Origin of the sequence: Amycolatopsis sp. NPDC058986, assembly GCF_042741125.1 — a bacterium.
GTDB lineage: Bacteria > Actinomycetota > Actinomycetes > Mycobacteriales > Pseudonocardiaceae > Amycolatopsis.
On sequence record NZ_JBHYJW010000014.1, the window covers coordinates 56,259 to 171,601 of the forward strand.

Annotated in this window: 92 protein-coding genes and 1 tRNA gene (2 of these 93 cut by a window edge); 63 read left to right on the forward strand and 30 right to left on the reverse strand. The window is 69.7% G+C overall.

Annotated features, from left to right (window positions below):
- Window positions 1-122, reverse strand: the 5' portion of a protein-coding gene (locus tag ACFW0G_RS15170; protein ID WP_378325798.1) for a phosphocholine-specific phospholipase C. 1,936 nt of this gene lie to the left of the window's left edge; the window shows 122 of its 2,058 coding nt (coding positions 1-122); it begins with the start codon at window positions 120-122; its stop codon lies off the left edge, out of view.
- Window positions 123-556: 434 nt separating this feature from the next.
- Between ACFW0G_RS15170 and ACFW0G_RS15175 the strand changes: the two genes are divergently transcribed.
- From ACFW0G_RS15175 to ACFW0G_RS15220, 10 genes are all read left to right on the forward strand, one after another.
- Window positions 557-1,903 (forward strand): MFS transporter, encoded by a 1,347-nt coding sequence (locus tag ACFW0G_RS15175; RefSeq protein WP_378325799.1) that lies wholly within the window; start codon window positions 557-559, stop codon window positions 1,901-1,903.
- A gap of 42 nt (window positions 1,904-1,945) precedes the next feature.
- Window positions 1,946-2,665, forward strand: coding sequence for a GntR family transcriptional regulator (locus ACFW0G_RS15180; RefSeq protein ID WP_378325800.1), 720 nt, complete (start codon window positions 1,946-1,948; stop codon window positions 2,663-2,665).
- Between the two features lie 233 nt (window positions 2,666-2,898).
- Window positions 2,899-3,441 (forward strand): thiamine pyrophosphate-binding protein, encoded by a 543-nt coding sequence (locus tag ACFW0G_RS15185; RefSeq protein WP_378325801.1) that lies wholly within the window; start codon window positions 2,899-2,901, stop codon window positions 3,439-3,441.
- 2 nt (window positions 3,442-3,443) lie between these two features.
- Window positions 3,444-4,019 carry a thiamine pyrophosphate-dependent enzyme gene (locus tag ACFW0G_RS15190; protein WP_378325802.1) on the forward strand — a complete coding sequence of 192 codons (576 nt, stop codon included), beginning with the start codon at window positions 3,444-3,446 and terminating at the stop codon, window positions 4,017-4,019.
- Complete coding sequence (locus tag ACFW0G_RS15195; protein ID WP_378325803.1) at window positions 4,016-5,404, forward strand: aldehyde dehydrogenase family protein; 1,389 nt, start codon at window positions 4,016-4,018, stop codon at window positions 5,402-5,404. The genes ACFW0G_RS15190 and ACFW0G_RS15195 overlap by 4 nt, the downstream gene beginning before the upstream one ends.
- A complete protein-coding gene (locus ACFW0G_RS15200) occupies window positions 5,401-6,537 on the forward strand; it encodes a mandelate racemase/muconate lactonizing enzyme family protein (protein WP_378325804.1) in 1,137 nt (378 codons plus the stop codon). Before ACFW0G_RS15195 ends, ACFW0G_RS15200 begins: the two co-directional genes overlap by 4 nt.
- 128 nt (window positions 6,538-6,665) lie before the next feature.
- Entirely contained in the window at window positions 6,666-7,286 is a 621-nt protein-coding gene (locus ACFW0G_RS15205) for a CBS domain-containing protein (protein ID WP_378325805.1), read from the forward strand.
- Entirely contained in the window at window positions 7,283-8,173 is an 891-nt protein-coding gene (locus tag ACFW0G_RS15210; RefSeq protein ID WP_378325806.1) for a universal stress protein, read from the forward strand. Before ACFW0G_RS15205 ends, ACFW0G_RS15210 begins: the two co-directional genes overlap by 4 nt.
- 187 nt (window positions 8,174-8,360) lie before the next feature.
- Window positions 8,361-9,404, forward strand: a complete 1,044-nt coding sequence (locus ACFW0G_RS15215) for an Acg family FMN-binding oxidoreductase (protein ID WP_378325808.1) — start codon at window positions 8,361-8,363, stop codon at window positions 9,402-9,404.
- 53 nt (window positions 9,405-9,457) lie between these two features.
- A complete protein-coding gene (locus tag ACFW0G_RS15220; RefSeq protein WP_378325809.1) occupies window positions 9,458-11,173 on the forward strand; it encodes a GAF domain-containing protein in 1,716 nt (571 codons plus the stop codon).
- Window positions 11,174-11,233: 60 nt separating this feature from the next.
- Here the strand turns inward: ACFW0G_RS15220 and ACFW0G_RS15225 are convergent, their stop codons facing one another.
- The gene (locus ACFW0G_RS15225) at window positions 11,234-11,485 is read right to left on the reverse strand and encodes a hypothetical protein (protein ID WP_378325810.1); all 252 of its coding nucleotides are present in this window, start codon (window positions 11,483-11,485) and stop codon (window positions 11,234-11,236) included.
- Between the two features lie 344 nt (window positions 11,486-11,829).
- Here ACFW0G_RS15225 and ACFW0G_RS15230 point away from each other — a divergent pair, with 344 nt between their 5' ends.
- Together ACFW0G_RS15230 and ACFW0G_RS15235 are read left to right on the forward strand one after the other, a co-directional pair.
- Window positions 11,830-12,939, forward strand: coding sequence for a helix-turn-helix domain-containing protein (locus ACFW0G_RS15230; protein ID WP_378325811.1), 1,110 nt, complete (start codon window positions 11,830-11,832; stop codon window positions 12,937-12,939).
- Between the two features lie 43 nt (window positions 12,940-12,982).
- Window positions 12,983-14,095, forward strand: coding sequence for a hypothetical protein (locus tag ACFW0G_RS15235; RefSeq protein WP_378325812.1), 1,113 nt, complete (start codon window positions 12,983-12,985; stop codon window positions 14,093-14,095).
- On the opposite strand, the gene ACFW0G_RS15240 is transcribed toward ACFW0G_RS15235, so the two are convergent.
- Window positions 14,057-14,581 (reverse strand): GNAT family N-acetyltransferase, encoded by a 525-nt coding sequence (locus ACFW0G_RS15240; protein WP_378325813.1) that lies wholly within the window; start codon window positions 14,579-14,581, stop codon window positions 14,057-14,059. The two genes, ACFW0G_RS15235 and ACFW0G_RS15240, sit on opposite strands and share 39 nt — an antisense overlap.
- Window positions 14,582-14,618: 37 nt before the next feature.
- A complete protein-coding gene (locus tag ACFW0G_RS15245) occupies window positions 14,619-16,103 on the reverse strand; it encodes a CoA transferase (protein WP_378325814.1) in 1,485 nt (494 codons plus the stop codon).
- A gap of 131 nt (window positions 16,104-16,234) precedes the next feature.
- On the opposite strand from ACFW0G_RS15245, the gene ACFW0G_RS15250 reads away from it, so the two are divergent.
- From ACFW0G_RS15250 to ACFW0G_RS15260, 3 genes are all read left to right on the forward strand, one after another.
- Window positions 16,235-17,089, forward strand: coding sequence for a LysR family transcriptional regulator (locus ACFW0G_RS15250; RefSeq protein ID WP_378325815.1), 855 nt, complete (start codon window positions 16,235-16,237; stop codon window positions 17,087-17,089).
- Between the two features lie 100 nt (window positions 17,090-17,189).
- Window positions 17,190-17,939, forward strand: a complete 750-nt coding sequence (locus ACFW0G_RS15255; RefSeq protein ID WP_378325817.1) for a 3-hydroxybutyrate dehydrogenase — start codon at window positions 17,190-17,192, stop codon at window positions 17,937-17,939.
- Window positions 17,940-17,988: 49 nt separating this feature from the next.
- Window positions 17,989-19,329 carry an MFS transporter gene (locus ACFW0G_RS15260; protein ID WP_378325818.1) on the forward strand — a complete coding sequence of 447 codons (1,341 nt, stop codon included), beginning with the start codon at window positions 17,989-17,991 and terminating at the stop codon, window positions 19,327-19,329.
- Here the strand turns inward: ACFW0G_RS15260 and ACFW0G_RS15265 are convergent.
- Window positions 19,295-21,049, reverse strand: a complete 1,755-nt coding sequence (locus tag ACFW0G_RS15265; RefSeq protein WP_378325819.1) for a helix-turn-helix domain-containing protein — start codon at window positions 21,047-21,049, stop codon at window positions 19,295-19,297. The two genes, ACFW0G_RS15260 and ACFW0G_RS15265, sit on opposite strands and share 35 nt — an antisense overlap.
- Before the next feature lie 349 nt (window positions 21,050-21,398).
- Here ACFW0G_RS15265 and ACFW0G_RS15270 point away from each other — a divergent pair, with 349 nt between their 5' ends.
- On the forward strand, window positions 21,399-21,566 hold the full coding sequence (locus ACFW0G_RS15270; protein ID WP_378325821.1) for a hypothetical protein: 168 nt from the start codon (window positions 21,399-21,401) through the stop codon (window positions 21,564-21,566).
- Window positions 21,567-21,614: 48 nt separating this feature from the next.
- Here ACFW0G_RS15270 and ACFW0G_RS15275 read toward each other — a convergent pair whose 3' ends face one another.
- From ACFW0G_RS15275 to ACFW0G_RS15300, 6 genes are read right to left on the reverse strand one after another with little or no spacing between them, the layout of a single operon-like run.
- On the reverse strand, window positions 21,615-21,791 hold the full coding sequence (locus tag ACFW0G_RS15275) for a hypothetical protein (RefSeq protein WP_378325822.1): 177 nt from the start codon (window positions 21,789-21,791) through the stop codon (window positions 21,615-21,617).
- A 47-nt stretch (window positions 21,792-21,838) separates the two neighbouring features.
- Window positions 21,839-23,239 carry a tryptophanase gene (locus tag ACFW0G_RS15280; RefSeq protein WP_378325823.1) on the reverse strand — a complete coding sequence of 467 codons (1,401 nt, stop codon included), beginning with the start codon at window positions 23,237-23,239 and terminating at the stop codon, window positions 21,839-21,841.
- Window position 23,240: 1 nt separating this feature from the next.
- The gene (locus tag ACFW0G_RS15285; RefSeq protein ID WP_378325825.1) at window positions 23,241-24,404 is read right to left on the reverse strand and encodes a cation:proton antiporter; all 1,164 of its coding nucleotides are present in this window, start codon (window positions 24,402-24,404) and stop codon (window positions 23,241-23,243) included.
- A complete protein-coding gene (locus ACFW0G_RS15290; RefSeq protein WP_378325826.1) occupies window positions 24,397-25,764 on the reverse strand; it encodes a tryptophan 7-halogenase in 1,368 nt (455 codons plus the stop codon). Before ACFW0G_RS15290 ends, ACFW0G_RS15285 begins: the two co-directional genes overlap by 8 nt.
- Window positions 25,761-27,518, reverse strand: a complete 1,758-nt coding sequence (locus ACFW0G_RS15295) for an amino acid adenylation domain-containing protein (protein ID WP_378325827.1) — start codon at window positions 27,516-27,518, stop codon at window positions 25,761-25,763. The genes ACFW0G_RS15290 and ACFW0G_RS15295 overlap by 4 nt, the downstream gene beginning before the upstream one ends.
- A complete protein-coding gene (locus ACFW0G_RS15300) occupies window positions 27,511-28,296 on the reverse strand; it encodes a thioesterase II family protein (protein ID WP_378325828.1) in 786 nt (261 codons plus the stop codon). The genes ACFW0G_RS15295 and ACFW0G_RS15300 overlap by 8 nt, the downstream gene beginning before the upstream one ends.
- A 775-nt stretch (window positions 28,297-29,071) precedes the next feature.
- Between ACFW0G_RS15300 and ACFW0G_RS15305 the strand changes: the two genes are divergently transcribed.
- Window positions 29,072-30,481 carry a pentapeptide repeat-containing protein gene (locus ACFW0G_RS15305; protein WP_378325829.1) on the forward strand — a complete coding sequence of 470 codons (1,410 nt, stop codon included), beginning with the start codon at window positions 29,072-29,074 and terminating at the stop codon, window positions 30,479-30,481.
- A gap of 47 nt (window positions 30,482-30,528) precedes the next feature.
- Here ACFW0G_RS15305 and ACFW0G_RS15310 read toward each other — a convergent pair whose 3' ends face one another.
- The 3 genes from ACFW0G_RS15310 to ACFW0G_RS15320 form a co-directional block, all read right to left on the reverse strand.
- Entirely contained in the window at window positions 30,529-31,026 is a 498-nt protein-coding gene (locus ACFW0G_RS15310) for a GNAT family N-acetyltransferase (protein WP_378325830.1), read from the reverse strand.
- A 57-nt stretch (window positions 31,027-31,083) separates the two neighbouring features.
- A complete protein-coding gene (locus ACFW0G_RS15315; protein ID WP_378325831.1) occupies window positions 31,084-31,347 on the reverse strand; it encodes a GlsB/YeaQ/YmgE family stress response membrane protein in 264 nt (87 codons plus the stop codon).
- 120 nt (window positions 31,348-31,467) lie between these two features.
- Entirely contained in the window at window positions 31,468-32,319 is an 852-nt protein-coding gene (locus ACFW0G_RS15320; protein ID WP_378325833.1) for a formate/nitrite transporter family protein, read from the reverse strand.
- A gap of 225 nt (window positions 32,320-32,544) precedes the next feature.
- On the opposite strand from ACFW0G_RS15320, the gene ACFW0G_RS15325 reads away from it, so the two are divergent.
- Window positions 32,545-33,765, forward strand: coding sequence for a PucR family transcriptional regulator (locus ACFW0G_RS15325; protein ID WP_378325835.1), 1,221 nt, complete (start codon window positions 32,545-32,547; stop codon window positions 33,763-33,765).
- Here ACFW0G_RS15325 and ACFW0G_RS15330 read toward each other — a convergent pair.
- Window positions 33,735-35,366 (reverse strand): long-chain fatty acid--CoA ligase, encoded by a 1,632-nt coding sequence (locus tag ACFW0G_RS15330; protein WP_378325837.1) that lies wholly within the window; start codon window positions 35,364-35,366, stop codon window positions 33,735-33,737. The genes ACFW0G_RS15325 and ACFW0G_RS15330 overlap by 31 nt on opposite strands.
- Before the next feature lie 231 nt (window positions 35,367-35,597).
- On the opposite strand from ACFW0G_RS15330, the gene ACFW0G_RS15335 reads away from it, so the two are divergent.
- The 9 genes from ACFW0G_RS15335 (at window position 35,598) to fxsT (ending at window position 49,901) form a co-directional block, all read left to right on the forward strand.
- Window positions 35,598-37,913 carry a molybdopterin cofactor-binding domain-containing protein gene (locus ACFW0G_RS15335; protein ID WP_378325838.1) on the forward strand — a complete coding sequence of 772 codons (2,316 nt, stop codon included), beginning with the start codon at window positions 35,598-35,600 and terminating at the stop codon, window positions 37,911-37,913.
- 14 nt (window positions 37,914-37,927) lie between these two features.
- Entirely contained in the window at window positions 37,928-38,404 is a 477-nt protein-coding gene (locus ACFW0G_RS15340) for a (2Fe-2S)-binding protein (protein ID WP_378325839.1), read from the forward strand.
- Between the two features lie 449 nt (window positions 38,405-38,853).
- Entirely contained in the window at window positions 38,854-39,315 is a 462-nt protein-coding gene (locus ACFW0G_RS15345) for a hypothetical protein (protein ID WP_378325840.1), read from the forward strand.
- Window positions 39,312-39,959: a DUF3558 domain-containing protein gene (locus tag ACFW0G_RS15350; protein ID WP_378325841.1), complete on the forward strand. Its 648-nt coding sequence runs from the start codon at window positions 39,312-39,314 to the stop codon at window positions 39,957-39,959. Before ACFW0G_RS15345 ends, ACFW0G_RS15350 begins: the two co-directional genes overlap by 4 nt.
- Window positions 39,960-39,961: 2 nt before the next feature.
- The gene (locus ACFW0G_RS15355; RefSeq protein ID WP_378325842.1) at window positions 39,962-41,293 is read left to right on the forward strand and encodes a hypothetical protein; all 1,332 of its coding nucleotides are present in this window, start codon (window positions 39,962-39,964) and stop codon (window positions 41,291-41,293) included.
- Between the two features lie 27 nt (window positions 41,294-41,320).
- On the forward strand, window positions 41,321-42,064 hold the full coding sequence (locus ACFW0G_RS15360) for an ESX secretion-associated protein EspG (RefSeq protein WP_378325843.1): 744 nt from the start codon (window positions 41,321-41,323) through the stop codon (window positions 42,062-42,064).
- A gap of 505 nt (window positions 42,065-42,569) precedes the next feature.
- Window positions 42,570-44,408, forward strand: a complete 1,839-nt coding sequence (locus tag ACFW0G_RS15365) for a hypothetical protein (protein WP_378325844.1) — start codon at window positions 42,570-42,572, stop codon at window positions 44,406-44,408.
- Window positions 44,405-45,490, forward strand: coding sequence for an AAA family ATPase (locus ACFW0G_RS15370; RefSeq protein ID WP_378325845.1), 1,086 nt, complete (start codon window positions 44,405-44,407; stop codon window positions 45,488-45,490). Before ACFW0G_RS15365 ends, ACFW0G_RS15370 begins: the two co-directional genes overlap by 4 nt.
- A 1-nt stretch (window position 45,491) precedes the next feature.
- A complete protein-coding gene (fxsT, locus tag ACFW0G_RS15375; RefSeq protein ID WP_378325847.1) occupies window positions 45,492-49,901 on the forward strand; it encodes an FxSxx-COOH system tetratricopeptide repeat protein in 4,410 nt (1,469 codons plus the stop codon).
- Window positions 49,902-49,908: 7 nt separating this feature from the next.
- Here the strand turns inward: fxsT and ACFW0G_RS15380 are convergent, their stop codons facing one another.
- The 3 genes from ACFW0G_RS15380 to ACFW0G_RS15390 all read right to left on the reverse strand — a co-directional run bounded on the left by ACFW0G_RS15380 (window position 49,909) and on the right by ACFW0G_RS15390 (window position 52,728).
- Window positions 49,909-51,687, reverse strand: a complete 1,779-nt coding sequence (locus tag ACFW0G_RS15380) for an aKG-HExxH-type peptide beta-hydroxylase (RefSeq protein WP_378325848.1) — start codon at window positions 51,685-51,687, stop codon at window positions 49,909-49,911.
- A gap of 38 nt (window positions 51,688-51,725) precedes the next feature.
- A complete protein-coding gene (locus ACFW0G_RS15385; RefSeq protein WP_378325849.1) occupies window positions 51,726-51,944 on the reverse strand; it encodes a hypothetical protein in 219 nt (72 codons plus the stop codon).
- A 61-nt stretch (window positions 51,945-52,005) separates the two neighbouring features.
- A complete protein-coding gene (locus ACFW0G_RS15390; RefSeq protein WP_378325850.1) occupies window positions 52,006-52,728 on the reverse strand; it encodes a Crp/Fnr family transcriptional regulator in 723 nt (240 codons plus the stop codon).
- Window positions 52,729-52,911: 183 nt separating this feature from the next.
- On the opposite strand from ACFW0G_RS15390, the gene ACFW0G_RS15395 reads away from it, so the two are divergent.
- Window positions 52,912-53,304, forward strand: coding sequence for a hypothetical protein (locus ACFW0G_RS15395; RefSeq protein ID WP_378325851.1), 393 nt, complete (start codon window positions 52,912-52,914; stop codon window positions 53,302-53,304).
- Window positions 53,305-53,379: 75 nt separating this feature from the next.
- Here ACFW0G_RS15395 and ACFW0G_RS15400 read toward each other — a convergent pair whose 3' ends face one another.
- The gene (locus tag ACFW0G_RS15400; RefSeq protein ID WP_378325852.1) at window positions 53,380-54,393 is read right to left on the reverse strand and encodes a helix-turn-helix transcriptional regulator; all 1,014 of its coding nucleotides are present in this window, start codon (window positions 54,391-54,393) and stop codon (window positions 53,380-53,382) included.
- A gap of 61 nt (window positions 54,394-54,454) precedes the next feature.
- Between ACFW0G_RS15400 and ACFW0G_RS15405 the strand changes: the two genes are divergently transcribed.
- Together ACFW0G_RS15405 and ACFW0G_RS15410 are read left to right on the forward strand one after the other, a co-directional pair.
- Window positions 54,455-55,066: a DinB family protein gene (locus tag ACFW0G_RS15405; RefSeq protein ID WP_378325853.1), complete on the forward strand. Its 612-nt coding sequence runs from the start codon at window positions 54,455-54,457 to the stop codon at window positions 55,064-55,066.
- 3 nt (window positions 55,067-55,069) lie between these two features.
- Window positions 55,070-56,158: a winged helix DNA-binding domain-containing protein gene (locus tag ACFW0G_RS15410; protein WP_378325854.1), complete on the forward strand. Its 1,089-nt coding sequence runs from the start codon at window positions 55,070-55,072 to the stop codon at window positions 56,156-56,158.
- Here the strand turns inward: ACFW0G_RS15410 and ACFW0G_RS15415 are convergent.
- Together ACFW0G_RS15415 and ACFW0G_RS15420 are read right to left on the reverse strand one after the other, a co-directional pair.
- Window positions 56,151-56,390 carry a hypothetical protein gene (locus tag ACFW0G_RS15415; protein ID WP_378325855.1) on the reverse strand — a complete coding sequence of 80 codons (240 nt, stop codon included), beginning with the start codon at window positions 56,388-56,390 and terminating at the stop codon, window positions 56,151-56,153. The two genes, ACFW0G_RS15410 and ACFW0G_RS15415, sit on opposite strands and share 8 nt — an antisense overlap.
- Before the next feature lie 187 nt (window positions 56,391-56,577).
- Window positions 56,578-57,273: a GTP pyrophosphokinase family protein gene (locus ACFW0G_RS15420; protein WP_378325856.1), complete on the reverse strand. Its 696-nt coding sequence runs from the start codon at window positions 57,271-57,273 to the stop codon at window positions 56,578-56,580.
- Window positions 57,274-57,876: 603 nt separating this feature from the next.
- Here ACFW0G_RS15420 and ACFW0G_RS15425 point away from each other — a divergent pair.
- From ACFW0G_RS15425 to ACFW0G_RS15485, 13 genes are all read left to right on the forward strand, one after another.
- Window positions 57,877-58,179 carry a hypothetical protein gene (locus tag ACFW0G_RS15425; RefSeq protein WP_378325857.1) on the forward strand — a complete coding sequence of 101 codons (303 nt, stop codon included), beginning with the start codon at window positions 57,877-57,879 and terminating at the stop codon, window positions 58,177-58,179.
- A 171-nt stretch (window positions 58,180-58,350) separates the two neighbouring features.
- On the forward strand, window positions 58,351-70,665 hold the full coding sequence (locus tag ACFW0G_RS15430; RefSeq protein ID WP_378325858.1) for a DNRLRE domain-containing protein: 12,315 nt from the start codon (window positions 58,351-58,353) through the stop codon (window positions 70,663-70,665).
- Window positions 70,666-70,705: 40 nt separating this feature from the next.
- Window positions 70,706-71,191, forward strand: coding sequence for a hypothetical protein (locus tag ACFW0G_RS15435; RefSeq protein WP_378325859.1), 486 nt, complete (start codon window positions 70,706-70,708; stop codon window positions 71,189-71,191).
- A gap of 183 nt (window positions 71,192-71,374) precedes the next feature.
- The gene (locus ACFW0G_RS15440; protein ID WP_378325860.1) at window positions 71,375-75,175 is read left to right on the forward strand and encodes a S8 family serine peptidase; all 3,801 of its coding nucleotides are present in this window, start codon (window positions 71,375-71,377) and stop codon (window positions 75,173-75,175) included.
- Complete coding sequence (locus ACFW0G_RS15445) at window positions 75,172-76,233, forward strand: Dyp-type peroxidase (protein ID WP_378325861.1); 1,062 nt, start codon at window positions 75,172-75,174, stop codon at window positions 76,231-76,233. Before ACFW0G_RS15440 ends, ACFW0G_RS15445 begins: the two co-directional genes overlap by 4 nt.
- A 364-nt stretch (window positions 76,234-76,597) precedes the next feature.
- Complete coding sequence (locus tag ACFW0G_RS15450; RefSeq protein ID WP_378325862.1) at window positions 76,598-77,623, forward strand: metallophosphoesterase family protein; 1,026 nt, start codon at window positions 76,598-76,600, stop codon at window positions 77,621-77,623.
- A gap of 194 nt (window positions 77,624-77,817) precedes the next feature.
- Complete coding sequence (cas3, locus tag ACFW0G_RS15455) at window positions 77,818-80,187, forward strand: CRISPR-associated helicase Cas3' (protein WP_378325863.1); 2,370 nt, start codon at window positions 77,818-77,820, stop codon at window positions 80,185-80,187.
- Window positions 80,184-81,827, forward strand: coding sequence for a type I-E CRISPR-associated protein Cse1/CasA (casA, locus tag ACFW0G_RS15460; protein ID WP_378325864.1), 1,644 nt, complete (start codon window positions 80,184-80,186; stop codon window positions 81,825-81,827). The genes cas3 and casA overlap by 4 nt, the downstream gene beginning before the upstream one ends.
- Window positions 81,824-82,372: a type I-E CRISPR-associated protein Cse2/CasB gene (gene casB / locus ACFW0G_RS15465; RefSeq protein ID WP_378325865.1), complete on the forward strand. Its 549-nt coding sequence runs from the start codon at window positions 81,824-81,826 to the stop codon at window positions 82,370-82,372. Before casA ends, casB begins: the two co-directional genes overlap by 4 nt.
- Before the next feature lie 18 nt (window positions 82,373-82,390).
- Window positions 82,391-83,512, forward strand: a complete 1,122-nt coding sequence (gene cas7e / locus ACFW0G_RS15470) for a type I-E CRISPR-associated protein Cas7/Cse4/CasC (protein ID WP_378325866.1) — start codon at window positions 82,391-82,393, stop codon at window positions 83,510-83,512.
- The gene (gene cas5e, locus ACFW0G_RS15475) at window positions 83,509-84,213 is read left to right on the forward strand and encodes a type I-E CRISPR-associated protein Cas5/CasD (RefSeq protein WP_378325867.1); all 705 of its coding nucleotides are present in this window, start codon (window positions 83,509-83,511) and stop codon (window positions 84,211-84,213) included. Before cas7e ends, cas5e begins: the two co-directional genes overlap by 4 nt.
- On the forward strand, window positions 84,204-84,857 hold the full coding sequence (gene cas6e, locus ACFW0G_RS15480; RefSeq protein WP_378325868.1) for a type I-E CRISPR-associated protein Cas6/Cse3/CasE: 654 nt from the start codon (window positions 84,204-84,206) through the stop codon (window positions 84,855-84,857). Before cas5e ends, cas6e begins: the two co-directional genes overlap by 10 nt.
- Before the next feature lie 83 nt (window positions 84,858-84,940).
- Complete coding sequence (locus ACFW0G_RS15485; RefSeq protein ID WP_378325869.1) at window positions 84,941-85,594, forward strand: hypothetical protein; 654 nt, start codon at window positions 84,941-84,943, stop codon at window positions 85,592-85,594.
- Between the two features lie 109 nt (window positions 85,595-85,703).
- Here ACFW0G_RS15485 and ACFW0G_RS15490 read toward each other — a convergent pair whose 3' ends face one another.
- Window positions 85,704-86,453, reverse strand: a complete 750-nt coding sequence (locus tag ACFW0G_RS15490) for a dienelactone hydrolase family protein (RefSeq protein ID WP_378325870.1) — start codon at window positions 86,451-86,453, stop codon at window positions 85,704-85,706.
- 182 nt (window positions 86,454-86,635) lie between these two features.
- Between ACFW0G_RS15490 and ACFW0G_RS15495 the strand changes: the two genes are divergently transcribed.
- On the forward strand, window positions 86,636-87,493 hold the full coding sequence (locus tag ACFW0G_RS15495; RefSeq protein WP_378325872.1) for an alpha/beta fold hydrolase: 858 nt from the start codon (window positions 86,636-86,638) through the stop codon (window positions 87,491-87,493).
- A 45-nt stretch (window positions 87,494-87,538) separates the two neighbouring features.
- Window positions 87,539-87,907: a hypothetical protein gene (locus ACFW0G_RS15500; RefSeq protein ID WP_378325873.1), complete on the forward strand. Its 369-nt coding sequence runs from the start codon at window positions 87,539-87,541 to the stop codon at window positions 87,905-87,907.
- An 18-nt stretch (window positions 87,908-87,925) separates the two neighbouring features.
- On the opposite strand, the gene ACFW0G_RS15505 is transcribed toward ACFW0G_RS15500, so the two are convergent.
- Entirely contained in the window at window positions 87,926-88,777 is an 852-nt protein-coding gene (locus tag ACFW0G_RS15505) for an alpha/beta fold hydrolase (protein ID WP_378325874.1), read from the reverse strand.
- Window positions 88,778-88,907: 130 nt separating this feature from the next.
- Between ACFW0G_RS15505 and ACFW0G_RS15510 the strand changes: the two genes are divergently transcribed.
- From ACFW0G_RS15510 to ACFW0G_RS15540, 7 genes are all read left to right on the forward strand, one after another.
- The gene (locus ACFW0G_RS15510) at window positions 88,908-89,534 is read left to right on the forward strand and encodes a dihydrofolate reductase family protein (RefSeq protein WP_378325875.1); all 627 of its coding nucleotides are present in this window, start codon (window positions 88,908-88,910) and stop codon (window positions 89,532-89,534) included.
- Window positions 89,535-89,545: 11 nt separating this feature from the next.
- Window positions 89,546-89,881, forward strand: coding sequence for a YciI family protein (locus ACFW0G_RS15515; RefSeq protein WP_378325876.1), 336 nt, complete (start codon window positions 89,546-89,548; stop codon window positions 89,879-89,881).
- Window positions 89,878-91,107: an RNA polymerase sigma factor gene (locus tag ACFW0G_RS15520; RefSeq protein WP_378325877.1), complete on the forward strand. Its 1,230-nt coding sequence runs from the start codon at window positions 89,878-89,880 to the stop codon at window positions 91,105-91,107. Before ACFW0G_RS15515 ends, ACFW0G_RS15520 begins: the two co-directional genes overlap by 4 nt.
- Before the next feature lie 34 nt (window positions 91,108-91,141).
- Window positions 91,142-92,092 carry a prolyl aminopeptidase gene (gene pip, locus ACFW0G_RS15525; protein WP_378325878.1) on the forward strand — a complete coding sequence of 317 codons (951 nt, stop codon included), beginning with the start codon at window positions 91,142-91,144 and terminating at the stop codon, window positions 92,090-92,092.
- A gap of 306 nt (window positions 92,093-92,398) precedes the next feature.
- Complete coding sequence (locus ACFW0G_RS15530) at window positions 92,399-93,535, forward strand: hypothetical protein (protein ID WP_378325879.1); 1,137 nt, start codon at window positions 92,399-92,401, stop codon at window positions 93,533-93,535.
- Window positions 93,532-94,749, forward strand: coding sequence for an aminotransferase class V-fold PLP-dependent enzyme (locus tag ACFW0G_RS15535; protein ID WP_378325880.1), 1,218 nt, complete (start codon window positions 93,532-93,534; stop codon window positions 94,747-94,749). The genes ACFW0G_RS15530 and ACFW0G_RS15535 overlap by 4 nt, the downstream gene beginning before the upstream one ends.
- Before the next feature lie 34 nt (window positions 94,750-94,783).
- The gene (locus ACFW0G_RS15540; RefSeq protein ID WP_378325881.1) at window positions 94,784-95,851 is read left to right on the forward strand and encodes a methyltransferase; all 1,068 of its coding nucleotides are present in this window, start codon (window positions 94,784-94,786) and stop codon (window positions 95,849-95,851) included.
- Between the two features lie 8 nt (window positions 95,852-95,859).
- Here ACFW0G_RS15540 and ACFW0G_RS15545 read toward each other — a convergent pair whose 3' ends face one another.
- From ACFW0G_RS15545 to ACFW0G_RS15555, 3 genes are read right to left on the reverse strand one after another with little or no spacing between them, the layout of a single operon-like run.
- The gene (locus ACFW0G_RS15545; protein ID WP_378325882.1) at window positions 95,860-97,065 is read right to left on the reverse strand and encodes a cytochrome P450; all 1,206 of its coding nucleotides are present in this window, start codon (window positions 97,063-97,065) and stop codon (window positions 95,860-95,862) included.
- The gene (locus ACFW0G_RS15550) at window positions 97,062-98,369 is read right to left on the reverse strand and encodes a glycosyltransferase family 4 protein (RefSeq protein WP_378325883.1); all 1,308 of its coding nucleotides are present in this window, start codon (window positions 98,367-98,369) and stop codon (window positions 97,062-97,064) included. Before ACFW0G_RS15550 ends, ACFW0G_RS15545 begins: the two co-directional genes overlap by 4 nt.
- A 39-nt stretch (window positions 98,370-98,408) precedes the next feature.
- Window positions 98,409-99,410, reverse strand: a complete 1,002-nt coding sequence (locus ACFW0G_RS15555) for an NAD-dependent epimerase/dehydratase family protein (RefSeq protein ID WP_378325884.1) — start codon at window positions 99,408-99,410, stop codon at window positions 98,409-98,411.
- Between the two features lie 554 nt (window positions 99,411-99,964).
- Here ACFW0G_RS15555 and ACFW0G_RS15560 point away from each other — a divergent pair.
- The 3 genes from ACFW0G_RS15560 to ACFW0G_RS15570 all read left to right on the forward strand — a co-directional run bounded on the left by ACFW0G_RS15560 (window position 99,965) and on the right by ACFW0G_RS15570 (window position 102,044).
- Window positions 99,965-100,183: a hypothetical protein gene (locus ACFW0G_RS15560; RefSeq protein WP_378325885.1), complete on the forward strand. Its 219-nt coding sequence runs from the start codon at window positions 99,965-99,967 to the stop codon at window positions 100,181-100,183.
- 118 nt (window positions 100,184-100,301) lie between these two features.
- Window positions 100,302-101,171: an EamA family transporter gene (locus tag ACFW0G_RS15565; protein WP_378325886.1), complete on the forward strand. Its 870-nt coding sequence runs from the start codon at window positions 100,302-100,304 to the stop codon at window positions 101,169-101,171.
- A 42-nt stretch (window positions 101,172-101,213) separates the two neighbouring features.
- A complete protein-coding gene (locus ACFW0G_RS15570; protein ID WP_378325887.1) occupies window positions 101,214-102,044 on the forward strand; it encodes a class I SAM-dependent methyltransferase in 831 nt (276 codons plus the stop codon).
- 267 nt (window positions 102,045-102,311) lie between these two features.
- Here the strand turns inward: ACFW0G_RS15570 and ACFW0G_RS15575 are convergent.
- Window positions 102,312-102,384: transfer RNA gene (locus ACFW0G_RS15575), tRNA-Arg, on the reverse strand.
- A 118-nt stretch (window positions 102,385-102,502) separates the two neighbouring features.
- Between ACFW0G_RS15575 and ACFW0G_RS15580 the strand changes: the two genes are divergently transcribed.
- The gene (locus tag ACFW0G_RS15580; protein ID WP_378325888.1) at window positions 102,503-103,075 is read left to right on the forward strand and encodes a hypothetical protein; all 573 of its coding nucleotides are present in this window, start codon (window positions 102,503-102,505) and stop codon (window positions 103,073-103,075) included.
- Between the two features lie 157 nt (window positions 103,076-103,232).
- A complete protein-coding gene (locus tag ACFW0G_RS15585; RefSeq protein WP_378325903.1) occupies window positions 103,233-104,159 on the forward strand; it encodes a cation diffusion facilitator family transporter in 927 nt (308 codons plus the stop codon).
- A gap of 17 nt (window positions 104,160-104,176) precedes the next feature.
- On the opposite strand, the gene ACFW0G_RS15590 is transcribed toward ACFW0G_RS15585, so the two are convergent.
- From ACFW0G_RS15590 to ACFW0G_RS15600, 3 genes are all read right to left on the reverse strand, one after another.
- Window positions 104,177-105,004 (reverse strand): class I SAM-dependent methyltransferase, encoded by an 828-nt coding sequence (locus tag ACFW0G_RS15590; protein ID WP_378325890.1) that lies wholly within the window; start codon window positions 105,002-105,004, stop codon window positions 104,177-104,179.
- 449 nt (window positions 105,005-105,453) lie between these two features.
- The gene (locus tag ACFW0G_RS15595) at window positions 105,454-106,176 is read right to left on the reverse strand and encodes a DUF305 domain-containing protein (RefSeq protein WP_378325891.1); all 723 of its coding nucleotides are present in this window, start codon (window positions 106,174-106,176) and stop codon (window positions 105,454-105,456) included.
- The gene (locus tag ACFW0G_RS15600) at window positions 106,173-106,979 is read right to left on the reverse strand and encodes a DUF3105 domain-containing protein (RefSeq protein ID WP_378325905.1); all 807 of its coding nucleotides are present in this window, start codon (window positions 106,977-106,979) and stop codon (window positions 106,173-106,175) included. Before ACFW0G_RS15600 ends, ACFW0G_RS15595 begins: the two co-directional genes overlap by 4 nt.
- Window positions 106,980-107,186: 207 nt before the next feature.
- On the opposite strand from ACFW0G_RS15600, the gene argS reads away from it, so the two are divergent.
- The 6 genes from argS to rho form a co-directional block, all read left to right on the forward strand.
- Complete coding sequence (gene argS, locus ACFW0G_RS15605) at window positions 107,187-108,845, forward strand: arginine--tRNA ligase (protein ID WP_378325893.1); 1,659 nt, start codon at window positions 107,187-107,189, stop codon at window positions 108,843-108,845.
- 4 nt (window positions 108,846-108,849) lie between these two features.
- Window positions 108,850-110,280 (forward strand): diaminopimelate decarboxylase, encoded by a 1,431-nt coding sequence (gene lysA, locus ACFW0G_RS15610; RefSeq protein WP_378325895.1) that lies wholly within the window; start codon window positions 108,850-108,852, stop codon window positions 110,278-110,280.
- A gap of 3 nt (window positions 110,281-110,283) precedes the next feature.
- Window positions 110,284-111,597: a homoserine dehydrogenase gene (locus ACFW0G_RS15615; RefSeq protein ID WP_378325896.1), complete on the forward strand. Its 1,314-nt coding sequence runs from the start codon at window positions 110,284-110,286 to the stop codon at window positions 111,595-111,597.
- Window positions 111,598-111,673: 76 nt separating this feature from the next.
- The gene (thrC, locus tag ACFW0G_RS15620) at window positions 111,674-112,735 is read left to right on the forward strand and encodes a threonine synthase (protein ID WP_378325897.1); all 1,062 of its coding nucleotides are present in this window, start codon (window positions 111,674-111,676) and stop codon (window positions 112,733-112,735) included.
- On the forward strand, window positions 112,732-113,613 hold the full coding sequence (gene thrB, locus ACFW0G_RS15625) for a homoserine kinase (RefSeq protein WP_378325899.1): 882 nt from the start codon (window positions 112,732-112,734) through the stop codon (window positions 113,611-113,613). The genes thrC and thrB overlap by 4 nt, the downstream gene beginning before the upstream one ends.
- Before the next feature lie 416 nt (window positions 113,614-114,029).
- Window positions 114,030-115,343, forward strand: the 5' portion of a protein-coding gene (gene rho / locus ACFW0G_RS15630) for a transcription termination factor Rho (protein ID WP_378325900.1). Its footprint extends 648 nt past the window's final position; the window shows 1,314 of its 1,962 coding nt (coding positions 1-1,314); its start codon is at window positions 114,030-114,032; the stop codon falls past the right edge of the window.

The window sequence follows — 115,343 nt, forward strand, 5'->3', positions numbered from 1 at the left end:
AGCGTGCCGGTGCGGCGCGCGGCGGGGATGGCGGCGGCGCGGGCGATGCTGTCCGACAACGCCGTGAGGCTTGCGGTCGCTCCGGCGATCTGGAGGAACCGTCTGCGGTTGAGTTCGGCCATGTCGTCGGTCCTCTCGCACCCTGCGGGATGTGACGCGCCTCATAGCGGCGGCTGGTCGTGGACATTTGTACATGTTTAGCGTGCTGGTGTCCACGCTTCACCGGCGAAAAGTTGGTGAATGCGGTGTGTATTGCGCGTTTTCGAGCACTTTCGCGCAGTTCGAGTGCCCGTGATGTGGTGTCGCGAACGCTTCGTTGTGGACGTTGATCATCCCCGGCGGCCCGTTCGGGGCATGCTCTGGGTGTCGCCATCCGCAAGGGACGGACTCGTCCGCTATGTGTCCCGGACATCTCCGTGGTCGCTGAGCGCGCTGCCGGAATCAGCCGAAGCACCTTGTCTCACCTGTCGAGGCGAAGTAGCATGCCACTCTGCCAATAAAGGATGCTACTTCACGTGTCTTGGCTGTCGTACTTCAACGGTGAAGGATGTGAGCGATGGTGGCGCAGGTTCCCGACGCCGTCCGGGCACACACGATGCGCAGGGTGATGTGGCGGATCGTGCCGCTGCTCATGCTCTGTTACGTGGTGAACTACCTGGACCGCACCAACATCGGGTTCGCCAAGTTCGGCCTGGAGAAGACCTTCGGCATGTCGGCGGCCCAGTACGGGTTCGCGGCGGGGGTGTTCTTCGTCGGCTACGTGCTGGCCGAGGTGCCGAGCAACATGATCATGGCGCGGGTCGGCGTGCGGATCTGGCTGACCAGGATCATGGTCACCTGGGGGATCGTCGAGACGATCATGGCGTTCTCGCCCAACGTCGAGATGGTCTACGTGATGCGTTTCCTGCTCGGAATCGCGGAGGCGGGCCTGTTTCCCGGCATCCTCGTCTACCTCGCCCGCTGGTGCCCGAACCGCGAGCGGACCCGCGTCATCGCGACGTTCATGGTCACGATCCCGCTCGCCGGCACGATCGGCGGACCGCTCAACGGCTGGATCCTCTCGGGCATGGACCACGTGTTCGGACTCGAAGGCTGGCGGTGGGTGTTCGTGCTGGGCGGGATCCCGGCGATCCTGCTGGGCGTCGTCTTCTTCACGACGGTGACCGAGCGGCCGTCCGACGCGCGCTGGCTGCGCGCCGCGGAACGGGAGTGGCTGACTTCGACGCTGGCGGACGAGGAACGGGAACGCGGCGCGGCCGGTCCGTCCACGCATCGCGCTGTGTTCCGCGACCGGCGGGTCCTCGTCCTCGCCGTCGTGTACTTCCTGGTGCAGTGCGGCGCTTATCCGCTCGCCTACTGGCTTCCGTCGGTGATCAAGGGCGTCGGCCACTCGCTGACCACGGTGCAGGTCGGGTGGCTGGCCGCGGTGCCGTTCCTCGCGGCCGCCGTCGCCATGTTCGTGACCGGCAGGCGGGTGCGCCGCACGGATTCCGCGCGGCCGGTGGTGCTGGCCCTGCTGGTCTCGGTACTGATGTTCACGGTGAGCGCGGCCGGACTGGGGACGCCAGCGCTCGCGTTCGGCGCGATCACCGTGGCCACGATGGCCGCGGAGACCGCCAAGCCGCTGTTCTGGTCGCTGCCGACGGCGTTCCTGGCGGGCGTGGGCGCGGCCAGCGGGGTGGCGCTGATCAACTCGCTGGGCAACGCCGCCGGATTCCTCAGCCCGTTCGCGGTCGGCTGGATCCAGCAGGTCTCCGGGGGGAACACCGGTTTGTCCATCGGGGTCATGGCGTCGGCGAACGTGCTGGCGGTGCTGGTGATCGGCGGGCTGTGGTGGTCGCGGCGGCGGGCGCGCGGGGCGCCCGAGGCGGCGGGCGTGCCGGGCCCGGGTGCCGGCCGCTGACCTTTATGCTGGCCGGACCAGCCGCGCCGCACCGGGAGCCCCGTGACCACCGAGCCACTCGACAGCAAGAGCGAACAGATCGCCACGGAGATCCGGGACGCCATCCGGTCCGGTGGCCTGGAGCGCGGACTGCTGTACTCCTCGCGGGAGCTGGGCGAACGGTTCGGCGCGTCCCGGACACCGGTGCGGGAGGCGCTGCTGAAGCTCGCCGATCTCGGGCTGGTCCGGATCGAGCGCAACCGGGGCGCGCGCATCCTCGGCCCGGACGGCCGGGGCATCGTCGAGCTGTGCAGTATGCGGGTGCTGCTCGAACCGCCCGCGTGCCAGAGCGCGGCGGCGGTGATGACCGGCCGGGACGACGCCGCGCTGCTGGCGCAGTACGAGATCATGAAGGAACGGGCCGACGGCGGTCCGGAGTACTTCGCCGCCGACGAGCGGTTGCACACGCTGATTCTCGAGGCCAGCGGCAACGCGCGGCTGGCGAAGTTCGTCGCCGAGCTGCGGCAGACCCTCGCGCTGGACGGCCGGTTCAGCGTGCCGCAGTACCAGCCGATCGACGTCGCGCTCGGCGATCACTGGGCGATCGTCGACGCGCTGCGGCGCCGCGACGGCCGGGCCGCCGCGAGCGCGATGCGGCGGCATCTCGTCCGGTCCGGCGACCTGCTGGTCGAGCACACCAGCGGTGACGACCGGGGCCTGGTGGCCGAATGGCGCCGCTGGGTGGAGATCGCGGTGCCCGCCGAGGACCGCGTCATTCCCTAGAGCCGCTCGCCGACGCCGTTCGCTCGATGTCGCGAACGCTCCGTTGCCGACGTTGAGCGTCCCGAACGGAGCGTTCGCGACATACCGGCGCCGGGCCTGTCGCACCACCGCGCACTGGGAACCGGCCGGAACGCTCGAGTCCTGCGCCGCAAGTCACACGCGGGAGGCCTTCTATTGCGAATGAGTAGCATGCTACTTGTTAAATGTAGCTCGCCACCAAAGGAGGATGGGTCTTGAGTTCCGAGACATACGCGGCGGCGCTGGCCAGGGGGATCCGGGCGGCGCGGCCGGATCTCGTCGGGTACGTGCCCTCGGTCAGCGTCGCCCCGGTGATCACCGAGCTGGTCGAGGCGGACGGCGGCGCGGAGGGCCGCTCGGCGCGGGTGTTCCCGCTGTCGGTCGAAGAAGAGGCCATGGGCGTGCTCGGTGCGCTGCCGCTGGCCGGCAAGTTCGGCGCGATCGTCATGCAGGACAACGGATTCGGCAACGCGCTGACGGCGCTGGCGACGTTCAACCTCGCCTATCACCTGCCACTGCTGATCGTCGCGAACACGCGCGGCGGGCTCGGTGAGTACAACTCGATGATCCACACCGTGAGCCAGCACGTTCCCCGGTTGCTGGACGCCGTCGGACTGCGGTTCTTCGAGCTGGACCGGCGCAGCGGCCCGGCGGGCTGGGCCGCGGTGACCGAGGAGGCGGGCGAGCACGCGCGGATGACCTTCCGCCCGGTCGTCGTGCTCACCCAGTTTTGGGCGACCGACGGAAAGGCGGCGTAGTGATGCGACGTATCGACGCGCTGACGGTACTGGCCGAACTCACCGGGCGGCTGCCCGTGGTGGTCACCTGCGCGGCCTCCAGCCGCGAGCTGGCCGCGGTGGCCGACCGCCCGAACCACCTCTACCTGCTGGACTCGATGGGCCTGGCCGGGTCGGTGGCCACCGGGCTGGCGCTCGCGCTCGCGGACAGCCCGGTGTCCAAAGTGGTCACGATCGAGGGTGACGGCTCGCTGCTGATGAACCCGAACGTGCTGCCCACCGGCGGTTATCTCGCCCCGCACAAGCTTCTCCTGGTACTGCTGGACAACGGCGTCTACGGCGCGACCGCGAACCTGCCGACCTACGCGGATCGCGTGGATCTTGGCGCGCTCGCCCAGGCAGCCGGGTGGACGGTGTCCGAGGCGCGCGACCGGGACGAGCTGCGCGCCGGGTTCGCCGCGGCGCTGGTCGCCGACGGCCCGGTGTTCCTGCACGTCCGGATCGAGCCGGGCAACGCGGCCGAGGTGCCGAAGCTGCTCGCCGATCCGGTGGTCCTCGCCCGCCGGTTCCAGGACTGGCTGGCAGGGGCGGGCCGATGAGCGGTGTGACCACGATCGATCCGGCCACCGGCGCGGTCCTCGGCCGCTATCCGTACACATCGGACAGTCGGCTGGACGCGGCACTCGACGCCGCGGTGACCGCGGGCGCGTGCTGGGGCGGATCTTCGGTGACTCGGCGGCAGGCGTCACTGCGCGCACTGGCGGACAAGCTGACCGCGCGCCGCGCCGAATACGCCGCGCTGATCACCGCCGAGATGGGCAAACCGATCGACCAGGCACTGGCCGAGATCGCCAAATGCGCCCGGACGTGCGCCTTCTACGCCGAGCGGCTGCCGGAACTGCTGGCGCCGGAGCGGATCGACCTCGCCCCGGACTCGGGCGTCGTCCGGCTGCGCCCGCTCGGCACGCTGCTGGCGATCATGCCGTGGAACTACCCGTTCTGGCAGGTGATCCGGTCCATGGTGCCCGCTGTCGCGGCCGGGAACACGGTGCTGCTCAAACACGCGGACAACGTGACCGGAAGCGCGGAGCGGCTGACCGGGCTGTTCGACGACGTGTTCGGCAAGGGGGTCCTCGGCAGCGTCGTCCTTCCCCCGGAGCGAACCGGGGCGCTGATCGACGATTCACGGGTGGCGGCGGTCGCCTTCACCGGGAGCAACCGCGTCGGCGCGCTTGTCGCGGCCCGCGCCGGCGCGGCGGTCAAGAAGACCGTGCTGGAACTGGGCGGCTCCGATCCGTTCGTCGTGCTGCCCGACGCCGACGTCCCCGCCGCCGCCCGCGCAGCGGTCCGGTCCCGGTTCCTCAACGTGGGGCAGAGCTGCATCGCGGCGAAACGGCTCATCGTGCACCGGGCGGTATACGGGGAATTCGCCGAAGCGGTGGTCGCCGGGATCGGCGAGCTCGTGGTCGGCGATCCGCGAGAGTCCGGTGTGGACATAGGACCGATGGCGAGGACCGACCTCCGCGACACCCTGCGCGGTCAGCTGGACGCGGCGCTGCGGGCCGGTGCCCGGCTGCTGACCGGCGGTGCGCCGGACTCACGGCCCGGCGCGTGGTTCCGCCCCACCGCGATCGAAGTGTCCGGTGTGGACGGACCAGCGTTCCAGGAGGAAACCTTCGGCCCGCTGGCGGTTCTGTTCCCCGCGGAGTCCGAAGAGGACGCCGTGCGCGCGGCCAACGCCACCCGCTACGGGCTCAGTTGCGCGGTCTGGAGTGGTGACCCCGACCGGGCGCTGGCGGTGGCCGAGCGCATCGGCACCGGCTCGATTTTCGTGAACCGCGTTTCCGAGTCCGACGCGCGGCTACCGGTCGGCGGGGTCAAGGCCAGCGGCCACGGCCGCGAGCTGGGCCGCGCCGGAATCACCGAATTCGCCAACCTCCAGGCCGTGCGCACGGCCTTCCCCGCCCGTAAGGAGAACTCGTGACCATCAGCAGGATTCGTGCCCGCGCCATCGGTGTCCCGGTCGACAAGCCGACCCGGATGTCCAACCGGGAGCTGGGCACCCGGCAGTACGTACTGGTCGAAGTCCACGACGACGCGGGCAATCGCGGCGTCGGCTACACCTACGCGGGGACCGCGGGGGCGTTCGTCACCAAGGCGGCGGTGGACGATCTGCTCGCGCCCGGGTATGCCGGTGCCGACGTCGACGACGTCGTGGGCCTGTGGAGCCGCGCCTACCAGGAGACGTTGCTCGCCGGCAGGCGTGGCGCGGTGATCAGGGCGCTGTCGGCCATCGACATTGCCTTGTGGGACCTCAAGGCCCGGCGGGCAGGGCAGCCGCTGGCGAAATTGCTCGGCGGGGCCACCACCCCGCAACCCGCCTACGCCTCGGGCGGCTACTACCGGCCGGACGACGGCGAGTGGACCGAGGCCGTCGTGAACGAGATCGCGTTCAACTCCGCGCAGGGTTTCACCGACCACAAGATCAAGGTGGGCGGGCTTTCCGTGGCCGAGGACGCCCGCCGGGTCGCGGCCGCGGTCGAGGCCATCGGCGATCGGGGCAGGCTCGCGCTCGACGCGAACAACGCCTACCGGACGGTCCGGGAAGCCCAGGTCGCGATCGAGGCCTTCGAACGGGCCGCCGGCGACCGTCCACTGTGGTGGTTCGAGGAACCGCTGTCGCCGGAAGCCGTCGCGGGACACGGGGAGCTGGCCGCTCGCATCACGACCCCGGTCGCCACCGGGGAGATCCATCAGACCCGCTGGGAGTTCCGCGGGCTGATCGAGGCACGGGCGGCGGCGATCCTGCAGGCGGATGCCGCCGTCGTGGGCGGGGTGACCGAATGGCTGCGGGTCGCGCACACCGCGGACAGCTTCGGGGTGCAGATGGCGCCGCACTGGCACCACAACCTGCACGTCCACCTCACCGCGGCGGTGGCCAACACGCTCGTCGTCGAGTATTTCGCGCTGGAGAAGGGGATCTACAACTTCGAGCTGTTGCTCACGCCGGAGACCCGGCTGCGTTACCGCGACAACCTGGTCGAGATCCCGGACCGGCCGGGCCTGGGCATCGAGTTCGACGAGGAGACCGTGGCGAAGTTCGAGATCGGTTACTGACGCGTCACCTCCTGGTCCACTGTGGACCGATGGGACCTAGGTCCCGTCCGGTGGTGACCAAGGAACGCGGTGCGGCGGGGATCGGCCGGAATACCGTCGGGTTCAGGCAACGAGCAGGGAGGCTGCCCATGCGAGCCCGGGACGTGATGACCTCGCCGGTGATCACCGTCGGTACCGCGACGACGGCGAAGGAGGCGGCGGAAATCCTTTCGTCGCGCGGGTTCACCGCCCTTCCGGTGGTGGACGACGACGATCGCCTGATCGGCATCGTCACCGAGGCGGATCTGATCCGCGACCGGGTCCCTGCCGATCCGCGCCACCGTCGCGACGCCGAGTACCGCGCCCGGCGCGAAGATCCCGGATCGACCGTCGGCGCGCTGATGACCAGCCCCGCGACCGGGATGTCGCCGGGCACCGACGTCGCCGACCTGACCCGTGCGCTGGTCGAGTCCGGTATCCGTGCGATGCCCGTCGTCGACGGCGCGAGGGTGATCGGCATCGTCACCCGCGGTGACATCGTCCGGGTGCTGGCACGGGACGATCATGCGATCCTGAACGACGTCCGGCATCACCTGGAGATCTACGGCGGAGCGGACCGCTGGACCGTCGAGGTGGCGGACGGCGTCGTCCGGGTGGTCGACGCCTACGACGACGAAACCGACCGGCACGTGGCGACCCTGCTGGCCCAGGCGGTGCCTGGCGTGGTGGACGCCCGGGTCGTTTCCGAACACGAGGGGAGCACCCGATGACCGACACCATCCTGGTCGGGACCGACGGCTCGGACGGCGCGAACCGGGCCGTGGCCTGGGCCGCGGCGACCGCCGCCGTGCACGGCGACGTGCTGCGGATCGTGAGCGCGGTCAACATCGCCGGGCTGTACTACGGCGGTGGCGCGCCGCTCGGGGAGAGCATGCTGAACGATCTGCAGCAGGCGAGCGAAGGTTTCGTCCGCGAGGCGGCGGAACTCGCGCGGTCGGTGCGGCCCGATCTGCGGATCGAGGGCCGGACACAGCCGGAGGCGCCCGTGCCGCTGCTGGTGGAGCAGTCCCGGGACGCGCGGATGCTCGTCGTGGGCAGTTCCGGGTACGGGCAGTTCCTGTCGACGGTGCTGGGGTCGACGACGTCCGCGCTGGTGGGGCACGCGCATTGCCCGGTCGCGGTGGTGCGGGGGCGTGCGAACGGCGGCGAGGTCCCGGTGGACGGTCCGGTGGTGGTCGGGATCGACGGCAGCCCGACCAGCGAGCGCGCGATCGCCGTGGCGTTCGAGGAGGCGTCGCTGCGGAACGCGCCGCTGGTGGCGTTGCACGCGTGGAGTGACGTCGTCTACGACTCCGCTCGCGCCACGGCCCGGCTGCTGCCCGAGTGGGAGTCGCTGATGGCCGGCGAGGAACGGCTGCTGGCCGAGCGGCTCGCGGGCTGGCGGGAGAAGTACCCGGACGTCGAGGTCAGCCGTGACCTGCGGATGGACCGGCCACGGCACGCGCTGCTGGAACTGGCCGAGCGGGCCCGGCTCGTGGTGGTCGGCAGCCACGGACGCGGTGGCTTCACCGGCATGCTGCTGGGCTCGACCAGTCAGGCCCTCGTGCAGCACGCCGACTGCCCGGTGCTGGTCGTGCGCCCGGAGGTGACCCGGTGACCGGGCGATGTCCGGTCACCCCATTCGAGTCCGATGTGGACGGACGAGGCTGCCCGGTCCGCCGGTGAACCGGCCGCTTGACGTCCATTGCGGGACCTAGGACTCCACGCGCGGGGCCTTTCGCTGTCTTTCACCCGCCCGGCGGAGCGCCCAGGATCGGGGGTAACGGGGCGTGATGGAGTCGTGGATGAGCGTGGCTGTGACAGAGGACTGGTCGGCGGGCGATGTGGAGGTGCTCGCGCGGGCGGTGGTGTGGGCGCCGTCGGTGCACAACACCCAGCCGTGGCGGCTGGCGCTGCCGCCGGGCCGGGCCGAGGTGTTCGAACGACCCGACCTGGCCCTGAACCGGCACGACCCGGACGGTCGCGACCGGCTCATCTCCTGTGGCGCGGCGCTGGCGAACTTGGAGCTCGCCGTCCGCGTGCTCGGCCGACGGGCGGCGATCACGCTTCCCGGGTCCGGTACGGCCACCCTGGCAGGGGCCGTACCGGTCGACGGACAGGAGCCCCCGTCCGCGGCGGAACTGCACGCGTACCAGGCGATCTCCCGGCGGCGCAGTCACCGTCGCCCGTTCGCGGGCGCCCGTGTCCCGGACGAGGTGGCCGACGTCGTCGCCAGCGCGGCGACGAGGCAGGGCGTGGCGGCCGCGCTGGTGCGGGACGACCACCTCCCCGCGTTGGCCGGGCTGTTCGAACGGGCCGCGCGGGTCCTGCGCGGTGACCGGGAGTACCAGGCGGAGCTGGCGGAGTGGACGACCGCGTGGCGCCCGGACGGCGTCGGCGACGGACTGCTCGCGCCCGCTCACGGCCTGGCCGGACCACTGTGGGCGGACCTGGTCCCGGCGCGGCACCGGGTGCCGGACCAGCAGACGCTGCTCACCCGGATGGAGCGAGAGCACCTCCTCTTCTTCGTCACAGCGGGTGACGAGCGGGCGGATCACGTCCGTGCCGGAATCGCCATGCAGCAAGCGTGGCTGGCCGCCGTCGACGCGGGGCTCGCCGCTTCCGTGCTGACCCAGCCGCTGCACGTGGCCCCGGTCCGCGAGCAGGTGGCGGATCGTCTGCGGTTGCCGGGGATGCCCCAGTTGGTGATGCGGTTCGGGCGCCCGGCGGAACCGGTGGCCCACCGGACACCGCGGCGCCCGGCCGCCGAGGTCTTCCACGAGGGCCACGGACCGCCACGGATCGCGGAGTCCCCACCTTGGCAGCGGAATCGCGAGATGGAACCCTGATGTCGCGGGAGGCCGCGCGGGGTGTGCCTCGGGACATTACGGAGCGATGTGTGATGGGTGCGGGTGCGGAGGCACGGGCGTCGGCACCGGGGTCGCTCACCGGTCTCCGCCTGGACGAGCTCCTGCACGAGGTGCAGGACCGGCTCACCGAGATCGCGAAGACCCGCGACCAGCTGCAGGGGCTCGTGGACGCGGTGATGGCGGTGGCCACCGGTCTGGAGCTGGATTCGACCTTGCAGCGCATCGTGCAGGCGGCGGTCGATCTCGTCGACGCGCGGTACGGAGCCCTTGGCGTGCTCGCCGAGGAGGAGGGGCTGTCGGAGTTCGTCTACGTCGGCATCGACGCCGAGACGCGGGCCGGCATGGGGCACCTGCCGGAGGGGCGCGGCCTGCTCGGAATGCTGATCGAGGATCCGCGCCCGGTGCGGGTGCCGGATCTGGCGCGGCATCCGGCGTCGGTGGGGTTCCCGGCGAACCATCCGCCGATGCACAGTTTCCTCGGCGTTCCGGTGCGGGTGCGGGACAGGGTGTTCGGGAACCTGTATCTCACCGAGAAGCGCGGCGCCGCCGAGTTCACCCCGGACGACGAGGTGGTGCTCGAGGCATTGGCGGCCGCGGCGGGGGTGGCGATCGACAACGCGCGGATGTTCGAGCGGTCCAAGACCCGCGAGCGGTGGCTGGCGGCGGTCGCCGAGATCAACGGCGGCCTGCTGGGCGGGGCGTCGGCGGCGGACACGCTCGGCCTGGTGGTGGAGCGCGCGTGCGAGGTGGTGGCCGCGGACGGCACGTTCATCCTGCTCGGCGCCCCCGGCCCGGCGATGTCGGTGAGTGCCGCGTCCGGGGCGAGGGCGGGCCTGGTGCTCGGCGCGTCGATCGCCATGGACAACACGGTGATCGACGAGATCATGACGACCGGTCAGCCGCGGCTGATCCCCGACATCGACTCGGCGCTGCCCGGTGACCCGGAGCCCGCGGTGGCCGGGTTCGGGCCCGCGGCCGCGGTTCCGCTGATCAGCACGGCCGGGGTGGGCGGGGTGCTGCTCGCCGTGCGGGACAAGGGCGCGGCGCAGTTCAAACCCGATCAGGTCCCGATGCTGTCCTCGTTCGCCGACCAGGCGGCGGTGGCGCTGGAGTTCGCGGACAAGCAGCGCAGCCAGCGGCTGCTGGACGTGCTGGCCGACCGGGACCGCATCGCGCAGGATCTGCACGACCACGTCATCCAGCGGTTGTTCGCGACCGGGATGAGCCTGCAGAGCATCATGCCGAGGATCGCCGACGAGCTCGCGCGGACCCGGGTCACGACCGCCGTCGAGCAGCTGGACCAGACCGTGCGGGAGATCCGGACGTCGATCTTCGACCTGCACAGCACCGGCACCGACGCCTCCACCAGCCTGCGGCGCAGGCTGCTCGACCTGATCACCGAGCTGACCACGGCGACCACGGTCGCGCCCTCGGTGCGGATCTCCGGCGCCGTCGACACGCTCGTGCCGGGCGACCTGCGCGAGCACGCCGAAGCCGTGGTCCGTGAGGCGTTGAGCAACGCGCTGCGGCACTCGGGCGCCGACTGGATCTCCGTCGACGTCGTGGCGGGCGACGATTTGGTCATCACGGTCGCCGACAACGGGATCGGCCTCCCTGACGACGTTCCGCGCAGTGGCTTGGAGAACCTCCGGCGGCGCGCGGAGCAGAACGACGGGACCGTGACGTTCACCGCGGGGCCCGACGGGGGGACCACGGTGACCTGGCGGGTTCCGTTGCGTTCGGCCTAGGGCGTTGCCGTTGCCGGGCAAGGAAAGTCCGGTGCCCGGTGAGCGGGCACGTCGTCGTGGTCAGCGGACCACCACGACCGCGATCATCGTGAGCGCGGCCAGCGCGCCGACCCCGAACACGGTGGCCAGCAGGCCCATCAGGGAACCGGCCGAGCTGAGCAGGGTCGACACGACGGTCGCCACCCGGCGCAGCAGTTTCGCGAACGCGATGGTCAGTATCAGCGCGAGGACGACAGCCAGTGCGGGGCCGGTGGAGATGCCCTGCGCGGCAGGGGCGGCTTCGGTGGCCAAGGTTTCGATCGCCGGGTTCATGACATGCGCTCCCCTGAATCGATGGACGTCGAGCGGCACCGTGCGCGGTACTGCGACGTCGCGGGTGGCACGGCCGGGCGGGCCGCGTGGGAGGGTGCTGACGGGGGTGTTCATCGACTCCTGTCCGCTCGAACTTCAGGTATTAAACTGAAATTTTGGTATCTCAGCTGCATTCAGGTTAGAGGCTGGGTGTGCAACCCGGCAATGACCGTTTCCAGCTTGTTGCCTCGTGGTCGACGGGATGCGATACGTACTTGCGTGTCAAGGTATGTGTGGCCGGATCGCGGGTGTATGGTGCTCGTATTCAGTAGTTGAGCTGAAGTTCAGCCGAGGAGCTACTCGTCGTGGTATCACCGGTCGGCCCGGCCGTCGAACTCGCGCGGCGCCTGCGGGAGCTGCGCAAGTCCCACTGGCCCGGCGCGAGCATCACCCAGCTGCAGCTGGCCAAGGCGCTGGACGGCAGCGGTCCGCTGATCTCGTCGTGGGAGCGGACGTCGCAGCCCGAAACGCCACCGGAGACACGGCTGGAGGCGTACGCGCGGTTCTTCGCCACCCCGCGTTCGGTGGAGCGCCCGCCGTACCGGCTGCTGGGCCTGGACGAGCTGACCGCCGACGAGCGCGCGGAGCGGGACAGGCTGCTCGACGAGCTGAAGGCACTGCGCGACGCGGCACGCGGGAAGTCCGGGGGAGATCCGGACGAGGAGGCCGGCGGGCTGCTGCGCTTCCCGCCCCGCGAGGACATCGCGATCGTGTGCGCGCCGCTGCCGCCGGAGATGCGGGCGAAAAACCCCTACTCCGACCCGGACAGCCCGGACTACGACGAGCTGTACAGCTACACCGACCTCGGCGCCCTGGTCGAGCTGTACGGCCAGATCCGCGCGCTCAACCCGGGCAACGCGGTCAAGCTGCGGTTGTCGAACGAACTGACGCTCGCCGACTACACCTCGCATCTGGTGTTGCTGGGCGGGGTCGACTGGAACGAGGCGACCAGGGACCTGTTCCTGCAGCGGCGCCTGGAACTGCCCGTCCGGCAGGTCGCGCGGGACGATTCCGACGACGTCGGCTGGTTCGAGGCGGACACCGAGGACGGAGTGGTGCGGTTCGAACCCCAGCTCCGGGACAACGCGGGCCGCCGGGAGGTGATCGAGGACGTCGCGCACGTCTATCGCGGCCCCAGCCCATACAACATGGAGCGGACCGTCCTGTCGTTCAACGGGATGTACGCCAGCGGCACCCTGGGGGCGGTGTGTGCCCTGACCGACGTTCGTTTCCGCGAACGTAACGAGAACTACGTCCGCGAGCGTCTCCCCGGTTATGCTCAATGGTCTTTGCTGATGCGGGTGAAGATCGTGAACCGGCAAGTGGTGCCGCCCGACTGGACCGATCGGGCGACGCGCCTGCACGAGTGGTCGGCGGCGGTGGGGTTTGTCAGAGGCCAGGGGAGGGACGCGTGACCGGAGCAAGTCCTCGCCCGACCATCACGGCTCGCACCGGGCTTTGCTGGAACAGGTCCCGTTTCGCGCGGAGGCCGAGCCGGTGCTCGACGCCATCCTCGTCCCCATCGCCCACGAGACCGCGGAGCTGACCAAGGCGATCGGGTTCGCCGCGCGGCTGGACTGTGTGCTCGTCGCCTTCTGCAGTCAACGGGCTTCCGCCGCCGAAGCGGTCCGGCTGGCCGCTGGCCGCGGCGTCGAGCTGGTCGCTGTCGACATCGATGACATGCCCGCCGACCTGCTGCCGGCGTTCGCCACCACCGACGTCCTGCGAGGGGCGGCCTTCGACTACGCGAAGGACACCAGTGCGAAGCGCAATCTGGGGCTGGTCTTCGCCCGGTTCGCGGGCTGGGAACGGGTGGTGTTCCTCGACGACGACATCCACCTGCCCGACCCGGACGATCTGGAGCGGGCCGCGCAGCTGCTCGACCACTACGAGGTCGTCGGGCTGGAAATCGGCGAGTTCCCGGACAACTCCGTCGTCTGTCACGCCCATCGCGCGACGCACGGCGAGCAGACGACGTTCATCGGCGGTGGCGCGCTGGCGGTCGGGCGGGCGTCGATGGGGTCGTTCTTCCCGAAGATCTACAACGAGGACTGGTTCTTCCTGCTCAACGGTGACCGGCTGCGCCCGGCGGCCGTGATCGGCGCCGCCGAGCAGAAGTTCTACGACCCCTTCGCCACCGAGGAGCGAGCACGGAGCGAGGAGTTCGGCGACAGCTTGGCCGAGGGCGTGTTCTGGCTGCTGGACCAGGGCAAGGGGCTGGCAGGCGCGACCGCGGCGTACTGGCGGGAGTTCCTCGACCATCGCTGGCGGTTCATCGGCGAGATCATCGGCAGGCTCGACCGGACCGAGCACCCGCCGGAGCGGGCCGAACGGATGCGAGCCGCGCTGGAGGCCGCCCGCGGCGAAAGCGCGCGGATCACGCCGTCGCTGTGCGTGGACTACCTCACGGCATGGCGGGAGGACCGCGAGCGCTGGCACAAGCACGTGGAGACGATGTTCGTCGACCACGCGGCCGGCCTGAGCCGTCATCCTGGCGGCACGAGGGCGGAGAAGGTGCTGTGCGAACTCGGGCTAATGGAGTGCGCCGGCTACGTTCGCCGCGGCGAGTGACGGCTCGTCGACGGCGAGGTCCTTGACCAGCACGTAGCACTCTTCGGCTTCCAGCGTTTCGGTGTGGCACACGACGGTGCCGTGGCCCCAGTCCCGGTAGCCGAGGCGTTCGTAGAGCCGGGCGGCGTCGGCGTTGTCGGTGCGCACGGCCAGCGCGATCCGATCCTGCTGCTGCTCGCGCAGGTACTGTTCGAGCCGTTCGACGATCGCCGTGCCGATGCCGCGGTTGCGCCGGTCCGGCCGGACCTCGAGGTGGGTCAGCAGCGGGACGCCGGGCAGGTACGCGCGGATCGGCGCCTCCTCGGCTTCTTCCTGCCACAGGTAGACGTCGCCGACCGGCCGGCCGGCGAGCCACGCGACGAACAGCATGCCCTTGCCGTTTTTCTGCCGTTCGTGGCGCTCGACGAAGAAGCCGTGGTCACCGAACACGTCGGCGAGCGGGCGCAGGTCGCCGAAGCATGCCGGCCGGACTTCGGGCTCGGCCATCGGCAGGTCTCCTGTTCGCCGGACACGTGCTGCGGAATTACGTGGCAGGATACTGGGCCGCTCCGGGGACTCGCTCGAGACCCGGTTGAATCCACTCTGGACGGTAGCTCCCCAGGCGAGGGGTGGTCCGCGCCCATCGGGGCGGTGTTTCGGACATGCGGATGACGGGGCCGAGGCTCTTGAGATCCCCGTAGACGGTGTTGTCGTCGGTGACCGCGTAGCGCTCGAATTCGTCGGGCCGCAGACGGCCGGGTGCGCCTTCGAAGTCGCGGATCAGTCCTTGGCGCTGCAGGAGCATCGCGGATTGGCTGAGCGAGACCTGCACTCGGTAGCTGCCCCCTTCGCGGCTGCGCCGGGCGAGCGCGAGCATCGCGCCGAAGCCGGCGAGGAAACCGGTGAGGAAGTCGCAGAGGTAGACCGGGGTGAGCCGGGGCCGGCCGGCGTTCATGGCGGCGCCCTGGATGTCGCAGATCCCGGTGACCGCCTGGGCGACCTGGTCCCAGCCCGCACGAGCACCGAACGGACCGCCCGACCCGAAGCAGTTGACGCTCACGTACACCAGTCCGGGGCGTAGCCGCGCGAGTTCTTCGGCTCCGAACCCGTGTGCTTCCAGCCGGTGCGGACGGTAGCCCTCGATGAACACGTCGGCGTCGCGGGTCAGGTCGCGCAGGCGTGCCGCCTCGTCCGGCTTGGTGAAGTCGAGGTAGGTGCTGCGCTTGCCGTGGCTGGTGTCGCGCACGAACGGGGGCACCTGCGGCAGGTGCGGGGCGGTCACCATGAGTACGTCCGCTCCGTGCTCGGCCATGCTCAGCCCGGCGGTGGGACCGGCGAGGATGCGGGTGAGGTCGAGAACCCTGATGCCGGACAAGGGTTCGCCGCCGCCGGGCAGGGGCTCGGGCGCGCTGTCGCCGATCCTGGTGATTTCGACGACCGGGCGCGAGGCGAGATGAGCGCCGTGCGGATGCGTCAGCCATTCCCCGGCGGTGCGGACGATTCCGCCGCAAGCGTCCGCGGCGGCGATGGCGTCTTCGAGATCTTCCGCTTTCCAGGTGCGGACAGCGGCTTCGACCGACGCGGGAGTGGCCTCGCAGCGCAGGACGTCCAGCACCCGGCGTTCGAGGTGCGGCAGATTGAAGTGCGGCACGAACCACCGGTCGTCGGCGGTCCGCCAGGGCTGGGTGAGCGAGACCATGTGCTCGACATCGGGAGACAGCGGGGCCGGCCGGTACTCGCCGGACGCGTCGCGCACGAGGGTCATGTCCTCGCCACCGAGGGCCGTGGCGGCAGCGGCTCGCACGTCGACGGCGATGCGCTGGCGACGGCCGGTGCGCAGTTCCCACAGGTCGTTCGCCGCGACCGCGCGGGCCGCCAGCGCGTCGGCGAGGGTCGCCCCGATCCGGAACGGCGAGGCGAACAGCGGGTCCGAGCCGCTGATCGTCACCTCGTCGGCGGCGAGCTTGTCCCCGCCTCGGATCGCCATGAGTTCGTCGAACGCACGCGGATTTCCGGGTGTCGTGTTCATCGTGTTCCTTACCTGTTCTTCCGTACTTCCGCGCGGGGGTGATCTGCTCGATTTCGACGGTAGGCAGCCGAAAGCGCGAAGAGAAATGCCTGTTGAGGGCGATCCATGCGTCCCCGGCATAGATCGGTAGGGTGGCTCTTGTGGAGGTGGAACTACGGCACCTGCGGGCGTTCGTCGCGGTCGCGACGCGGCGCTCGTTCACGGCGGCCAGCGGTGACCTCCTGATCACCCAGCCCGCCCTGACCCGCACCATCCAGCAGCTGGAAGCGGCGGTGGGGGCCCGGTTGCTGGAGCGCACGTCGCGCAGCGTCGAACTCACCGACACCGGCAGCGAACTGCTCGAACGCCTGCGTGTCGTGCTCCACGACCTCGACGCGGCCCTGATCGCCGCCAGTGGGCGGGCGAGCCTGCGGATCGGCTTCCAGTGGGCGCTGCCCGACCCGTGGATCAGCGACCTGCTGGCGGCGTTCGAGAACGCCACGGGCGCGACGGCGACGTTGCTGCGCCGGGACGACATCGTGACGGCCCTGCATTCCGGAGACGTCGATGTCGCCTTGGTGCGGGCCCCGGTGCACGCCCCGGGCATCACGCAGACGGTGTTGTTCGAGGAGGAGCGCGTCGCGGCGGTTTCCGTCGAATCGCCACTGGCTGCCCGTGCGGAGCTGGAGTGGTCGGAGCTGACCGCGTATCCGCTGGTCGTCAACACCGTGAGCGGGGCGACGAGTGCCGGCCTGTGGCCGCCGGCGCAGCAGCCCGCGCAGGTGATCGAATGCGGCAGCTACGACGAGTGGCTCGCCATCATCGCCGCCGGGCGCGGCGTCGGCTCGACGACCACCTCGGCGGCCGAGACGCACATTCACGCGCGGGTCGCCCACGTGCCGCTCAACGGCGCCCCACCGGTGGCCGTGCGGCTGCTGTGGCCCACTCGCCGCAAGAGCGACGCACTCCTGCGGCGTTTCGGCGAACTCGCTTCCTCCGTCCGGTAAACGCTTCGGCGGACATGTGCTCCGCGGCCATGTCCCGAGGGCGGGTTGTGGGTTCCACGGACATGGCCGGGGTCCCTGCCCTGGCTTACCGTTCTGCGCCATGACCAGCGAGTTGAGTGGAAAGACCGCTCTGGTGACCGGGGGCGCCGGTGGCATCGGCCTGGCCTGTGTCCGGGCACTGGCGGCCGCCGGTGCGAAGGTGCACGTGGTCGACATCGACGCCGCCGGGGCCGAGCGGGCGGCCGCCGGGAGCGGCGGGTGGGCGCACGCCGCGGACCTGACCGATCCCGTCGCGATCGAGGCGCTGCCGGCCGACGTCGACATCCTGGTGAACAACGCCGGGATCCAGTACGTCGCCGCGCTGCCGGACTTCCCGCCGGAGCGGTTCACGATGATCCAGGACCTCATGGTCACCGCGCCGTTCCTGCTGATCCGCCGCGTCCTGCCGGCGATGTACACGGCGGGCTGGGGCCGGATCGTGAACATCTCGAGCGTGCACGGAGTGCGGGCCAGCCCGTACAAGGCCGCGTACGTCGCGGCGAAACACGCGCTCGAAGGCCTGTCGAAAGTGTCCGCTTTGGAGGGTGCGGCGCACGGGGTGACGAGCAACTGCGTCAGTCCGGGCTATGTGCGGACCCCGCTGGTCGACGGCCAGATCGACGCGCAGGCCGCCGAACACGGCATCCCGCGTGACGACGTCGTCGGGCAGGTGCTGATGCGGCGCGCGGCGATCAAGCGGCTGATCGAACCCGCCGACGTCGCCGCACTGGTGGTGTGGCTGTGCGGCCCGCACGCGGACCACATCACCGGCGCTTCCCTCCCGCTCGACGGCGGCTGGACCGCCGCCTGAAAATCCTTTCCCCCCACCACCTCTGGCCCCCGACGAAGTGGAGTCCGCAGTGCACACAGCGAACCGGCCGCCGATCGCCAGGATCGTCGGCGCGAGCCTGATCGGGACCACCATCGAGTGGTACGACTTCTTCCTCTACACCTCGGCCGCGGCGCTGGTGTTCAACAAGCTGTTCTTCCCGGCGTCGGATCCGTTGACCGGCACGCTGCTGGCGTTTCTCACCTATGCCGTCGGATTTCTCGCGCGCCCGATCGGCGGACTGGTCTTCGGGCACTTCGGCGACCGGCTCGGCCGCAAGAAGCTCCTCGTTCTCAGCCTGGTGCTGATGGGCGGTTCGACCTGCGCGATGGGGGTGCTCCCGACCTTCGCCACGGCGGGTGTCGCGGCACCTCTGCTGCTCACCTTTTTGCGGCTGGTACAGGGTTTCGCGCTCGGCGGTGAATGGGGCGGCGCGGTGCTCATCGTGTCCGAGCACGGCGACGAGAAGCGGCGCGGCTTCTGGGCGTCCTGGCCGCAGTGTGGGGCGCCCGGTGGCAACCTCCTGGCCACCGCGGTGCTGGCGATACTGGCCGCGACGCAGTCGGACGCGACGTTCCTGGCGTGGGGCTGGCGGATCCCGTTCCTGCTCTCGGGCGTGCTGCTGCTGATCGGGCTGTGGATCAGGCTGGCCGTCGCCGAGTCCCCGGTTTTCCTTGCCGCGCAACGGCAAGCCGCCGAACGCGGCGGCAGGCACGTGCCGGTGGTCGACGTCTTCCGCCACAACGGGCGTCAGGTGCTGGTCACGATCGGCGCCCGGATGGCGGAGAACGTGTCCTACTACGTGCTCACCGCGTTCATCCTGGTCTACGTCACCACCGGGCTGCATCTGCCGAAGGGGACCGGGCTGACCGCGGTGCTGCTCGGCTCGGTGGTGCACTTCGTGACTATTCCGTTGTGGGGCCTGCTTTCCGACCGTGCCGGCCGCAAACCGGTGTACCTGTTCGGCGCGATCGCGATGGCGGTGTGGGGCTTCGCGTTCTTCGCGCTACTGGACACGAAATCGACCGCGGTGATCGTGGTGGCGACCACGATCGGGCTCGTGCTGCACGGCGCGATGTACGGGCCGCAGGCGGCGTTCTTCGCCGAGCAGTTCCCGACGCGCGTCCGCTACACCGGGCTTTCCGTCGGCGGGCAGCTGTCGTCGATCGCCGCCGGCGCCGTCGCCCCGCTGATCGCGGTCGCGCTCTTCCAGCGCTGGGGCAGCACGATCCCGGTCTCGCTCTACGTCGCCGCGATGTGCGCGCTGACCGTGCTGGCGCTGCTGGCGGCCCGGGAAACGCGGGGAACGTCGCTGCACACCGAGGATTCCGGCGAAGCTACCGTCGTGGTGTCGTCGCGCGGTGGAGTTTGAGCGCGAGCTGGATTTCCAGGGAGCGCTCGGGTTCCTGCCAGTCTTCGCCGAGCAAGGTGGTGACTCGCTCCAGCCGTTGCGTGACGGTGTTGACGTGGACGTGGAGCGTCCCGCAGGCACGGGCCGGGCTGCGTCCCGCCGCGAAATAAGCCTCCACAGTGGACACCAGTTCGGTTCCCCGGCGCCGGTCGTAGTCGAGCACGGGTCCCACGACGTCGTGCACGAAGCCCGGGAGATCGCTGTGCCTGCCGATGACCAGCCCGAGAAAACCCAGATCGCGCAGGCACGCGCCCTCGCCGACGCGGTCGAAGGCGAGCAGGGCGTCGAGACAGCGGGTCGCCTCGTCGTGCGCGCCGGGTATCGCCGCCAGGCCCGTGGCGGGGCCGGCGGCGCCGGTGGTGACCCCGAGTTCGGTGGCGACGGCGCGGGCCGCCGCGCCGGGATCGTCGCCGGGCAGAAGCAGGATGTGCCTGCCGTGGTGACGGGTGGCCAGCCCGGCCTTGGCGGTGGCGAGGCGGACGAGGACGCGGCCGAGGTGATGCGGCTCGTGCTCACCGGCGTCCACGACGACCACGGTGTGTGGCTGGGCGAGGTCGATGCCCAGCGCGTCGGCGCGGGCGGTCAGCCGGTCGGGGTCGCGGTGCGGGGTGAGGATGAGGTCGGCGAGCAGGTCGCCGCGGACCCGGTGCTCGGCTTCCGCGGCCGAGCGGCGCAACAGCAGCAGCACCGCCGTGGCCAGCGCGGCGCGCTCGAGGATCCGCTGTTCCCCGTCGTCCAGCTCGGTTTCCCGGGACAGCACCAGCGCGCCCAGCTGCTCGGCACCCGCGGCGATGCGGGCGATCCACCGGCCCTCGCTGCGGGTGACCCGGGAATGCGCGCGGGCAACGGTGATGGCGTTCTCGTCGTCGAACTCGCCGCAGAGCCGGCGGCCGGCGGCGTCGAGCACCAGCAGACTCCCGCCGAGCACGTCGGTGACGGCACCGGCGACGTCGGAGAGGCTGCCGCCGCGCAGGACGAGGTCGGTGAGCCGATCGTGGGCGTCGGCGGCGCGTTCGAGGGACGTGGTGCGTTCTCGCAACAGCTGGGTCGTGGTGGCCAGTTCGGTCAGCGCGGCCCGGGTTTCCTGCAGCCTGCGGGCATTGTCGATGGCGATCGCGGCGTGGTCGGCCAGCGAGCCGAGCAGCGAGACCTCCTCGGCGGGGAACGGCCGCTGCCTGCGGTCGGCCGCGAAGAGCACGCCGATCACCGCCGAGCCTAGCCGCAGCGGCACGCCGAGGATGCCGATCAGGCCTTCCTCGGACACCGCGTCGTCGATGGACCGGGTGTGCTGGAACCGCGAGTCGGACGGGTAGTCCGGGGTGGCGTACGGGGCTGCGGTCTGCGCGACCAGGCCGCCGAGACCGGCGCCCATCGGCAGCCGCAGCCGCTGGAACGCCGCGGAGACCGAGCCCGAGGTCATGCGCATGTAGGTGTCGCCGCGTTCGGGGTCGTGCAGGGCCAGGTAGGACACGTCCGCCTGCAGCAGGGCGCGGGCGCGGTGCACGATGGCCTGCAGCACCTGGTCGAGGTCGCGCAGCGCGGCGAGGTCGCCCGCGGTCCGGAACAACGCGGCCAGCTCGGCCTCGCGGCGGCGGCGTCGTTCGAGTTCCTGGTAGATGTCCTCGGCCATGGTGCCCAGCCTGTGCCATCGGGCGATGTGCTTCGCGGTGCTTCCGGACATCGTCATCTCCACGTGACCCGTGCGCGCCGGGCCGCGGCGGCGCCCGACGTCGCGAACGCTCCGTTGCCGACGATGAGCGTCCCGAACGGAGCTCGGGTTCGCGACACACCCACCGGCTGGACGAGGACGGAGTTCGGAGGGAGATCCCGCGGCACGGCCCGTTCATCGGCCGGGTCCGGAGCCGGGCGCACCGGTCCCGTCGGTCCTCGCCGGGCCGGTCGCCGGTGGCCTCGCGGTAGCCGCCGGCCCCGGCCCGGTCGACCGCGGCCTTGACCGCGCCGAGGATTCGCCTCGCTGTCAACGGGTAACCTCCGCTGTCGGTGCCGGACGGATCGTGTCGGAGGCCAGCGTGGCTATCGCCTTCATTCTGCTCGTAGCGCTCTGCGTGGCGCTGTCCGTCACCGGGATGGCGGTCGCCGGGTGGAGCTGGCTCTCGCTCGCCGGCGCGGCGCTGTTCGCCGTCCTGATCGTGGCCAGCTCGATCCACCGGTCCCGGCGGCGAGGCAGGCAACGCTGAGCGTCTGTCCTCAAAGGACGGGCGCGGTGAAGAGCGGCCCCGCTTCCGTCAACACGGCGGGCACGCCCAGCAGCCGGGCCGCCCCCGCAGGGGCACGGCGAGGTCCGGAAAGTCGTCCTCGCCCGCGTCGGGTGCGGGATACAGCAGGCCGATCCGCTTTCGCGCGATGCCCTGGTCACGGTACTCGCACAACGCATCGAGAACCGGTGCCCTGCTGTGGTCCATGGCGGAGGGATAACCGGCGGTGAGCCGAACCAAACCCCACGCCGGGGTCAGCGGGCGAAGATGGTCGCGCCGCCGTCCGGTGCGAACCGGGCTTGGAAGAACCTGAGGTGGCGTGGCTCGTAGGTGAAGGCGAGACCGCGGACGATGCTTTCGCGCTGCTGGTGGACTTCGATGACGTTGTCCGCGACGTAGTCGATGTGGCTTCGGGTGTAGACCCGCCGGGGGATGGCGAGGCGGAGGAATTCCAGTGGCGGGAAACGGTTTTCGCCGGTGACGGGGTCGCGTCCGGCGGAGACGGCGCCGCGTTCGACGCCGCGGACGCCCGCCTGGAGGTACACGGCCGCGGCGAGGGTCTGCGCGGTGAAGCCGGTGCGTGGAAGGTGCGGCAGGGCGGCGGTGGCGTCGACGCACACGCAGTGTCCGCCCAGCGGCAGGATGATCGGGACACCCGCGTCGCGCAGCCGCCCGCCGAGGTGCTCGACCTGGGCGATGCGGGCCCGGATGTGGTCCTCCGCAACGGATTCGGCGATGCCCGCCGCGATGGCTTCCATGTCGCGGCCCGCCATGCCGCCGTAGGTGTGCAGGCCTTCGTAGAGCAGGACGAGCCCGCGTGCCTGCTCGGCCAGTTCGTTGTCCCGCAGGCCGATCCAGCCACCGATGTTGGCGAGACTGTCCTTTTTGGCCGACATCACGGCACCGTCGGTGGCCGCGCACAGCGCGAGGAGGATCTCCGCGACGGACGCGTTCGCCCAGCCGGGTTCGCGTTGCTGGACGAACCAGGCGTTCTCGATCGCGCGGGCGGTGTCGAGGAAGACCGGGATTCCGTTGGCGTGCGCCAGTTCGCTGACCTCGGTGAGGTTCGCGACGCTGATCGGCTGACCTCCGGCCATGTTCACGGTCGCGGCGATCGACACGTACGGAATCGACGCGGCGCCGAACTCGGCGATGACCGCGCGCAGCTTGCCGAGATCCACGTTGCCCTTGAACGGATGTTCGCAGGACGGGTCGTGGGCCTCGTCGATGATGACGTCGTGGAAGGTCGCGCCGTTGAGCTCCTGATGCGCGCGGGTGCTCGGGAAGTACATGTTGCCTGGCACGTGCGTGCCGGGGCGGATCAGACAGCGGGACAGGATGTTCTCCCCGCCGCGCCCCTGATGCACGGGGATGACGTGCTCGTAGCCGTAATGCGCGCGGACGGCCTCCTCGAACACGTAGAAGCTGCGTGCCCCGGCATAGGCTTCGTCGCCGCGCATGAGCGCCGACCACTGCCGGTCCGACATCGCGTTGGTGCCGGAATCGGTGAACAGGTCGACGTAGACGTCCTCGGACCGGAGCAGGCACGGGTTCCACCCGGCGTCGCGCAGCGCCTGCTCGCGGTACTCCCTGGTGGTCGCCCTGATGGGTTCGACCATTTTGACGCGCCACGGTTCGGGCGGGTATCCGATCATGTCAGCGCACCTCGATCGTCGGGCGGAGGCGGTTCAGGAGGGGGCCGGTCATCCCGGTGGTCACCAGCGCCATGACGATCATCGCGGTGGCGAAGACGCTGTCGACGACGCCGAGGCTCAGCCCGATGCTCACGAAGACGAGTTCGGTGACCCCTCGGGTGTTCATCAGGGTCGCGAAGAGCGCGGCCGAACGCGGGGTCTGCCCGGCGACTCGGGCCCCCAGATAGGCGCCTCCGCCTTTGCCGAGCACTGCGACCACGATGACGGCGAGGGTTTCCCCGGCAACGCGGAGGTCGAGGCCGCCGAGGTCGACCTTCTGTCCAATGAGGACGAAGTACAGGGGTACCAGCAGTGAGCCGACCGGCGCGACCAGACCGGCGGGATCGAGCCGGGGCATCGAACGCCCCGCCGCGACACCGGCGAGGAACGCGCCGAGTGCGGGGTGCAGCCCGATCGCGTCCGTGGCGGCCGCTCCGGCGCACGCGAGTGCCACCAGGAGCGCGATCGTCGCCTGGCGGGACAAGCGCTCGGCCCAGCGACCGAACCACCGCCCGGTGAGTCCGAAAAGGACGATCAGGATCGGCGCCGCGAGCATCGGCGACCAGGCCCGGGATCCGTCGTGCAGCGACGCGACGACGACCGCGAGCACGGTCCAGGCGCCCACGTCGGTGATCGCCGCCGCGGTGAGCGCGCACTGGCCCCTGGCGTCGTCGAGCAGGCCTCGTTCGCCGAGAATCCTTGCGAGCACGGGAAAAGCCGTCACCGCCATGGCCGCCGCGGTGAACAGCACGAACGCGGTCGTGCCCGCGGGTGCGTGGCGCGGCGCCAGCCACAGGGCGATCCCCGCCCCGAACGCGAACGGGACCACGGCGGCACCGGCGGCCGGGACGACGACGGCGGTGACGCGCCGCCGGGTCAGGTGCGGGGCGAGCCGGGCGCCGACACCGAACAGGAACAACGTCAGGCCCAGCTGGGCGACCGCGTCGAGGGTCGTGGTCACCGCGGCCGGAAGTCCCTTGGCGGGCAAGGCGAAGCCGAGCACCAGCCCGCAGGCGATCTCCCCGACGACCACGGGCTGGCCCAGCCTGCCCGCCGCCGCGCCGGCGACGCGGGCCAGTCCCAGCAGGACGGCGAACGTGGCGAGCAGGATCGTGCTGTCAGACATCGGGCACCTGCCAGCGGCGGCCGTCCCGCGACGGCACCAGCCCGCCGGGGAACATCGGCGGCTCGTCACCCGCGGCGTCGCCCAGCATCCCGCGCAGTTGCAGCTGTGCCCCCTCCGCGAGCACGTTGTCGAGGAGATCGCCCGCGAAATCGCCGGAGGACATCCCGCCGACGAGGTCGGCGAAGGCTTCCCGATCCGTGCCATGGTGCCCGGTGACCCGGCGGGCTTGGCGGAAATACGTTCCTTCGTCGGTCCGCGTCCGGTAGAAGGCGATCAGGAACTCGCGGAACACCGCGAACTCCCGCCGGTAGCGGGCTTCGAACTCGGCGAAGCAGCGGTTCTCGGCCACCTCGCCCGCCAGCACGCTGTTGATCGATCGCGCGGCCAGCAAGGCGCTGTAGGTGGCCAGGTGCACGCCGGAGGAGAACACCGGGTCGATGAAGCAGGCGGCGTCGCCGACCAGGACCATTCCCGGACACCACAGGGCGGTCCGGTCGTAGGAGTAGTCCTTGCGCACCCGCAGGCGGTCGTACGGCGGGTCGGTGGCGCGGCTCGCGTCGCGGAGCAGGTCCGCGATCAGCGGGCAATCGCCGATCAGCGCGGGGAAAGCGCTCTCGACGTCACCCCGCACCCTGGCCGCGGCTTCGGACTTGATCACGGCGCCGACGCTGGTCAAGGTCGCGGACAGCGGGATGTACCAGAACCAGCCGTCGCCGAACGCCGCGCACAGGATGTTGCCCGAGTGGGGTTCGGGCAGCCGCCGGCCGCCGGTGAAGTAGCCGAACAGCGCGAGATTGCGGAAGTACGGCGAATACTCCCGCCTGCCGCCGACGTCGTTGTGCAGGCGGCTGCCGTTCCCGGAGGCGTCGACCACGAACCGCGCGGTGGCCAGCCGTTGGTGTCCCGTGTCGTCGACGTAGCGGACGCCGCTGACGCGGTCCCCGTCCCGCACCGTGCCGGTCACCCGACGGCCCTGGCGGACGTCGGCGCCGAGCCTGCGGGCGTTGTCGAGCAGGATGGTGTCGAACCGGGTGCGCTCGACCTGGTAGGCGTAGCAGGTCGGGCCCGCCATCCGGGGCGACGCCGCGAAGGCGAACAGCCACGGCTCGGGGTTCGTGCCCCACCGGAACAGGCCGCCGAACTTGCGGACGAACCCGGCCCGCTCGACGCGCTCGCGGACCCCGAGCAGCGCGCAGATCCCGTGCACGGTCGCGGGCAGCAGTGATTCACCGATCTGGTACCGGGGAAACGTTTCCTTGTCGAGCAGCAGCACCCGGTGGCCCTCCGCCGCGGTGAGGCCCGCCGCCGTCGAACCGCCCGGACCGCCGCCCACGACGATCACGTCGAAGTCGTTCGTCACAGCTCCGCTCCTTCCGCCCCGGTGGGCACGAGTTCGGCGAGCCGGGCCACCGTGCGGCGGCGCAGGACGTCGCGCAGGGAGCACGGCACTCCCTGAGCCCGCAGCCGTCCCGCGAGCGCGGCGGCGGACAGGCTGTGCCCGCCGAGCGCGAAGAAGTCGCTGTGCGCGTGCACGTCGAGGATTCCCAGGACGTCTCGGAACGGCGCCGCGACCAGTTCCTCGGTGGCGGTCAGCGTGGGACGCGGCGTTCTGGCGAGCGACGTCAACGCGGAACGATCGATCTTGCCGTGGGGCCCGAGCGGGAGCGCGTCGAGTGCGACGACGGCCGAAGGCACCAGATGATCCGGCAGTACCTGGCGAAGCCGCGTCCGCACGTCCTCACCGGTGCCGCGGTCGAGCACCACGTAGGCGACCAGCCGCTGCGTCGGCCCCTCACCCTCGGCACGGACCACGGCCTGGCGTACTCCTGGCAACGCCAACGTGGCGTGTTCGACTTCGCCCGGTTCGACGCGATACCCGCGGATCTTGACCTGATCGTCCAGCCGTCCGAGCCACTCCAGCCGTCCGTCCGGCAGACACCGGCACAGGTCGCCGGTCCGGTACGCCCGATGCGGCGCGGTGCCGAACCGATCGGTGGTCAGCTCGGGACGGCCGAAGTACTCCAGCGCGAGACAGGCTCCGGTGACCACCAGTTCACCGGCCGCGCCCACCGGTACCGGCCGCAGTGCCGCGTCGACGACGCGGACGCCGGTGTTGCCGATGGGACGGCCGATCGCGGGCGTGTCCCGGCCGGCCAGCGGGCAGGTCGTGGTGAACACGGTGCATTCCGTGGGCCCGTAGAGGTTGACTGCGGTGAGCCCCGGTGCCGTGCGCAGCCGTGACCACAGCTCCCGGCCGATCGCGTCGCCGCCCATCAGCAGCAGCTCCGGACGTTCGTCGCCGGTGAGCAGTCCCGTGTCCAGCATCGCGGCCATGTGCGGCGGGACCGCTTCGACGACCGACAGCCGATGGTCGCGGATGAACCGGACGTACCACTCGGGATCGGCGCGGACCTCGTCGGGCACCAGGTGCAGCTCGTGCCCGCCCGCCAGCCACAGCAAGGGATCCCACGAGGCGTCGAACGCCAGCGGCAGACCGTGCGCGACTCGTTGCGCTTTGCCGCCGGGCGGGAAGAACCGGGCCGCGAGTTCCCCGTAGAGGTTGACCAGGCTCCGATGTCCCACGACAACGCCTTTGGGGACACCCGTCGAGCCGGACGTGTAGAGGATGTACGCGGGGCCGTCGGGCGAAGCGCCGGAGATCCGGCTCTCGTCGTAGTGGGAGATTCGGGCCTGCCAGCCGTCCGGCGGTAGCACGATGTCGGCTCGGTGCCCCAGCCGCTGGACGTCGGTCAGGAACACCGAAGGACGGGCCTCGGCGAGAATGGTGGCCACCCGTTCCCCTGGCCAGGTGGGATCGACCGGGAGATACACGGCCCCCGCCTTCGCGACCGCGAGCGGGGCCAGCACGGCAGGGGCGGACCGTGACAGCGCGCAGGCGACCACCGATCCCGGCAGTGCACCGGACTCCCGCAGCAGCCGGGCGAGGCGGGCGCTCCAGCGGTCGAGTTCGGCGAACGTCCACGCGGCACCGTCGGCGACCAGTGCGATCCGGCGCGGGGACAGCGCGGCGCGGTGTTCGACCAGCGCGGCCCAGCTCGTCCGGGGCAGCCGCCGCGTCACACCATCCATAATGGACAATCGAGGTTCAGGCATCGCTGTTCTCCTGCTCGGTGACGGCCTGTTCGATCCGGTGCATCCAGCGCCAGAACTCCGCTTCCCGCCCGGCGTCGAGCAGGCCGAGGTGACCGCCCGGCACGACGGCGGAGAAGAACCGCCCTGTCGTCCACCGCCGCCAGGCGCCGGTCGCGTCGTCGACGGTGCCGAACGCGTGATCGTCGCTGCCGCACAGCGCGGCGACCGGGCACGGCAGCGCGACCTCGGCGGGCCCGTGATACGCACCCATCAGCCGCAGGTCGCCGCGAAGCAGGTCCAGGGCGTACTCCCAGGCTTCGGGATGCTCTCGATAGCCGATCACCGGCGTCAGGCCGTTGCGGTCGAGCAGCCGTCCGAGCGCGACCGCGTCGGTCCGCGCGAAGCCGCCGGGCACCCGCCGCTGCGGTGCGCACGCCCCCACGACGACGACCGCGGCGGGCGCCACGCCGTGCCATGCCTGGATGCGCTGAGCCGCCTCGAACGCGACGAAGGCGCCCATGCTGAACCCGGCCAGCACCGTCCGCGGCACCGAGCGCGGGCCGAACTCGCCGAGGATCTCCCGCGCGATTTGCTCCGCCAGCTCTTCCAATGTGCCGGGCAGCGGGTCGAGAAGCCGGTCGCCCCGCCCCGGGTACTCCACACCCCAGGCGCCGGACGTCGCGTGCCCGATGCCCCGCATCGTGCCGAGCGTGCCCCCGGCGGGCGGGAAGCACAGGTATCGGTGGCCACGGGCCGGCTCGGGGTCTCCAGGAGACAAACCCGAGATCGCGGACGTCATCATGCGAATCCTCCGAAACGCCGTCGGCGGGCGCGTCGTAACCCGGAAGGGGGAGACCACGACCGTGTGCGGAATTGACCGCGCAGCCGCCTGCCGTAACCACGAAATGGGATCACCAGTGGTTCTTGTCCACGGTGAGTCGGCCGTGCGGAACCGCTGACTCTTTCCCGAATTATGTGAGCGCTCTGCGCTTGTGTCGCGTCGTCACCGAGGTCCGCGGTCGTTCACGAGCGACCGGCGGAACCGGCGACCTGCGCCTACGGGACCGACCTCCTCGACTGGCCTGCCCCTCCCGCTCCTTCACCGCGCGACGGTCACACCGGCCGCCGGACGAGTGCGGGCCCTCGTCCTCCTCTTCGTACTGCCCAACGCAAGCACTAGTCCGAAAGATACGACCTCCTTGGGCCATCCGGGGTAACGTTTTGATCGCAGAATTCGGCATCGTGAAACGCGTCCCCCGCGCGGGGGATCTTATTGTCCACAGTGGACTTTTCGTGCGGGAGTAAATGTGAATGGCTTGTCTCGCGGGAGACGCGAAGGAATTTCGTGAATTGTCGGAGATGTGTTTGTCCGGACACGCCTGGTGTGCAATTCGCCTTTGCGTATTTCCATTCAGCGCCTCCGGGCCGTCGGCCGGTGACGGCCCGGGGGCCGAGGGTGTCCGGCCCGTGAGGGCCTCCTTGCCTTCCCTGAGCGCCGGTAAGGAGGCCTTCACGGACCTCGCAGCCGTCCGAACTCCGCGTAGCACCGGACGTCGTTCCGGCGACTTGCGGACATGAACCGGATGAACGGCAGGGTGGCGCGATGGTGGCACGGTCGTGAAGGGACGTGGTGGTGGTCGATAGTCGTGATCGTCCTCCCCGTCGCGGCGGTGGCCGCCGCGGCCGTGACGGCGCTGCTGGCTTTCGTCGGCGACGACGGCCAGCCTGGTGAGCAGGCGCGTAACCGGATCGAGCTGATCAGGACCGGGCTCACTGTCGGTGCGGGAGCCGCCGGTGTGGTCGCGCTGGTACTGAACGGGCGGCGTCAGTGGTCCACGGAGCACGACGCGCGTGAACGGCGTCTGACGGAGTTGTACGTGAAGGCGGTGGAACAGCTTGGCTCCGGCGAGGCCGCGGTCCGGCACGGTGGGCTCCACGCCCTCGAACGTGTCGCCAAGGACAACCCCGCGCACCGGCAAACCGTCGTCAACGTGCTCTGCGCCTACCTGCGTGCACCCTACGCGCTTCCCGGCGGGGAGCGCTCGCGACCGCGGCGCGGGATCCGCCGTCCCCTCGCCCCGTCGTCACCACGCCAGGCCGCGCCGCCACGATCCGTCCTGCGGGACGACGTCCAGCAGGAACGCGAGGTCCGGCTGACCGCGCAACGCATCCTGACCGCGCACCTCCGGCCCACCGACGATCACGGTCATCCGCTGAGCGCCTTCTGGGCGGATGTCGACCTCAATCTCACCGGCGCCACTCTCATCGACTTCGACCTCGCCGGCAGCCGGCTCGGAACGGCAATTTTCACCGGCGCCGAGTTCGTCGGAGGCGCAGGCTTCGACGGGGTGACCTTCACCGGGGACGCGCGGTTCGACGCCGCCGTCTTTCCCGTGAACACCGGGTTCGGGGGAGCGACTTTCGCCGGATACGCGGGCTTCGCCGGAGCGTCTTTCGCCGGGGACGCACGGTTCGGCGGGGCGAGGTTCTCCGGGAACACCGCGTTCGACGGTGCTTCGTTCGCCGGAGACGTCCGCTTCGGTAGAGCCACTTTCGCCGGGCATGCCGCGTTCGACGGGGCTTCCTTCGCCGGATACGCCGGATTCGTCAGAACGCGATTCGTCGCGTACACGGGGTTCGGCACCACGAGCTTCGCTGGGCACGCCGTATTCGACAACGCCACCTTTGCCGGATATACGGTGTTCGATGGGGCCACCTTCGCCGGTGACGCGGGTTTCGGCGGAGCGACGTTCGCCGGAGACGCCCTGTTCGACACGGCTGGCTTCGCTGGAGACGCCCGGTTCGGCAGGGCGAGCTTCGCCGGGAACGTGCGATTCGCCGACGCGACATTCGGTGGGGCCGCTGACTTCACCGACACGAAGTTCCGGCGAGGTGTGCCGGAACCGGCGAAGGCACTCGCGCCACCGGAAACCGGGGGCGTGCGCGGTACCGGCCCGGATGGTCGCCCCGGAAGCAGCCGATGAGAGGCCGGCCGCTTCAGTCCACAGTGGACAAATGGGCCGTCGGCCGGTCACCCGCGAGGCTTGGTGAGGAACACCGCGCCCGCGATGTGGCCGGGCGCGGGGTGGTCCATGTCGGCCGGCCGGTAACCGGCGCGCTGGTAGAGCTCGAGGTTGCGGATGCTGCGGTGTCCGGTGAAGAGCGTGAACCGCCGCGCGTCGGCGGGCGCCTGGTTCTCGACGTAGGACAACAGCCAGCGGCCGAGGCCGCGCCCGGCCAGATCGGGCGCCACCATGAGCCTGCCGAGTTCCCACGTCCGGCCGTCGAGCCGGGCGCGTGCCGCGGCGATCATCCGAGGGCCTTGCCGCACACGCCACGTCGACCACGTCCTGGTCCAATCGCGGACGTCGTCGAGGGTTTCGTGCAGTGCCGGGATGGCGAGGGTGTCGTTCGCGATGGCTTCCTGCACCCAGCAACAGCGTTGCAGGACCAGCAGTTCGGGGCATTCGCCGGGCAGGAGCGGAGCGATGTCGGCACCCGGGACGGCGGAGAGTTCGTCGAGACGCACGGCCCCGTGTCTAATGCCGGCCGGTCGCCCGGGGCAACCGGCTTTCGGCGGACGACGTCAGTCGCGGCGTCCTCCGGTGATCAGCCGGTAGCCGACGAGGATGATCAGCGCGCCCAGGATGGCCAGGCCCCAGGTCCGCAGGTCGAAGAAGGTCCCCAGCTGGACGTGGAACAGCGTCTTGCCGACCCAGCCGCCCACGAAGGCGCCGGCGACGCCGAGCAGGATCGTGATGATGCAGCCGCCGGGGTCCTTGCCCGGCATGAGGGCCTTCGCGATGATCCCCGCGACAAGACCCAGCACGATCCAGCTGATGATGCCCATGGGCTGTCCTCTCGTCCACGCCACGGCGTGTCAGTGGTTTCGGCGAAACAATTCGGCGCTACCGCGCGCCTCCGACAGCCTAGGGGCAAGCAGCCGTCGCCGTACCGCGGACGAGTGCGATCACGCGACGGGCTCGGGTTCCCGGTGCTCACTCGATTCGCGGAGCACGGGGGCCTTGGCGGGGGTCCGGCCGAGAAAGCCATAGGCGGCACCGACGAGCAGTCCTCCGCCGACGAGGTTGCCGAGCCCGACCCAGAGCAGATTGTGTTCGAAGGCGCCGAAGGTGACGCCGGGGACGTCGCCGAACAGGCCGAGCGAGAAGAGGGTCATGTTCGCCACCACGTGCTCGAAGCCGGAGCCGATGAAGGCGAGCAGGCACCAGAAGACCAAGGCCAGCTTGGCGCCGTCGGACCTGGTCCTGGCCGCCATCCACACCGCCAGGCAGACCAGGAAGTTGCACAGGACACCGCGGAAGAAGAGCATCCCGCTCGTCTCGGCGATCTTGGTCTTCAGCGTCGCGGCCAGCAGCGCGGCGGCCGGAGCGGTGTGCCCCGGGGTGCCGCCCGCCTGGAGCACCCCGCTTTCGTGCACCAGCCACGCGAACACCACCGAACCGGCGAGGTTGCCCACGAAGGAACCGAGGATGACGGCGATCGCGGCGCCGACACCGCCGCGCCGGGCGATCGCGCCCTGCACCATCGTCATCATGTTGCCGGTGGACAGTTCCGCGCCTGCGAACAGCACCGCGGTCAGCGCGATCCCGAACACCAGGCCCTGCACCAGCTTGGTCCACGGTGACCCGGCCGCGTTGAGCGGGCCGGTGACCGCGAGCAGCAGGACCACCGCGATCCCGATGTAGGCACCGGCCAGCGCCGAACTCAGCAGATAGCGGCCGGGACGCCGGAACTCGAGGAACTTGGATTCGGCGGTCCTGGCCTGCTCGGCCAGGGCGTCGGGAAGTGGCAAGGGCACGGCTGGTCCTCCGGAACTCGTCGGCTACGGCGATCGGATGATCACCGGGCCAGTGCAGCCGATGACCGCGCCGGCGTCGTGACCTCGGAGTCACAGTGCGATCACCAAGAGCGCACCTCGTGCCCGCCCCGGCGTGAGGGCGGTCAAATCCGGCTTTCCCGGCATTGTCGTGGCGGTGGGTTACACTGCCCGGCACCTGCGGGGGTAGTGCCAAAGGTGGATCACATGGGCAAGGGAGCGCACGAGCCGTCGGCGACGTTGCTGAGGTCGTTGAGCCGGTCCTCGCTGGGCAGAGCGCCGTCGCTCGCCGACACCCTGGTGGACATGGTGTGGGAGGACGTCTACGCGCCCCGCGGCCCGGTGCGGAAGGACGACCTGTGGCGGTCGTGCGACGCGAACATCAGCAGCATGCTCAGGGCGGTCAGTGGTTCCGGCCCGGCCGGGTCGGCGTTGCTGGAGACGGCGCGGGCGACCGGGGCGCGGCGGGCGGGGCAGCACTGCCCGTTCGCATGGGTGCGGCACGCGTGGCGCGTCGGCGGCCAGGTCATCTGGGAGGACTTCGCCGCGCAGGCGGGCACCGGCGACGTCGACGAGATGCGCCGCCTGGTCGAGTCGGCGACGACGGTGTGGCGGGTGGTGGACGAGTTCACCGCCGAGATGGCCGAGGCCTACCGCGCGGTGGAGCAGGAGATGTACGCGCCGCCGGACCGGCGGACGCTGGAACTGTTCGACGCCTTGCTCGACGGCACGATCACCGAGCCCACCGCCGAGATGACCCGGCTGCTCGGGCTGCCCCCGGACGGCGGATTCGTGGTGGTGGTGACCGAGGTGCTGGGCCAGGCCGCGTTGCACGGAGCCCTGCGGTCGGCGCGGGCGGCCGGTTCGCACGTGGTGTGGCGCCGCAGGCCGGGAGCGTCGGTCGGGATCGTGACGACGGCGGGCGGTGAAGCGCGGGAGCTGGCCACGGTGCTCGCGCCGTCGTTGTCCGGGCGGACGGGACTTTCGCCGGTGCTCGGCACGCTCACCGAGGTGGCGGAGGGCAGGCGGCTGGCGGAGCTGGCGATGGCCACGATTCCGCCTGGCACCACGGGAATCGTCGCGCTGGACGACTGCCTGCCGGACGCGCTGGTGCTCGGCTCGCCGCGGCTCGCGCGGCGGCTGATCGACGTCACGTTCGGGCCGTTGCTGGAGCTGCCCGGCGCCGAACGCGGGGAACTGCTGGACACCGCGACGGCGTGGGTGCGCTCGGCCGGGTCCGCGGTCCAGGCGGCCCGCACGCTGTACTGCCATCGCAACACCGTGCTGAACCGCCTGAACCGTATCCGGGCGCTGACCGGGGTGGACCTCACCGACACCGCGAGCTGGTCGCAGGTCACGCTGGCGCTCTCGGCGCTGCGGTACCGGGAGGGCAGGGCTCAGGCGCCGGGGAGCACGCCCGAGGGGTAGAACCGTTCGCGCAGGGCCTTTTTCGAGAACTTGCCGGTGCTGGTCTTGGGCACCTCGTCGATGAAGTGCACCTCGTCGGGCAGCCACCATTTCGCGACGCGGCCGGTCAGGTGGGCGACGATGTCCTCGGTGCCGAGGCGGGCGCCCTCGGCGAGCACGACACAGGCGGCCGGGCGTTCGGACCAGCGTTCGTCCGGTTTGGCGATCACCGCGGCCTCGACGACGTCCGGATGGGCCATGATCTCGTTCTCCAGCTCGACGGAGGAGATCCATTCGCCGCCGGACTTGACGAGATCCTTGGTCCGGTCGACCAGCCGCACGAATCCCTTGGCGTCGATGGTCGCCACGTCCCCGGTGCGCAGCCAGCCGTCGCCGGTGAACGAGTTCGCGTCACTCCCGCCGCCGAAGTAGGCGGCGGCGATCCACGGCCCCGACGCCTGCAACTCCCCGAAAGCCGTGCCGTCCCATGGCAGTTCGGCGCCGGACTCCGGATCGACGATGCGCAGGTCGACCAGCGGCACGGCCTGGCCCTGGCTCGCGCGGACGCCGGCGAGCGCGGCCGCGCCGAGGCCGTCGTGGTGGCTGCGCGGGGAGGCGACGGTGGCCAGCGGGCTGGTCTCCGTCATGCCCCAGGCCTGCGTGATCGGCAGGCCCGCGCCGGTCCGCCACGCCTCGGACAGCGACTTCGGCACCGCCGAACCGCCGCCGAGGACCATGCGGAGACTGGACAGGTCGTAGTCGCCCAGCAACGGGACCGCGCCCAGCCAGATCGTGGGCACCCCGGCGGTGACGGTCACCCGATGCCGCTGGATGAGGCCGAGCAACGCGCCGGGCCGCATGGCGGGACCGGGGAACACGAGGTCGGCGCCGCAGAGCACGGCCGCGTACGGCAGGCCCCACGCGTTGACATGGAACATCGGCACAACCGGCAGGAGCCGGTCTCGTTCGCCGAGCCCGAGCGTGTCGGCGGTGAGGCTGATCAGCGAATGCAGCACGGTCGAGCGGTGCGAATACAGGACGCCCTTCGGGTTTCCGGTGGTGCCGGAGGTGTAGCAGAGCGCCGCCGCGGTGTCCTCGTCCTCGACGGTGAACCGGCCGTCGAACGGTTCCGCCGCGGCGAGCAGTTGTTCGTAGTCGAGCACGCGCGGGTCGTCCGGGATCTCGGTGTCGGCGCCGTCGTCGATCACCACCCAGTGCCGGACACCCGGCAGCCGATCGGCCAGCGGCCAGATGAGCGGCAGCAGCGAGCGCTCGACGAACACGATCTCGTCGCCCGCGTGCTCGACGATGTACTGGAGCTGCTCGGCGAAAAGCCGGATGTTGAGCGTGTGCAGGACCCGCCCGGTGCACGGAACCGCGAAGTACAACTCGAGGTGACGCTGGGTGTTCCAGGCGAAGCTGCCCACGCGTGCCTCGGCGGAGACACCGAGTGTGTCGAGCACGGTCGCCAGCCGGCGGACGCGTTCCGCCCACTGGGCGTAAGTCACCCGTGACTCACCGTCCACAGTGGCCGTCAGGATCGACTTGTGGCCGAAGATCCGCTCGGCGCGGTGGAACACGTGCGGCAGCGTCAGCGGCCGGTCCTGCATCAACCCGTGCATCGATTCTCCTTGTCGGGGCCCAGAGTTCTCCCTTTCTGGCATGGCCCCGATCGGCCGGGCAAACCTCTTCGACACAGTGCACAGGCGGGCACGCGGAACAATGGGCATTCGGTCCATAGGCCATTCGGAGTAGTCTGTGTCACACTCTCGTTCTCGACAGAGGCGCATCGCCGCGCGGCTTTCGGCTCGGCGCGTGCGTGCGAACGTTCGGATCGGCCGGGAGGACAGTCGATGGCAGGGCAGCACCGGACCACCCCAGACGAGCCGCGGGCCATGCGGCGGCGGCGTTTCCTCGGTTACCTCCTCGCCGCGCCCACGCTGGCGGTGGCCGCGCGGATCGGCACCGACACCCTCAGTCCCGCGACGGCGGGCGCGGCGATCCCCTCGCCGCCCGAACCCGCCGACCTGCTCGATCTCGGCGACGCGCTCACCATGGCCGCCGCGCCGACCTCGGGCCTCATCGCGATCCAGGTGAACAAGGACGGCACGGCGTCGTTCGCGGTGCCGCGGGCCGAGGTGGGCCAGGGCATCACCACCACGGTCGCGATGCTCATCGCCGAGGAAATGGACCTGCCGCTGGACAAGGTCGTCATCGGCCTCGCCGACGCCCGGCCGGAACTGCTGTTCAACCAGCTCACCGGCGGGTCGAACTCGGTGCGCTCGATCTACGGGCCGGTCCGCACCGCGGCGGCGATCGCGCGGTCCCGGCTGCTGTCCACCGCGGCGGCGAAGTGGAACGTCCCGGTGTCCTCTTTGACCGTCCACAATGGTGTGATCAGTTCGGCGAGCGGATTGCAGGCGACGTACGGGTCACTGGCCGAGGCCGCCGCGAGCAGCAGGACCGAACAGGTCACCGCGCAGCCCAAGACGAAGACGGCGTTCAAGCTCGTCGGTACCCCGCAGACCCGCATCGACGCTCGTGACGCGGTCACCGGCCGCAAGCGGTTCACCATGGACCTCCAGGTTCCCGGCGCGAAGCCGACCATGGTGTGCCGCCCGCCGACGATCAACGGAACCGTGAAATCGGTGGGGAATCTCGCCGCGGTCAAGGCGATGCCGGGCATCACCGACGTCGCGATCGTGTCGACCGGGGTCGCCGTGCGGGGCGAGACCTTCGGCCAGTGCATCGACGCCGTCCGCGCGCTGCAGGTGAACTGGGGCCCTGGCACCGTCGACGGCGAGTCCGACCAGACGGTGCTGGCGAAGCTCAAGGCGGCGACGCTGCCGATGGCCGTTCCGCCGGTGCTGACCAGCTCCCTCGACGCGGAGTTCGTCTTCGCCTTCGCCAGCAACAGCGCGCTGGAGACCAACTGCGCCATCGCCGACGTCCGGCCGGGCAGTGCCGAGATCTGGGCCGGGCTGAAGTCGCCGATCACCACCCAGGAACAGCTCGCGGTGAACCTCGGCCTCCCGGTGAGCGCGGTGAAGGTGCACGTCGTCACCGGCGGCGGCTCGTTCGGCCGCAAACTGTTCGGCGACGCCGCGCTGGAAGCCGCGGAGATCTCCCGCAAGATCGGCAAACCGGTCAAGCTCATGTGGCATCGCACCGACGACTCCCGGCACGGCCGCACCCACCCGATGTCGATCTCCCGTGTCCGGGTCAACTACGCACTCGGCAACGTGGTCAGCTACGAACAGCGCCACACCAGCGCCACCACCGACTTCGGTCACGGCCTCGGGGAGATCCTCACCTCGGTCGCGGCGAAACTCCCGGTCGGTGATCTCGGCTTCTCGGAAACCGTTTTCTCGTTGTCCCAGTCGGTTCCCTACGACTTCGGTGTCACCACGCAGCTGCTCAACGAGGTCCCGCTGAAGTTCCACACCGGCAGCATGCGCAACGTGTACTCCCCGAACGTCGTCTGCGCGCGGGAACTCGTCGTGGACCAGCTGGCCGCGAAGATGGGCAAGGACCCGCTCGCGTTTCGCCGGTCGTTCATGAAGAACGATCGCTACCGCGCGGTGCTCGACGCGGTCGCGAAGGCGGGGAACTGGGGGAAGGCGATGCCCGCCGGGACCGCGCAGGGCATCGGGTTCCACTCCGAGTACAAGAGCTGCAGCGCCGTCCTCGTCGAGATCGACTGCCGCCCCGAGACCGTGAACCGCAAGATCCCCAACGGCGTCGCGGGGCCGCGGGTCACCAAGGCGATCATGGCCGTGGACGTCGGGCTCCCGATCAACCCGCGCGGTCTCGAAGCCCAGATGATCGGCTGCGTCAACGACGGCATCGCGCTGGCACTGACCTCCAGCCTGCACATCGACAAGGGACTTCCGCTGGAAGGCAGCTGGGACAACTACTTCTACACCCGGCAGTGGAACACCCCGCCCGAGATGAAGATCATCGTGATGCCCGCGAACGGCGAACCCGGCGGTGCCGGGGAACTGGGCGTGGCAAGCTCGCTCGCCGCGGTCGCCTGCGCCTACGGCCGTGCCACCGGGAAGACGCCCACCCGGTTCCCGATCAACCACGACACCCTGGGTTTCGAGCCCAAACCCCGGATTCCCCCGATTCCGCAGTCGCCCGTCGACGGCCTCGACCACACCTACTGACCACGGAGTTCCGCGTGCCTCAACACACCTTCATCGTCAACGGCAGGAAAGTGACCGTCGACGCCGCCGACGACGTCCGGCTGCTCTGGGTGCTGCGCGATCTGCTCGGCATCACCGGTCCCAAGTACGGCTGCGGGATCAACGTCTGCAAGGCCTGCACCAGCCACATCAACGGCAAGGCGTTCAATCCCTGCTCCGTGCCGGTCTCGGCGATCAAGCCGGAGGACGAGATCACCACCGTCGAAGGCCTCGCCGACCCCGCCACCGGCGAACTGCACCCCATGCAGGAAGCCTGGCTCGAGCACGACGTCGCGCAGTGCGGCTACTGCCAGCCCGGCCAGATCATGGCGGCGATCGCCAAGGTCAAGAAGGCCCGCGCCGAAGGCCGCGAAATCGGCGACGCCGATTTCGACGAAATCCGCAACATCTGCCGATGCGGTACCTACTCGCGTATTCGTGAAGCGATCAAAACCGGCGCCGGAAAGATGTGACCACACCTCCCGGCGCTCACCTGGCGCGGCTGCGACGGCATCCTCGCCAGGTGAGCGTCGAGAGGTCGATGTCGTGGTGTCGAAGGAAGAACGCGTCGGCACCGAACAGTTGCCGATGCGCTGAGGGTGTTGCGCTTCGTGTCGACCGCTTATCACCCGAACGGCCGTAGCTCTCCCGAATGTGACGACAAAGCCCGTCGCCGTCTGTCTTCCTTGCCTGGTGACAAAGTGTGATGGCCGCCCGGCGGTGACCGGTGCGAGTGACACCTCGTCACCGCGCGCACGGGTAATCGATCATCGCTCTCCCCCTTCCTCTGCCGAGCTGTACCCCGAGACGGCCGATCGCAGTACGGTGTGCTCCGCGCCGGGCGGTCCGCTGCGTCCACTTCCTTCGGGCTGCCTGGCGCGCCGAAAGTCGTTGGGGCGAGGGGAGAGGGGGCCGCACGGCCATGACGCAGCCCGCTGTGCCGGATGGCGTGGCACGACTGGATGCCGAGTTCCAAGGGTGGCTCGCCCACGAGCAACTCCGGATCAGGGACCAGCAAGGAACAGGAGACGTGGGCAAGGGCTTCAGCCTGGACCGTGGTGAAGCCGAGCGAATGCTCGAACAGGCCCGCGCGCTGAAAGGCAGGGTCAAGGACGCCGAGGCGGATGCGAACGCGCTGGCGCAGATACACCCTCCGGCCCGGGACCCGGCCAGCATCGCGTACCACGGTGATCTGACACGCCGGGCCGACGGACAGCCCGCGGCATTCTCCTTCGGTGCGGGGCACCTTCGGGTCCAGCACGCTTACCTCAAGGAACTGGTCTTCAGGCTGGAAACGGCATTGGGCAGGACGCACGAATCCGATGAGAACGCCGCAGAAGGAATCGCGAAAGCCGGGACCGCTGCCGGAGGAGATCTCGTATGAGAATTCGCATCACCGCTTCGGTGTTCGGTGTGGGAGCTGTTTTCCTGCTCGCGGGTTGCTCCGGCGGGGAGACCGGATCGGCGGCGCCACCGAAGTCCTCGGTTGATCCGGCCGGCTCTTCGAGCGGCCGGGCGAATGGACAGGCGTTGCCTTATGCCGGGGCGCCCAAGGTGGCGGAACCGCTTTCCTCGTCGGTGCTCTCGAGCGGCCCATGCGCCGCGTTGACGCCACAGCAAGTCAAAACGGCACTCGGGGTGGATGCTCAAGGACGGTCCGACACCCTGCCGGGTATCGGGCCCAAGTGTATCTGGGACAACCTCGAAAGAGGCGCCAAGGTAACCGTTTACTACGTCACGGAAACCGGTCGCGGCCTGAGCGGCCTGTATGAGAACACGAAACCGCAGGCTGCTGTCTGGAAGCCCTTGCCGGGTATCCAGGGCTTCCCCGCTGTGGCCTATGTCGCGTCGACCGGCGGTGATCCCCGGGAGTTCTGCGCGGTCAGTGTCGGGATAGCCGACAATCTCACGGTGGAAACCGCGGTGAGCCTCGGGGAGAGCAAGATCGGTAAGGCGGATCCGTGTGCTATCGCCCCCAAGGAAGCGGACGCGGTCGTCACCACCTTGCGCGCGAAGGCTGGTGCCTGATCGTGGGAATCTTCGACGGGGTGGCGCATCTCGGGGAATCCGTGCTCGGCAAGGTGAAGGAAGGCGGCAAGACGCTCGCTCATCTCGCCGGGGGCGCCGCGGGGTGGGTGGACGATCTGTTCAAGGGAAACCTCGGTACCCAGGCCGTGCCCGCCCCGGAAGTCATCGGCCAGGTCATCAACGGCGATTCCGGCGACTGGTTCCGCGGTGTCGGCCTTGCCGAAACACTTTCCGTGGCGCAACGGGATTTCACGAGCCAGACGTCGCAGATTCTGAGCGGACTCGAGTCGTCATGGACCGGATCGGCGTCGGACGCGGCGCTGGCGAGGATCCGCAGATTCCGCGACGTAGCGATCGACGCGGACGTGACCTTCAAAGGCAACAGCAGGAGTCTCGCCACGGTCGGGCACGGGTTCACCCGCGCGCAGACCAGTATGGAACCGCTCCCGAACCGGCCGGACAAGAGCTTCTTCGACGTCGTATCGCCGTGGAAAACCGACACGGAGAAGGCGATCGACAATTACAACAAAACCGTCGACCGGAACATGGCGATCTATCGGGAGTACACCGAGCAGACCCGGGCAGGCAGCGCCCAGCTCAGTATCGACTACGGCCAGCTCGGGGCGTACGACGGCGGCGCGATCACCGCGGCCGGCTCGGGCGGTGGTGGCCGCAAGGACCCTGATCAGGGGAACCACCACATTGTTCCGCCACGACAGCAGAACCCGTGGCAGCAGGCGGGTGAAAGGACGACGGCCCGGTCCTCGGCGCCGGTGCCGGGCAGCACGAGCGAGCACGGACGTCGTCCTGGTGCGCAGAGTCCTGGTGAGCAGGGTATCGACCGCCGGCAGGCCGCGGTCCCGCACGGCCGTGACGACACGACGACCGCGGGATTCGTCCCCGCGAGTTCCCGGTTCGGACTCCCCGGAAATGATTCCTCCTCCGTTGTTTCCGGCGGTGGTGGGGCCTCCGGCGTCGGCGGCTCCAGCGGGAGTGGTTTTCCCGGTGCTGCCGGCGGGAACGGACGGGACGCCCCGTCCGGTGGCAGTTCCGGCCGCCCCGGTTTCGGGACCGGTACCGGGAAACAGACCGGCAGTGCGCTTCGCGGTGCGACGACGGCGCAAGGCGGCGGTGCCGGAAACGCGGGGACCGCGCCGTCGGGCGGTCCGGCGGGGATCGCTCCCGGCGGTGGTGGCCGGAACGGCAGGGGCGAGGATCGGGAACGCGACCGCAGGTTCGTGCTGGACGATCCCCTCTTCGCCGGGAGCGAACGGCCGGACGAGGTGGATCCCACGACGGGACTTCCGCCCGTACCGCCGACAATCGGCGCCTGAGCGGGCGCGAAGGGGAGTCGCGTGGAGGTGATCGACAGACCGGTCGTGCTGCCGAAGGTGGCGTTCCTGACCGCCTGGGAAATGATCGATCTGGGTGATCCGCATCCGGTGATCGGTACCAACCTCCGGTACGTGATGACCGACGACTTCGCGCGGCGGTTGCACGCGCGCACCATGGAGCTGCTCGGCGACCACGGTCTGGCGCGCCACAACCGGCTCAACGGCCTGTGGCGCTCGACGTTGCGGGTCATCAACGGCGCCGAAGGCGAGTACTACGGCTGGAGTGCCTTTCAGGATGGCACGTCCTGCGCGGTGCTGGTCGCGCATCGCGGCGGGGTGGCGGTGCGCGTCGTGGTGAACGACAGCATCGTCGTCATCGAACCGGTCGCCCCGAAATGGTTCGCCACGACATTGCTGGACACGCTTCCCGAGGTTCCCGCCGCGCCTGTGCGCACCGTCAGCGTGCCGAGAGGATTTTTCGACGATCCGCACCCTGTATCGGCGAGCCCGCTGGCCGAGCCACCGGACACCGGCGACGTCGACTACGTGAAGCAGGTGATGGCCGAGCCGCGGGACGCGGTTCACCAGCTCTACACCGCGCGGCGCGCCGAAGACGGAAGCAGGCTCAGCAGCTGCCCGATCACCGCGGTCGACCTCACCGGCAGGGGCCGGGTCCTGTCCTTCGAAACCGGCGACGAGCACGTCGTGCTCAAGGCGGCGACCCCACGCGACTTCGTTCTCACCCTCAACACGACCCACGAGAGCCTGTAACCGCGGTGCGTGCCCGATTGTCTCGCGCGCGCGACGATTTTCCTTCAGGAGAGCGTAATTCGATGGTTGGGCATTGACATCGTCCCGGCGGCGGGGGTGAACGGCCGACGGCGCGGTGGCTGGTTCCGGTCTTTCTCGATGTGGTGGTGGTTTTCGCGGGTGCGTGGTCTGGCGGGCACGCCATCCGAGTGGTATTGGTTCTTCGGGCCGTGAGGTGGGCGGCGGGGCGGCAGACTGCGAGGGTGTGGCCGAGGGGGAGATGATGGGGCACGAGTCGGCGGCGAAGTGGGTGACACGGCCGGTCGGTGTGCGGGCCGGCCGGTGGGGATCCGGACCGGCTCGCCGGAGACCACGCGGTGCTTCGGGACACGCGTTCCCGCGAGTCCGTCAGCTGAGGAGTGGACACTTCTTTGTCATTTGACAATGATCCACAGTGCGGTGACGCCATAATCGAGGTTTCGGGCTTGCCGCCAGGGCGACGTGGGTGTCACGGAGGGGAGGGCAGGTGACACAGCTGACGCGCACCCTCTATCACACGATCGTCGTAGTCGACGTCGCGGGATTCACCGCGCCCGACCGGAGCTTGCCCGATCGGATCGCGGTGCGCCGGGGCATGTACGAGGTGCTGACGAAGGCGTTCGCGGAGAGTGACATCAATTTCGATTCCTGCGCACGCGAGGATCGTGGCGACGGCGCACTGATCCTGTTGCCGCCCGGCACATCCAAGAGTGTCGTCGCCGACCGGTTGCCGGAGCGGGTCGCGGTGGAACTCCGCCGGTACAACTCGACGCGTACCCCGCAGGCCCAGATCCGGCTCCGGGTGGGCCTGAACTCCGGCGACGTGCTGAACGACGGGAACGGCTGGGTCGGCGAGGCGGTCGACACCGTCTTTCGCATCCTGGACGCGCAACGGGCCAAGGAAGCGTTCGCCGAGTCGGGCCGGATGGTCGCGGTCATTTCGTCGGAGCGCTTTTTCGAGGAGGTCATAGCGCCCGATCCGGGCCTGCTGCCCGAGTCGTACACGCCGATACCGGTGTCGGTGAAGACATTCACCGGAACGGCCTACCTTCGGCTGCACGGTGAACTCGTCGCGGCGTCTCTCCAGCCTGCCGCACCAGAGGCGGTGGCCGCCGACCAGCCCACGGTCGTAGTGGACGGTCTCGTCCTGGACGTGGTCCCGCGCGCGGATCTGGTGAAATTGCGGCACTACCTCACTCAACTGGAGGTCCCCCAGCTGGCGGTCATGGTGAGCCGCTCGCTCGGCCCGGCCATTCCGGTTCCCTCACTCGAGGGTGTCACCGACGCCTGGAGCGCCTTTCAGCTGCTCATGGACTTCAACGCGGGCCCGGACGGTATCCCGCCTTCGGTTACTTTCCTGCGGCTGCTTGCCGAACAATTCGGCGGCGGGATCGGCGAGGCCATCACCGGCTGGGTGGGGGAGCAGGCGCACCGGCTGCGTCTCGGTCCCGCGCTGGCGCGGCAGTCCCAGCTCCGGCTCGCGGTTCCGGAGCGCGCGTATCTGCACCTGACGATCATGCTCGAGCCGGTCTCGGCGGATCCGGCCCGGTGCACCCTGGCCTTCTGGCGCCAGGACGACCCGGAGGTGTGGCCGCCGCCGCTCGGCGACATCCGCGAGATCGGGATCGACGAGGTCGAACTCCGGGTCGACGATGTGATCCTCGAGGCCGAGCGCGTCTGGTCCGGTCAGAGTGTCTCCGCGGCGGTGGAGTTCCTGTTACCACGGCAACTGATCAACTTACCGGTGTGGCGCTGGGCGAAGGAACACGCGACGGGGCAGCCGCAACTGCTGCGGTACGGTTACCGCCTCGGGATAAGGTCGCTGGAACGGATGCGGTCCAGTTATTGGCACCGTGCCTGGCGGGTGCGCTGGGAATCCATGTTCGACGATCCTTCGGCGGGCCGGCTGCACTATTCCGGTTGCGCGGAGTTCAAGGAGCACCCCATCGAAGCGGTGTTGAGCGACGATCGGTGGGTCGGTCTGGTGATGACGGAACCACCGTCGCCCCAACCGGAACCGGGTACTCCACCGGACGAGTTGACGTGTGCGCTCCGCAGCGGTCTGCCGGTGATCCTGTGGCATCCGGACGCCGGACCGGAGGAGTTGCGCGAGATACTCGACTGGGTGCTGGCCACGGAGCGTGGCTTTATCGAGCTACCGGAACGCCGGAAATTGGCTAGCTCACGGGCGACGGTACCGTTCAAGAATTCTCTGGCCCATGATTTGGTGGTAATGTGGGACGATCCTGAAAGGGTAATCGTTTTCGACCAACCGCTAATCCCGGCCGTTGATCCCGCCTCGACAGTAAGGGGATACCGCGGATGAGCGTGAACGACCAGGACACGGCGGCGCCGGACCGGCGGGGACCACTCCCCGACGCACCCGACTGGTGGATCTACCGTGGCACCGGGAGGCCGATCCACGACATCGACCTCGCCCAGATCCTGCCGCCTCCGCCGCCATGGCGCGCCTACCGCGGTGGCCCGCTGCCCGAACACGACATTCCGCCGCAGGACGACGGTGAGGCGGAACGGCGGCTCGGCACCGCGTTCACTCTTTCCGAGCAGGATATCGATCCCAATGAATTGAACATGGTCAACGCCGCGCTTTATTTGCGGCGCCCGCTTTTGGTGACCGGAAATCCTGGTACCGGAAAATCCAGCCTCGCTTATCGGATCGCCCGCGAACTCGGTCTGGGCAGGGTGCTCCGCTGGGCGATCACCAGTCACACCACACTGGGTTCGGGACTGTACAGCTATGACGCGATCGGCCGGGTCCAAGCCGCGGCGACCAGCCAGGCGCAGCGGGGTGGTGAGGCCGAGGAGCCGCCGATCGGCGATTTCGTGCGGCTCGGCCCGCTGGGCACGGCTTTCCTGCCGTCGCGGCTCCCGCGTGTGTTGCTGATCGACGAGCTGGACAAGTCCGAGGCGGATCTGCCCAATGATCTGCTCTCGATCTTCGAAGACGGTGAATTCCCGGTCGAGGAGCTGGCCCGGGTGCGTAACCGGCAGCCGGAAGTCACCGTGCACACCGCCGATCCGCAGCGTGCCGCTGTGGTCAGGGACGGCAGGGTCGCCTGCCGTGCCTTTCCGATCGTCGTCATGACCAGCAATGGCGAGCGGGAGTTCCCGCCCGCATTCCTCCGCCGGTGCCTTCAGCTGCGGATAGAGAATCCGGATCTCGAGCAACTCGCCGCGATCGTGGCGGGTCATCTGGCCGAGCAGGACGGCGATCATCACGACCGGCTCGTCCGCGAGTTCGCCGAGCGGAGCAAGGCAGAAGGGGGCCTGCCCACGGACCGGTTGCTCGACGCGGTTTACTTGGCGACCTCGGGTGCGTATCAACCGGACCACGAGGCGTGGCCGCGGCTGGTGGACGCGCTCTGGCAACGACTGACGGTGCGGTGAAATGGGCAGGCCAGCCGACGGTTCCGACCCGCGTTCCGTCCCGCCGACGGGACCGCGGGGCGCCGCCTCGCGCGGAACAGGCGCGAGGCTCGAGTTCGACGACCTGAGCTGGACCGAGGTCGCGGACGCCGTATGGCTGGCCGCTGCTATCACCCCCGGGGGAGGCACTCCGAGGGCCGCGCCGGTGGAAGAGCCGGAGCCGACGTTCGACAGTGGGGCGCCGATCCGTCAGGCACCGTCGGAACCCCGGGAGAACCCGCCCGCGCCGTCACTTTCGCCTCGGTCTCCTCTGGTCGCCGGTGTCCTGTCGCCGGGAGACGATCCGGGCATGGTCGTCGCCGCGGCCGAGACCGGCCCCGTCGAACAGCCCGAACCGACGGTGGACGGTGCTGCGAGCGGCGGAATCGCGTTGCCCGATTCGCTGGACTATTTTCGCGCTCTGAGAACGCTGAAACGCGCGACGGTCTCGCAACGAATCAACGATGTGGTCCTTGACGAGGAGGCCACTGCCGTCCGGGCCGCGGAGACAGGACTGTGGTGGCCTGTCACACGATCGAGAAAAGAGCGTTGGCTGGACCTGACGCTCGTGTTGGACAACGGCCCGTCGATGGCGTTGTGGCGGCCCCGGGTGTCCGCGTTCGCAGGCCTGCTCGGGCAGCTGGGAGCCTTTCGCAGCATTCAGCTCCGGTTGCTCGAAACCGGCAAGGACAACGGCCAGGCGACGCCCGTTCTCCGCGGTGGCACTCCCGGTGCGCCCGCCCGCGACCCGGATGAAATTCTCGACTCGTCCGGGCGACGTGTTGTGCTTCTGGTGACTGACGGTGTCGGCGACGCGTGGCAGAAGAACGTGGTGTACCCGATGCTCGCCCGCTGGGGACGGGTGATGCCGGTGAGCATCGTGCACCTGCTCCCGCAATGGCTGTGGGGCCGATGTGGGCTGGGGCCGCGCAAAGCACACCTTCGGGTGTCGAATGCCTTGCGCCCCAACAGCCGCTGGGCTTTCGACCTGACCGACAGCTGGCTCGAGCCCGGTCCGGTGGTACCGGCGGGAGCCGTGCCGGTGCCGGTGCTCGAACTGCAGCCGCGCTGGCTGGCCTGGTGGGCCAGGCTGGTCACCGGCGCGCACGCGGGCACGACCGAGGGCACCGTTGTGCTCGCGGGCGATCGAATCCACCCGGACGAAGCCAAAAGTCCACCCGGAAGGATGTCACCCGCGGAACGGGTGCACCGATTCCGGAGTGTGGCGTCCCCTCAGGCGGTACGACTGGCCCAGTTGCTGGCCGCCGTCCCGGTCCGTCTTGACGTCGCGCGGGTGGTAGGACAGCATTTCCTGCCAGAAGCGGGTATTCAGCACCTCGTCGAGCTACTGGTTTCGGGGATCCTGTACGATCCCGGACCCAAGGAGGGGGAGTCCACTTGGGACAGAGGTGGGGCCTTCACCTTTCCCGAAGCAGTTCGGGAATTGCTGCTCAGCGGCGCGCGGCGTTCGGAAACGGCGGGCGTCGTGCAGGTGGCGGCCGCCCACTTCGGGGGCAGGATTCCGGTACTCTCGGCTCTGCGAGACGCGATTGCCGATCCGCACAACACGCCGGACCCGGTGCTCACCCTCGAGTCGTCGGCCGACGTCGAGCTGGAGAGCGCCGTTATGCGCGCGCTCTCCGGCCCATACCTGTCCCGGGCTGACAGGCTGCGGAACGCGGTGCTGCAGGAGCCTGACGTATCCAATTCTGAATCCATCCAGAGCAAAACTGTGAGACCCAACGAGACTGTGAGTCCCAAGATGCCCGAGACGGCCGGAACATCAACTGCGACAGAGGGACGCGCGCCTCGTCTCGCCGAGCCCGACTTGGCCGAGAACGCGACCAGGCCGATGCCGCATCCCGCGACTGCGGGCACGCGCAGTTTCCCCAGCCGCCAGCCCGAGGATCCGCCGCCGGTCTGGGGAAATGTCCCGCCCCGCAACCCGAATTTCACCGGACGCGGTGAACTTCTCGACCAGCTGGCCAAACGCCTCACCAGTGGTACCACGGCCGTCCTCCCGTCGGCCGTGCACGGACTCGGTGGTATCGGCAAGACCCAGATGGCCACCGAGTACATCTATCGCCATCTCCAGGACTACGACCTCGTCTGGTGGATCGACGCCACCCACACCACCCAGATCCGCGCCGGTCTCACCGAACTCGCGCGCGTGCTGGGCGTGCAGGGCGCGACCGAGGCCAACGTCGCGGTGCCCGCCGTCCTGGAAGCGCTGCGGACCGGGCGTCCGTTCCGCCGCTGGCTCCTGGTCTTCGACGCCGCGGACAGCCCGGAAGTGGTATTGCCGTTCTTTCCGCGCAACGGTCCCGGTGAAATCCTGATCACCTCCCGCAATGCCGACTGGGCCGGTATCGCCCGGCCGCTGGAGCTGGCGGTGTTCAAGCGGGAGGAGAGCATCGAGCTGCTCGGCCGCCGCGGCCCGGAGATCGATCCCGGCGACGCCGACCAACTCGCCGAGAAACTCGGCGACCTCCCTCTCGCCGTCGAGCAGGCGGCGGCCTGGCGCGCGGTCACGGGCATGCCCGTGCACGAGTACCTGCGTCTTTTCGACGAGTCGGTGGAGGAAATCCTCGACACCGCTTCGGCCCCGGACTACGAAGTATCCGTCGCCGCCGCATGGAACGTCTCGTTCGAGGAGCTGAAAACCCGCAACCCGGCAGCCCATCAGATCCTGCACATTTGTGCTTTCTTTTCGCCAGAGCCGATTTCCCGTGATCTCCTCACCGGTGTCAGCCGGGTCTCGATCTCCCCGGAACTGGACGCGGCGTTACGCGATCCGATCAAGCTGGCCCGTGCCATCCGTGACATCAACCGGTACGGCCTCGCGAAAATCGACCACGGCAACAACACTCTCCAGTTGCACCGTCTGGTCCAGTTGGTTCTGCGCAACCGGGTGATGGCACCCCAGGTGCACGCCCGGATGCAGCACGGCGCGCACCAGCTGCTCGCCGCGCTCGACCCGAACGACCCCGAGTCGAGCAGGCACTGGTCGCGCTACCGCGAACTGCTGCCGCACGCCTACGCCGCCAATGTGCTGGACTGCGACGACAGCTGGCCGCGTCAGCTCTACATCAACCTGATGCGGTACTTGTTCGAATACGGCGATCACGAGGAGGCCGCCCGGCTCGGGAAGCAGGCACGGGAGCATTTCACCGAGATCCTCGGCCCGACCAACCCGCAGACACTCGAGGTGTCGTCCCGGCTCGGGCTGTACCTGTGGGCGATCGGCCGCTACGCCGAGGCCGCGGAACTCAACCAGCGCACCCTGGCCTTGCGCATGCAGGTGTCCGGTGAAGAGAACGAGGAGACCTTCGCCCTCCAGCGGAACATCACGATCGATCTCCGGGCCCAGGGCGATTTCGCCGCGGGGACCAAGCTGAGCGAGGAGATCTACACCAAGTGCAAGCGGATGTTCGGCGAGGACGACCCGGAAACCCTCAACGCCGCGTACCAGCACGCGCTCAGTCTCCGGCTGTCCGGTGACTACCGCGCCGCAGCGGAGCTGGACCAGGACACCCTCCGGCGGCGGATCGAGGTCCTCGGCCGTGACCACGTCCGCACCTTCAGCGTCAACAGCGCGGTGAACGTGGATTTGCGTGAGGCAGGCGAATACGGTCAGGCGCGAGTCCAGCAGGAACGGGTCACGGAAAACTTTCATACCCGCTACGGCGCGGATCAGCTGGACGCGGTGGCCTACGGCTTCCTGTTGTCGGTGGCCCGGCGGAAGGACGGCGACCACGACGGCGCGCTCCCCCTGTCCAACGACGCCCTCCACCGATTCCGGCTGGCCTACACCGACGACCACTCCACCACCATGGCCTGTGCTCTCGCGCACTCCATCGATCTCCGCCACTCGGGTGACCTCGCGGCGGCGAAGAAGCTGGGGGAGGACACCTTCGAGCGATACCGGAGGGGCCTCGGCGAACATCACCCCCACACTCTGGCCGCCACCGTCGACCTCGCGGTGACGTTGCGGCACCAGGGCGACGCCGCGGCGGCCCGCACCCTCGACGAGCGCGCACTCGAGCACCTCCGTGCCGGCATCGGCCCGGATCACCCGTACGCGGTCATCTCCACGGTCAACCTGGCGAGTGACCTCTCCGCGCTCGGTGAGTTCGAAAAGGCGATCGAACTGGGCCGCGACGCGGTCGAACGCGGTCGCCAGGTGCTCGGTGAGGAACACCCCACCGTTCTGGCTGCCTGCTTCAATCTCGGCCTGGACCTCGCCGCCGCGGGCCGTGCCGAGGAGGCCGCTCCCTTCCAGGACCCGATTCTGGTCAAGTACCGCCGGGTTCTCGGCGAAGCACACCCCGGGACCCAGGCCGCGAACCGCGGTATCCGCGCGGACTGCGACATCGACCCCATGTTGATGTAGGGAACGGCTACTCGGGGATGAGCTGGCCGATCCACGCGGCCAGCCGCTCCACGGTCGGTGGCCGTGAAGCGGCGGTGCGCAGCTGCCGGTGCACGGCGCGGACGAGTTCGGGACGGCGCAGCAGGGCGCGCGCGGCCGGATGCGGGCCTCGCGCGGACAGCGCGAGGCCGAGACCGACCAGCGACGTCGGGCGGTCCGGGGACGCGGACAGTTCCCCTCGGTAGCACTCGGCCGCCTCGGCGAAATGTCCGCGGGCGTAAGCGAAATCGCCGGCGGTGGCGCCCGGGACCCTGGGCCGCGCTTCCGGGGACGGGGCCGCGTCGTCGACGGTGAGCCGGATCAGGTCGGTCCGGGCACGGGACCAGGAACCGTCCGGTACCGGGGTCGGCGGTAGATCGGCCGCGTTGATGGCGGCGGTCGGCCGAGGACGTCCGCTCAGCCATGCCTCCGTCAGTTCGGTGACCGCCGCTGGATTCGGTCGCAGGTGACGCGTGCGCCAGCCCGCGAGGTGGTCCCGGGCGACGGCCTCGGCCAGTTCGTTCACTTCGGCCGATACGGCCTCGTCCTGCCAGGGGCCGAGGCGTTCGGCGATGCCGTCGAGGAACCGGCGTCCGGCGGCGGTCAGGGTCGCGTCCGCATGCAGCGACTGGAGGGTGTGCCAGCTTTGCCTGCGCCAGTACGCGAATTCGAAGGCCGCGCGCCGGGATGTCGCATCCGCCCGAGCGAGGGCCCGCCAGAAGGCGGCGACCCCGAAGAAGGCGTAAACCCCTTGCAGCGCACCGCTGAGCGGTCGCGGGTCGTCCCGCCACGGCACGTAGATCCGCTCGCCCGGATCGGGCTCGTACAGCTCGATCAGGTGTAGCAGGCCGCCGAGCACGATGTGCTGGAACTCGTGGATCAGGGTGGCGGCGAGCGCCGCGCCATCGGTCGGCAGCCCGACCACCGCGCTGCCGAACGCTTCCCCGGTCGAAGCGCTCGGATTCCGGAAGAGGACATGTGGCTTCGGCACCAGTGAATTCAGCCCCACCGGCATGACCTCGGCCAGCTCGGGCAGGTGCGTGGCGATCAACCGGCACGCCTCGTCGATCAGCCGTTGCCACCGCGCGACGTCTCCGGTGGGCAGTCGTTCGGGCGGGATCGGCTCGTAAAGGCCGCGGTAGGGGTCGAGGTCGTCCAACCGCAGCGAGAACCGGTGCGCACCGACTCGGCTCCGCACTTTCCGGATGCCCCACCAGCCCGGTCCGTCGGTGGCGAACGCGACCGGCAGCCGTACCGCGGTGTCGGCGGTCGAGACAACGTAGCGGTTGCTCGCGCCGCGTACTGTCGCCAATGAGAATTGTGCGGTGGCGGGCAATCGGGCCATGCCCAGCGCCGGGAGGATGGCGTTGCCGTGCCACACCGGGATGGCGATCTCGAAGTCCAGTTCCGCCTGGATCGCCGCGGCCGCCGCGATCGCGTGCACGTGCCCCAGGTGCATCCACAGTGGACCGACACCGTCGATTCCGTTGCGCAGCAAGCGAGTCGTGTAGCCCGCCCAGCTCCCGGTATAGGGACTGGTGAGCATCCGGTTCACCGTTCTCGGCGATCTGGCCTCGGCCCGCGCCAGCAGTTCCCAGACCGAGTCCAGCGGCGGCAACGGGCCCAGCGATTCCGGGACTTTCGCCGCCTCGGTCATCAGCGCGTGCAACAACAGCTTCCGTCTGCTCCGCTCGGCCCGGCGCAGCCGACGTGCCATGTCCTCATCGCCGTCGAGCCGCGCGAGTGCGTCGAAATCCCGCCAGGACAAGCGATGGAACGTGGGGTGCTCCCCTGCGGGTGGCGGCATCAATCGATCCGCTCGCCACCCGAAGCGTTTGTGCTCCGGTAGCGCGGGCGGACATGCCTGGTGCGTTCCACCACGTGATTCGCCGAATGGCGGAGAGCAGCGTCGTCCAGCTCTCGCAATGCCGTGAAAGGGACACCGTCGAGGTCGATCAACGCGGATTCGATGTCCGGTTCGGTACTGGCCGAGAACGAATTCATTGTGCCGATCTCCTCTACCACCCAAAGGTTGCGAGAGCCAGATGTTTCCCAGGATAACCGAGATGCCCACAACGACGCCGTATCAATCAAACCGGTCCTCCCGCGGCGAAGGCGAGTGGCCCGCGGCCAGTTCACGGAGGGCGTGGGGCCGCGTGATCGTGACGCGCTGACGGGCGGTGCGCACGATGCCCAGCTTGCGGAGTTCGTCGAGGCCACGGACCAGGGTGCTGCGGGAGACGCGGGCGAAGCTCGCCAGTTCGCCCTGGTTGAAGTGGAGATCGACCTGCTTGTCCCCGGCTCCGCCGGGTGAGTGCTGCAAAGACAGTTCCAGGAGCACCGCGGCCAGGCGTTGCGGAAAGTCCGGACCTCCGGATTCGAGGCGGAGACGATCGGACTCCTGCAGGCGGATCGCCGCCGAGCGGAGGAATTCCTCGGCTATGCGCGGGCAGGCGCGCAGTACCCCCAGGAATTTCTCCCGCGCCACCACCAGGGTGTGCACCTCGTCGATGGCCGACATCGTCGCGGCCCTTGGCAGGCCGCTGATCGGGGCCAGTTCCCCGACGATCTCGGCGGGGCCACGCGCGGCGAGCGGCGCGTCGTCGCCGCGGTAGTTGGTGGCGCTGATCTTCACCCAGCCGCGCAGGACGACGAACACACTGGCGGGCGGGCTGCCCTGCAGGGCGAGGATCTGGCCGGGACGCCACACCTTCACGTACCCGGCGGCGGTGAGGGCGGCCCGCTCCGACTGCGTCAGCCGGAACCAGGCTCTGCGTTCCCCATTCTCAATGGCGGAGGAACCCGTCACGTGGCCCCTCCCGTTCCGACGGGCCCGGTTTGGCCCCGTGTTCCATTTGACGCATCGCTCGCTTCCCCGGACCGCCAGCATCGTCAGTGGGCAACACAGCCGAAGTTTCTGACCGCAACCAGCAATTGTGCCAGGCGACAGGCCACTTCACCAGGCCTTACGCCGTGACCGGGGAGGTACGTCATGCGTGGGGCCGAGAATGTGGTGAGACGACCCGAGGCCGGGCGCCAGGAGTTCGGGGCGATGCCGCCGCCGAGGTCGTTCGGGATCTACCCGAAGCCCTTCACCCCGCATCCCCCACTCGTGTCCGGCGGCTGGTACCAGGGCGCCGGCCGGGAGGTGGTCGGCCCCGGCCGGTATCCCGTCGACCGTCCGGCAGGCAAGTCGGCGGGGGCGGCGCTGCTCTGGACCGTCGTCTTCGGGCCGTTGGGGCTCTGCTATTTCTCGGTCGCCGGGGGGCTCGTGGCGGCGGCGGTGGCCGCGGCGATCGTCATCGCGGCGGGCAGTGCCGTGCTGCTGGCCGTGATCTGGCCGGTTTCCATGGTGCTGGCGCTGGTGGCGGTGCCATGGCACTGACCAGGACGCCGGTGCCGCGTGGGGGCGGCACCGGCTCTTCCCACCGCCCGGATTGTCCACTGTGGACATACGGGCTCATGGGACGGGGGACGACGTGGCGGGTGTGCCGTTCGCGGCCTTGGTGTAGCGGCGGGCCAGCCGCGCGAAGGCGGCCTTGAGTTCGGCCGGGCCGACGACCTCGATGTCGGCGTCGAACCTGCCGAGGCCGGCGGCCAGGCTCGGCCACGACCACGAGCCGGCGACGAGCCGGCACCGGTCGGGGCCCAGTTCCTCGACGATTCCGTCGCGGGTGTAGCCGGACACGGTGGCGGCGGGGAGATCGAGGACGACTTCGCCGCGGCAGGGCCAGCCGCCCGTGTCGCCGGTGCCCAGGAACTTGCCAGCCACGAACGCGGCCACGTCGCCGCCGGGGAGTTCGCGCGGGGTGAACCGGGGGCCGGTGGGAATGCGCGGCGTGATCCGGTCGGCGCGGAAGGTGCGCCAGTCGTCGCGGTCGAGATCCCAGGCGACGAGGTACCAGCGGCCGCCCCAGGTGACGAGGTTATGGGGCTCCGCCCGGCGCGGCGGGGTGTCCGTGCCGGTGCCGCGGTCCGGGAGAGTGACCGGGGCGTAGCCGAAGCGCAGCACTTCGCGGGCGTGGACGGCCGCGCTGAGCGCCATGAGCACGGCGCTGTCGACCTGAGGGCCCGGCCGGTTCGCCGGCCGTTCGACCGCGGTGACCCGGAGTGTGTCGATGCGATGGCGCAGGCGCGCGGGCATGACCTGCCGGATGGTGTTCAGCGCGCGCACCGCCGCTTCCTCGATGCCGGCGCCGGAGGTCGTGGCGAGCTGGAGCGCGACGGCGAGGGCGACGGCCTGGTCGTCGTCGAACAGCAGCGGCGGCAGCTCCCGGCCGGCGTCGAGCCGGTAGCCACCGTCGGGGCCCTTGGTGGCCACGATGGGATAGCCGAGTTCGCGCAGGCGGTCGACGTCGCGGCGAACCGTGCGCGGGCTGACGTCGAGCCGCTCGGCCAGGAGCGTCCCCGGCCAGTCCCGGCGTGCCTGCAGCAACGAGAGCAGGGAGAGCAGCCGTGCTGAGGTTTTCGGCATGACTTCCATTCTGCCCGAGTAGCGGACACATCCTGGCCGCTACTCCTGTCATCGTGGTCTCGTGCCGGAAAACGACAACCCGAAGGGCCCGAACACCGTGACCACCACCTCGTCCTCCCCGACGCTCGACGCCGAGCGGACCGACCTGCTCGCCCTGCTCGCGACCGCGCGCTCGGCCCTGATCAACACCACTCGCGGGCTCGGCGACGAGCAGGCGAAGGCAACTCCGACGGTCAGCGCGCTGTGTCTGGGCGGCCTGGTCAAGCACGTCGCGGCCATGGAGGCGCAGTGGCTGCGGTTCGTGGTGGAAGGCCCCGGCGCGATGAACTACGAGCTGCCGGAGGGAGTCACCTGGGCGGACATCGCGGCCGGTGCCGCGCGTGAGATCCCCCAGTGGATGATCGACCACCAGAACGGCTTCCGGCTGCTGCCCGGCGAGACGCTGGCCGGGGTCGTCGAGCACTACGAGCAGGTCGCCGCTCGCAGCGCGGAGGTCATCGCCGCCCTGCCCGACCTGTCGGTCACCCATCCGATGCCGGACGCGCCCTGGCACGAGCCGGGAACGGTGTGGAGCGTGCGCCGGGTCCTGCTGCACGTCATCGCCGAGACCACCCAGCACACCGGACACGCCGAAATCCTGCGCGAGAGCATCGACGGGCAGAAGTCGAGCTGACCGGTGCCCGTTCTCGACACCCGTGCGCTCAACCGCGCGACGCTCGCCAGGCAGCTGCTGCTCGACCGTGCCGATCTGCCGGTGCTCGACGCCGTCGGGCAGCTGTGTGGGCTGCAGGCGCAGGAACCACAGGAACCGTTCGTCGGCCTGTGGTCCCGGCTGCGTGCCTTCGAGCCGGCGGCACTGGACGACCTGCTGACCGGGCGGCGGGTGGTGCGGACGCATCTCATGCGCCGCACGGTCCACCTCCTCACCGCCGACGACGTGCTGACCTGGCGGGCCCGGCACGACGCCATGCTGCGGCAACGGGTGCTCGGGACCTACCGCCGCGAGCTCGACGGGGTGAACCTCGGCGAGCTCGCGGCGGCGGGCCGGGCGGTACTGGCCGACGACGTACCGCGCTCGATGGGCGAACTCGCGCGGGAACTCGCCGACCGGTGGCCGGGACCGGGACCGCGGGCATTGGGCGAGCTGCTGATCGCCGCGCTCCTCCCGGTGGTGCAGCTGCCGCCGCGCGGGCTGTGGCGCACCAAGGCGGGAGTGCGCTACGTCCTGCTTTCTTCGTGGCTGGGGCGCGAGATCGACCCGCCGTCCCCGGATGGCGCCGACCCGGTCGGGCAGACGCTGGTCCGGCGCTATCTGGCCGCGTTCGGCCCGGCGGCGTCGGCGGACCTGCGTGCCTGGTGCGGCCTCGCCGGACTGCCCGCGGCGGTGTCCGCGATCCGCGAGGAGCTGGTCTCCTTCCGCGACGAGCGTGGCCGGGAACTGCTGGACCTGCCGGACGCGCCCCGCCCGGATCCCGGAACGCCCGCCCCGGTGCGGTTCCTGCCGGCGTTCGACAACGCGATCCTCGGTTACCAGGACCGCGGCCGGATCATCGACGACGAGCACCGCGGCCTGTCGGTCGCCGGTGAACGCGTCGTCCTCGTCGACGGCAGGGTCGCCGCGACCTGGAGCGTCGAGGCGGACACCGTGAGCGTCACCCCGCTGCGGCGCTTCTCCCGGACCGAACGCGCCGACGTCGCCGAGGAGGGGCAGGCGCTGGCGTTGTTCCTCTCCGGCAACGACAGTGACCGCGTGCGGATCAGCTGAGCGTGTGGTCCCTGTCCACTATGGAGTGTCGGTCCTGTGGCGATGTGCTGGACGAATGGCCGTTCTCTGTCACACGCCAAGCCGTGACGCCGCACGCGATCGCGATCAGCCCGCACGCCGACGCGACGACCACGGCCCACGTCACGCTGGTGGTCACCGCCAGATAACCCTGGATACCCGCTACGACGCCGTAGGTGATCGCCAGTCCCCGCCACTTGCCGCGAGTGCTCATGCGGTACCTCCTGGTCTCCGGAGATAGGCCCTACATCGCGCTACCGGGGAAGATGGTTACACCGGTACCGAACAAATCTCGGCGGTGAAGACAGTATCCAGCGCCGCGAAGGGAACGTTCGCGGCACTCGGGTCCCGCAAGGGTCCCTTCCCGGCGTCGAAGTCCACAAAGGACGTCGGGGCGTCGTTCAGCGCAGCCGTTCGTGCAGTGCCTCCATCCGGGCATCGAGCTGCGCGGACATCATCGCGGTACTGGCGAGCTCCTCGGCGAAGTCCGCGGGGACCCGGTCGTCGTACTTGTAGAACAGCTTGTGCTCCAGGGTCGCCCAGAAGTCCATCGCGATGGTGCGGAACTGCAGCTCGACCTTCACATTCTCGACCCGGTCGGAGAGGAACACCGGGATGCGCACGATCAGGTGCAGGCTGCGGTACCCGTTGGGCTTCGGGTTCGCGATGTAGTCCTTCCGGCGCAGCAGTTCCACGTCGTCCTGTGACGTGAGCATGTCGGCCACACGGTACACGTCGGAGATGAAGGGACAGATCACGCGCACGCCCGCGATGTCGTCGAGGTGCTCGGCGATGGCGGCCAGGTCGGCGGGGATGCCCCGGCGGCGCCGCTTGTCCTGGATGGCCTCCGGCCGCTTGACCCGGCTGGTGATGTGCTCGATCGGGTCATGCCGGTGGACGAAGTCGAACTCCTCGCTCAGGATGCGCAGCTTCGTCATCAGCTCCTCGATGGCGAACTTGTACACCAGGAGAAAGCGGGAATACGAAAGCTCGGGGCCGACCGCCTGCTCGTCCTGCGCCGTGACCGCGGCGGCCGCGCGCGCCGATGACCCGGTGCTCACCGGACGCGGGGTGGCCTTCCGCGAAACGCTGTCCATTCCTACCCTCACTGACCTGCGACAACCCTCGAGTGAATCAACGAACTCCACGATAACCGTGTTCCCGTCACCCGCTGTGGCCGAGGTCCCTCACTCGATGTGACGCAGGCCCCTTCCCCGGGGAAGGCGTGATTCCGTGAATGCCACATTGAGGTTTTCTCACTAAGGATTCTGGGGCCGCGTGTGTCGCCGGTTGTGTTGTAGGACGCCTTCGGTGCGCTGGTCTGGGGTGTGACAAGGGCGTCCCTGGGTGCGGTGGATGCACCCAGGGTGTCCCTCGGACTTCCCTGCGTTCGCCGACTCCGTTCGCCCGATGTCGCGAACGCTCCGTTGCCGACGATGAACGTCCCGAACGGAGCGTTCACGACACACACCCCGGCCCCACCGCATGCCGTGAAGGCCTCTTTACCGGCGCTCAACGCCGTCAATGTCCCCTTCGCGACACACGCCCCGGGCCCCTGTCCCGAACACGGACCGACGGCCGATTGTCCACACGGGACTTCGCTGCCAGCGGCACAGTCCTTTGTGGATCCGGGCCTCCGCGGTGCGGGCGGGAGCGAAGGGGTATTCCGCGAGCGGTCCGCGAGGCTTACGCTGACCGCCATGACTCGCCTTGCTCGCGGCCTGACGGCCGTAGTGTTGCTGGGAGCGCTCGCCGCCTGTTCGGGGGACCGGACGCCGGGGCGGGACGAGATCATCGCCAAGATCAAGGCGGACCCGCAGACGCGGGGAACCTCGGACCAGACCGCCGGGTGCCTCGCCGACTGGTACCTGCGTTACGCCACCCCGGCGGAGACCAAGGCGTTCGTGGACGGGACGGCGGGCGGGAAGGCGCCGGACAGTCACGGTGAACAGGCGCGGGCGGCGATGCTGGACTGCCTGAAGACCGCCGCCGACACCCGCTGACTCGTCTGGTCTGTCCGATCGCTCCTAAGATCGTCTGTTTGGCTCTATATCGGACAGTCCGGCGCTGGTTAAGCTCATCCCAGCACGAGCGGCTCGTCCATCCTGCCTGGGGGAACGGCGTCCGCTCGCCGTGACCTGGGGGGAACAGTGCGCGTGCCGCGTCGTTTCGTTGTGCTCTCACGCCTTCTGGTACTGGCGATGGTGTTCGCCGTCGTTTCGCTTGGCCTGCCCGCGTCGGCTCCTTTGCCGCGTGGCAAGGAAAACGCGGCGTCGGCGCAGGCGCAGAAACCCGCGGGACCGCCGACCCGGGTACGGGAACTGGCCGATCGCCGTGCGTCGGCGATGCGGGTGTACGAGCTTTCCAACGGCCAGTACGAGGCCGAGGTTTCCGCTCAACCCCAGCATTTTCGCGATGCCAAGGGGACATGGCAGCCAATAGACACGACGGTGCGCGCCCGGGCCACGGACGGCTATCGGTTCGGTAACGACACCAATGCGTTCACCAGTTATTTCGGTGACCGGACCGATCGGCTCGCCCGGTTCGCGCTGAACGGTACCCGGGTGGAAATGGGACTCGACGGCCCGGTCAGGCCGCTCGAACCGAAGGCGGAACGGGATTCGGTCAGTTATCCGAACGCCGTGGACGGCGCGGAGCTGCGTTATCAGGTCACGGCTGATTCCCTCAAGGAAAAAATCGTCCTCGCGGCGCCGCCGAAGGACGGGACGTACCGGTTCACCCTGCGCGCGCAGGGAGTCGTAGCACAGCCGCGGCCGGACGGTTCGATCGCTTTCTTCGCTTCCGCCCCTGGTCTCGCGGACGGTCCGCCGTTGTACGTGATGCCACGGCCGTTCATGACCGATTCCGCCGACGACGCCAAGTCGCCGCACGGAAAGTCGTGGAGTGACAAGGTTTCGCAAACCGTGGAACAGCACGGTGAAACGATCACCGTGGTGGTGCGTGCCGACCGGGAATGGCTGGCCGCCCCGCAGCGGAAGTATCCCGTGGTGATCGACCCGACGATCCGGGTCGAGCCGACGTCGAATTCGGGGCAGGACAGCCAGATCTGGTCGGACAGCCCGGACCGCAACGACGGCGCGGACTACCAGCTTTCGGTGGGGACCGACGACACCGGCATCGCGCGCAGCCTGGTGAAGTTCGACATGTCGGTGGTGCCGGCGGGCACGAGCCTGACGTCGGCGAAACTACGGATGTACTACGACAACGAGCTGTACACCGGCGCGAACGACGTCACGATGGAAGCGCGCCGGATCACCAGCCCGTGGGCGCAGAACACCGTCACGTGGAACAACGCCAACGCCGCGTTCGCCGAAGCGGGGCTTTCGACCGCGGTCAAGCGTGCCAACGTTTCCCAGGTCTGGTCCGAATGGGACGTCCGCAACATCGCCCAGTCGTGGGTTTCCGGTTCGGCGCCGAACCACGGTCTCCTGGTGAAGGCGACCGACGAGACGCTCAAGCGCGGCGGCGCGGTCCACCACGCGGCCGAGTTCGTCTACAACGGCGACACGGCGACGTTCCCGAAACTGGTCCTGACCTATGGACGTCCGGGCGCGGTGCTCCAGACCATCACGAAGGCCTACGCCACCGGCGCGGAACTGAACTGGGCGCCCTACACCGATCCCGATCCCGCCAACGTGAACGACGACATCGTCGAATACCAGGTGCACCGCTCGGTCTCGCAGGTCTTCACGCCCTCGTCGGCGACGCTGATCACCTCGGTGGGCGCGCAGGCGACCCGGTTCGTCGACACCACCGCCCCGGTCACCCCGGACAGCGCGCCGGACCTCGGGTGGAACGCGTATTACTACATGATCGTCGTCAAGACCCGCGACGGCCAGCTCGTCCCGAGTGCCACGCAGATGACCAGGACACCCAAGGCGGGTCAGGTCCGGCAGACCTTCCGGGCGAGCGCGGACACTACCCTCGCCGCGAACCAGCCGAACACGAACCTCAACGTGCTGACCGGGCAGCCGTGGCTGCAGGTCGGTAACAACAGTGGCACCTTCGGCAAGACACGGGCGGTCGTGAAGTTCGACGGCCTGACCTCGATCCCGGCGGGAACCAGGATCGTGGACGCCGACCTTTCGCTCTGGGGCTTCTACTCGAACGGTGCCGGTGCGACCTTCGACGGGCATACGCTCACGAAACCGTTCGTGGAGAACGAAGCCACCTGGAACCGGGCGTCGGCGGCGACGGCGTGGTCCGCCCCCGGCGGGGACATCGCGGCCAGGGCCGACTTCGTCTCCGGTGTCCCCGACAAACCGACCTGGCACATCTGGGAAAACGCCGGCATGGTCCAGGGCTGGGTGGACAACCCGGCCACCAACAACGGGTTCCAGGTCAAGCTGCGTGACGAGGCGGGCGCGGCACAGCGCGTGCTCTTCTTGTCCGACGAGGCGACGGAACCGTTGCTGCGCCCCACACTGGCTGTGTCCTATTTGGGCACTCCGCCCGCCCCGCCCGCCGCTCCCGTAGTGTCCTCTTCGGACTATCCGGCCGACGGACAGCCGCACGGCGGTGCGGGCAAGGCGGGCTCGTTCACCTTCAAACCGGGTAGTACCGCGCCGATCAGCAAGTTCGTCTACCAGCTCGATTCCGACGCGAAGCCGACCGAAGTCCCGGCGACCGGCCAGGTTTCGGTGAACCTGACGCCCGCCGCGTCGGGCACCAGGACGTTGACGGTACGCGCGCTGGACGCGACCGGCGTGTCGTCGATCGCGACCACCTACTCGTTCGTCGTCGCCGAACCGTCGCGGCACAAGAAGACGAAGACCGACTTCAACGGGGACGGCAAGGACGACATCGTCACCTTCACCCGCGGAGACACGGCGGCGGTCTACGTTTCGCTTTCCGACGGCACGAAGTTCGTCCAGGACGGCTGGAAATGGCACGACCATTTCGCCGTGCAGAACGAGATCCCGCTGACCGGTGACTTCAACGGCGATGGCAAGGCCGACATAGCGACGTTCACGCGAGGAACCGGCGCGAAGGTCTACGTCGCCCTGTCCGATGGGACGAAGTTCTCGCCGACCGCGGGGCTGTGGCACGACTATTTCGCGGCGGGCGAGGAAATTCCGCTGGTCGGTGACTTCAACGGCGACGGCAAGGACGACATCGCGACGTTCACCCGGGGTGGCGACGGAGCCGTCTACGTGGCGCTGTCGGACGGGACGAAGTTCCTGCCGTCGGTGAAGTGGCACACCGCCCTCGCCCGTGGCACCGAAATGCCCGCGGTCGGGGACGTGGACGGTGACGGCAAGGACGACATCGTCGTGTTCACCGGTGGCGAGGCCGCCGACGTGTACGTGGCGCGTTCCGATGGCACGAAGTTCGCGCCCACCGCCGAGAAGTGGCACGACAACTTCGCACCCGACGCGAACCGGGCGGGCGTCGGCGACATCGACGGCGACGGTAAGGACGACATCCTGTCGTTCACGAACGGTCAGGTGACCGCCGCGCTCTCGAGCGGGACCGCGTTCGGCGCGGCCCGCCAGTGGAACGCGAACTTCGCGCCGGGCGGCGAACTGCCCGGCATCGGGGACTTCACCGGGGACGGCAAGTTCGACGTCGCCACGTTCACTCGCGGCACTGACGCGAAGGCCTACGTCGGCGTCTCGGACGGCACGCGTTTCGGCGCCGGTGCCCAGTGGCACGGCCATTTCGCCGTGGGCGCCGAAGTGCCGCGGCCGAGCCTGTTCGCCGCGGGGCCGGGCACACCCGCCCCGGTGCCGCCCGCCAAACCGCTGGTGTCCTCTGTGGACTATCCAGCCGACGGACAGCCGCACGGCGGCGTGGGCAGGCCGGGCACGTTCGTCCTGAAGCCGGGCGATGCGGTGTCGGTCGCGAAGTACGTGTACCAGCTGGACACCGATGCTCAGCCGACCGAGGTCGCGGCGGCCGGGGACACCTCGGTGACCGTGACCCCGGGTGCGGCGGGCAACCGGACGCTGACCGTGCGCGCGTTCACCGCCGGTGGCCTGGCCTCGCAGCCGTCGACCTACGCCTTCGTGGTCGCCGCGCCGGCTCAGCCGCCCGCGGCGCCTGCAGTGTCCTCTTCGGACTATCCGGCGGACGGGCAGCCGCATGGTGAGCCGGGCAGGGAAGGGATCTTCGTTCTCAAGCCGTCCAGCGCCGTCCCGGTCACCGGATACCGGTGGCAGCTCGACGACGGCGGGCCCGCGGACGTCGCGGGCAGCGGTGAGGTGCAGATCAAGGCGACCCCGCGGACGCCGGGCCAGCACACGCTGACCGTCCGGGCGCTCGGCGCGGAGAACACCGTGTCACCACCGGCGACCTACACCTTCGTGGTGGCCGATCCGCCGGGTGGACCCGGTGCGCCGCAGGTGCTTTCGCTCGACTACCCCTCGGGCGGCGCCCCGTACGGCGCGCCCGGCAAGGAGGGCGCGTTCACCTTCCGGCCCACCGGCTCGACGGCGATCGCGGGATACCGCTGGCAGCTGAACGGCGGTCCGGCCGCCGACGTGGCGGGCACCGGCAAGGTCCTGGTGAAGATCACGCCCACCACAGCGGGGCCGCAGACGCTGACCGTGCGGACGTTCACCGGCGCGGGCGCGGTTTCCGCACCGACCGACTACCGGTTCGAGGTCGCCCCGCTGGCCCCGCCGGACGCCCCTGCTGTGTCCTCTGTGGACTATCCGGCTGACGGACAGCCACACGGCGACGCCGGTCGTGAGGGCGTGTTCACCTTCCGCGCCAACGGAACCACGCCGATCTCGGGTTATCGCTGGAAACTGGACGACGGCGCGACGAGCGACGTCCCCGGCACCGGTGACGTCCAGGCGCGGATCACGCCGCCGACCGGCGGAACGCACACGCTGGTGGTCTGGGCGATCGGCAGCGCGGGCTCGGCGTCGGCGCCCACGACGTACACCTTCGTCGTCGCCGGGGCGGCGCCGACCCCGGACGTGCCACTCGTTTCGTCGGCCGACTACCCGGCGGACGGGCAGCCGCACGGCAGCCTCGGCCAGGCCGGGACGTTCACGCTGCGCTCGCAGGGCGCCGTCGCGGCGGACGTGCTGCGGTACCAGCTCGACACCGACGCCGCGGCCACCGAGGTCCCGGCGGGCACCGGCACCGCGACGATCAGCCTCACCCCGGTCCGCTCCGGGCAGCGCACGCTGACCGTCTGGGCCAAGGTCGCCGCGTCCGGTGTGCAGTCCGCGCCGGCGAAGTACGTCTTCGTGGCCGGCGCCCCCGCCGGTCCGCGCGACTACTTCTACGACGCCGCCGGGCAGCTCGCCGGGGTCACCAACAACTCCGGCGAGGCGGCCGCCTATCGGTACGACGCCGCGGGCAACCTCGAAGCCACCGACCGGTACCGCACGGACACCGCGTCGATCTTCGCCATGGTCCCGGCGCGCGGCCCGATCGGCAGCACCGTCGAGATCAGCGGAACCGGCTTCGCGGCACAGCCCGCGGACAACAAGGTGACCTTCGACGGGATCGCCGCGCAGGTCACCGCCGCCACGGTGAACCGGCTCACCGTGGCGGTCCCGGCGGGCACCGGCGCGGGCGCGGTGAAGGTCACCGCCAACGGCAAGACGGCGGCCGCGCGCACCCCGTTCGTCGTCAGCCGCGGCGTCCCCGCACCCACGGTGACCGGGGTTTCCACCGACCGCGCCAACTCGGGCGACACCGTCACGATCACCGGTACCGGATTCGATCCCGACCCGGCGCGCAACGTCGTCCTGTTCCACCAGACCACCGCGCGGGTCAAGCAGGCGGGCACCACCAGCCTGACCGTCGAGGTGCCCGCGGCGGCGTCGTCCGGCCGGATCACCGTCCGCACCCCGGGCGGCGCGGCCACCAGCGGGAGCGATTTCCTCGTGGCACCACGGGGTTTCGTGATCGACAAGCTGGTGTACGGCGGCCGGATCGAACTCGGCAAGCCGCTGGAGCTCGACATCCCGGCAGGCAAGGACGCGGTGGTCCTGATCGATGGCAAGGCCGGCGAGCGGGTGCACCTCGACCTGGAGAACAACACGATCCCGGTCCGCTCGGCGATGTGGATGTTCACCCCGCACGGCGGCGACTTCGCCCGCCGCACCATGGGCGATCCGCTCGACCTGTGGGCGGGCAGCACGCTGCGCCAGGACATCCCGGTGTTCGGTGCCAACGGCACGTACTCCATCGTCGTGGCGCCGGACGACACCGCGTCCGGCAAGGTGCGGATCACCGCGTCGCACGAACTGACCGGCGACAAGCTGACGCGCGACGGCACCGGTGTCCCGTTCACCGTCACCGTGCCGCAGCAGCGCGCGGAGATGACGTTCACCGCCACCGCGGGTGAATGGCTGAGCTTCGGCCTGACCGATCTGAGCATGCCGGCCAACACCTTCGACGTGCTGGTCACCTACCCCGACGGCCACGGCGGCGGCACCTGGAAGGCGTCGCTGACCACGTACACCCCGACGATGGTGTTCCGGGCGAAGACGACCGGCACCTACAAGGTCGGCGTGACGTTCGGGCCCGAGGAACTCGGCGCGGGCAAGGTGTGGCTGTCCAGCGTGCTCGAACCGGGCGCGCTGGCCGTCGACGGGCCCGGCACGCTGATGAAGATCAACCGGCCTGGCCAGTCCGTCCGGCTGCCGTTCACCGGGGTGGCGGGCAAGCCGCTGCGGTTCGCCACCACCGAGAACACGTTGCGGGAGAACGGAAGACCCGGCTATCCCAGCGGCATCCTCGTCGAGCCGGACGAGAACCAGGTCGAGCTGCGGAACGGCACGCAGGAGATCCGCAACATCCCGGTCCGCAAGAACGGCGAGCACAACCTGTTCATGAGCGGCTGGGAGGCCGTCGGCGCCGCGCGGGGCTGGCTGACCTCCGGGACCGAAGCGGGCAAGCTGCCGATCAACGCGCACACCAAGGTCACCATCGACCGGCCCGGCCGCGAGGTGTGGTTCGACTACGACGGCGTCAAGGATCGCCCGCTGCACCTGCAGACCCGCGACAAGAGCCTGCCCGGCACCCTCACCATGCGGGTCTACCAGCCCACCGGTGGCAGGCTGGTGAACAGCTCGATCGACGGCAAGCTGGACATCCCCGCGCTGCCGGAGACCGGGAAGTACCGCATCCACCTCGATCCGGGCTACGCCACGACGGGCAGCGTCACGATCGCGGCGTCGGAACCGCTCGACCTCGGCCAGCTCGCGATCGACGGGCCGATCCCGAATCCGGCGATCTCCGTCACCGGCCAGACGGTGACCGGCAAGTTCGCCGGGCAGGCGGGGCAACGGCTCAGCCTCGGCTTCACCTCGCCGAACATCCCGTTCCTCAAGGTGAAGGTGCTCAAGCCGGACGGTGGCACGCTCGACGGCCCGCAGACGTTCAACCTGCCCAACGCTCTCGACCTCACCACGCTGCCGGTGACCGGTGACTACCGGATCCTCCTCGAACCGCTCGACGAGTCGAGCGGGCCCGCCACCGGTGAGCTGGGGATCGCACTGTCCGGGGAAGCCGACGGCGGCAAGGCCGAAATCGGCGGCCCGGCCAAGACGATCACCATCGCCAGGACCGGGCAGAACGGAAAGGTGACCTTCGACGGCACCGCGAACGACGTCCTGCAACTGGACGTCACCCGCAGCTTCCCGAACAACTACGGCGCCTACTACAGCCTGATCGCGCCGGACGGCACGGTTTCGCCGCGGCACTCGTGGATGTCGTACGACCGCTTCAAGCTGTCCCCGCTCAAGGCGACCGGTACCTACACGCTCGTGTTCGACCCGGCGGGCGCGGTCACCGGTTCGATGACCGTCGCGATCAGCAAACCGGCGGCGGCAGTGCTCGCGCAGAGCACGCGCATCGATCCGCCGAAACCGGTCACCCCGAAGTGCGTCCCGGCCGAGCCGCGTCCGCAGCCCGCCAAGGGTTCCCCGGTCCCGCAGGGGTCCGCGCAGCCACCGGCCGCACCGGAGCCCGCGGCCGCGCCGCCGTCCCCGTCCACCTGCGCACCGGCCGGTGGCTGGCAGCCGGACGCCGCCAACCTCGGCGGTACGGACTGGAACACGCGGTACGAGCCGGTGCCCGCGCGGGACCGTCCGCTGCAGTTCGCCGTCGGGTTCACCGGTGTCGTCGGCAAGATCGCCGCGACGTCCGGGCAGGCCCTGGCCGGTGTCGCCGTCAGTGCCGGCGGACAGCGGGTCGTCACCGACGACCAGGGCAAGTTCGCGCTCACCGGGCTGCCGGACGGGCACGTCGTCCTGCGCGTCGACGGCCGCGCGAACGCCACCGGCCGCGCGTTCGGCGCGTTCGACATCGGCGTGGACACCCACGCGGGACAGATGCTCGTCCTGCCGTACACGGTGTTCCTGCCGGAGATCGACACCGCCGCCACGGTGCACGTCCCGAGCCCGACCACCGGCGAGACCGTGCTCACCACCAAGGCCATCCCCGGCCTGGAGGTGCGGCTCCCGGCGGGCAGCGTCGTCCGCGACGCCGACGGCACCGTGGTGACCGAGCTGAGCCTCACCCCGATCCCGATCGACCGGCCCCCGTTCCCGTTGCCCCCGACCAAGGTCCCGGTGTACTTCACCGTCCAGCCCGGCGGCAGCTATCTGTTCCCCGAGGGCGCCACGATCGTCTACCCGAACTACACCAAGGAGGCGCCGGGCACCCGGACCCAGTTCTGGAACTACGATCCGGACGGCAAGGGCTGGCACATCTACGGCTACGGCACCGTTTCGCCGGACGGCAAGCAGATCGTCCCCGACGGGAACGTCAAGTTCTACCGGCTCACCGGCGCGATGACCGCGGTGCCGGGGATGAACCCGCCGCGGATCGCGCCACGGCCCAACGGCACCCGCGTCGGCGACCCGGTCGACCCGTCCACCGGTCTGCTGGTCGACGAGACCACGGACCTGGTCGTCGACGACATCGCCCCGATCGAGATCAAGCGCACCTACCAGCAGGGCGACACCGACATCCGTGCGTTCGGCGTCGGCACCAGCTTCAACTACGGTTTGTACCCCTGGTCGCCCGGCATCATCGGGCAGTTCACCTTCCAGGAATTCGACCTGGTGCAGCCGGACGGCAGCCGGATCCACTACCGGCGGACCTCGCCGGGCAAGGACTACGCGGGCGCGGTGTTCAAGGCCGACCCGACACCGACGAAGTTCGACGGCTCCGTGGTGCGCTGGATCGACAGCGGCTGGGACGTCACCCTGCGCGACGGCACCGTGATGGTGATCGGCGAAGAGGCGCCGCTGCAGGAGATCCGCGACAAGTTCGGCAACACCACCACCCTCACCCGCGCCACCGCGCCGCCGGGCACCGACGGCAAGGTCCGCGCGAACGGGCCGGTCACCCAGATCACCTCGCCGAACGGCCGCTGGGTGAAGTTCACCTACGACGAGGCGAACCCGCCGCGCGTCAAGTCCATTGAGGACAATCTCGGCAGGCGCGTCGGGTACACCTACGACGCCACGGGCCACCTGGAGACGGTGACCGACGTCCGCGGCGGCGTCACGCGGTACACCTGGGACAAGGGCCTGCTCAAGTCCATCACGGACGGCAGGAACACCCGGTACCTGCTCAACGAGTACGACGACAAGGGCAGGGTCAAGACGCAGACCGCCGCCGACAACGGGGTCACGAAGTTCGACTACGTCGACTCGGGGGACGCGATCGTCGAAACCCGGATCACCGACCCACGCGGGCACGTCCGGCGGTTCACGTTCAACGACAAGGGCTCGGTGCTCACCGACACCAAGGCGTTCGGCACCGCGCTCGCGGCCACCACGACGAACGAGTACGAAGCGGACGGCGTGCGCCGCAAGGCGATGATCGATCCGTTGCAGCGCAGGACGACCTACGTCTACGACGCCAACGGCCAGCTCAAGGAACAGACCGTGCTGGCGGGGACGCCGGACGCGCGCACCGAGAAGTGGGAACGCAACGGCCCGCACGGCGAGCTGACCAAGTACACCGACATCTACAACAAGGACACGGTGTACGGGCTCGACGCGCGCGGCGCGGTCGAATCGGTGACCGATCCGGCGAACCGGAAGACGACCTACAGGACCGATGAGAAGGGCCTGGTCACCAAGGTCACCGATCCGGCAGGCAAGTTCACCACGACGGACTACGCCGGCGTGGATCCGATCCGCGGCACCGATCAGCTGGGCCGGGTCTCGACGACGGCGTTCGACGCCCTCGGCAGGCGGGTGCTGGCCGCCGATCCACGGGGCGCGGTCTCCGAAACCGCCTACACCGCGGCGGGACAGGTCGCCTCGGTGACCGATCCGCTCGGCCGCAAGGTGTCCTACGAGTACGACGCCAACGGCAACCGCACGAAGGTCACCGACGCCCGCGACGGGCAGACCGTCTTCGACTACGACGCGATGGACCATGTCGCCAAGGTCACCGACCCGCTCGGCAAGTTCGAGCTGGCGGAGTACGACGCCAACGGCAACCAGAAGAAGCACACCAGCAGACGCGGCATCGTCACCGAACACGACTACGACGAGCTGGACCGGCGCCAGGAGAGCCGGTACGGGACCGAAAGCAGCACCAAGTTCGGTTACGACCTCGGCAACCGGCTGAAGCGGACCGAGGACTCGGCCGCGGGCGTCGCGACGATCGACTACGACGGCCTCGACCGGGTCAAGGCGGAAACCACCCCGCACGGCAGCGTGTCCTACGACTACAGCGCGACGGCGCGGGACCGGACCATGACCGTGCCCGGCCGGGCCCCGGTCCGGCAGGTCTACGACGCCGTGGGCGCGCTGTCCGAGGTGCAGCAGGGTGGCAGCGCGGTGACCACCGTGAGCCGTGACGCGGTGGGCCGCGCGGAGCGGGTCGGCGCCCCCGGTGACGGGTTGTCGCAGACCTACGCCTACGACGACGCGGGCGAGATCAAGTCGATCACCTATCGTTCGGGGCAGAACGTCCTCGGCGACCTCGCCTACGACTACGACACGGCGGGCCAGCCGACGAGGACACGCGGAAGCTACTCCCGCGCGATGCTGCCCGAGGCGTTCGGGGACGCCAGCTACGACAAGGCGAACCGGATCCGCAGTGTCGGTGCCACCCCGGTCAGTTACGACCCGGACGGCAACCTGCTTTCCGACGGGACGGCCACCTACACGTGGAACGCCCGCGGGCAGCTCGCCGGGCAGACCTCGCCGGGCATGACGGCCAGGTTCGACTACGCGGCCGACGGCAAGCGGCAGGGCCGCACGATCAACGGCGTCACCACCAACTACCTGTACGACGGGGACAACCCGGTGCAGGAGAAGGTGAACGGCGCGGTCACCGCCACCATGACGTCGGCGGGGGTGGACGGGTTCCAGCTCCGCGAGTCGGGCGGCACGACCCGCCGCTTCCTGACCGACGCGCTGGGCAGCGCCGTCGGCCTGGCCGACAACACCGGCGTGGGCGCGTCGTACTCCTACGAACCGTTCGGCCGGACCTACGTCACCGGGAACGACGGCGGCAACCCGTACCGGTTCGCGGGGCGCGAGGACGACGGCACCGGGCTGTACTACAACCGCGCCCGGTACTACAGCCCCGGCCTGCAACGGTTCCTCAGCGAGGACCCGATCGGGTTCGACGGCGGGATCAACCTGTACGGCTACGCCGGCAACAAGCCGACCCAGCTCACCGACCCGATGGGCACGAAGCCCGCGTCTTCGGGCAATGGCTGCGGTTCGAACAGCTTCACGCCCGAAACCAGGGTGCGGATGGCGGACGGCTCCGACAAGCCGATCGCCGAAGTGAAGCCGGGCGACAAGGTGCTCGCGACCGATCCGGCCGACGGGCACACGGAAGCTCGAGTGGTCACCGCGGCCATCGCGGGTGATGGCCAGAAGCACCTCGTCGCCATCTCCGTCGACACGGACCGGGACGGCAAGGCCGACAGCACGATCACCGCGACGGACGGACATCCGTTCTGGGTCGCGGCCGGTCCCGGCGAGTGGCGGGCGGCGCGAGACCTGCGTCCCGGTGCCCTGCTACGCACCTCCGCGGGCACGTACGTCCAGGTCACCGCTGTCGAGCAGCGGGCGGAGACACTCCGGGTACACAACCTTTCCGTCGACGGACCACACACGTACTACGTGCTGGTCGGCGACATCCCGGTACTCGTCCACAACTGCGGTACGGGGGACGGCGGTAAGTACGGTGATCTGCAGCCTGCCGGGCAGGGATACGAGATCAACCACATCCCGGCCAATTCCATCAGCCCGCTCAGCAAGTACAGCGGCCCCTCGATCCGGATGGACCGCGCCGACCACCGTGAGCTCTACAGCACCGGTTCCTCCCGGGAATCACAAGCCTGGCGGATGCGGCAGAAGGAGATGATCGACGCCGGGGACTTCCGAGGGGCGATGATGATGGACATCCAGGACATCCGCAACCGCTTCGGCACCAAGTACGATCGGCAGATCGCCGAGATGTGGGCGAGCCTGAGCCAGAACCGGGCTCTCCGGAACTGGCTCGAAAACAGGTGAATGCACGGACAAGCGAACGCGGAACGAAATGGGACTCGGTGTGTCTTCAGAGTGGAAAGCGGAAATCGTGGCGTGCGGCGACCTCATCCAGGACGACGACGATTCGGCGCCTCCGGAAGAGGCCGAGCGCCGCTGGAACCGGTACGTCGAGCTCGCCGACGCCGTGACCGGCGCGGAGGGGCCGGAAGGAGTCGCGGCAATCGTCGCCTCGCTGAAAGCCGAGGACGACTACGGGGCCTACCAGGCCGCGCACGCGGCCCTTTCCCGGTTCCCGCACAAGGACCTGGGGGAGGGAATGGCGCAGGCCGCCGGCGACCTGCTCGCCCTGCCGAAGGACAACAACGGCAACGTTCTGCTCATCCTCGCGCACGCGGGACCGGACGCGGTACGTGCCTTCACCGATGCGGTGCGTGGCGCTACTCCGGAAGTCCGCGCCGCATTGCGTGAACTGGTGGAGTTCCATGAATCCGAGGAGTGGCTCACGGACGAAAAGGCGCACGGGTTCATCCGGATCCGGGATGAATAGCAGTGGACCAATTCGGTGTCGATGTTCCTCGTCACCGTCGAGCACGGGGACATCGGCCCGGTCGACATCGCGTGCGGATCTGGCTGGACAACCCTGAGGAAGCGCAACGGGTGAGGATTCGCCTCACCACGGAGTGATGCACGGTCGGTGCGGACAGGCGTCCGCGTAGCTGGGGGCGTGAATATGCGTGCGTGGGCAAGAACGCGTCGGTGGCTCGTCGCGGGGGCGGTGCTGGCCGTCGCGGCGGGAGTTCCCGTGTGCTCCGCCGGGACGGCACAGGCCGCGGAAGGCCAGGTGCACAAACCGGCGGACGCCAAGGTGATCGAGGGCCGCTACATCGTCTCGCTCAAGGCACGGCCCGGGCTCGCGGCCGCCGCGAGCGCGAGTTCGCTCGCGGGCAAGTACGGCGGCAAGGTCGAGCGCACCTACCAGGCGGCGCTGACCGGGTTCACGCTTTCGGCGTCGGAGGAGCAGGCGAAGCGCCTGGCCGCCGACCCGCGCGTGGACCGGGTGGAGGCTGACGCGGTCGTGCGTAGCACCGGCACGCAGACCACCCCGCCGTGGAACCTCGACCGGGTCGACCAGCGAAGCACCGTGCTGGACGACACGTACACCTACCCGGATGGCGCGGGCGCCGGAGTGACCGCGTACATCATGGACACCGGGGTCCGGACGTCCCACGCCGAGTTCGAGGGACGCGCCAGCGTCGGCTTCGACGCCATCGGCGACGGCTGGAACGGCCAGGACTGCAGCACTTTCGGGCACGGCACGCATGTCGCGGGCACCGTGGGCGGTGCGACCTACGGCGTGGCGAAGAAGGTCAAGCTCGTCTCCGTACGTGTGCTGAGCTGTGAGAACGTCGGTGCCGTCAGCCAGATCATCGCGGGCGTCGACTGGATCACCCAGCACGCACAGCGGCCCGCGGTGGTCAACATGAGCCTGGGCGGCGGGAAGTCCGCGGCCCAGGAACTCGCGGTCAAGAACTCCATCGCCTCCGGCCTCACCTACGTGGTGTCCGCCGGGAACGACGACCGGGACGCCTGCAACGCCAGCCCCGCCGCCCTGCCGGAGGCGATCACCGTCGGCGCGAGCAACCCGGTCGACGAGCGGGCGCGGGACTGGAAGGATCCGGGCAGTTCGATCGTCAGCGCGTCGAACTACGGCCCCTGCCTCGACTTGTTCGCCCCCGGGGAAGCCATCAAGTCGGCGCACAACGCCACCGACACCGCGACGGTGATCCTCCGCGGCACGTCGATGGCGTCCCCGCACGTGGCGGGCGCTGCCGCGCTGCTGCTGTCGCAGTCGCCGAACCTGGCACCGGCCGAGGTGACGAACGCGCTGCTCGGCCGGGCCACGGTCGGCGTGCTGAAGCAGGACACACTGAAAACCGGCTCACCGAACAAGATGCTCTACACCGGAGTGCCGCCGCAAATGGTCTGTTCGGGCACGAACGACTCCCGGCGGTCCATTCCCGATCTCGGCAGCGTCACGAGCACGATCGAACTGACCGCGTGCCCCCGAAAAGTGGCGTCGACGGCGACGGTGCGGGTGCGCGCCGAACATCCGGCACGCGGTGACCTCTCGGTCCGCCTCGTCGCGCCCGACGGCTCGGAGCGCGTGCTGAAGGAAGCCGACGGCGCCGACGCCACCCCCAACCTCGACCAGACCTACTCGCTCACCGATATGTCCACAAAGGACGCAAATGGGGTCTGGAAACTGGTGGTACGGGACAACTTCGGCTTCGACGAGGGTGCGTTGGTCGGCTGGAACCTGGTGCTGGCCGAACCCGCGGTCGCGTTGCCCGTGGTGTCGTCGGCGGTGTATCCCGCCGACAACCAGCCGCACGGCGGTGTCGGCGTCGGCGGCACGTTCGTCTTCAAACCGGGCAGCTCGGTGCCGGTCGCGAAGTACTCGTACCAGCTGGACGGCGAAGCACAGCCGAAGGAAGTAACCGCGACGAACGGCGAGGCGTCGGTGACCATCACCCCGGACGCGGCGGGCCGCCGGACGCTGACAGTGCGCGCGTTCAACGCCGTCGGCGAGCCTTCCGCTCCGGTGCCGTACGACTTCGTGGTCGCCGACGTGCCACCGCCCGCGGCCCCGGTGGTGTCCTCCTACGACTATCCCGCGGACGGACGTCCCAGCGGTGGCGCGGGATTGACCGGCGGCTTCACCTTCAAACCGGGCAGTGCGCAGGCGGTCAAGAAGTACTCGTACCAGCTCGACACCGACGCGCAGCCGGCCGAGGTCGCGGGCACCGGCGAGGTTTCCGTACCCGTCACGCCGAGCGCGGCCGGCCGCCGGACGCTGACGGTCCGCGCCATCGACGGCGGCGCCCCGTCCGCGCCCACCACCTACACGTTCACCGTGGCCGCGGCGACGGATCTCCTCGACGGCGGCACCCTGGTCGCCGACGGTGCGGCCGTCACCCAGACCATCCCGGTCGACAAGGCGCTCCGGCTGCGGTTCGACGGCACGGCGGGCGACAAGCTCGGCCTCGGCATCCCGTCGAACGCCGTCACGACCTTCGCGAAGGTGTGGGTCGTCGACCCGGCAGGCCGCTCGTTCACGGTGGAGAACAACAACGGCCCGTCGTACACGAGCCCGGCGACCAGCCGCTACATCCCGATACCGGCACTGACGACGACCGGGTCGTATCAGGTGTTCGTCGATCCGGACGCCGCCGGAACCGGTGCGGTCACCGTGCAGCTCTCGAAGAGCCTCACCGGGACGACCGACCCGGCGGCGCAGGGATTCCCGTACAGCCTGACCAGATCGGGCCAGTCCGTGGACCTTTCCTTCGACGGCGCGCAGAACACCTGGTACGACCTCGGTGTCACCGATCAGCCGAGCACCCAGTACCTGACCGTGCACGTGTTCGACCAGAACGGGACCAGGGCCGGGAACCCGCTGGTCCTCTATTCCGGCTCGCCCGTCCGGTTCCGCACCGCGGCGCCCGGCAGGTACCGGGTGGTCGTCGGCGACTACTTCGGTGGAAGCACCGGCGGCGGGAAGCTGTGGCTGTCGACCGAGGCGGACGCCGGTGACATCACCACCTCCGGACCTGCCAAGACGCTGACACTGAGCAGGCCTGGGCAGCACGCGCGGCTGAGGTTCGACGGCACGGCGGGGCAACGGCTCGGCTTGGCGTTCACCGACCTGTCGTGGCAGTTCGGCTCCCCCAACACGGTGGCCACCGGGCCGGACGGGGGCGCGCTGAACGTGGAGAAGTACGGCAGTGGCGCGATCTTCCCGGCACTCAAGCAGACCGGCGGTCACGAACTGGCCGTGAACAGCGGCAGTGCGAACACCGGGACCCTCAAGGCCACGTTGTCCGAGGAGGTCGCGGCCGGCCCCATCGCCGTGGGCGGCGCGGCCAAGCCGATCACGGCCGGCCGCGTCGGGCAGCACACCCGCCTGAAGTTCGACGGTACGGCCGGTCAGCGGCTGAGCCTCGGTGTCACCGACGCGACGACGGGCTTCGGCAACCACTTCATCCGCGTCTACCAACCGGACGGGACGACGCTGAGCTACGGGTCCCACACCACCGGTGCCGACCGGTACGTGTTCGAGGTGCTTCCGGTGACCGGCGCCTATGAGATCCTGGTGAGCCCGACCAACAGCGCCACCGGAACGGTCACGCTGACCCTGTCCGCTCCCGCGGACGCGGGGACCGTCACGGTGGGCGGTGCCGCGGTCGCGGTGTCGGTGCCCCGCGCGGGGCAGGAGGGGAAGGTTTCCTTCACCGGCGCGGCCGGTGACAAGCTCAGGCTGACGTTCAGCGGCAGCACGTTCGCGGACAAGATCTTCTCCCTCACCGTCCTCAAACCGGACGGGACCACTCTGGTCGACAGGGCCTACAAGCCCGACCTGAACCCGTACGACCTCCCGGCGTTGCCGACGGCGGGCACCTACGTGGTGCTCATCGATCCGTCCGTCGCGGGGACGGGGTCGCTTGCGGTCGGTCTGGTCCGGTCACCGTGACAGGACGGAAAACCTGGGGCAGGCGGTCGTTCCTGGCCGCCGTGGGCGTGGCGGGCCTCGCCGGATGCGCGGGCCCGTACGTCCCCGCCCCGTCGCCATCCCGCGCCTTGCCGCATCAACCGGGGGTGGTGGACCCGGCGTTGGCCAGGACGGAACTGGTGGCCTTCGACGTGACGGCTCGGGACAGGGACGGACTCGCGGCGGTACTGCGGGCCCTGAGCGCGCCGGCGCCCGGGGCGACGGCGACCGTCGCGGTAGGGGCCTCGCTGTTCGACGGACGGTTCGGCCTCGACCGTCCGCGACGGCTGACCCCCATGCCGTCCTTCCGCAACGACGTCCTGGATTCCCAGTGGTGCCACGGAGATCTGCTCGTCCAGGTGAGCGCGGACACCGAGGAGCCGATCAGAACGGCGCTGGCGCGGGAAATCCCGGGCGTCACCCCGCGCTGGCGCCTGCCCGGCTTCCACCCCGGCGGTGAAGCGCGCAACCTGTTCGGCTTCCGGGAAGGCGCCGGAAACCCCGACACGGCGGACGCCGGGCTGATGGACCAGCACATCTGGGTCCAACCCGGCGACGACGAACCCGCGTGGTGCGCGGGCGGGAGCTATCAGGTCGTCCGCCTCATCCGGCTCGCCATGCCGATCTGGGACGCGGAGCCGGTCGCGACCCAGGAACGGGTGTTCGGCAGGAGCAAGGACACCGGGGCGCCGCTCGGGCAGGCCAGGCTGTACGAGAAACCCGACTACACCAACGATCCTGGGGGCCGGGTGATCGCTCTCGACGCCCACATCCGCCGCGCGAACCCTCGGACGCCGGGCAGCGACGCGCGGCAGATCCTGCGCCGTAGTCACTCCTATCGGCGTACCCCGGAGGACAGCGGGCAGATCTTCGTGTGTTTCCAGCGGGACGTGGAGCTGGGCTTCGCCACCATCCAGCGGCGGCTGGCCGGTGAGGCGCTGGAGAAGTACCTGCTGCCGTTCGGTGGTGGTTACTACTTCGTTCTGCCGGGTGCGACGGGCGACGACTTCCTCGGCGCCACAATGCTTTCCGGACGCTGACAGACCTCGCCCGCGAGGGGACCGCGTTCCGTGAATGCCACATTGAGGGACTCAGAGCCCGTCAATGTGGCATTCACGGACTTGACGCCCCCTACACGTGCAAGGAAGACGGCACGACGAACTCCGACGATCCGGCGCACTGAGGAACAGCCCCGCCTGGGCGGGGACGATATCCATTGTGGACACCAGCGCGACAAGGGCGTCCCTCGGTGCATCGAACGCACCGAATGACCCCCTCGGCACATCGGGAACCCACGAAAGGATGTTCGGTTCCCGTACATGTGTGCGACAGCCGTAGTCCACATCTGCTCGGGATCACTCGCTTACGTTCGCGAACGACGTTCAGACGTGAGGAGTTCGGAAGATGGATCGCAGAGCGTTCATGGCGGCCGCCGGTGCCGCCGCGGCGGGGACCGTGCTGGTTCCCGGTCAGGCGGAGGCGCAGCCGGGATGGGGACCGTCCGGACCGGTCGTGCGGTTCAACATCCTCAGCGACATCCAGGGCGACCTCGCCGACTTCGGCCGCGCGCTCGACGATCTGGACGCGATCAACCCGGGCAGTGCGGGCCTCGGCATCGCGGGGGACATCACCCCGCGCGGCTACGACTTCGAGTACGCCCAGGTCCGCGAGACGCTCGACAAGCACCGGCACCCGCGCGAGGTCGCTTGGGCGATCGGCAACCACGAGTTCTACGTGCCGAAGTGGCGGGACCCGGACACGCTCGCCCAGGAGACCTGGCCCAACGGCACGACCGAGGATTCGCTGTTCCGCAGTTTCTTCCGTTTCGCCGGGCGCAACACGATCTACAGCGAGTCGTCGTTCGGCGGCATCCCGGTGCTGTGCCTCGGCACCGAGCGCTACGCGAAGTACCACGACCCGAAGCTCTGGGACGAGGTCTGGATCAGCGACCAGCAGTTCACCTGGCTGGAACAGCGCCTGCGCTACTGGTCGAACCGGCGCAAACCGGTGATGGTGCTGACCCACCACCCGCTGCCGAACACGGTTTCCGGTACCCACAACAAGCTCTACCTGTCGGACTACCTGCAGCCCGACCGCCTGCTCTCGATCCTCGGCCGCTACCCGGACGTCTTCCTGTTCTCCGGGCACACGCACTGGGATCTCAACCTGTCCGACTGGGTGGTACGCCGGGTGGTCCCCGGTACCGGCAACCTCGAAGGCTTCACCGTGGTCAACACCGCCGCCGTGCAGGTCGGCTGGATGGACGACGGCAAGGGCGGCGAGGTGTCGCTCGGCGGCGCGTTCAACCAGGGGCTCCAGATCGAGGTCTCGCTTCGCTCGGTCGTCATCAAGGCGCGCGACTTCACCACCCGCACCTGGCTCAAGCAGCTCACCGTCCCGCTGCACAACTCCATCGGCGGCCCATGGTGACCCTCAGACCGTCCTTTATGGATTGACGGTCCGTGAAGGCCTCATTCGCAGCGCTCAACGCTGTGAAGGAGGCCTTCACGGCATCGAGTGTCCCCTTTACCGCGCCGCGCACGATGATCATTTCGGAAAAGTCGTGCCGGTGAAAGGCGGCCGGAGCGTTGGAGTAACGTGTCCGACCTCACGGAGGGGGAGAGGTGCGGGGGGACGGGAGTGCCGGCGGTCCGGTTTTCGGTGCGCCGTGGGGAAAATCGGCAGGTCGGAGCGCATGTCATCCGCTGATCTGCCATCTGCTCGACACCGCCGCGGTGGCGGGAATACTGGCTCCCGTCCTGCTGGCGGGCAGGCGCTGGCGCGTGCTGCGGGAATCGTGTGCGGTACTGCGAGATCCGCGGTCATGGGTGGCATTACTGTGCGGTATTCACGACATAGGAAAGTATTCGCCGACTTTTCAGTCGCTCAATTTCCCGCTCGCCGTCACCCGGCTGGGGCCGTGGGCGCTCGGCGATCTCACCCTGATGCGCAGGCCCGGCGGCCTGTCCGGCCGGGTCGACACCCCGCACGGGTTGCTGACCGCCCAGCAGGTGAAGGACCTGCTGCTCTCGTGGGGCACGACGCGGGAGACGGCGATCGCCCTCGCGGTGGCGCTGGGTGGGCACCATGGGCATTTCCCGGCGAGCAGCGGCGTCGCGCAGGCGCGCAGCGAGCGCAACGCCCACGGTGGGGCGGCGTGGGCGGAGCGGCGCACGGACATGGTCCTCGAACTGGCCCGGTTGCTCGGCTTGCCCGATCCGCGATCGCTGCACTGGCACGAGGTCCGGCTGTCGCTGGACGCGCTGACCGGGCTGGCCGCGCTCGCGACGGTGAGCGACTGGATCGCCTCCGACGCGGCCGGCTTCCCGTCTCCTGAAGGGGACTTCGACCTGGCCGCCTATGCCAAGGGCGCCCAGGTACGGGCCGAGGCCGCGGTGGCGAGGCTCGGGATGACGCCCTGGCAGCCACCCGCGCGGACGACGTTCGCGACGCTGTTCCCCGGCTCGCCGTTCCCGGTGCAAACCGTGGTCGAGCGGGTGACCGAGGGGATTTCCGGCCCGGTCATGCTGCTTGCGGAGGCACCGACCGGCGAGGGCAAGTCGAAAGCGGCTCTGCAGGCGGCCGCGACGATGGTGCGCCGGCTGGGCATGGCGGGCGTCTACGTCGCGATGCCGACCCAGGCGACCAGCGACCAGATGCACGCGGTCATCGAGGGCATGCTGGCGGGGCTCGGCGACGAGACGCCGGTGCACCTTGCCCATTCCGGTGCCCGCGACCACCTGGTCGCCCGGCCCGGCGACGCGGGGCGCGACGACCCGCGGGACGTCATGGCACAGACGTGGTTCACCCGGCAGAGGAACCTGCTCGCCATGCTCGGCACCGGGACCGTCGACCAGGCGCTCAAGGGTGCGATCCGGTCGGGCCATGTGTTCGTCCGCCTCGCCGCGCTGGCGAACAAGGTCGTCGTGTTCGACGAGGTGCACGCCTACGACGTCTACATGTCGACACTGCTGGAGCGCTTGCTGATGTGGCTCGGCGCCCTGGGAGCACCGGTGGTCCTGCTGTCGGCGACCCTGCCCGCGAAGCGACGCCACGACCTGCTCGCCGCGTGGCAGGCGGGATTCCGTGGCTGCCATCCCCGGGAGATCGCGGACACGCCGAGCACGTCTTACCCGGGTGTGCTCGTCGCCGACGGCCAGGAGATTGTCGTGCATGCCGCCGACGTGTCCCCGGTGAACGAGGACCGGGTGATCCGCCTCGAACACGTCGCCGACGAGGATGTCGTGGAGTGGCTGCTCGGGCACGCGATGCGCGACCGTTGTGTCGCGGTGATCCACAACCTCGTCCGGCGGGCCGTCGCGACGTACGACGCACTGGGGCAGCGCATCGCCTTGATGCCCGAAGACGAACGTCCGATGCTGGTCGCCATCAACGGCACACTGCCCGCCGGGCAACGGCAGCCGGTCGAAGAAGAGCTGCGTCGTAGTTTCGGGCAGGGTGGTGAGCGGCCACGCCGGGCGATCGTCGTCGGTACGCAGGTCCTCGAACAAAGCCTCGACCTCGATTTCGACGGTATGGTCAGCGATCTGGCCCCGATCGACGCGATGATCCAGCGTGCGGGCCGGGTCCACCGGCACACGCGGGACGTCGCGCGCGGTCCGCAGGTGCTGGTCGTCACGGGCGTCGCCGATACTCCCAGTGGTCCGGAATTTCCGCCCTACCTGAGAACGGTCTACGCGCCGATCGTGCTCATGCGCACCTGGGCACTGCTGAAGAACCGGCAGCGTATCGAGTCCCCTGTGGACATTCCCGGTATCGTCGACCTTGTCTACGGCGCACGCGTCGAGTGCCCTTCGGGCTGGGAAACGATGTGGCACAAAGAAAGCGAGTACCTCGACGATGTCATCGCGAAAGACAGAAAGGCCGCGCGGACAAGGTATCTCCCGTTGCCCTACGCGGTCGAAGATCTCTCCGAGCTGACGGAGCGTCCGAAGCAGACTCAGACGAGGAAGAACCGGGGGAACCGCCGATGACCGACGAGCTGTCCGGCGTTCTGCGGCTACGCGAGCGAGGAGGAGTCATGATCCCCTCCTTCGACGTCGGCGCCGAACCGTGGCTCCCGGTGGTCGGTTTCGACCACGCGCTGGAACAGGTGAGCCTGCGCGAAGTGCTGTCGCGTGCCCACCTGATCCGCCGGATCGCCGGAGATACCCCGCCGATGACAGCGGCCTTGTACCGGCTCGTCCTGGCCCTGTTCCACCGGGTTTACGGGCCGGAGCGGCGGCAGGACTGGGGTACATTGTGGACAGAAGACGCCTTCGACGTCACTCCGCTGACGGCGTACTTCGACGCGAACGCGAAACAGTTCGACCTCTTCGACTCCGAGCGGCCGTTCCTGCAATGTCCGGAGCTGCCTGCGGAGCGGAAGGCCAGCGTCGCGAAACTGATCCCGCACCGGTCCGTCGGGAACAACGTGACGCTGTTCGATCACACCACCGCCGAGGACCGCGTCGAGCTGACTCCGGCCGAGGCCGCGCGATGGCTCGTCACCGCGCAGGCCTTCGACCCGGGCGGGATGAAAACGCCGTACCTGAAGGAAAAGAACTCGGTGCGTGCGCCATGTTCGGGGCTCGGTGTCGTGCTCGTCGAGGGAGCCACGCTGAAGGAGACCTTGCTGCTCAACGCGGTGCGGTACGCCCCGAGCGCCGAGAAACCGCTGTTGACGACGTCCGAGGACGCGCCCGCGTGGGAACAGGAGCCGCCCTCACCGCATCCCGGTTCCCGGAACGCGTTGGGCTGGACGGATTTGCTGACCTGGCCCGCCCGCCGCATCCGGCTGCTGCCGGAGATCGTCGACGGCGTCCCCGTCGTCGCCGAAGCCGTGCTGACGCCCGGCGAACGCCTTCTCGACGAGTTGCCGGACGTCGAACTCATGGCGGCCTACCGGACGCCGGTGGGAGCCGACGGAAAACCGAAACCCGGCGCGCCGATGCTGCCGCTGCGGCTGCATCCGGTGCGCGGGATCTGGCGGCACAGCGTCGAGTTGCTGCTCGAAGACAGCTGGGCAGAGGAACGGACCCGGCAACGTCCGAGGGCGCTCAAACAGATCGCCGAACTCGTGGAGTACGAGCACATCCCGCCGGACACGCTGTACACGCTGCGGGTGTTCGGTCAGCAGCTGGACGCGAAATCTTCGGTCGTCGAGGGTTATCTCGAAGAAGAGGTCCTCGCGCCGGTGGCACTGGTGCGGGCGACCGATGACGCGCTGGCCGGGTTGATCGGCAGCGCGATCCAGCTCGCCGACGAGGCGGGCGCGGCGCTGCGTTCCCTGCAGGGCGAGTACCACAAGTCGTTGCGTGCCAGGCCCGACGTGACCCTCGACCTCGCCTACTGGCCTGCCTTGCCGCAGCCGTTCGCCGTTTTCCTGCGCGCGGTCAACGACGCTCGGCTCGAGGGACGGCCGGAGGCACGGGCCGCCGCGACGTGGAAACGCGCGGTCACGCTCATCGCCGAGCGTGCCGCCGAGGACTGGGCCGCCGGGGTCGCGGCGGGAGACCGCAGCCTCAGCATGCTCGGGAAGGAGCACGCCGCTTTCCGGCTGCGGCTGGCCAGGATCGCCATGGCCTTCGACGCCCACGCCGCCAAATACCTCACGAAGGGGCCGAACCGGTGAGCACCTCGGTCGCGCAACGACGCGACACGTTCGTCAAAGCGTTGTACGCCTTGCACAACGGCGCCGGCTCGGGCATTCCCCGGCACCAGTCGGACTGCCGCCGGACACTCGCGCGCCTGCGGCGGAGCCTCGCGGGACCACGGCAGCAGAGCGAGGCGTACGAACTCGTCTTCCGCCACGATCCGCCGGAGTCCGAACAGGACACTTGGCTGCTGGTGGCCGGTTTGTTCGCCGCACATCCCCAGCCGCATCGCCGGGGCGACCGGTCGCTGGGGACCTCGATGCGGGCATTGCGCGAGAAACGCGGCGAGTCCGTGACCCGCCGGTTCGAACAGCTGCTGGGCCGCGAACGCGAGGCCCTGCCGCATCACCTGCGGCAGCTCGTCCGGCTGCTGGCCTCCGACGACGTCCCGGTCAACTACGGCGCACTTCTGGACGATCTCGTGATCCTGCTCGGCGACGACTACCGCGAACCCGCCGCGCACCGCGTCCGGCTGCGGTGGGCCCGGGACTTCCACAGCCCCGCACCGGCCGCCACCCTCTGAGAACCATCCGGAGAACCAGTGATCATCGAACTGCACCTGCTCCAGTCCTTTCCGGTCAGCAACCTCAACCGGGACGACGTCGGCCAGCCCAAGACCGCCACGTTCGGCGGCAGCACCCGCGGCCGGATCTCCAGCCAGTGCCTCAAACGGTCCGCCCGGCTCCTGTTCACCGAACACGGCCTCGGCGAGCAGGAGACCGGTGTGCGCACGAAGCGGTTGCGCGACCGCGCCGTGCGGCTGCTCGCCGAACGGGGCCGCGACGAGCAGGCCGCGCCCGCCGTGGTCACCGCGGGCCTCGAACACCTCGGCTTCGGTGTCGACCAGGCCAAGGGGCTCACCGAATACCTGTTGTTCGTGGGCAGGGAAGCGGTCCAGCACCTGGCCGATTACTGCGACGGGCACTGGGACGAGCTGGCGGCCGCGGCGGCGGCCAAGGACGGCAAGAAGAAACCGGCGAAGGTCAAACCGGACAAGAACGCGCTCGCCGAAGCCCGGCGGATGCTCGACGCGACGCGGGTCGCCGACGTGGCGTTGTTCGGCCGGATGATCGCGGACAACAAGGATTTCAGCGTCGACGCCGCCTCCCAGGTCGCGCACGCCCTGTCGACTCACGCCGTGGCAACCGAATTCGACTTCTACACCGCCGTCGACGACCTGAAACCGGACGCGGAGGCCGGTGCGGACATGATCGGCACCATCGACTTCACTTCCGCCTGTTACTACCGCTACGCCAATCTCGACCTCGGCCGGTTGCGCGAGAACCTCGGCGGGGACGAGGAACTCACGGCACGCTCGGCGAAGGCGTGGCTCGGCGCGTTCATCCACGCCGTGCCCAGCGGGAAACAGAATTCGATGGCCGCCCGCACGATGCCCGACACGCTGCTCGGTGTCGTGCGTGACGCGGGTGCCTGGAACCTCGCCAACGCGTTCCTCGCACCCGTGACCGCCGGCGACCTCATGGCCGAGTCCACCGCCCGGCTCATCCGGCATTTCCGGCAGCTGCGCGGGTTCTACGGTGACAGCGGCATCCGCGCCGCCGTCGCCGCGTCGGTGACCGGCACGATTCCGGACACCGGGGAAACCGAACTCGCGGTCTCCGCGGGCGAATTCACCTCCCGCGTGCTGAGCGCCGCGGGATGACGGCCACGCTGGCCCTGTGTTTCGACGCGCCCATGCAGTCGTGGGGGCTGCGCTCCTGCGGCGTGCTGCGGGACACCGCGCTGGAGCCGACGAAGTCCGGTGTGGTCGGCCTGCTCGCGGCCGCCATGGGCGTCGAACGCGACGACGAGGCCGGGATCGCGGAGCTGGCCGCGCTGCGGCTGGGCATCCGCGTGGATCGCGAAGGACTCCTCGAACGCGACTACCAGACAGCGCAGAACGTCCCCACCACGCTCGGCACCGGACATCGCACGGTGGTGAGCGAGCGGTACTACCTCGCGGACGCGTTGTTCCTCGTCGCCCTCGAAGGCCCCGGCACCCTGCTCGGGCAGCTGGCCGACGCCGTCCGCGCGCCACGATGGCCGCTGTGTTTCGGGCGCCGCGCCTTCGTGCCCGCCCGTCCCGTACTGAGCGGGATCCACGACGGCACCCTCGAACGGACACTGCGGGAGCATCCCTGGCTCGAACATCCCGGACGGGCCGCGGTCGGGAACCACCAGGAGCGGCCGGGCCTGCGGACGGTGGTCGACTGCGGGGTGCGCGAGGCCGGGGCCCAGCCGCGGCACGACGTCCCGCTGTCGTTCGCCCGGACCGCCCGCCGCTTCGCCACCCGCGCGGTCCGGATCGGCGAGGTACCCCTGACCGACGACCTGATCACCACGGGAGAGCCGCCGTGTTCCTGAGCAAACTGAACGTCGACGTCCGCGCGCGTACGTTCCGCCGGGACTACGCCAATGTCCACGACATGCACCGCACGCTGATGTCGGTCTACCCCGATCCGCCCGCGACGGTCGAGAAGCGGCAGGCCCACGGCGTCCTGTGGCGGCTGGACGGCAGTCGCGGCGGGTTCGTGCAGTACGTCCAGAGCCACACCGAACCCGACTGGGCCAAGCTGCCGGCCGGGCATCTCACGGCACCGGCCGAGGTGCGGTCGCTGCGTCCCGTGCTCGACGCCGTCACGGCCGGGCGCAGGTTCGCCTTCCGGATGGTCGCCAATCCCACGAAATGCGGCCACGAGACCCGCAAACGCATCCCGCTCCGGCTGCCTGCCGAGCAGCTCGCCTGGCTGATCCGGCAGGGGGAACGCCACGGGTTCGTCATTCCCGCGGCCGGGGATGGCGGGCCCGACGTCGCCGCGACGCCGCTGGCGACGATCAGCGGGCACAAGAAGGAGACGAAGAAGATCACCGTCGAACCGGTCCGCTTCGACGGCCATCTCGTCGTCACCGACACCTGCGCGTTCACCCGTGCGCTGGCCGACGGCGTCGGCCGGGCCAAGGCGTACGGCTGCGGCCTGCTCAGCCTCGCACCGCCGCGTACCCGCTGACATCGTCCATTGTGGTCTCCTGGACGCGCGTGCGGCGGATGCGGCACGATCATCGCGGGCAGCGGGCACGAGGAGGCGCGGTAATGAACTCACCACAATGGACTGGCGGGCCGCTGCCGCCCTATGGTCAGCCGCCCTACGGCTACCCGCCGCGGCCGGGGTACCCGCCACCGAAGAAACGGCGCCTCGGGCTGCTGATCACCGCGATCGCCCTCCCGGTGATCCTGCTGCTCGGCGGTGGGATCACGGTGTTCGTCATCTACCAGAACGTGCACGCCGACGGCGGCGAGCCACCATCGAACGCCCAGCTCGGCAAGGCCTGCGCGGCAGTGAGCCCGCAGACGCTGGCCGCGCTGCGCACCACCAATCCCTATCCGCCCCTGAGTTCGCAACAGACGGGGTACACCTCGTGCGTCTGGGTGCAGACGAAGGGCCAGGACGGTCCCGGCCACCGTCAGCTGACGTTCCAGGTCAGCGACAGCACCAACTACGACTCCCAGTGCGACGGCACGCCGGCCCAGCCGCCGCCGATCGGCGACATGACCTGTCTCGGCCTGAAAGGCTCCGGCAGCAGCAACATCCGCCAGAGCCAGCTGCAGTTCACCAAGAACGGCAAGCACGTGCTCGTCCAGTTCGAGGGCTGGGACGTCGGTTTCCTGGGCAACACCCCGTTCTCGGACGACGTCCTCGTCAAGGCGGTCACCGACGTCGGCACCGAAGTGGTGAACCGCCTCTGAAAGACGCCGCGCTCGGAGGTGGGCGTGGTCCGTGAAGGCCTCCTTCACAGCGCTCAACGCTGCGAAGGAGGCCTTCACGGCCTTGAAGTCCACAAAGGACAGAGGTGTCTCAGCTCTCCCCGAGCGTACGGCCGAGAAGGGCGAGCAAGCGTTCCCAGTGACGCCGCAACGCGGCGGGATCGAACGCAGCCGTGTCGGACATCGTGAAGCCGTGGATCGTGCCGGGGTAGATCTCGCAGCTGTGGCCGACCCCCGCGTCATCCAGCGCCTGTTCGAGTTCGCCGAGGGCCTCCGAGGACATGTCGCCTTCGGCGAGACCGATGTGGACCTCCGCGGCGAGCCCGGAGACCAGCCGATGCGGGCTGTCGGGCGCGTCGGTGACCAACGGGCTGGGGTGGAACCCGGCAACGGCGGCCACCTGATCGGGATGGGCCGTCGCGGTGCGCATCGCCAAGCCCGCTCCCATGCAGTAGCCGGTCACGGCGACCGGACCGGCGCCGACCTCCGGCTGCGCGGTGAGGAACCCGAGGTAGGCGTCGGCGTCGCGCAGGGCGCGTTCGGTGGTGTGTGCCTCGATGAAGGGCATCAGCCGCTCGAAGACCGCGGGCCGGACCTCTTCGCCGATGTGCTCGGGAAGGTCGATCACCGGCGCCGGGCTGTGCCGGTAGTAGAGGTTGGGGAGGAGCACGTAGTACCCGTGCCCGGCCAGTTCGCGGGCCATCTCGCGCAGCACGGGCCGCACGCCGAAGGCGTCCGCGTACATCAGCACCCCGGGGTGCCGGTCGCCGTCGTCGGGGAAGGCGGCGAAGGCGTCGGCTTCGCCGTCCGCGGTGGAAATCCGCAGTGTCTTGGTGGGCATGAACTCTCCTGTCGTGGTTGATGTGTGGAGCTCGTGATCAACACGACAGGGGTGGAGCCCGCGCGGCGCTCAGAAGAGCACCGGGTCACCAATCCGTGTGTGGCGCGTGGCCGTCCCGGTAGTCATCGCCGCACAGCATAGCGAGGGTGTCGAAACGGCGCCTTCCTTTTCGTCGGTGGGGCATGAACACGGAAAAGATCGTCGAAACCGGCGGCGTCGAACTCGCCGTCGAGACCTTCGGTACCCGGGACGACCCCGCGGTGCTGCTGATCGGCGGCGGCTCGATGCTGTCGTGGGACGCCGGGCTGTGCGCGCGGCTGGCCGCCGGGGGCCGGTTCGTGCTGCGGTACGACCTGCGCGACCACGGCAGGTCGGTGACGTACCCGCCCGGCGCGCCCGAGTACGACCTGCGTGCTCTCAGCGCCGACGCCGTCGGCCTGCTCGACGCGTACGGACTGCCGAAGGCACACATCGTGGGCAGGACCGTCGGCGGGTGGATCGCGCAGCTCACCGCGCTGGACCACCCGGAGCGCGTCGCCACGCTCGCCCTGGTGTCGACCAGGCCGACCGCGCACGGCCCGAGCGACCCCGACCTGCCCGAGCACGCTCCCGAGGTGATGGCATACGTGACGGGCACGCCACAGCCGGACTGGTCGGATCGGACGGCGGTGGTGGAGTACCAGGCCGGGTTCGCGAGGGCCGCGTCCTCCGGGGCTCCGCACTTCGACGAGGCGTCGGTGCGCTCGGTCCTCGAACGGACGTATGACCGGGCCACCGACATGGCGTCGTCGTTCAACATCGCGGCCACCGATCCCGGTGCGCGGTGGCGCGAGCGGCTGGGCGAACTCGCGGTGCCGACCCTCGTCCTGCACGGCACCGCCGACCGGTTCTTCCCGTACGGCAACGCGGTGGCGCTCGCCGCCGAGATCCCCGGCGCGCTGCTGCTCCCACTCGAAGGCGTCGGGCAGGAGCTGCCGAGCGTCGTCTGGGACACCGTCGCGTCCGCACTCCTGGGGCACACGGCGGGCCGAACTGAGTAGTTCCGCGGATGCGGCGAGGGCGGGCGGATCGGCAGGCTCGCGGACATGCGAACCGACGTTTCCCTCGCGCCCGCCCTCGGCTCCGGCGAATCGAGCCTGCGTCGCAAAGCGGTCACCGGCGCGCTCCACGGCTTGCTCGCCGGACCGGCACTGGGCGTGCTCCTCGTCCTGATCGCGGTGGCCGGGCTGTGGGGCCGCACCGGGCTGGACGGCCCCGGCGTGTTCTTCCTGATGCTGCTGGTCGGCGTGACGCAGTACGGCCTCTACGCCTGGCTCGTCGTCACCGGCGCGGCCGCGCTGGCCGCGGCCTTCGGTCCCGCGCACCGGGCTCGTCGTCGTGCGTGGCTCACCGCCGTGCTCGCTTTCGCGGTCTACGTCCTGGCGCTGGCCGGAGTCCTGATCTTCTGGCCGTGAGGGCCGTACTCCTCGCGGTCACCCGAGCATGCGCAGGATCTCGCCGATGATCAGCTCCGGTTCGGTGAACATCACGAGGTGGCCGGACTTCGACGCCTCGACCAGCCGTCCGTTCGGCAGCGCGTAGGCGGTGCGCCGGTGGGCCGCGGTGATCGCCTTGCGGGTGCTCGCGGTCAACCGCGTCGACCGCATGCCGGTGATGACGCTGACGTCGAAGCCGCCGAGTACCGGCGGCCGGTCCCGCAGCCCGCGCAGTTCGCCGGGGAACGGCGCCATTTCGGCGAGCATCGCGCCGACGGCCCGCATGGTGAAGTCCTCGGCCCGGTGATCGGTGACGACGTCGGCGGGCTGGACGCGGCCCGGTTTGCTGCCCAGCAGCCGGTAGAGTCCGAGCCTGGCCACCGGCGGCAACGCGAACTGCATCATCCGATGCCGTTTTTCCGTCGCGGGGTCGAAGAACAGGTCGCAGTTCTCGTCGCTCTGGTCCACCAGGACGAGACCGCGGACGCGGCCCGGATCGGCCGCCGCGGCCACGCGCACGATCGGCCCGCCCCAGCTGTGCCCGACCAGGATGAACGGGCCCGGCCCGAGCGCGGTCAGCAGCGCGCCGAGATCGCCGGCGATCCGCTCGAGCGTGCGTGGCCGCGGATCGGGGTCGCTGCGGCCCGTGCCCGCCCGGTCGTAGACCACCGCGCGGACGTGCCCGGCGACGGCCGGTTGCACGAGTCCCCAGGTGGACCGTGAGAAGCCCATGCCGGATTCGAACACCACGACCGGCCCGCCGGTGCCGCGTTCCATGTAGTGCAGCCTGCGGCCGTCGTCCAGCGGCACGAATCCGCTCGTGCCGAACGTGTGGGTGCTCGCCGTCATCCCGCCTCCCGCCATCAAGTAAGGCTTACCTTAGTCCAGAGGGGAACGGATTCGGCGGCCGGTGCTGTCGATCGCGGGCGGTGTCGTTCGCCGTAGGTGAGGAAGGCATCGGTACGAGCGAAGGAACGACATGCGCGAACTGAAGGCGATCACGTTCGTGACCCTGGACGGGGTCATGCAGGCGCCCGGCGGCCCCGACGAGGACCGCGACGACGGTTTCGAGCACGGTGGCTGGGCGGTACCGCACATCGACGAGGGGATCCTCCGGCTGATGACGGGGCTGACCGCCGAAGCCGGCGCGTTGCTGGTGGGCCGCCGGACCTACGACGTCTTCGCCGCCACCTGGCCGCTGGCCGAACCGGGCGATCCGATCGGCGACCGGATGAACGGCCTGCCCAAGTACGTCGCGTCGCGGGCACTGGGCACCGTGTCGTGGCGGAACTCGACGCTGCTCACCGGCGACGTCGCCGAAGCGGTTCGCGAACTCAAACGCGGCGAGGGCGCCGAGATCCAGGTCCACGGCAGCGGCGACCTGCTCCAGACGCTCCTGGCGCACGACCTCGTCGACGAGCTTCAGCTGCTGGTGTTCCCGGTGCTCGTCGGCTCGGGCAAGCGGCTCTTCGGGACCGGGACCGTCCCCGGCCGGCTCCGGCACGAGTGCACCACGGTCTCCGGCAGCGGCGTCGTGATCAGCCACTACGTCCGGGACGGCGTGGTCGAGTACGGTGCGATGGGGCCGGAAACCGGGAACTGGTGACGGGACGGACGATGCCGCAGTACGCGATTCTGATCTACGAAAAGGAAACGCCGGGCGGCGTGGCCGACATCCCGCCCGAGGTGATGGAAGCGAACCTGGCCGCCGGGCCGAAGATCGCGGAGATGGGCGTGAAGGTCGTCCACGAGCAGGCACTGCAGCCCAGCGCGGCGGCCCGCACCATCCACCGCGACGGCCTGGTCACCGACGGTCCCTTCCTGGAGACCAAGGAGGTCATCGCCGGGTTCTTCGTCGTGGAGGCCGCCGATCTCGACCAGGCGATCGCCGTCGGGAAGCTGCTGCCGATCATGGACGGCGCGGTCGAGGTGCGGCCGCTGCTCGAGATGTGACCCCGGCCGAACGGGCCGTCGCGGACGCGCACCGTCGCGAGTGGGCCACCGTGCTCGCCGCGACGGTGCGCGTCACCCGCGACCTCGACCTGGCCGAGGAATGCGTCCAGGACGCCTATGCCGACGCGCTGGCGGCCTGGGCACGCGGTGGCGTCCCGGCCCGGCCGGGAGCCTGGCTGACCACCGCCGCCCGGCACAACGCGCTGGACGCGGTGCGCCGGGCCAAGACCCTGCGTGCGAAACTGCCGCTGCTCGTCGAGCCCGCGGCGGCCGAAACGGTGCTCCCCGAGGATCCGGTGGTGCGTGACGACCGGCTGCGGCTGGTGTTCCTGTGCTGCCATCCGGCGTTGTCCGCCGAGGCGCAGGTCGCGCTCACCCTGCGGCTGGTCTGCGGTGTGTCCACTCCGGACATCGCGAAGGCGTTCCTGGTCGCGGAAACGACCATGGCCGCCCGGCTCACCCGCGCGAAGAAGAAGATCGCGGGAGCGCGGATCCCCTTCCGGCTCCCCGCGCCTGCCGAGCTGCCGCGCCGGCTGGACGCGGTCCTCACCACGATCCACCTGCTCTTCACCACCGGGCACACCGCGCCGACCGGGCCCGCGCTGGCCGACGAGGACCTCGCCGAACGCGCGCTCGCGCTGGCACGCGTGCTCCGGGACCTGCTGCCCGGTGCACGCGAGGTCTCCGGGCTGCTCGCGTTGTTGCTGGCCAACCATGCCCGCCGGGCCACTCGGTCCACTGAGGACGGACAACTCGTGCGGCTGGCCGACCAGGACCGCGCGGCCTGGGACCGGCAGGCCATCGCCGAGGCGGACACACTGGTCGTCGAGGCGCTCCGTGGTGGTGATCCCGGCCGGTTCGCCCTCCAGGCCGCCATCGCGACGCTGCACGCGGACGCGCCTGCCTACGAGGACACCGACTGGGCACAGATCCTTGTGCTCTACGACGCGCTGCGGAAGGTATGGCCTTCGCCCGTGGTCGCGCTCAATCGCGCCGTAGCGGTCTCGATGGTCGACGGCCCGGCAGTCGCGTTGGCCGAGATCGAAAACCTGGAAGGGGATCCCCGGCTTTCCGGCTATCGTTACCTGCCCGCGGTCAAGGCGGACCTGCTGCGCCGCCTCGGTCGGGACGCCGACGCCGCGGTGGCGTACGAACAGGCTCTCGCTTTGGCGGGCAACGACGTCGAACGCGCGTTCCTCGCCGGGCGGCTCGCCGAGCTGCGCTGAGTGTCCACAGAAGACTGTCGGGAAAGGACAGTGCATGGCCGGGGTGTTTCCGCCGATCGAACCGTACGACCACGGACTGCTCGACGTCGGCGACGGTAACCACGTCTACTGGGAGACCTGCGGGAAGCCGGCCGGGAAGCCCTTGGTGATGCTGCACGGCGGCCCCGGCCAGGGCTGTTCACCGCAGATGCGGCGGATGTTCGATCCCGAACGCTATCGGGCCGTGCTGTTCGACCAGCGGGGCTGCGGACGCAGCGTGCCGCACGCGAGCGACCCCGCCACCGATCTGCGGCACAACACCACCGAGCATCTCGTCGCCGATCTGGAACGGCTTCGCGCGCACCTCGGCATCGACCGCTGGCTGGTGACAGGTGGCTCGTGGGGGAGCACACTGGCCCTCGTCTACGCGCAGCGGTACCCGCATCGGGTCTCGGAGATCGTGGTCAGCGCCATCTCGACGGCGCGACGTTCCGAGATCGACTGGCTCTACCGCGGCGCCGCGCGCTTCTTTCCCGAGGCATGGCAACGGTTTTCGAGCCTGGCCCCGAACGGCGACGACCTTCTCGCCGCCTACGCGCGGCAGCTGGAGGATCCCGACCCCCGGGTGCGTGACCGTGCCGTGAACGCCTGGTGCACCTGGGAGGACACCGTCCTCTCCCTGGAACCGAACGCGCCCCTGACCGTCCACAATGGTCATCCGGACCCTGGCAGCGTGGCGTTCGCCCGGCTCACCGCGCACTACTACTCCCACGCCGCCTGGCTCGAGGAGAACGCCGTGATCCGCGACGCCGGACGCCTCGCGGACATCCCCGGCGTCCTGATCCACGGCCGCCTCGACCTGAGCTGCCCGGTGACGACCGCCTGGGAACTCGCCCGCGCATGGCCCGGCGCCGAACTCCTCGTCGACGACCAGTCCGGCCACCACGGCAGCGTCACCAAACTCGCCTGGACCTTGGCCGCACTGGCCAGCTTCGCCACCCGCTGACACGGATCCCCCGCGCCGGTCCGTCCTCCAGTTTCCGGGATGTGTTTCGCGAGGGTCAATGAGCCGTTCGAGTAGCGCCTTCAGCGGTTGCCTCTCATCTGTCCTATGTGGAGAGACAGCGGTTTCGGGGCCACAGGCAGTGATCATGCATTACACGTCTGGACCCTTGTCCCACCGGTTCACCGTTGCTTAACCTGGGAAGACGCGGCACGTTCACGCCGCGGCTGGGGTTCGGCCAACTGGGGTTGGTTCCTCGTGACGGTGGCGAGCGCCACCGATGATTCCCGCTGCCGGAAAGGAATTCCGATGTCTGTCGCGCCGGATCGGTCGGTTTGCACGCGCTGCGGGATGCCGCTGGCCTACGACAGATTCATCGCGGGCCTCGACGGCAGGGAGGTCCCGGCCGCGACGGATCTGTGCACGCATTGCGTGAATCCGCCGGATCCCGCGGACCTGCGAGAACCGGAGGACCGGGGCGCGCTGCTCGACCTGGTCTTCCGGATCAGCCGTGGCGAGGAGGTCGGCGAACTGCCTGCCGAACTCGGCGAACTGGTCGCCAGCGTGCCTGCCCGGCGGGCCGGGGCGAAGGCCGACGCGGTGGTGCTTTACAGCGGGGGCAAGGACTCCAGCTGGATGTTGCACGACCTGGCCGCCCGGGACGTCCGGGTGGTGGCCTGGATGCTCGACCAGGGATACCAGTCGCCGCTCGCCATCCGCAACGCGCGATCGTTGTGTGACAAGCTCGGCGTGGAACTGGTCATCGCCCGGCCGGAACGCGATCCGATGAACACGTTGTTCCGGCTCGGTTTCGCGATGAACGAGGAGGACGACCCCGCGCTGCTGCGCGCCGCGATGTCGTGGGGCTCGGCCTGCTGGCCGTGCTTCTCCACCATTCTCGCGCAGGCTTCGGTGTTCTGCCTGGACAACGCGATCCCGCTGTGTTTCGTCGGCACGCACAAAGGGCAGAACCGGACCACCGCCGGGGACAGCCCGATCGTCAAGGTCGACGGCCTGACGCCGTTGGACGGAGTGGTCGAGGATCAGGTTTCGCTGCTGCGCAAACACGCCGAACGAAAAGCGCCCGAGGCCGCCGAACTGCTGCGCACGGGCTACAGCGGGACAGCGCTCGTCCCGTTCTACGAATTCGTGCCGAAACCGCCGACCGAGCGGATCATCGCGGATCTCGAGGCGATCGGCTGGGAAGTCCCCCGCAACACGGGAAGCTGCAGCACGAACTGCATGATCAACGAGCTGGGCTACCGGATCATGCGCAACCAGTACGGATTCGACATCTACCAGATCGCGGAAGCACACGAGCGACGGCTGTCACCGGATCCGGCACCGGCGAATATCGCGGTACTGGACGAGGAAGCGATCCGGCGGGGCGCCAAACTCATCGAGCTGACCCCGGTCGAATCGCGTCGCTGGGGCGTCGAGAAGTGACCGAGGAGACCGACTGGGCCCGGGTACGGGCCGAGTTCGATCTCGATCCCGCGTACGTGCATCTGAGCCTTTCGGTGATCGCGCCGCATCCGCGCCCCGTCCGGGCGGCCATCGAACGGCACCGTGCGGGTCTCGATCGCAATCCGGCTCTGTATTTCCACCGGCGGGACGACCTGCACCGGCGGGTGCTGGAGAAGGCCGGGCACTACCTCGCGGCCGATCCCGACTCGATCGCGCTGACCGAGAGCACCACGATGGGCCTGGCGGTGGTCTTCACCGGCATGGTGCTGCGCCAAGGGCAGGAGATCCTCAGCACCGGCCACGAGCACTACGCGGCCAAGGAACTGTTGCGGTTCAAGGCGGAATCGAGCGGAGCGGCACATCGGACGATCGATCTCTACGAGGATCCGCGCACGGCGACCGCGGACGAGATCGTGTCCGCCGTCGCGCGCGGCCTCGGCGAGCGGACCCGGCTGCTGGCGCTCACCTGGGTGCACTCCGGGACCGGGGTCAAACTGCCACTGGCCAGGATCGGCGCGGTGGTGGCGGAGGCCAACCGCGGGCGGGCCCCCGGCACCGAAATCCTCGTCTGCGTCGACGGCGTGCACGGGATGGGCGTGGAGGACTTCGAGGTCGGCGACCTCGGCTGCGACTTCTTCGTCGCGGGCTGCCACAAATGGCTGTTCGGTCCACGGGGCACCGGCCTGGTGTGGGGGAGCGAGCGCGGCTGGGCGGCGGTGCGGCCGATCGTCACCTCGTTCGACGTCGAGGTGTTCTGGCCGTGGTACCAAGGGTTTTCCCCCGACGAGAAGGCACCCAAGGCGCGGCTGTGCACGCCGGGCGGTTTCCCGGCGTACGAACACCGCTGGGCGCTGGCGGAGACCTTCGACTTCCACCAGGCGCTGGGCAAACCGCGAGTGGCCGAACGGATCCACACCCTCAACGAGCACTGCCGCGCGGCGGTGGCCGGCATCCGGGGTGTGCGGGTGCGCACCCCGGACAATGCGGAACTGACCTCGGGCATGGTGTGTTTCGACGTGCCCGGTCTCGACCCCGCCAAGGTGGTCGAACTCCTCGAAGCCGACGGCGTGATCGCCGGGCAGACCCCGTACCGCAGCAGCGCGGTCCGCTTCGCGCCCGGTGTGCTCAACACCTTCGGCGACATCGATCGCGGGGCGGAAGCGCTGGCGCGACTTGTCAAGGCGCACACCTGACTTCGTCCATTGTGTACCGAAAGCGAGAAGACGCTTGGCGGACAAAGATATCGCGGACACCGGCACTGCGGACGACGAGGCGGTGGCGAAGGTGGCACGCGCCGCCACCCTGTTCACGCCATGGGCTCTGCGGGCCGCGGTCACCTTGCGGCTCCCCGATCTCATCGCCGAGGGCGTCACCGACGTCGGCGAACTCGCGCTCCGGGCGGGCGCCGAGCCATCGGCGTTGCGCAGGCTGGTCCGGTATCTGGTGCTGCTGGAGGTGCTGCGGGCACCGTCGGCGGACCGGGTCGAACTCGGCGAACTCGGGGCGGTGCTGTGCCAAGGACATCGGGCGGGGCTCGCGAGGGCGCTCGACCAGGCAGAGCCGTTCGCCCGCCGCGGAGACGAGGCGATTTCCGGGCTGGTGGCGGCGATACGCACCGGCAAGAGCGTCTGGGCGTCGTTTTCCGGCCGCCCGTTCTGGGACGATCTGGCCGCCGACCCCGAACTCGGCCGCTCCTTCGACGGCGCGATGGCGGGACACGCCGCCGCGGTCGGGCCCGCCATCGCCGCGGGGTACGACTGGTCCGGCGTCCGGCACGTGGCCGATGTCGGCGGCGGGACCGGGCTGGCACTGGCCGCCGTCCTCGCGGCACACCGCCACCTCACCGGGACGCTGGTGGACCGGCCGGACACGGTGGCGCGGGCCGATGCGGTGCTGCGCTCCGCCGGGGTGGCCGATCGGGCCACGGTGTTCGGCGGCAGCTTCTTCGACCCGCTCCCCGCCGGGGCGGACGTCTGCCTGCTGGCCAACATCCTGCACGACTGGCCGGACGACGAGGCGACGGCCATCCTGCGCCGGTGCGCGGCCGCCCTCACCGGCGGCGGCCGGGTCGCGGTCATCGAGCGGACGCTGGACGAGGTGCCCGCGGCACCGGCCGACCCGGGCCAGTTCGTTGCGAGCCAACGGGATCTGGCCATGTTGCTGCTGCTCGACGCCGGCGAGCGGACGACGGCCCAGTTCCGCGCCCTCGGCGCCGCCGCGGGGTTGCGGCTGGCGGGGATCACCCCGCTGATCCCCGGGCAGGGCCTGTCCGTGCTGGCCTTCGAGGTGCGGTGAGCGGACGGTCAGCCCGCCCAGCTCACCGCGAGCGGCAACGCGCGATAGCCGATCGCCTTGCGCGCGTCCTCGGCGATCGCCCCGTCCGCGACGGCGAAATCCGGCCACCGCCGCAGCACCGCACGCAGCGCGAGGTCCTGTTCCAGCCGGGCGAGCGCGGCGCCGACGCAGAAGTGGATCCCCCTGCCGAATCCCAGATGCCGGTTGGCGGCGCGCCGGATGTCGAACCGGTCCGCGTCCGGGAACTGCCGTTCGTCCCGGTTGGCCGAGGCGATCCAGACGAGCACCACCTCGCCCGCCGGGATCCGGGTGCCGCCGATGGTGACCTCGCGGGTGGTCCGGCGCGGTGTCGCGGGAAGCTGGCCGCGGAACCGCAGGACTTCCTCGACCGCATCGGGAATGAGCGCCGGGTCCGCGCGCAGCTGTGCCGCGGCCCCGGGGTGGGTGGCCAGCAGCTGCACCGCGTTGCCCAGCACCAGCGTCGTGGTGATGTGCCCGGCCACCAGCAGGAACCCGCAGACGCCCAGTACTTCCTCGTCGGTGAGCCGGAATCCGTCGACCTCGATCGAGGCCAGCTTGCTGATCAGGTCACCGGCCGGATGCTTCCGCCGGTACCGGATGTGGTCGAGGAAGTACGCGTTCATCTCGCCGATGAGCGGTTCGATGGACAGCAGCATCTCCTCGGTCGCCACGACCACCGGCTCGTCGCCGCGGCCCTGGAAGAACAACGCGTCGGCCCAGGCACGGAACCGGTGCCGGTCGGCCAGCGGAATGTCGAGCAGTTCGGCGATCACGATCAGCGGCAGCGGATAGGCGAGGTCGGCGACCAGCTCGACCTGGTCCTTCCCGGCGAGCGCGTCGAGCAGCTCCTCGGCGATCGCGGTGATCCTCGGGCCGAGCCCGGCGATCATCCTCGGCGTGAGCGCGCCCCGGACCAGGCTTCGCAGTTTCGTGTGCTCGGGCGGGTCGAAACCGTTGAACGCGCCCTTGGCCACGATCGCGAACTGCTCGGGCTGACGGACGGCCGAACGCAGGTCCGAGGAGAACGTCTCGTGGTCACCGACGATCCGGACGGCGTCGGCGTAGCGGAACACGTGCCAGTTGCCCAGCTCCGGATCGTGGGAAACCGGTTTCTCCTCGCGCATCCTGGCCCACCAGCTCACCAGCGACGCGTACTCGCCGCCTTGCGCGGCAAGGGCTTCGGCGGTGGTCATCCCGCCACCACCCCGGTTGTCTCGGTGTTCTCGGCCCGGCCGGGGTCGGCGTCCATGATCCGGAAGATCTCGTCGTGAAGGCCGCGCAGGATGGCCGGGTCGCCGGGATCACGCCGGTCGATCAGGCCCAGCTCGGTGGTCCTGGTGACGAGATCCGCCACCGTGTTCAGCCGGTAGTGCCCGAGAAACGCGCGTACGGCAGGGGAATAGCGCTCCTGGCGCAGTTCCGCCGTGCCGGGCGCGGGCGTGATCCGCCGGGGATGTTCGGTGAGTTCGCCGACGACGTCACGCAGGACACGCATCGTCTCGTCGTAGGTCGCCCACGCCGGGACGCGGTAGTCGCGCAACGGTCCGTGTTCCAGCACCCGATGGCACTGGTCGGCGAGGTCGCCTGCCCGGACCCTGGCGAAGTCGAAGGGGCTGCTCTGCGGTTCTTCGCAGTAGTCGACGTCGGCGAGCGCGCCGTTGTGTTCGCCGACGAAGTAGGGAAAGCCGTCCCACCGGGGCACCACCGCCGGAATGCCGCAGGCCATCGCCTCCAGCGGGGCCTTGCCGTAGGTTTCGAAGATGCTCGTGGCGCCGGACACGTAGAGATCGGCGGCGTTGTAGAGGTTCACCGTGTCCCGCCGTTCGAGGCGCTGGAACTGCACGACGTGTTCGAGCCGGGCGGCGAGCTGGTTGTACAGCACGGTGTCCACATGGGTCATCGACATGACCAGCAGCGCCTCGGGGATCCGGCGGCGCAGTCCGTGGTAGGCCTCCAGCAGCGGGCCGATGCCCTTGTCGGCCATGAACCTGCCGGTGTAGGCCAGGATCGGCCTGCCGGCGGGGAGGCCGAGCCGTGCGCGGGCGGCGGCCTTGTCCCCCGGCCGGTAGATGTTCTTGATGCCGAACGTGCAGATGTTGCGTGCCGGGATCCCGGCGACCCGCTCGTAGGCGGCCGCCGCGTTGGTCGAGCCGCAGATGACCAGGTCGCCGGGATGCGCGGTTTCGGCCACCAGTAACAGCTGGGAGAGGATGTTGAGCGGATACGGGTTGGTGTGCGGGATGATCAGCGCCGGACAGGAGTACCCGTCACGCCGCATCAGGTACAGCAGCGGCAACGCTTCGGTGTACTCGGCGATCACGAGGTCCACAGAGGACAGGTCGCACGCTTCCCGCAGTCTCTGGTACACCTGCTCGAAGAATGCGAAGCTGTGCCGGCTCGCCGGCATCTGCTCGATCCGGAACAGCAGCAGTTCGCTGTCCTGGCAGAAGATCCTGACGTCGTCGGGCGCGTCGGTCAGCGCCAGTACGCGTTTCATCCCTTGTCGTTCCCGTCCGTCGGAGCACCCGGTGCTGGTTCAGTGGCGGGGCAGGGTCTCGAAGTACATCTGCTGCTTCCCCAGCTCGGGCCAGCGGTCTTGAGCCGCCTTCGCCGACTCGATCACCCGCCGGACACCTTCTTCCACGGTGACCGAAGGATGGAAGCCGAGGATGTTCTCCGCCGCGCGCGTATCCGCCCAGAGCCGTTCCGCGTAGATGGCGATCGGGGTGGGTACGTACTGCGGAGTGAATTCGATGCCGAGTTCGGCGCCGACGAGATGCAGGACACGGTTGAACGTCGTCTCCAGACCGGTGCCGACGTTGAACTCCTGGGTCTTGAGATCCTGTTCCAGCGCGAGCTGGAAGGCGCGTCCCGCGTCGGTGACGTAGATGAAGTCACGGGTCTGCTGGCCGTTTCCCCACACGACCGGCGTTTTCCCGCTCAGAGCCGCCCAGACGAACAGCGAGATGACGTTCGCGTAGCCACCCTTGCTGAACTCGTCGTGCCCGTAGACGCTGAACGGCCGGAGCCCGATCGCGGTGATCCCGTACCGGTCCGAGTACTGCCTCGCGGCCTCCTCGTTCCACTTCTTCGACAGCGCCTTGAGATCCGGCGGGGCCAGTGTCATGTCCTCGGTGTAGGGAACCGGATTGCCCTCGTACACCGCGCTCGTGCTGGCGTAGACCAGCTTGCCGACGTCGTTGCGGCGCACGGCTTCCAGGATGTTGAGGAAGCCCTGGGTGGTGACCGAGGCCCCGTCGGTCGGATCCTCCTCGTACATCAGGAAGGACGAGGGCGCGGCCAGGTGGATCACCCCGTCCTTGCCCTTGGTGAGCTCGGCGATGAGCCCGTAGTCGCGGGAGTCGCCCTCGACCCAGTTGACCTGGTCACGGATCTCGTCGGCGAGGAACTCCTTCCCGCCGATCTTGTAGTTGTCCAGTGCCGTGATCGTGTAGCCGTCCAGAACCATCTGGGCAATCATGTTGCGGCCGATGAAACCCGCGCCGCCGGTGACGAGCACATTCGTGCAGGAAGGCATAGCGCTCCTCATGAAGTCATTTACTGGAGCCGGTGCCGAGTCCGCCCAGTGACACCGGTGAGAGTTAATCCTCTTCATTGGACCAAAGGTTTACGGAAGGTGAAATCCGCCGATCGGGTGGAAGATCAATTTAGCTGAACGCGCTTACCGATCAAGGTGTTCCTGTCTCTCGACAGGATTTGAAACCGTTGCTGTGAAAGGGAAAACGAGATCTCGTACGCGTGTACGAGAAGGTGATCACGGTGTCGTGGAACGAGGTCCGTTCGGGTGCCGTGCGGTCCCGATAGGAACAGAGCGCGACAGAACCGGGCACCGATGGACCATTGAAGAACGCTTGACCGTGATGCTACAAAAGGTTTGGCGCGATCTACCGGCGACTGGGGCGATCGAGGGTAAACCGTCGGAGTCAGGTCGGATATCCGTTCGTCCATTGTGGAGTCACAGGTGTTCGTGCCCGCCGGGTGGCACGTGTCGCAGGGCACGCCTCCCGGATGTCCTGTCACGGGCGGCCGCGCCGTCCGGGCATTTCTCTTCGAGCCAGGAAAGGAGGGAACATGGAGATGAACTGGGTAGCGGACCGGGCCAACTGGGTCTCGGACCGCGCGAACTGGGTTTCCGACCGCGCGAACTGGGTGTCGGACCGGAGCACGTGGTTCTCCGACCGGGCCAACTGGGTCTCGGACCGGGCGAACTGGGTGTCGGACCGCAGTGAATGGGTCTCGGACCGGGCGCTGAGCCCGTCCGCCGGTGTTTACGACCTGATCGCGGTGTAGTCACAGCGCGGCCGGCGCGGTTCATCGTCCGCGGTGATCGGCCGCGCCGGCCGCGCCTGCTGGGGGCGCAGGACGCTTGGATGCCCGATTCCGTCGAGAGTCATGGGAAAGGTGCCGCGTGATCGTCGTTGCCGTGCTGTTGGTGCTCGTCGCGGCGTTCGCGCACGCGGGGTGGAACGTCGTGGCCAAGCGGATGGGTGCGTCGGGGACGCTGTTCGTCTTCTCCTACATGGCGGTGGGCAGCGTGGTGGTGCTCCCGCTCGGACTCGGCACGCTCCTGCTGGGCGGGCCGGTGGACCTGGGCAGATGGGCGGTGTCGGCCGCGGTGGGCACCTGTCTCCAGCTGAGCTATTACCTGTTGCTGCAACGGGCTTATCGCACCGCCGAGCTTTCGGTGGTGTATCCGCTCTCCAGTGGTGCCGCACCCGTTTTCGCGATCACCGCCGCGGTGCTCGTGCTCGGCGAACGCCCGGGAGTACTCGCTCTGCTCGGCGCGGCGACGGTGATCGCCGGCGTGCTGGTCATCACCGTCGACCGGTCCCCGGCGCCGGTGAACAGGGCGGCTACCTTGGCAGCGCTGGGTTTCGGCCTGCTCATCGGCCTCGCCAACGCGGTGGCGACGTTGTGGGACAAGCACGTGGTGAGCGGCTTCGGGATCTCACCGCTGCTGGTGTTCTGGGGCGTCTCGGTCGGCGAGGTCCTGGTGCTCTCGCCGGTCGCGCTGAGCCGGATCCGGCGGCTCCGGGAACTGTGGGCAGGGCACTGGCGGAACATCCTGCTGGTCGGCGTCCTTGTCCCGGCCGCCTATGTGCTGGTCCTGTTCGCGATCCGGCTGGCGCCGGTCAGCGTCATCGCGCCGGTCAAGGAGCTCAGCATCGTCACCGCCGTGCTGGGCGGGTGGTACTTCCTCGGTGAGCAACAGCTGCACCGCAGAGTCGCGGGCTCGCTCGTCGTGATGGGCGGCGTGGCCATGCTGACTTTCGCCTGAACCCCGGAAACCGAATCCCGGAAACTGCGGAGGGAACGAGCAATGAACCGAACTTCCCCCGACGCGGCCGTGCGGTCGACCTTCGACACGGTGGCCGAGTCCTACGACCAGAACGGCGTCGAGTACTTCCAGCCGGTGGCCGGGAGACTCGTCGAACTGGCGGGACTCGCAGAGGGGGAGTACGTGCTGGACATCGGATGCGGTCGTGGCGCGGCGTTGTTCGCCGCCGCCGACGCGGTCGGTGACACCGGGCAGGTCGTCGGGATCGACGTCTCGGCGGCCATGGTGGAGCGCACCGCCGCCGAACTGCGCCGGCGGCACGCCCGCGGCGCGGTCGTCGCCGTGATGGACGGTTCCCAGCCGGGTTTCGCGCCCGGCTACTTCGACGCCGTCATCGGCAGCAACAGCGTGCACATGGTTCCCGACCTGGAAAACGCCTATGGGCGGTACCGGCGGCTGTTGGCACCCGGCGGCAGGCTGGCGGTGTGCGCCCCGGCGACGGTGACCGAGCCCGAGGCCCGGGTGTTCGGCCTGCGCTCCATCGCCGAAGCGAGCGCCCGCTACTCGGTTTCGCCACGGGTGTACCCGCAGGAGGAGGCCTTCGGCGGGGCGGCCAAGGCGGAGGCGGACCTGCGGCGAGCCGGTTTCGCCGATGTCCGCGTCCACGTGGAGGACGTACTGCTCAGAGCGGAGTCGCCCCAGCAGTTCGTCCGGTGGACCTGGACCCACGGCATGCGGATGATGTGGGACACGATGCCGGAGGACCGGCGGGAGGCGGTGGCGGAGACGATCGCCGACGAGGCGGCGCAGTACCGGACCCCTTCCGGCGCCCTCGAGATCCCGTCCCCGATCCGGTATTTCATCGCGCACTGACGACCGGGAAGCGCTTGGCGAACCAGGCCCTGCGCGGCCAGTGCTGGAGCCTCCGGCAGATGCGGGGAGTAATGGCGAGGCAAGCGCTCTCCGCGAGCGCATTCATCCGTGGGTGAACGTGTTCGTTTGCGGAGCGTGCAGGACCGAGGTGACCACTGCTGGGGTCCGGGGCGTGGCCTCCGGGCGGGTGCGGGGTTGCACCCCGCAGGGGATGACGAGACCGGCAAGGCAAGCGCTCTCCGCGAGCACAGCTCGCCACCGGTCGAGTGCCCTCGGCAGGATTCGAACCTGCGACACCTGCCTCCGGAGGGCAGTGCTCTATCCCCTGAGCTACGAGGGCGTCTCGTTGCTGAGCAAAGCCTAGCGCATACCCGCGCATGGGTGTCTCGCCGGGTGCCTTACGCGGAGCAGCGCGCTCGAATCGGCTTCGCGTCCACGGAACGGTAGCGTTGGCGTTCGTGCAGTTGAGTGTCGTGGTCCCGTTGGTGGTCACCGTGTTCGTGGCCGCGACCGGTTACGGAGCGACCTATCTGACGAATCTGCGCCTGGCGCGCCGCAAGGATCGGCTGGAGCGGGTCAACCGTCAGCTCAGCGAACTCTACGGACCGCTCTACGCGCAGGCGGAGGCCGTGGACCGGGCCTGGAACAAGTTCTCCGGCCGGTACGGGGTCGTGTGGGTCAGGTCGGACGTCGCCACCGAGGAGCAGGCCGCTACCTGGCGGTTGTGGATGTCGACGGTCTTCATGCCGCTCAACCGGCGCATGGTCGAGACGGTCGTGTCCCATGCCGACCTGCTGCGTGAGGACACCATCCCCGAGCCGCTGAAGGCGCTGTGCGCTCACGTCGTCTGCTACGAGCCTCTCGTCGCCCGCTGGCAGGAAGACGGGTTCGATTCCGTCCGGTTCGACGATCATGTGTCGATCGCCGGTGATTTCCCGCGTGCGGAGCTGGACGCCTACATGCGGACCTCTTTCGAGTCCCTGAAGCGCGAACAGGCACGGCTGCTCGCGCGGATGCACCGCCTGCGCTGACCGGCCGGGGCGGCTGTGCGTGACGCCACAGCGTGGGATCGCCTCGCCTGGGGGATAGGGCGGGAGTGGCGTTCTCCGGTACCGTGCAGGAGCCGAGGTTAGGGTTACCTTTCTTAGCGGTATGCGCATGCGGCCATACGCGAGCGGAGGCTGGACGATGGGCCACGGACACGGGCACAGTCATGGACACGCCACCGCGACGGCGAGCGCGTCCGGGCGCTACGTCCGCGGGCTGGTCGTGGCGCTGGCGATCGGTGCCGGTTTCATGGTGCTGGAGGTCGTGGTCGGGTTCGCGACCGGCTCGCTCGCGCTGATCTCCGACGCGGCGCACATGTTCACCGACGTGCTCGGCGTGGGGATGGCGCTGGCCGCGATCCTGCTCGCCCGGCGCAGCGGGCCGACGTTCAGCCGGACGTTCGGGCTCTACCGCGCCGAGGTGCTCGCGGCGCTCGCGAACGCGCTGCTGCTGTTCGGCGTCGCAGGGTACGTCCTGGTCGAGGCCATCGGCCGGATCTCCGACCCGCCCGCGGTGCCCGGCCTGCCGGTGCTGCTCGCCGCGGCGGCCGGACTGGTGGCGAACATCGTGTCGTTCCTCGTCCTGCGGGCCGGCGCGCGGGAGAGCCTCAACGTCCGCGGTGCCTACCTCGAAGTGCTGGCGGACCTCATCGGCTCCGTCGGAGTGTTGCTGTCCGGGCTGATCACGCTGCTGACCGGCTGGCGGTACGCGGACCCGATCATCGGCGTGGCGATCGGCCTGTTCGTGTTGCCGCGCACCTGGACGCTCGCCCGCCGTGCGCTGCGGATCCTGTTCCAGCACGCGCCACACGGGGTGGACGTCGCCGCGATCAGCGCCGAACTCGCCGCGCTGCCCGGGGTTTCCGACGTCCACGATCTGCACGTCTGGACGCTCACCTCCGGAATGGAGGTCGCTTCGGCGCATTTGACGGTGGCGTCCCCGGCGGAACAGTCGGACGTCCTCACCGAGGCGCGGAACCTCCTGGCCGACCGGTATTCCATCGAGCATGCGACGTTGCAGGTCGAAGCTCCACAGAGTGCGCGCCGGTGTCAGGAACTCACCTGGTGATCCGATGCGCGGCCCGGTCAGCCGCGCCGCGCGAGGGTGTAGCGCACGACCTGGCGCATCACGATGCGGCCGTCGGGCTCACGAAGCCGGTCGAGTTCGTCGAGGACTTCGGAGCGCACCCGCTGCTGTAGTTCGTCCGGCACGAACTCCCAGAACGCGCGCTGGCCATGGGAAAGTGACCAGTCGACCCACTGCTCCGGGCCGGAGAAGACAATCGGGTGTTCCCGGGTCGCCGAGGAGGTCGCGGTGAAGCCCGCGGAGCCGAGCGCGCGTTCGAAGTTCTCCGGGGAAACCACGGGACTTTCCGGGTTCACCATCGCCCAGATGATCGCGGGCGGCACGAAGGGCCGGAACACCCGCTCGACCCCGGACCAGCGGGGATCGTTGCCCCCGAACAGCGTCACCCCGAGCCGCCCGCCCGGCTTCAGCAGCCCGTGCCAGGCCCGCAGCCCCGCGACCGGGTCCGGCAGGAAGAACACCACCGCCGAAGCGAGCACGACGTCGAAACTCGCGCGCGGTAGCGCGGGTTCCTGGGCGTCCATGACCTCGGCGGTGACGTTGGTCAGGTTCCGCTCGCGAATGTCGTGGGCGGTGCGTTCGATCATCCCGGGTGACAGGTCGATCCCCGTCACCCGTCCCTGCGGGCCGACGCGCTCGGCGGCGGGGAAGAGCACGGCGCCGCGGCCGCAGCCGACGTCGAGGACGTGCTCGCCGGGCCGGAGATCGACGTCTTCGAGCAACTGCCGTGCGAAAACGGGGAAGAACTCGACGCCGACCGCGTCGTAGGTCTCCGAAGACCGGTCGAACAATCCCGCGACGGATTCCCGGAGATCGGTTTCGCTCATCGGCCCAGCCTAACCGCCGGCACGCCGGTTTTCCTTGCTGTGCAACGGAAATCCGCGTTCTTGTGTCGCACGTTCGGGTGCCCGCGGCGGCGATACTCACCGTCGTCACAAAAGCGCGCGCGACGGGGCCGCCGAGCCGATGGCGCGAACGTTCACATTGCGGGCGGGAGGCACCGAGGGACGCCCTTGGTGCGTTGGGTGCGACGGGGGCGTCCCTCGGTGCGTTGAGCGCACTGAAGGCGTCCCTCGGCAATATCTGTGTGGGAGCAGTGCCGCGAACGACGCGTACGAGACGTTGAGCGTCCCGACCGCGTCGTTCAGGACGTGCCAGCCACCTCCCCGCGCGGAGTGTCCCTTGTGGACTCTCGCTGGAGCCCGGAAAGCCGTGAAGGCCTCCTTACCGGCGTTGAGCGCCGGTAAGGAGGCCTTCACGGACCGAACGGCAGAAGTCAGGGGGCGGGCAGCGGATCGGCGCCGCGGGCCTTGAGCATCAGGGTCATCTGGTTCATCTCGGCGCCCTGCGAGGTGAGCATGCTCTGCGCCAGCGCCTTGACCGCGGGGAGCTGCGAGTGGTCGTAGCCGTACTGGGCCATGTCCGTGCCGCCCTGGTGATGCCGGAGCATCAGCTGCAGGAAGTCGACGTCGAGGGCCTTGCCGGTGAGGGTCCGCATCTTCGACAGCTCGGCCTCGGACGCCATCCCTGGCATCGGCGCGCCGTTCGCGGGCTGCATGGACATCGGCGCGGAGCCGCCGTGCCCGTGCCCCATCGGCTCGGTCATCCACTTCATGTAGGCGCCGATGGCCTGCTCGGGCTGGCCCCACAGCATGAGCCAGCCCTTCATCCGGCCGACCTGCTCGAGCTGGGTGCTCTGGATGTCGAACGCGAGCTGCCGGATCTCCGGGTCCGCCGAGTGGTCACGGGCCCAGTTGGCCATGGTGACCGCCTGCAGGTGGTGCACCGACATGTCCTGCGCGAAGCCGACCTCGACCGAACCCGCCTTCGGGGTCGCGGTGTCGTCCGAACCGTCGGAGAGGCGGGTGAGGAACATCCCGACGGTCGCGCCGATCAGCAGGACGGCCAGCATGGCCGCCCCGACGATCACCCAGCGTGACCAGCCCGGTCGCTCCGGTGGCGACTCGGGCACGGCCTCGTGGTCGGCTTCGGTGCTCACTTTCCGGCCGGTTTCGAAGCGGGCGGCTGGTTCATCCCGCCCGGCTGCTGTTCGCCCTGGGCGCCGGTGCTGCCCTTGTAGTCCATGGGCTTCGCGTCGGGGCCGGGCTTCGACGGGTCGAACGGCGGCGGGTTGTTCGGGTCGAACTGGCCGGGGCCGAGCGCGTCGCACGAGGCGCCGATCTCCGGGTAGACCCCGTTCGGGTTAGTCCGCAGCGCCGCGACGAACTGGTCGATCCGCGGGTCGTCGGCGCTGTCCAGCTTGAGCTGGTGACCCCACGACTGCAGCGAGATCGGCTTGTCCAGGCCGGGGTAGGGGGAGAGCATCATGAACGGCTTCTGCGAAACGCGGGCCCTCAGCAGGTCGTACGCCTCACCCTTGACCTGGTCCGGGTTGTAGGCGATCCAGATCGCGCCGTGTTCGAGACCGTGCACCATGTTCTCGTTGCGGACCGGGTTCGGGTAGACGACGCCGTTGCACGCCGCCCAGAAACCGTCGTGCGGCCCGCCGAAGGGCGGGGTCTTGTCGTAGGCGACCCGCTCGGTGGGCAGGACGTGCACACTGCCGGTGTAGGTCGCGGTGGTGACGCCGGAGATGCGCTTGGACGGGTCCGGGTCCTGCGCGGACGGCGCGTAGGCGGCGGCGGCCGCTTCCCGGTCGGCCTGTCCGCGTTTGGGCGCGGATTGCACCATGTAATAGGTGAACACCGAGGCCGCGAGCGCGACGACGGCGACCACCGCGATGATGGTGCCCCAAGGTGTGCCCTTCTTGGACACGACGGAAGTGCTCCGGGCCGCCTTCATCGCGTTCTTCGGCGTCCCCTTCTTCCTGGTTGTCCCGTTCGCCATGGCTCCCGCGTTCTCCTCCTGCGGCCCCGGACGGACCTGCCCCCGGCAAGTGTAGAGACCGTGCGTCTGATCACCGTGAACGCGTCGGCCGATCACGCAGGAGAACCGGCGCCGCCGAGACCGCTGCGAGCGCCCGACCAGGGCACACCTAGAATTCCGCGAGTGACTCCCGCCGCTCTCGCCGACCTGGTCCGCAGCTCCGCCGTGCAGGTGCTCAGCGCCCGCGGTCTCGACACCGCCGTGCTGCCCGAGCAGGTGACCATCGAACGTCCCCGCAACCCCGAACACGGCGACTACGCGACCAACCTCGCGCTCCAGGTGGCCAAGAAGGCGGGCCTCAAGCCGCGTGACTTCGCCGAGGCGCTGGCCGAGGTCGTCGCCGCGGCCGACGGGGTCGACGCCGCCGAGGTCGCGGGCCCCGGCTTCCTGAACTTCCGGCTCGCCGCCGACGCGCAGGGCGAGCTCGTCCGTCAGGTGCTCACCGCCGGTGACGGCTACGGTCTTGGCGACGCGCTGGCCGGGCGCCGGATCAACCTGGAGTTCGTCTCGGCGAACCCCACCGGCCCCATCCACCTCGGCGGCACCCGCTGGGCCGCGGTCGGCGACGCGCTGGGCCGGGTGCTGGCCGCGCAGGGCGCCGACGTCACCCGCGAGTACTACTTCAACGACGCGGGTGCGCAGATCGACCGGTTCGTGCGGTCGCTGATCGCCGCCGCGAAGGGCGAGCCCGCTCCCGAAGACGGCTACGCGGGCGGGTACATCAGCGACATCGCCGCCGAGGTCATCAAGGCCTCGCCCGCCGCGCTGTCCCTGCCCGATGCCGAGCGGCACGAGACCTTCCGCTCGATCGGCATCGAGCTGATGTTCGGTGAGATCAAGCAGAGCCTGCACGAGTTCGGTACCGACTTCGACGTCTACTTCCACGAGAACTCGCTGCACGAGTCCGGCGCGGTGGCCTCGGCGGTCCAGGAGCTGAAGGACTCCGGGAACCTCTACTTCGAGGACGGCGCCTGGTGGCTGAAGTCGAAGGAGTACGGCGACGACAAGGACCGCGTCGTCATCAAGCAGGACGGCAACCCGGCCTACATCGCGGGCGACCTGGCCTACTTCAAGGACAAGCGCAACCGCGGCTTCGACCTGTGCATCTACATGCTCGGCGCGGACCACCACGGCTACATCGCGCGGCTCAAGGCCGCCGCGGCGGCGTTCGGCGACGACCCGGCCACCGTCGAGGTGCTCATCGGCCAGATGGTGAACCTGGTCAGCGACGGCAAGCCGGTGCGGATGTCCAAGCGCGCGGGCACCGTGATCACCATGGAGGACCTCGTCGAGGCCGTCGGCGTCGACCCGGCCCGCTACGAGCTGATCCGCTACTCCGTCGATTCCACTTTGGACGTCGATCTGGACCTGCTGCGCAAGCACTCCAACGACAACCCGGTCTACTACGTCCAGTACGCGCACGCGCGGCTGGCTTCCTTGCAGCGCAACGCGAACGACCTCGGCCTGAAGTCCACTGAGGACAGTGTCGATTTCGGGTTGCTGACGCTGCCCGCCGAGGGCGATCTGATCCGCACGCTCGGCGAGTTCCCGGCGACCGTGCGCCGGGCGGCGGAGATGCGCGAACCGCACCGCGTCGCCCGGTACCTCGAAGAGCTCGCCGGCGCCTACCACAAGTGGAACGCGGTCGGCCGGGTGCTGCCGAGGGGCGACGAGGAGGCGACCCCCCTCACCTACGCCCGTCTCGCGTTGAGCGAGGCCACTCGCCAGGTGCTGGCGAACGGACTGTCCCTGCTCGGTGTTTCCGCTCCGGAACGGATGTAATCGCATGGCACACCCCGCGGGCCCCCGCCACGCCGACGTCTACCCGCACGCCGACGCCTCCGGGTTCCCGCCCGCGAGCGCGGACGAACTCGACCGGCTCTACCCGAAGGTCTGGCCCCGCAACACCTATCGCGCGCCCGACGGCGTCGTGCGGATCGCCGGGGTCGACGTCCGTGAGCTGGCCGAAACCTATGGCACGCCGTTGTTCGTGGTCGACGAGGCGGACTTCAAGTCCCGCTGCGCCGACTACGCCGAGGCGTTCGACGACCCGTCGCTGGTGCACTACGCGTCCAAGGCGTTCCTGTCCATCGAGATCGCCCGCTGGGTGGCGGAACAGGGCCTGAGCCTGGACGTCTGCAGCGGCGGCGAGCTGGCCGTGGCGCAGCGGGCGGACTTCCCGGCCGAGCGGATCACCTTCCACGGCAACAACAAGTCGATCGCCGAGCTGGAGGACGCGGTCCGGGCCGGGGTCGGCACCGTGGTCGTGGACTCCTACTACGAGATCGCGCGCCTCGCGGATGTCGCGGCGCGGCTCGATGTCGTGCAGAAGGTGCTGATCCGGGTCACGGTCGGCGTCGAGGCGCACACGCACGAGTTCATCGCGACCGCGCACGAGGACCAGAAGTTCGGTTTCTCGCTGGCGTCCGGGGACGCGGCCGAGGCGGTGCGGCGCGTGCTCAACGCGCCCTCGCTCCAGCTGATCGGCCTGCACAGCCACATCGGCTCGCAGATCTTCGACGCCGACGGCTTCGAGGTCGCCGCACGGCGCGTCGTGGGCCTGCTGGCCGAACTGGCCAAGGAACACGGCACCGAGCTGCTCGACCAGCTGTCCGTGGTGGACCTCGGCGGCGGATTCGGTATCGCCTACACCGACAAGGACAATCCGCCGCCGCCCGCGCAGATGATCACCCAGATCCGGGAGATCGTGCGCAAGGAGTGCGAGTACGCGGGGATGCCGGTGCCGCGCATCGCGGGCGAGCCCGGCCGCGCGATCGCCGGTCCCGGCACGATCACGCTGTACGAGGTCGGCACCATCAAGGACGTCGCGCTCGGCGACAACGCCGCGCGCCGCTACGTCAGCGTCGACGGCGGGATGAGCGACAACATCCGTACCGCGCTCTACGACGCGGTCTACGACTGCCGCCTGGTTTCCCGCTCCGCGGCGGACGGGGAGGAGCCGGTCGCGGCGACTTTGTCCCGGGTCGTGGGAAAACACTGTGAATCCGGCGACATCGTGGTCCGCGACTGCTGGCTGCCCGACACCCTGGCACCCGGCGACCTGCTCGCCGTCGCGGCGACCGGCGCGTACTGCTACTCGATGGCCAGTGGCTACAACCGGCAGCCGCGCCCGGCGGTGGTCGCCGTGCGCAACGGCAGCGCACGGGTGCTGCTGCGGCGGGAGACGACCGACGACATGCTGCGCCTGGAGGTTTAAACGGTGTCCACAGTAGACGATCGGCGCAGTATCAGGGTCGCCCTGCTCGGCTGCGGCACGGTCGGTGGCGAGGTCGTCCGGATCCTCGCCGAACAGGGCGAGGAGCTGGCCGCGCGGGCGGGCGCGCCGGTCGAGCTGGCCGGGATCGCGGTGCGCAGGCCGGACAAGCACCCCGAGCTGCCGCCGGAGCTGCTCACCGCGGACGCGGCCGAGCTGGTCACCCGCGACGACGTCGACGTCGTGGTCGAGCTGGTCGGCGGGATCGAGCCGGTGCGCGGCTGGCTGCTCGCGGCGCTGGCGGCGGGCAAGTCCGTGGTCACCGCGAACAAGGCGCTGCTGGCCGAGCATTCCGGGGAGCTGTTCGCCGCCGCCGACGCCTCGGGGGCTGACCTGTACTTCGAGGCCGCCGTCGCCGGCGCCATCCCGCTGCTGCGCCCGTTGCGGGAATCCCTTGCGGGGGACCGGATAACCCGCGTCATGGGCATCGTCAACGGCACCACGAACTACATCCTCTCCGCGATGGACGCCACCGGCGCGGGCTACTCCGAGACCCTCGACGAGGCGAGCAGGCTCGGGTACGCCGAGGCCGATCCCACCGCCGACGTCGACGGCTACGACGCCGCGTCGAAGGCCGCCATCCTCGCTTCCCTCGCGTTCCACACCCGGGTGACCGCCGCCAATGTGCACCGCGAGGGCATCGCCGACGTCACCGCCGCGGACCTCGCCGCCGCGCGGATGCTGGGCCGCACGGTCAAACTGCTGGCGATCTGCGAGCGCGTCACCGACGACAACGGCGTCGAATCCGTGTCGGCCCGCGTGCATCCGGTGATGATCCCGCGCAGTCACCAGCTGGCCGGGGTCGGCGGCGCGTTCAACGCCGTCTACGTCGAGGCCGACGCGGCGGGCGAGCTGATGTTCTACGGACAGGGCGCCGGGGGCGCGCCGACCGCGAGCGCCGTGCTCGGCGATCTCGTCGCGGTGGCACGCAACCGCGTCGCGGGTGGGCGTGGGCCGCGCGAGTCGGCCCACGCGGCGCTGCCGGTGCGGCCGATGGGCCAGACCCCGACGCGTTACCACGTAAGCCTTTCGGTGGCCGACCGCGCGGGCGTGCTCGCCCAGGTGGCGCAGGCGTTCGCCGGGCACGGGGTCAGCATCGCGGCGGTGCGCCAGCGCGACGCCGACGACCGGGCCAGCCTGGTCGTGGTGACGCACCTGGCTCCCGACGCGGCACTACAGTCCACAGTGGACGAGATCGGCAAGCTGGACGTGGTGCACGACGTCGTCAGCGTGATGCGGGTGGAAGGCGAAGACACATGAGCGAAGCTTGCGAGCGAATCATGGATATCATGCGCCAAAAGGGATTCGGCGCTGTCTCGCGAAGCGAGGCGTTCGCATGAGCATCAAGGCGTGGCCCGGAATCATCGAGGCGTATCCCGATCGGATCCCCGTTCCCGCCGGGGCGAAGGTCATCACCCTCGGCGAGGGCAACACCCCGCTGCTGCCCGCGGCGCAGCTGTCCGAGCTGACCGGCTGCACGGTCTACCTCAAGGTCGAGGGCGTCAACCCGACCGGTTCGTTCAAGGACCGCGGGATGACCGTCGCGATCACGCACGCGCTCGCCAGCGGGCTCAAGGCCGTCATCTGCGCGTCGACCGGCAACACCTCGGCCTCGGCCGCCGCGTACGCCGCGCGGGCCGGGCTCACCTGCGCGGTGCTCGTCCCGCAGGGCAAGATCGCGATGGGCAAGCTCGCCCAGGCCGTCCTGCACGGTGCGCGGATCCTCCAGGTGGACGGCAACTTCGACGACTGCCTCGAACTCGCCCGCAAGACCGCCGCCGACTACCCGGTGACCCTGGTCAACTCGGTGAACCCGGTGCGGATCGCGGGCCAGAAGTCGGCGGCGTTCGAGGTGTGCGACGTGCTCGGCGCGGCGCCGGACATCCACTGCCTTCCGGTGGGCAACGCGGGCAACATCACCGCCTACTGGGCGGGGTACGCCGAGTACGCCGCCGACGGTGTGGTGAAGAACACCCCGCGGATGTTCGGTTTCCAGGCCGCGGGCGCCGCGCCGCTGGTGCACGGCGAGCCGGTCGCCGATCCGGACACGATCGCGACCGCGATCCGCATCGGCAGCCCGGCCTCGTGGGACGGCGCGGTCAAGGCCAAGGAGGCCTCCGACGGGCTCTTCGAGGCCATCACCGACGCGAAGATCCTCGAGGCGTACCGGCTTCTCGCCAGCAAGGAAGGCGTCTTCGTGGAGCCCGCTTCGGCGACGTCGGTCGCCGGGCTGCTCGCCACCGCCGCCGACGGACGGCTGCCGAAGGGCTCGACCGTCGTCTGCACGGTGACCGGCCACGGCCTCAAGGACCCCGCCACGGCCTTGGAAGGCAACGTCGAGGTCGAGCCGCTCGCCGTCGACCCCTCCGCCGTCGCGGCGGCGCTGGACCTCTCGTGACCGGGTTCCGCGTCACGGTCCCGGCGTCCACGGCGAATCTCGGCCCCGGTTTCGACGCGCTGGGCCTGGCGCTGGCCAGGTACGACGTCGTCGAGGTCAGGGTCGCCGACGACGGCCTCAAGGTCGAGGTCACCGACGCGGGCGCGGGCGGCGTGGAGGACGTCCCGACCGATGAGACGCACCTGGTCGTGCGGGCCATCCGGCGGGCCTGCGCGCAGCTCGGCGTCGAGGTGCCCGGGCTGCATCTGCGCTGTGCCAACGCGATTCCGCACGCCCGCGGGCTCGGTTCCTCGGCGGCCGCTGTCGTCTCGGGCATCGCCGCGGGCTACGCGCTCGCGGATCGCCCGCTCGACGATGACGCGCTGCAGCTGGCGGCGGAGTTCGAAGGCCACGCGGACAACGCGGCGGCGAGCCTGCTGGGCGGGCTGGTGATCGCCTGGTCGGAAAGTGACCGATTCCACGCCGAGCGGCTCACCCCATCCCCGGAAATTCGCCCGGTGCTGGCGATTCCGCCGACCCGCTCGTCGACGGAGGCCACTCGCGGCCTGCTCCCGGCCCACGTCCCGCTCGCCGACGCCGCGCACAACGCGGGCCGCGCCGCGCTCGCGGTGCGCGCGCTCACCGAGCGTCCGGAGCTGCTGCTGGCGGCCACCGAGGACCGGCTGCACCAGGACTACCGGGCCCCGGCGTACCCGGCCAGCGCCGCGCTGGTGCGTACGCTGCGTGCCCACGGCGTGCCCGCCACGATTTCCGGCGCCGGTCCCACCGTGCTCGCGCTGACCACGACGGGAATATTGCCGCCATCGGTCGACGTTGCCGGTTTCGACGTCGCCGAACTGGTCGTCGACCTCGCCGGTGTGCAGGTTGCGGCTCTGTAAAGCCTCGGTCACGTGAGTGGCCGGGTACCCCGCCACGCGGGGGGTGGTTGTTGCACCCGGCGAGGGTGCGGTCTACCCTCGGGGGCGTTCGATCACCGTGCGTTTCCGCACCCGATGCCGGTCATGGGGAGCCTCGGAGCCTCCCGGAGCCGCATCCTTCGTCGATCCGCCAGATCCGCACCGCCTGGCTAGCGGGATAGCGGAGTGACGCAGGCGGGTTTCCGGTCTCGGCGGTGCCGAATTCCGTTTCCTTCGTTAGGAGGAGGCAAACCCCTGTGCTGGCTGCCTGCCCGCCGTGTCTCGCACGGCTAGGCTGCGACTTGCCCGCATCGGGGACAGAACGCCGTTTCGCAATCGGACGCGGGCGGTGGTCCGCTGATCCACCTGGAGGCGTGGATCGGTCAGGAAGGACATGTGTGAGCAACACCGATCTTTTGAGCGGAGACGTGGACAGTCAGACACCGGCCGCCGCGTCCAACGGCACCGAGTCGAACGGGACTGCCACCGCTCCCAAGCGCCGGACCGGGGGTTTGTCCGGCATGGTCATCGCCGAGCTGCGCCAGCTGGCTGGTGAACTGGGTGTCGGTGAGACCGCGGGTATGCGCAAGGGCGACCTGATCGCCGCGATCCGTGAGCGTCAGGGCAAGACCAAGCGCCGCAGCAGCGCCGCCGCCGGTAGCCAGACGTTGCCGCTGGAGGGTGTCGGCGAGGCGAAGAAGCCGGAGCCGAAGGCCGAGGCCACGCAGGCGGAGGCACCCAAGGTGGAGACCAAGGCCGAGCCCGCCAAGCGCGAGCCGGTGAAGGCCGAGGCGCCGCGGCAGGCGTCCGAAGACGCGCAGCCCGCCCGGGAGACCGAGCGCCCCGCGCAGGACAAGCAGGACGCCCAGCCCGCGGGCGAAGGCCAGGAGCAGGGTGGCGAGGGCGGCCGCAGCAGGCGCCGCCGCGGTGGTGCGAACCGCTCCGCCGGCCAGGACGGCCAGGGCGGCAACCGCCAGGGTGGTAACCGGGACGGGAACCGCGACGGCGGCAACCGCGATGGTGGCAACCGTGACGGGGGCGGCAACCGGGGCGGCCAGGACCAGCGCCAGCGCAACCAGCAGGACGGCAACCGCGCCCAGTCGGACGACGACGAGGAAGGCGGCCGTCGCGGGCGGCGCTTCCGGGACCGTCGGCGCCGAGGCAGTGGCGGCGGCCGCGGGGAAGGCGGCTCGCCGGACACCGAGATCCGCGAGGACGACGTCCTGCTGCCCGTCGCGGGCATCCTCGATGTGCTGGACAACTACGCGTTCGTGCGGACTTCCGGCTACCTCGCCGGCCCGAACGACGTGTACGTCTCGCTTTCGCTGGTGCGCAAGTACGGCCTGCGCCGTGGTGACGCGATCACCGGTGTCGTGCGCCAGCCGCGCGAGGGCGAGCAGCAGCGCCAGAAGTTCAACCCGCTGGTGCGTGTCGACTCGATCAACGGACTGGAGCCGGACGAGGCCAAGCGCCGTCCCGACTTCACCAAGCTGACCCCGCTGTACCCGAACGAGCGACTGCGGCTCGAGACCGAACCGCACAAGCTCACCACCCGCGTCATCGACCTGGTGATGCCGGTCGGCAAGGGACAGCGCGCGCTGATCGTGTCGCCGCCGAAGGCCGGTAAGACCACGATCATGCAGGACATCGCGAACGCGATCGCGACGAACAACCCCGAGTGCCACCTGATGGTCGTGCTCGTGGACGAGCGT

Bases quoted from the DNA above. Each gene is read 5' to 3' on its own strand.
- ACFW0G_RS15175 (WP_378325799.1), top strand. From the start codon at position 557: ATGGTGGCGCAGGTTCCCGACGCCGTCCGGGCACACACGATGCGCAGG.
- ACFW0G_RS15190 (WP_378325802.1), top strand. From the start codon at position 3,444: ATGCGACGTATCGACGCGCTGACGGTACTGGCCGAACTCACCGGGCGG.
- ACFW0G_RS15195 (WP_378325803.1), top strand. From the start codon at position 4,016: ATGAGCGGTGTGACCACGATCGATCCGGCCACCGGCGCGGTCCTCGGC.
- ACFW0G_RS15205 (WP_378325805.1), top strand. From the start codon at position 6,666: ATGCGAGCCCGGGACGTGATGACCTCGCCGGTGATCACCGTCGGTACC.
- ACFW0G_RS15210 (WP_378325806.1), top strand. From the start codon at position 7,283: ATGACCGACACCATCCTGGTCGGGACCGACGGCTCGGACGGCGCGAAC.
- ACFW0G_RS15215 (WP_378325808.1), top strand. From the start codon at position 8,361: ATGAGCGTGGCTGTGACAGAGGACTGGTCGGCGGGCGATGTGGAGGTG.
- ACFW0G_RS15220 (WP_378325809.1), top strand. From the start codon at position 9,458: ATGGGTGCGGGTGCGGAGGCACGGGCGTCGGCACCGGGGTCGCTCACC.
- ACFW0G_RS15225 (WP_378325810.1), bottom strand. From the start codon at position 11,485: ATGAACCCGGCGATCGAAACCTTGGCCACCGAAGCCGCCCCTGCCGCG.
- ACFW0G_RS15240 (WP_378325813.1), bottom strand. From the start codon at position 14,581: ATGGCCGAGCCCGAAGTCCGGCCGGCATGCTTCGGCGACCTGCGCCCG.
- ACFW0G_RS15245 (WP_378325814.1), bottom strand. From the start codon at position 16,103: ATGAACACGACACCCGGAAATCCGCGTGCGTTCGACGAACTCATGGCG.
- ACFW0G_RS15255 (WP_378325817.1), top strand. From the start codon at position 17,190: ATGACCAGCGAGTTGAGTGGAAAGACCGCTCTGGTGACCGGGGGCGCC.
- ACFW0G_RS15265 (WP_378325819.1), bottom strand. From the start codon at position 21,049: ATGTCCGGAAGCACCGCGAAGCACATCGCCCGATGGCACAGGCTGGGC.
- ACFW0G_RS15275 (WP_378325822.1), bottom strand. From the start codon at position 21,791: ATGGACCACAGCAGGGCACCGGTTCTCGATGCGTTGTGCGAGTACCGT.
- ACFW0G_RS15280 (WP_378325823.1), bottom strand. From the start codon at position 23,239: ATGATCGGATACCCGCCCGAACCGTGGCGCGTCAAAATGGTCGAACCC.
- ACFW0G_RS15285 (WP_378325825.1), bottom strand. From the start codon at position 24,404: ATGTCTGACAGCACGATCCTGCTCGCCACGTTCGCCGTCCTGCTGGGA.
- ACFW0G_RS15295 (WP_378325827.1), bottom strand. From the start codon at position 27,518: ATGCCTGAACCTCGATTGTCCATTATGGATGGTGTGACGCGGCGGCTG.
- ACFW0G_RS15300 (WP_378325828.1), bottom strand. From the start codon at position 28,296: ATGACGTCCGCGATCTCGGGTTTGTCTCCTGGAGACCCCGAGCCGGCC.
- ACFW0G_RS15305 (WP_378325829.1), top strand. From the start codon at position 29,072: ATGAACCGGATGAACGGCAGGGTGGCGCGATGGTGGCACGGTCGTGAA.
- ACFW0G_RS15315 (WP_378325831.1), bottom strand. From the start codon at position 31,347: ATGGGCATCATCAGCTGGATCGTGCTGGGTCTTGTCGCGGGGATCATC.
- ACFW0G_RS15325 (WP_378325835.1), top strand. From the start codon at position 32,545: ATGGGCAAGGGAGCGCACGAGCCGTCGGCGACGTTGCTGAGGTCGTTG.
- ACFW0G_RS15330 (WP_378325837.1), bottom strand. From the start codon at position 35,366: ATGCACGGGTTGATGCAGGACCGGCCGCTGACGCTGCCGCACGTGTTC.
- ACFW0G_RS15335 (WP_378325838.1), top strand. From the start codon at position 35,598: ATGGCAGGGCAGCACCGGACCACCCCAGACGAGCCGCGGGCCATGCGG.
- ACFW0G_RS15345 (WP_378325840.1), top strand. From the start codon at position 38,854: ATGACGCAGCCCGCTGTGCCGGATGGCGTGGCACGACTGGATGCCGAG.
- ACFW0G_RS15350 (WP_378325841.1), top strand. From the start codon at position 39,312: ATGAGAATTCGCATCACCGCTTCGGTGTTCGGTGTGGGAGCTGTTTTC.
- ACFW0G_RS15370 (WP_378325845.1), top strand. From the start codon at position 44,405: ATGAGCGTGAACGACCAGGACACGGCGGCGCCGGACCGGCGGGGACCA.
- fxsT (WP_378325847.1), top strand. From the start codon at position 45,492: ATGGGCAGGCCAGCCGACGGTTCCGACCCGCGTTCCGTCCCGCCGACG.
- ACFW0G_RS15395 (WP_378325851.1), top strand. From the start codon at position 52,912: ATGCGTGGGGCCGAGAATGTGGTGAGACGACCCGAGGCCGGGCGCCAG.
- ACFW0G_RS15400 (WP_378325852.1), bottom strand. From the start codon at position 54,393: ATGCCGAAAACCTCAGCACGGCTGCTCTCCCTGCTCTCGTTGCTGCAG.
- ACFW0G_RS15415 (WP_378325855.1), bottom strand. From the start codon at position 56,390: ATGAGCACTCGCGGCAAGTGGCGGGGACTGGCGATCACCTACGGCGTC.
- ACFW0G_RS15420 (WP_378325856.1), bottom strand. From the start codon at position 57,273: ATGGACAGCGTTTCGCGGAAGGCCACCCCGCGTCCGGTGAGCACCGGG.
- ACFW0G_RS15425 (WP_378325857.1), top strand. From the start codon at position 57,877: ATGACTCGCCTTGCTCGCGGCCTGACGGCCGTAGTGTTGCTGGGAGCG.
- ACFW0G_RS15440 (WP_378325860.1), top strand. From the start codon at position 71,375: ATGCGTGCGTGGGCAAGAACGCGTCGGTGGCTCGTCGCGGGGGCGGTG.
- ACFW0G_RS15450 (WP_378325862.1), top strand. From the start codon at position 76,598: ATGGATCGCAGAGCGTTCATGGCGGCCGCCGGTGCCGCCGCGGCGGGG.
- casA (WP_378325864.1), top strand. From the start codon at position 80,184: ATGACCGACGAGCTGTCCGGCGTTCTGCGGCTACGCGAGCGAGGAGGA.
- cas5e (WP_378325867.1), top strand. From the start codon at position 83,509: ATGACGGCCACGCTGGCCCTGTGTTTCGACGCGCCCATGCAGTCGTGG.
- ACFW0G_RS15485 (WP_378325869.1), top strand. From the start codon at position 84,941: ATGAACTCACCACAATGGACTGGCGGGCCGCTGCCGCCCTATGGTCAG.
- ACFW0G_RS15490 (WP_378325870.1), bottom strand. From the start codon at position 86,453: ATGCCCACCAAGACACTGCGGATTTCCACCGCGGACGGCGAAGCCGAC.
- ACFW0G_RS15495 (WP_378325872.1), top strand. From the start codon at position 86,636: ATGAACACGGAAAAGATCGTCGAAACCGGCGGCGTCGAACTCGCCGTC.
- ACFW0G_RS15500 (WP_378325873.1), top strand. From the start codon at position 87,539: ATGCGAACCGACGTTTCCCTCGCGCCCGCCCTCGGCTCCGGCGAATCG.
- ACFW0G_RS15505 (WP_378325874.1), bottom strand. From the start codon at position 88,777: ATGACGGCGAGCACCCACACGTTCGGCACGAGCGGATTCGTGCCGCTG.
- ACFW0G_RS15510 (WP_378325875.1), top strand. From the start codon at position 88,908: ATGCGCGAACTGAAGGCGATCACGTTCGTGACCCTGGACGGGGTCATG.
- ACFW0G_RS15515 (WP_378325876.1), top strand. From the start codon at position 89,546: ATGCCGCAGTACGCGATTCTGATCTACGAAAAGGAAACGCCGGGCGGC.
- pip (WP_378325878.1), top strand. From the start codon at position 91,142: ATGGCCGGGGTGTTTCCGCCGATCGAACCGTACGACCACGGACTGCTC.
- ACFW0G_RS15530 (WP_378325879.1), top strand. From the start codon at position 92,399: ATGTCTGTCGCGCCGGATCGGTCGGTTTGCACGCGCTGCGGGATGCCG.
- ACFW0G_RS15545 (WP_378325882.1), bottom strand. From the start codon at position 97,065: ATGACCACCGCCGAAGCCCTTGCCGCGCAAGGCGGCGAGTACGCGTCG.
- ACFW0G_RS15550 (WP_378325883.1), bottom strand. From the start codon at position 98,369: ATGAAACGCGTACTGGCGCTGACCGACGCGCCCGACGACGTCAGGATC.
- ACFW0G_RS15555 (WP_378325884.1), bottom strand. From the start codon at position 99,410: ATGCCTTCCTGCACGAATGTGCTCGTCACCGGCGGCGCGGGTTTCATC.
- ACFW0G_RS15560 (WP_378325885.1), top strand. From the start codon at position 99,965: ATGGAGATGAACTGGGTAGCGGACCGGGCCAACTGGGTCTCGGACCGC.
- ACFW0G_RS15570 (WP_378325887.1), top strand. From the start codon at position 101,214: ATGAACCGAACTTCCCCCGACGCGGCCGTGCGGTCGACCTTCGACACG.
- ACFW0G_RS15585 (WP_378325903.1), top strand. From the start codon at position 103,233: ATGGGCCACGGACACGGGCACAGTCATGGACACGCCACCGCGACGGCG.
- ACFW0G_RS15590 (WP_378325890.1), bottom strand. From the start codon at position 105,004: ATGAGCGAAACCGATCTCCGGGAATCCGTCGCGGGATTGTTCGACCGG.
- ACFW0G_RS15600 (WP_378325905.1), bottom strand. From the start codon at position 106,979: ATGAAGGCGGCCCGGAGCACTTCCGTCGTGTCCAAGAAGGGCACACCT.
- lysA (WP_378325895.1), top strand. From the start codon at position 108,850: ATGGCACACCCCGCGGGCCCCCGCCACGCCGACGTCTACCCGCACGCC.
- thrC (WP_378325897.1), top strand. From the start codon at position 111,674: ATGAGCATCAAGGCGTGGCCCGGAATCATCGAGGCGTATCCCGATCGG.